Annotated in this window: 106 protein-coding genes, 1 tRNA gene and 1 riboswitch (1 of these 108 cut by a window edge); of the genes, 54 read left to right on the top strand and 53 right to left on the bottom strand. The window is 70.1% G+C overall.

Annotation, left to right across the window (positions count from 1 at the left end):
- Nucleotides 1–100: 100 nt before the first annotated feature.
- Genes ACQP2T_RS04845 through ACQP2T_RS04860 form a run of 4 tightly spaced genes read left to right on the top strand, consistent with a single transcriptional unit; the run spans nucleotide 101 to nucleotide 4,027 of the window.
- Nucleotides 101–1,045, top strand: a complete 945-nt coding sequence (locus ACQP2T_RS04845; protein WP_358557839.1) for an ABC transporter permease — start codon at nucleotides 101–103, stop codon at nucleotides 1,043–1,045.
- The gene (locus ACQP2T_RS04850; RefSeq protein WP_433514986.1) at nucleotides 1,038–1,976 is read left to right on the top strand and encodes an ABC transporter permease; all 939 of its coding nucleotides are present in this window, start codon (nucleotides 1,038–1,040) and stop codon (nucleotides 1,974–1,976) included. Before ACQP2T_RS04845 ends, ACQP2T_RS04850 begins: the two co-directional genes overlap by 8 nt.
- 13 nt (nucleotides 1,977–1,989) lie before the next feature.
- Nucleotides 1,990–3,027, top strand: coding sequence for an ABC transporter ATP-binding protein (locus ACQP2T_RS04855; RefSeq protein ID WP_433514987.1), 1,038 nt, complete (start codon nucleotides 1,990–1,992; stop codon nucleotides 3,025–3,027).
- Nucleotides 3,011–4,027, top strand: a complete 1,017-nt coding sequence (locus tag ACQP2T_RS04860; protein ID WP_433514988.1) for an ABC transporter ATP-binding protein — start codon at nucleotides 3,011–3,013, stop codon at nucleotides 4,025–4,027. The genes ACQP2T_RS04855 and ACQP2T_RS04860 overlap by 17 nt, the downstream gene beginning before the upstream one ends.
- A 103-nt stretch (nucleotides 4,028–4,130) precedes the next feature.
- Here the strand turns inward: ACQP2T_RS04860 and ACQP2T_RS04865 are convergent, their stop codons facing one another.
- The 5 genes from ACQP2T_RS04865 to ACQP2T_RS04885 form a co-directional block, all read right to left on the bottom strand.
- Nucleotides 4,131–5,288 carry a lipid-transfer protein gene (locus tag ACQP2T_RS04865; protein ID WP_433519712.1) on the bottom strand — a complete coding sequence of 386 codons (1,158 nt, stop codon included), beginning with the start codon at nucleotides 5,286–5,288 and terminating at the stop codon, nucleotides 4,131–4,133.
- A gap of 23 nt (nucleotides 5,289–5,311) precedes the next feature.
- Nucleotides 5,312–5,716 carry a Zn-ribbon domain-containing OB-fold protein gene (locus ACQP2T_RS04870; protein ID WP_433514989.1) on the bottom strand — a complete coding sequence of 135 codons (405 nt, stop codon included), beginning with the start codon at nucleotides 5,714–5,716 and terminating at the stop codon, nucleotides 5,312–5,314.
- Between the two features lie 26 nt (nucleotides 5,717–5,742).
- A complete protein-coding gene (locus ACQP2T_RS04875) occupies nucleotides 5,743–7,212 on the bottom strand; it encodes a S8 family serine peptidase (protein ID WP_433514990.1) in 1,470 nt (489 codons plus the stop codon).
- Nucleotides 7,209–8,243 carry a hypothetical protein gene (locus ACQP2T_RS04880; RefSeq protein WP_433514991.1) on the bottom strand — a complete coding sequence of 345 codons (1,035 nt, stop codon included), beginning with the start codon at nucleotides 8,241–8,243 and terminating at the stop codon, nucleotides 7,209–7,211. Before ACQP2T_RS04880 ends, ACQP2T_RS04875 begins: the two co-directional genes overlap by 4 nt.
- 204 nt (nucleotides 8,244–8,447) lie before the next feature.
- Complete coding sequence (locus tag ACQP2T_RS04885; protein WP_433514992.1) at nucleotides 8,448–9,254, bottom strand: SAM hydrolase/SAM-dependent halogenase family protein; 807 nt, start codon at nucleotides 9,252–9,254, stop codon at nucleotides 8,448–8,450.
- A gap of 117 nt (nucleotides 9,255–9,371) precedes the next feature.
- On the opposite strand from ACQP2T_RS04885, the gene ACQP2T_RS04890 reads away from it, so the two are divergent.
- The 3 genes from ACQP2T_RS04890 to ACQP2T_RS04900 all read left to right on the top strand — a co-directional run bounded on the left by ACQP2T_RS04890 (nucleotide 9,372) and on the right by ACQP2T_RS04900 (nucleotide 11,295).
- On the top strand, nucleotides 9,372–9,674 hold the full coding sequence (locus tag ACQP2T_RS04890; protein WP_358557884.1) for a DUF3263 domain-containing protein: 303 nt from the start codon (nucleotides 9,372–9,374) through the stop codon (nucleotides 9,672–9,674).
- Nucleotides 9,675–9,728: 54 nt separating this feature from the next.
- Entirely contained in the window at nucleotides 9,729–10,571 is an 843-nt protein-coding gene (gene otsB / locus ACQP2T_RS04895; protein ID WP_433514993.1) for a trehalose-phosphatase, read from the top strand.
- Between the two features lie 151 nt (nucleotides 10,572–10,722).
- Complete coding sequence (locus ACQP2T_RS04900) at nucleotides 10,723–11,295, top strand: hypothetical protein (protein WP_433514994.1); 573 nt, start codon at nucleotides 10,723–10,725, stop codon at nucleotides 11,293–11,295.
- A gap of 4 nt (nucleotides 11,296–11,299) precedes the next feature.
- Here ACQP2T_RS04900 and ACQP2T_RS04905 read toward each other — a convergent pair whose 3' ends face one another.
- Nucleotides 11,300–12,463 (bottom strand): MFS transporter, encoded by a 1,164-nt coding sequence (locus ACQP2T_RS04905; protein WP_433514995.1) that lies wholly within the window; start codon nucleotides 12,461–12,463, stop codon nucleotides 11,300–11,302.
- A gap of 1 nt (nucleotide 12,464) precedes the next feature.
- Nucleotides 12,465–13,889 (bottom strand): alpha,alpha-trehalose-phosphate synthase (UDP-forming), encoded by a 1,425-nt coding sequence (locus tag ACQP2T_RS04910; RefSeq protein WP_433514996.1) that lies wholly within the window; start codon nucleotides 13,887–13,889, stop codon nucleotides 12,465–12,467.
- Between the two features lie 31 nt (nucleotides 13,890–13,920).
- Here ACQP2T_RS04910 and ACQP2T_RS04915 point away from each other — a divergent pair, with 31 nt between their 5' ends.
- The 5 genes from ACQP2T_RS04915 (at nucleotide 13,921) to groL (ending at nucleotide 18,630) form a co-directional block, all read left to right on the top strand.
- Entirely contained in the window at nucleotides 13,921–14,475 is a 555-nt protein-coding gene (locus tag ACQP2T_RS04915) for an RNA polymerase sigma factor (RefSeq protein WP_357961758.1), read from the top strand.
- Between the two features lie 91 nt (nucleotides 14,476–14,566).
- A riboswitch (SAM riboswitch) is annotated at nucleotides 14,567–14,707 on the top strand.
- A 13-nt stretch (nucleotides 14,708–14,720) separates the two neighbouring features.
- Nucleotides 14,721–15,953: a threonine synthase gene (gene thrC, locus ACQP2T_RS04920; protein WP_433514997.1), complete on the top strand. Its 1,233-nt coding sequence runs from the start codon at nucleotides 14,721–14,723 to the stop codon at nucleotides 15,951–15,953.
- A gap of 23 nt (nucleotides 15,954–15,976) precedes the next feature.
- Nucleotides 15,977–16,252 (top strand): MoaD/ThiS family protein, encoded by a 276-nt coding sequence (locus tag ACQP2T_RS04925; RefSeq protein WP_225302533.1) that lies wholly within the window; start codon nucleotides 15,977–15,979, stop codon nucleotides 16,250–16,252.
- Nucleotides 16,253–16,491: 239 nt separating this feature from the next.
- Entirely contained in the window at nucleotides 16,492–16,692 is a 201-nt protein-coding gene (locus ACQP2T_RS04930; RefSeq protein WP_068927743.1) for a cold-shock protein, read from the top strand.
- 309 nt (nucleotides 16,693–17,001) lie between these two features.
- Nucleotides 17,002–18,630 (top strand): chaperonin GroEL, encoded by a 1,629-nt coding sequence (groL, locus tag ACQP2T_RS04935; RefSeq protein WP_433514998.1) that lies wholly within the window; start codon nucleotides 17,002–17,004, stop codon nucleotides 18,628–18,630.
- 96 nt (nucleotides 18,631–18,726) lie between these two features.
- Here the strand turns inward: groL and ACQP2T_RS04940 are convergent, their stop codons facing one another.
- The 3 genes from ACQP2T_RS04940 to ACQP2T_RS04950 all read right to left on the bottom strand — a co-directional run bounded on the left by ACQP2T_RS04940 (nucleotide 18,727) and on the right by ACQP2T_RS04950 (nucleotide 21,818).
- On the bottom strand, nucleotides 18,727–19,140 hold the full coding sequence (locus ACQP2T_RS04940) for a GNAT family N-acetyltransferase (protein WP_433514999.1): 414 nt from the start codon (nucleotides 19,138–19,140) through the stop codon (nucleotides 18,727–18,729).
- Nucleotides 19,141–19,160: 20 nt separating this feature from the next.
- Nucleotides 19,161–19,691, bottom strand: coding sequence for a YbhB/YbcL family Raf kinase inhibitor-like protein (locus tag ACQP2T_RS04945; RefSeq protein ID WP_433515000.1), 531 nt, complete (start codon nucleotides 19,689–19,691; stop codon nucleotides 19,161–19,163).
- Between the two features lie 126 nt (nucleotides 19,692–19,817).
- Nucleotides 19,818–21,818, bottom strand: coding sequence for a HelD family protein (locus ACQP2T_RS04950; RefSeq protein WP_433515001.1), 2,001 nt, complete (start codon nucleotides 21,816–21,818; stop codon nucleotides 19,818–19,820).
- A 154-nt stretch (nucleotides 21,819–21,972) separates the two neighbouring features.
- Between ACQP2T_RS04950 and ACQP2T_RS04955 the strand changes: the two genes are divergently transcribed.
- Entirely contained in the window at nucleotides 21,973–22,266 is a 294-nt protein-coding gene (locus ACQP2T_RS04955) for a hypothetical protein (RefSeq protein ID WP_433515002.1), read from the top strand.
- 210 nt (nucleotides 22,267–22,476) lie between these two features.
- Here ACQP2T_RS04955 and ACQP2T_RS04960 read toward each other — a convergent pair whose 3' ends face one another.
- On the bottom strand, nucleotides 22,477–24,129 hold the full coding sequence (locus ACQP2T_RS04960; RefSeq protein ID WP_433515003.1) for a DNA repair helicase XPB: 1,653 nt from the start codon (nucleotides 24,127–24,129) through the stop codon (nucleotides 22,477–22,479).
- A 62-nt stretch (nucleotides 24,130–24,191) separates the two neighbouring features.
- The gene (locus ACQP2T_RS04965; RefSeq protein ID WP_433515004.1) at nucleotides 24,192–24,548 is read right to left on the bottom strand and encodes a hypothetical protein; all 357 of its coding nucleotides are present in this window, start codon (nucleotides 24,546–24,548) and stop codon (nucleotides 24,192–24,194) included.
- 97 nt (nucleotides 24,549–24,645) lie between these two features.
- Between ACQP2T_RS04965 and ACQP2T_RS04970 the strand changes: the two genes are divergently transcribed.
- Together ACQP2T_RS04970 and ACQP2T_RS04975 are read left to right on the top strand one after the other, a co-directional pair.
- Nucleotides 24,646–25,176, top strand: coding sequence for a SigE family RNA polymerase sigma factor (locus ACQP2T_RS04970; RefSeq protein WP_433515005.1), 531 nt, complete (start codon nucleotides 24,646–24,648; stop codon nucleotides 25,174–25,176).
- 1 nt (nucleotide 25,177) lies between these two features.
- Nucleotides 25,178–26,110 (top strand): hypothetical protein, encoded by a 933-nt coding sequence (locus ACQP2T_RS04975; protein ID WP_433515006.1) that lies wholly within the window; start codon nucleotides 25,178–25,180, stop codon nucleotides 26,108–26,110.
- Here the strand turns inward: ACQP2T_RS04975 and ACQP2T_RS04980 are convergent.
- Together ACQP2T_RS04980 and ACQP2T_RS04985 are read right to left on the bottom strand one after the other, a co-directional pair.
- A complete protein-coding gene (locus ACQP2T_RS04980) occupies nucleotides 26,107–27,585 on the bottom strand; it encodes an AMP-binding protein (protein WP_433515007.1) in 1,479 nt (492 codons plus the stop codon). The genes ACQP2T_RS04975 and ACQP2T_RS04980 overlap by 4 nt on opposite strands.
- Before the next feature lie 31 nt (nucleotides 27,586–27,616).
- Entirely contained in the window at nucleotides 27,617–29,950 is a 2,334-nt protein-coding gene (locus ACQP2T_RS04985) for a helicase-associated domain-containing protein (protein WP_433515008.1), read from the bottom strand.
- 44 nt (nucleotides 29,951–29,994) lie between these two features.
- Here ACQP2T_RS04985 and ACQP2T_RS04990 point away from each other — a divergent pair, with 44 nt between their 5' ends.
- Nucleotides 29,995–30,906: a hypothetical protein gene (locus ACQP2T_RS04990; protein ID WP_433515009.1), complete on the top strand. Its 912-nt coding sequence runs from the start codon at nucleotides 29,995–29,997 to the stop codon at nucleotides 30,904–30,906.
- Here ACQP2T_RS04990 and ACQP2T_RS04995 read toward each other — a convergent pair.
- Nucleotides 30,899–31,522, bottom strand: a complete 624-nt coding sequence (locus tag ACQP2T_RS04995) for a TetR/AcrR family transcriptional regulator (RefSeq protein WP_433515010.1) — start codon at nucleotides 31,520–31,522, stop codon at nucleotides 30,899–30,901. The two genes, ACQP2T_RS04990 and ACQP2T_RS04995, sit on opposite strands and share 8 nt — an antisense overlap.
- A 34-nt stretch (nucleotides 31,523–31,556) precedes the next feature.
- On the bottom strand, nucleotides 31,557–32,039 hold the full coding sequence (locus ACQP2T_RS05000) for a hypothetical protein (RefSeq protein ID WP_433515011.1): 483 nt from the start codon (nucleotides 32,037–32,039) through the stop codon (nucleotides 31,557–31,559).
- Between the two features lie 99 nt (nucleotides 32,040–32,138).
- On the opposite strand from ACQP2T_RS05000, the gene ACQP2T_RS05005 reads away from it, so the two are divergent.
- Together ACQP2T_RS05005 and ACQP2T_RS05010 are read left to right on the top strand one after the other, a co-directional pair.
- Nucleotides 32,139–32,759, top strand: coding sequence for an HAD family hydrolase (locus ACQP2T_RS05005; RefSeq protein ID WP_433515012.1), 621 nt, complete (start codon nucleotides 32,139–32,141; stop codon nucleotides 32,757–32,759).
- 91 nt (nucleotides 32,760–32,850) lie between these two features.
- Nucleotides 32,851–33,246, top strand: a complete 396-nt coding sequence (locus ACQP2T_RS05010) for a cold-shock protein (RefSeq protein ID WP_357957953.1) — start codon at nucleotides 32,851–32,853, stop codon at nucleotides 33,244–33,246.
- On the opposite strand, the gene ACQP2T_RS05015 is transcribed toward ACQP2T_RS05010, so the two are convergent.
- Entirely contained in the window at nucleotides 33,243–34,895 is a 1,653-nt protein-coding gene (locus tag ACQP2T_RS05015) for an MFS transporter (RefSeq protein ID WP_433515013.1), read from the bottom strand. The genes ACQP2T_RS05010 and ACQP2T_RS05015 overlap by 4 nt on opposite strands.
- Before the next feature lie 384 nt (nucleotides 34,896–35,279).
- Here ACQP2T_RS05015 and ACQP2T_RS05020 point away from each other — a divergent pair, with 384 nt between their 5' ends.
- Together ACQP2T_RS05020 and ACQP2T_RS05025 are read left to right on the top strand one after the other, a co-directional pair.
- Complete coding sequence (locus ACQP2T_RS05020; RefSeq protein ID WP_433515014.1) at nucleotides 35,280–36,080, top strand: DUF3027 domain-containing protein; 801 nt, start codon at nucleotides 35,280–35,282, stop codon at nucleotides 36,078–36,080.
- Between the two features lie 100 nt (nucleotides 36,081–36,180).
- Entirely contained in the window at nucleotides 36,181–39,228 is a 3,048-nt protein-coding gene (locus tag ACQP2T_RS05025) for a sacsin N-terminal ATP-binding-like domain-containing protein (protein ID WP_433515015.1), read from the top strand.
- Between the two features lie 29 nt (nucleotides 39,229–39,257).
- Here the strand turns inward: ACQP2T_RS05025 and ACQP2T_RS05030 are convergent, their stop codons facing one another.
- Entirely contained in the window at nucleotides 39,258–40,754 is a 1,497-nt protein-coding gene (locus ACQP2T_RS05030; protein ID WP_433515016.1) for an alpha/beta hydrolase, read from the bottom strand.
- A gap of 91 nt (nucleotides 40,755–40,845) precedes the next feature.
- A complete protein-coding gene (locus tag ACQP2T_RS05035; protein ID WP_225300771.1) occupies nucleotides 40,846–41,061 on the bottom strand; it encodes a DUF2530 domain-containing protein in 216 nt (71 codons plus the stop codon).
- Nucleotides 41,062–41,245: 184 nt separating this feature from the next.
- Between ACQP2T_RS05035 and ACQP2T_RS05040 the strand changes: the two genes are divergently transcribed.
- The 4 genes from ACQP2T_RS05040 to thpR all read left to right on the top strand — a co-directional run bounded on the left by ACQP2T_RS05040 (nucleotide 41,246) and on the right by thpR (nucleotide 44,981).
- Entirely contained in the window at nucleotides 41,246–42,586 is a 1,341-nt protein-coding gene (locus ACQP2T_RS05040) for an NCS2 family permease (RefSeq protein WP_433519713.1), read from the top strand.
- Nucleotides 42,587–42,701: 115 nt separating this feature from the next.
- Nucleotides 42,702–43,154, top strand: coding sequence for a MarR family winged helix-turn-helix transcriptional regulator (locus tag ACQP2T_RS05045; protein WP_357957941.1), 453 nt, complete (start codon nucleotides 42,702–42,704; stop codon nucleotides 43,152–43,154).
- Between the two features lie 23 nt (nucleotides 43,155–43,177).
- Nucleotides 43,178–44,401 carry an MFS transporter gene (locus ACQP2T_RS05050; protein ID WP_433515017.1) on the top strand — a complete coding sequence of 408 codons (1,224 nt, stop codon included), beginning with the start codon at nucleotides 43,178–43,180 and terminating at the stop codon, nucleotides 44,399–44,401.
- A gap of 22 nt (nucleotides 44,402–44,423) precedes the next feature.
- The gene (thpR, locus tag ACQP2T_RS05055) at nucleotides 44,424–44,981 is read left to right on the top strand and encodes an RNA 2',3'-cyclic phosphodiesterase (RefSeq protein WP_433515018.1); all 558 of its coding nucleotides are present in this window, start codon (nucleotides 44,424–44,426) and stop codon (nucleotides 44,979–44,981) included.
- Nucleotides 44,982–45,076: 95 nt separating this feature from the next.
- On the opposite strand, the gene ACQP2T_RS05060 is transcribed toward thpR, so the two are convergent.
- A complete protein-coding gene (locus ACQP2T_RS05060) occupies nucleotides 45,077–46,045 on the bottom strand; it encodes an aldo/keto reductase (RefSeq protein ID WP_357957936.1) in 969 nt (322 codons plus the stop codon).
- A gap of 91 nt (nucleotides 46,046–46,136) precedes the next feature.
- On the opposite strand from ACQP2T_RS05060, the gene ACQP2T_RS05065 reads away from it, so the two are divergent.
- Both ACQP2T_RS05065 and ACQP2T_RS05070 read left to right on the top strand, forming a co-directional pair.
- Nucleotides 46,137–47,411, top strand: coding sequence for an MATE family efflux transporter (locus tag ACQP2T_RS05065; RefSeq protein ID WP_433515019.1), 1,275 nt, complete (start codon nucleotides 46,137–46,139; stop codon nucleotides 47,409–47,411).
- Between the two features lie 7 nt (nucleotides 47,412–47,418).
- Nucleotides 47,419–48,429: a hypothetical protein gene (locus tag ACQP2T_RS05070; RefSeq protein ID WP_433515020.1), complete on the top strand. Its 1,011-nt coding sequence runs from the start codon at nucleotides 47,419–47,421 to the stop codon at nucleotides 48,427–48,429.
- A gap of 128 nt (nucleotides 48,430–48,557) precedes the next feature.
- On the opposite strand, the gene ACQP2T_RS05075 is transcribed toward ACQP2T_RS05070, so the two are convergent.
- Complete coding sequence (locus ACQP2T_RS05075; protein WP_433515021.1) at nucleotides 48,558–48,929, bottom strand: hypothetical protein; 372 nt, start codon at nucleotides 48,927–48,929, stop codon at nucleotides 48,558–48,560.
- A gap of 87 nt (nucleotides 48,930–49,016) precedes the next feature.
- On the opposite strand from ACQP2T_RS05075, the gene ACQP2T_RS05080 reads away from it, so the two are divergent.
- From ACQP2T_RS05080 to ACQP2T_RS05125, 10 genes are all read left to right on the top strand, one after another.
- A complete protein-coding gene (locus ACQP2T_RS05080; RefSeq protein ID WP_433515022.1) occupies nucleotides 49,017–49,922 on the top strand; it encodes an NAD(P)H-binding protein in 906 nt (301 codons plus the stop codon).
- A gap of 134 nt (nucleotides 49,923–50,056) precedes the next feature.
- Nucleotides 50,057–50,494 (top strand): VOC family protein, encoded by a 438-nt coding sequence (locus ACQP2T_RS05085; RefSeq protein WP_433519714.1) that lies wholly within the window; start codon nucleotides 50,057–50,059, stop codon nucleotides 50,492–50,494.
- Between the two features lie 36 nt (nucleotides 50,495–50,530).
- Entirely contained in the window at nucleotides 50,531–50,698 is a 168-nt protein-coding gene (locus ACQP2T_RS05090; protein ID WP_433515023.1) for a hypothetical protein, read from the top strand.
- Nucleotides 50,699–50,744: 46 nt separating this feature from the next.
- Complete coding sequence (locus tag ACQP2T_RS05095) at nucleotides 50,745–51,734, top strand: NAD-dependent epimerase/dehydratase family protein (protein ID WP_433515024.1); 990 nt, start codon at nucleotides 50,745–50,747, stop codon at nucleotides 51,732–51,734.
- A complete protein-coding gene (gene lhgO / locus ACQP2T_RS05100; protein ID WP_433515025.1) occupies nucleotides 51,731–52,921 on the top strand; it encodes an L-2-hydroxyglutarate oxidase in 1,191 nt (396 codons plus the stop codon). The genes ACQP2T_RS05095 and lhgO overlap by 4 nt, the downstream gene beginning before the upstream one ends.
- A gap of 14 nt (nucleotides 52,922–52,935) precedes the next feature.
- Entirely contained in the window at nucleotides 52,936–53,631 is a 696-nt protein-coding gene (locus tag ACQP2T_RS05105; protein WP_357957986.1) for a response regulator transcription factor, read from the top strand.
- Nucleotides 53,631–55,052, top strand: coding sequence for a HAMP domain-containing sensor histidine kinase (locus tag ACQP2T_RS05110; protein ID WP_433515026.1), 1,422 nt, complete (start codon nucleotides 53,631–53,633; stop codon nucleotides 55,050–55,052). The genes ACQP2T_RS05105 and ACQP2T_RS05110 overlap by 1 nt, the downstream gene beginning before the upstream one ends.
- Before the next feature lie 65 nt (nucleotides 55,053–55,117).
- Nucleotides 55,118–55,774 carry a response regulator transcription factor gene (locus ACQP2T_RS05115; protein WP_357957984.1) on the top strand — a complete coding sequence of 219 codons (657 nt, stop codon included), beginning with the start codon at nucleotides 55,118–55,120 and terminating at the stop codon, nucleotides 55,772–55,774.
- A 9-nt stretch (nucleotides 55,775–55,783) separates the two neighbouring features.
- Complete coding sequence (locus ACQP2T_RS05120; protein ID WP_433515027.1) at nucleotides 55,784–57,655, top strand: ABC transporter; 1,872 nt, start codon at nucleotides 55,784–55,786, stop codon at nucleotides 57,653–57,655.
- Nucleotides 57,652–59,280: a GTPase gene (locus tag ACQP2T_RS05125; RefSeq protein WP_433515028.1), complete on the top strand. Its 1,629-nt coding sequence runs from the start codon at nucleotides 57,652–57,654 to the stop codon at nucleotides 59,278–59,280. The genes ACQP2T_RS05120 and ACQP2T_RS05125 overlap by 4 nt, the downstream gene beginning before the upstream one ends.
- A 25-nt stretch (nucleotides 59,281–59,305) precedes the next feature.
- Here ACQP2T_RS05125 and ACQP2T_RS05130 read toward each other — a convergent pair whose 3' ends face one another.
- The 4 genes from ACQP2T_RS05130 to tdh are packed head-to-tail and all read right to left on the bottom strand — an operon-like array spanning nucleotide 59,306 to nucleotide 63,632.
- On the bottom strand, nucleotides 59,306–60,466 hold the full coding sequence (locus ACQP2T_RS05130) for an MFS transporter (protein WP_433515029.1): 1,161 nt from the start codon (nucleotides 60,464–60,466) through the stop codon (nucleotides 59,306–59,308).
- Between the two features lie 21 nt (nucleotides 60,467–60,487).
- A complete protein-coding gene (locus tag ACQP2T_RS05135) occupies nucleotides 60,488–61,402 on the bottom strand; it encodes a LysR family transcriptional regulator (RefSeq protein ID WP_433515030.1) in 915 nt (304 codons plus the stop codon).
- 20 nt (nucleotides 61,403–61,422) lie between these two features.
- Nucleotides 61,423–62,604: a glycine C-acetyltransferase gene (locus ACQP2T_RS05140; protein ID WP_433515031.1), complete on the bottom strand. Its 1,182-nt coding sequence runs from the start codon at nucleotides 62,602–62,604 to the stop codon at nucleotides 61,423–61,425.
- Nucleotides 62,604–63,632, bottom strand: a complete 1,029-nt coding sequence (tdh, locus tag ACQP2T_RS05145; RefSeq protein ID WP_358182103.1) for an L-threonine 3-dehydrogenase — start codon at nucleotides 63,630–63,632, stop codon at nucleotides 62,604–62,606. Before tdh ends, ACQP2T_RS05140 begins: the two co-directional genes overlap by 1 nt.
- A 191-nt stretch (nucleotides 63,633–63,823) precedes the next feature.
- Here tdh and ACQP2T_RS05150 point away from each other — a divergent pair, with 191 nt between their 5' ends.
- Genes ACQP2T_RS05150 through ACQP2T_RS05160 form a run of 3 tightly spaced genes read left to right on the top strand, consistent with a single transcriptional unit; the run spans nucleotide 63,824 to nucleotide 66,195 of the window.
- The gene (locus ACQP2T_RS05150; protein WP_433515032.1) at nucleotides 63,824–65,017 is read left to right on the top strand and encodes a Gfo/Idh/MocA family protein; all 1,194 of its coding nucleotides are present in this window, start codon (nucleotides 63,824–63,826) and stop codon (nucleotides 65,015–65,017) included.
- Between the two features lie 30 nt (nucleotides 65,018–65,047).
- Complete coding sequence (locus ACQP2T_RS05155) at nucleotides 65,048–65,635, top strand: RNA polymerase sigma factor (protein ID WP_433515033.1); 588 nt, start codon at nucleotides 65,048–65,050, stop codon at nucleotides 65,633–65,635.
- Nucleotides 65,632–66,195, top strand: a complete 564-nt coding sequence (locus ACQP2T_RS05160; protein WP_433515034.1) for a hypothetical protein — start codon at nucleotides 65,632–65,634, stop codon at nucleotides 66,193–66,195. The genes ACQP2T_RS05155 and ACQP2T_RS05160 overlap by 4 nt, the downstream gene beginning before the upstream one ends.
- A gap of 137 nt (nucleotides 66,196–66,332) precedes the next feature.
- Here ACQP2T_RS05160 and ACQP2T_RS05165 read toward each other — a convergent pair whose 3' ends face one another.
- Complete coding sequence (locus ACQP2T_RS05165; protein WP_433515035.1) at nucleotides 66,333–67,163, bottom strand: oxidoreductase; 831 nt, start codon at nucleotides 67,161–67,163, stop codon at nucleotides 66,333–66,335.
- Between the two features lie 2 nt (nucleotides 67,164–67,165).
- Nucleotides 67,166–68,023, bottom strand: a complete 858-nt coding sequence (locus ACQP2T_RS05170) for a helix-turn-helix domain-containing protein (protein WP_433515036.1) — start codon at nucleotides 68,021–68,023, stop codon at nucleotides 67,166–67,168.
- Nucleotides 68,024–68,386: 363 nt separating this feature from the next.
- On the opposite strand from ACQP2T_RS05170, the gene ACQP2T_RS05175 reads away from it, so the two are divergent.
- Nucleotides 68,387–69,013, top strand: coding sequence for a hypothetical protein (locus ACQP2T_RS05175; RefSeq protein WP_433515037.1), 627 nt, complete (start codon nucleotides 68,387–68,389; stop codon nucleotides 69,011–69,013).
- A gap of 113 nt (nucleotides 69,014–69,126) precedes the next feature.
- On the opposite strand, the gene ACQP2T_RS05180 is transcribed toward ACQP2T_RS05175, so the two are convergent.
- The 7 genes from ACQP2T_RS05180 to ACQP2T_RS05210 all read right to left on the bottom strand — a co-directional run bounded on the left by ACQP2T_RS05180 (nucleotide 69,127) and on the right by ACQP2T_RS05210 (nucleotide 75,674).
- Nucleotides 69,127–70,200, bottom strand: a complete 1,074-nt coding sequence (locus ACQP2T_RS05180; RefSeq protein ID WP_433515038.1) for an SPFH domain-containing protein — start codon at nucleotides 70,198–70,200, stop codon at nucleotides 69,127–69,129.
- Between the two features lie 2 nt (nucleotides 70,201–70,202).
- Nucleotides 70,203–70,634: an NfeD family protein gene (locus ACQP2T_RS05185; protein ID WP_358545694.1), complete on the bottom strand. Its 432-nt coding sequence runs from the start codon at nucleotides 70,632–70,634 to the stop codon at nucleotides 70,203–70,205.
- A gap of 73 nt (nucleotides 70,635–70,707) precedes the next feature.
- Nucleotides 70,708–71,865: an Ig-like domain-containing protein gene (locus ACQP2T_RS05190; RefSeq protein ID WP_433515039.1), complete on the bottom strand. Its 1,158-nt coding sequence runs from the start codon at nucleotides 71,863–71,865 to the stop codon at nucleotides 70,708–70,710.
- A gap of 70 nt (nucleotides 71,866–71,935) precedes the next feature.
- Nucleotides 71,936–73,039: a fumarylacetoacetase gene (gene fahA / locus ACQP2T_RS05195; protein ID WP_433515040.1), complete on the bottom strand. Its 1,104-nt coding sequence runs from the start codon at nucleotides 73,037–73,039 to the stop codon at nucleotides 71,936–71,938.
- Nucleotides 73,036–73,791 carry a hypothetical protein gene (locus ACQP2T_RS05200; RefSeq protein ID WP_433515041.1) on the bottom strand — a complete coding sequence of 252 codons (756 nt, stop codon included), beginning with the start codon at nucleotides 73,789–73,791 and terminating at the stop codon, nucleotides 73,036–73,038. Before ACQP2T_RS05200 ends, fahA begins: the two co-directional genes overlap by 4 nt.
- 5 nt (nucleotides 73,792–73,796) lie before the next feature.
- The gene (locus ACQP2T_RS05205; protein WP_433519715.1) at nucleotides 73,797–74,966 is read right to left on the bottom strand and encodes a homogentisate 1,2-dioxygenase; all 1,170 of its coding nucleotides are present in this window, start codon (nucleotides 74,964–74,966) and stop codon (nucleotides 73,797–73,799) included.
- Nucleotides 74,967–75,044: 78 nt separating this feature from the next.
- Nucleotides 75,045–75,674 (bottom strand): IclR family transcriptional regulator, encoded by a 630-nt coding sequence (locus ACQP2T_RS05210; RefSeq protein WP_357957876.1) that lies wholly within the window; start codon nucleotides 75,672–75,674, stop codon nucleotides 75,045–75,047.
- A 128-nt stretch (nucleotides 75,675–75,802) separates the two neighbouring features.
- On the opposite strand from ACQP2T_RS05210, the gene ACQP2T_RS05215 reads away from it, so the two are divergent.
- Nucleotides 75,803–76,390: a hypothetical protein gene (locus ACQP2T_RS05215; protein ID WP_433515042.1), complete on the top strand. Its 588-nt coding sequence runs from the start codon at nucleotides 75,803–75,805 to the stop codon at nucleotides 76,388–76,390.
- A gap of 104 nt (nucleotides 76,391–76,494) precedes the next feature.
- Nucleotides 76,495–77,022 (top strand): hypothetical protein, encoded by a 528-nt coding sequence (locus ACQP2T_RS05220; RefSeq protein ID WP_433515043.1) that lies wholly within the window; start codon nucleotides 76,495–76,497, stop codon nucleotides 77,020–77,022.
- Here the strand turns inward: ACQP2T_RS05220 and ACQP2T_RS05225 are convergent.
- Nucleotides 76,960–78,231 (bottom strand): MFS transporter, encoded by a 1,272-nt coding sequence (locus tag ACQP2T_RS05225; protein ID WP_433515044.1) that lies wholly within the window; start codon nucleotides 78,229–78,231, stop codon nucleotides 76,960–76,962. The genes ACQP2T_RS05220 and ACQP2T_RS05225 overlap by 63 nt on opposite strands.
- A 190-nt stretch (nucleotides 78,232–78,421) precedes the next feature.
- Between ACQP2T_RS05225 and ACQP2T_RS05230 the strand changes: the two genes are divergently transcribed.
- From ACQP2T_RS05230 to ACQP2T_RS05245, 4 genes are all read left to right on the top strand, one after another.
- Nucleotides 78,422–79,696 carry an AMP-binding protein gene (locus tag ACQP2T_RS05230; protein WP_433515045.1) on the top strand — a complete coding sequence of 425 codons (1,275 nt, stop codon included), beginning with the start codon at nucleotides 78,422–78,424 and terminating at the stop codon, nucleotides 79,694–79,696.
- Nucleotides 79,689–82,574 (top strand): MMPL family transporter, encoded by a 2,886-nt coding sequence (locus ACQP2T_RS05235; protein ID WP_433515046.1) that lies wholly within the window; start codon nucleotides 79,689–79,691, stop codon nucleotides 82,572–82,574. Before ACQP2T_RS05230 ends, ACQP2T_RS05235 begins: the two co-directional genes overlap by 8 nt.
- Nucleotides 82,575–82,754: 180 nt before the next feature.
- Complete coding sequence (locus ACQP2T_RS05240) at nucleotides 82,755–83,858, top strand: glycosyltransferase (protein WP_433515047.1); 1,104 nt, start codon at nucleotides 82,755–82,757, stop codon at nucleotides 83,856–83,858.
- Nucleotides 83,859–83,910: 52 nt separating this feature from the next.
- A complete protein-coding gene (locus ACQP2T_RS05245) occupies nucleotides 83,911–85,194 on the top strand; it encodes a hypothetical protein (protein WP_433515048.1) in 1,284 nt (427 codons plus the stop codon).
- Nucleotides 85,195–85,280: 86 nt separating this feature from the next.
- Here ACQP2T_RS05245 and ACQP2T_RS05250 read toward each other — a convergent pair whose 3' ends face one another.
- The 7 genes from ACQP2T_RS05250 to ACQP2T_RS05280 all read right to left on the bottom strand — a co-directional run bounded on the left by ACQP2T_RS05250 (nucleotide 85,281) and on the right by ACQP2T_RS05280 (nucleotide 90,324).
- Nucleotides 85,281–85,649 carry a MerR family transcriptional regulator gene (locus tag ACQP2T_RS05250; RefSeq protein ID WP_393481736.1) on the bottom strand — a complete coding sequence of 123 codons (369 nt, stop codon included), beginning with the start codon at nucleotides 85,647–85,649 and terminating at the stop codon, nucleotides 85,281–85,283.
- Between the two features lie 17 nt (nucleotides 85,650–85,666).
- The gene (locus ACQP2T_RS05255; protein WP_433515049.1) at nucleotides 85,667–86,683 is read right to left on the bottom strand and encodes an MDR family NADP-dependent oxidoreductase; all 1,017 of its coding nucleotides are present in this window, start codon (nucleotides 86,681–86,683) and stop codon (nucleotides 85,667–85,669) included.
- Between the two features lie 343 nt (nucleotides 86,684–87,026).
- A complete protein-coding gene (locus ACQP2T_RS05260; RefSeq protein ID WP_225300811.1) occupies nucleotides 87,027–87,251 on the bottom strand; it encodes a hypothetical protein in 225 nt (74 codons plus the stop codon).
- 282 nt (nucleotides 87,252–87,533) lie between these two features.
- Entirely contained in the window at nucleotides 87,534–87,893 is a 360-nt protein-coding gene (locus ACQP2T_RS05265; RefSeq protein WP_433515050.1) for a hypothetical protein, read from the bottom strand.
- A 78-nt stretch (nucleotides 87,894–87,971) separates the two neighbouring features.
- Entirely contained in the window at nucleotides 87,972–89,153 is a 1,182-nt protein-coding gene (locus ACQP2T_RS05270) for a helix-turn-helix domain-containing protein (RefSeq protein ID WP_433515051.1), read from the bottom strand.
- Between the two features lie 59 nt (nucleotides 89,154–89,212).
- Nucleotides 89,213–89,416, bottom strand: coding sequence for an EF-hand domain-containing protein (locus tag ACQP2T_RS05275; protein WP_433515052.1), 204 nt, complete (start codon nucleotides 89,414–89,416; stop codon nucleotides 89,213–89,215).
- A 29-nt stretch (nucleotides 89,417–89,445) separates the two neighbouring features.
- A complete protein-coding gene (locus tag ACQP2T_RS05280; RefSeq protein ID WP_433515053.1) occupies nucleotides 89,446–90,324 on the bottom strand; it encodes a LysR family transcriptional regulator in 879 nt (292 codons plus the stop codon).
- A gap of 62 nt (nucleotides 90,325–90,386) precedes the next feature.
- On the opposite strand from ACQP2T_RS05280, the gene ACQP2T_RS05285 reads away from it, so the two are divergent.
- A complete protein-coding gene (locus ACQP2T_RS05285; RefSeq protein WP_433515054.1) occupies nucleotides 90,387–91,370 on the top strand; it encodes an aldo/keto reductase in 984 nt (327 codons plus the stop codon).
- Here the strand turns inward: ACQP2T_RS05285 and ACQP2T_RS05290 are convergent.
- The 7 genes from ACQP2T_RS05290 to ACQP2T_RS05320 all read right to left on the bottom strand — a co-directional run bounded on the left by ACQP2T_RS05290 (nucleotide 91,367) and on the right by ACQP2T_RS05320 (nucleotide 100,054).
- Entirely contained in the window at nucleotides 91,367–92,545 is a 1,179-nt protein-coding gene (locus ACQP2T_RS05290; RefSeq protein WP_433515055.1) for a vWA domain-containing protein, read from the bottom strand. The two genes, ACQP2T_RS05285 and ACQP2T_RS05290, sit on opposite strands and share 4 nt — an antisense overlap.
- Before the next feature lie 3 nt (nucleotides 92,546–92,548).
- Nucleotides 92,549–93,751, bottom strand: coding sequence for an AAA family ATPase (locus tag ACQP2T_RS05295; protein ID WP_433515056.1), 1,203 nt, complete (start codon nucleotides 93,749–93,751; stop codon nucleotides 92,549–92,551).
- A gap of 11 nt (nucleotides 93,752–93,762) precedes the next feature.
- Entirely contained in the window at nucleotides 93,763–95,451 is a 1,689-nt protein-coding gene (locus ACQP2T_RS05300; protein WP_433515057.1) for an ankyrin repeat domain-containing protein, read from the bottom strand.
- Nucleotides 95,448–97,277, bottom strand: a complete 1,830-nt coding sequence (locus ACQP2T_RS05305) for an ankyrin repeat domain-containing protein (RefSeq protein WP_433515058.1) — start codon at nucleotides 97,275–97,277, stop codon at nucleotides 95,448–95,450. Before ACQP2T_RS05305 ends, ACQP2T_RS05300 begins: the two co-directional genes overlap by 4 nt.
- A complete protein-coding gene (locus ACQP2T_RS05310) occupies nucleotides 97,274–98,407 on the bottom strand; it encodes a gala protein (RefSeq protein ID WP_433515059.1) in 1,134 nt (377 codons plus the stop codon). The genes ACQP2T_RS05305 and ACQP2T_RS05310 overlap by 4 nt, the downstream gene beginning before the upstream one ends.
- On the bottom strand, nucleotides 98,407–99,948 hold the full coding sequence (locus ACQP2T_RS05315; RefSeq protein ID WP_433515060.1) for an SDR family NAD(P)-dependent oxidoreductase: 1,542 nt from the start codon (nucleotides 99,946–99,948) through the stop codon (nucleotides 98,407–98,409). Before ACQP2T_RS05315 ends, ACQP2T_RS05310 begins: the two co-directional genes overlap by 1 nt.
- Before the next feature lie 34 nt (nucleotides 99,949–99,982).
- Nucleotides 99,983–100,054 (bottom strand) — tRNA-OTHER (locus ACQP2T_RS05320).
- 116 nt (nucleotides 100,055–100,170) lie between these two features.
- Here ACQP2T_RS05320 and ACQP2T_RS05325 point away from each other — a divergent pair.
- On the top strand, nucleotides 100,171–101,832 hold the full coding sequence (locus ACQP2T_RS05325) for an alpha-amylase family protein (protein ID WP_433515061.1): 1,662 nt from the start codon (nucleotides 100,171–100,173) through the stop codon (nucleotides 101,830–101,832).
- Nucleotides 101,833–101,885: 53 nt separating this feature from the next.
- Nucleotides 101,886–103,628 carry a bifunctional metallophosphatase/5'-nucleotidase gene (locus ACQP2T_RS05330; protein ID WP_433515062.1) on the top strand — a complete coding sequence of 581 codons (1,743 nt, stop codon included), beginning with the start codon at nucleotides 101,886–101,888 and terminating at the stop codon, nucleotides 103,626–103,628.
- Between the two features lie 76 nt (nucleotides 103,629–103,704).
- Here the strand turns inward: ACQP2T_RS05330 and sigJ are convergent, their stop codons facing one another.
- Entirely contained in the window at nucleotides 103,705–104,613 is a 909-nt protein-coding gene (sigJ, locus tag ACQP2T_RS05335) for an RNA polymerase sigma factor SigJ (RefSeq protein ID WP_433515063.1), read from the bottom strand.
- Nucleotides 104,614–104,810: 197 nt separating this feature from the next.
- On the opposite strand from sigJ, the gene ACQP2T_RS05340 reads away from it, so the two are divergent.
- The 3 genes from ACQP2T_RS05340 to ACQP2T_RS05350 all read left to right on the top strand — a co-directional run bounded on the left by ACQP2T_RS05340 (nucleotide 104,811) and on the right by ACQP2T_RS05350 (nucleotide 107,576).
- Nucleotides 104,811–105,404 carry a dihydrofolate reductase family protein gene (locus tag ACQP2T_RS05340; RefSeq protein WP_433515064.1) on the top strand — a complete coding sequence of 198 codons (594 nt, stop codon included), beginning with the start codon at nucleotides 104,811–104,813 and terminating at the stop codon, nucleotides 105,402–105,404.
- Nucleotides 105,401–106,321 (top strand): NAD-dependent epimerase/dehydratase family protein, encoded by a 921-nt coding sequence (locus tag ACQP2T_RS05345; RefSeq protein ID WP_433515065.1) that lies wholly within the window; start codon nucleotides 105,401–105,403, stop codon nucleotides 106,319–106,321. The genes ACQP2T_RS05340 and ACQP2T_RS05345 overlap by 4 nt, the downstream gene beginning before the upstream one ends.
- A 163-nt stretch (nucleotides 106,322–106,484) precedes the next feature.
- Nucleotides 106,485–107,576: a nuclear transport factor 2 family protein gene (locus tag ACQP2T_RS05350; RefSeq protein WP_433515066.1), complete on the top strand. Its 1,092-nt coding sequence runs from the start codon at nucleotides 106,485–106,487 to the stop codon at nucleotides 107,574–107,576.
- Nucleotides 107,577–107,641: 65 nt separating this feature from the next.
- On the opposite strand, the gene ACQP2T_RS05355 is transcribed toward ACQP2T_RS05350, so the two are convergent.
- Both ACQP2T_RS05355 and ACQP2T_RS05360 read right to left on the bottom strand, forming a co-directional pair.
- Nucleotides 107,642–108,109 carry an NUDIX hydrolase gene (locus ACQP2T_RS05355; protein ID WP_433515067.1) on the bottom strand — a complete coding sequence of 156 codons (468 nt, stop codon included), beginning with the start codon at nucleotides 108,107–108,109 and terminating at the stop codon, nucleotides 107,642–107,644.
- A 367-nt stretch (nucleotides 108,110–108,476) separates the two neighbouring features.
- Nucleotides 108,477–108,866: a hypothetical protein gene (locus ACQP2T_RS05360; protein ID WP_433515068.1), complete on the bottom strand. Its 390-nt coding sequence runs from the start codon at nucleotides 108,864–108,866 to the stop codon at nucleotides 108,477–108,479.
- A 190-nt stretch (nucleotides 108,867–109,056) separates the two neighbouring features.
- Here ACQP2T_RS05360 and ACQP2T_RS05365 point away from each other — a divergent pair, with 190 nt between their 5' ends.
- A complete protein-coding gene (locus ACQP2T_RS05365) occupies nucleotides 109,057–110,304 on the top strand; it encodes a helix-turn-helix domain-containing protein (RefSeq protein ID WP_433515069.1) in 1,248 nt (415 codons plus the stop codon).
- A 155-nt stretch (nucleotides 110,305–110,459) separates the two neighbouring features.
- On the opposite strand, the gene ACQP2T_RS05370 is transcribed toward ACQP2T_RS05365, so the two are convergent.
- The gene (locus tag ACQP2T_RS05370) at nucleotides 110,460–111,176 is read right to left on the bottom strand and encodes a hypothetical protein (RefSeq protein WP_433515070.1); all 717 of its coding nucleotides are present in this window, start codon (nucleotides 111,174–111,176) and stop codon (nucleotides 110,460–110,462) included.
- 162 nt (nucleotides 111,177–111,338) lie between these two features.
- Here ACQP2T_RS05370 and ACQP2T_RS05375 point away from each other — a divergent pair, with 162 nt between their 5' ends.
- Nucleotides 111,339–111,424, top strand: partial view of a hypothetical protein gene (locus ACQP2T_RS05375; protein WP_433515071.1) — the 5' end (the start) only. The gene runs 391 nt beyond the window's last position; the window shows 86 of its 477 coding nt (coding positions 1–86); it begins with the start codon at nucleotides 111,339–111,341; its stop codon lies off the right edge, out of view.

A 111,424-nucleotide genomic window follows, 5' to 3' on the forward strand; every position in this document is an offset into this window, starting at 1 on the left:
AGCCGCCCGCCCCTCGGGAGCCCGCCACGAAGGCAGTCATTGGGGCCGTGAGAACCCCAGGTCCCGGCGACTGCCTTCTTGGCATGTACGGGAGGCTTGAATGGGCCGTTATGTGATCCGGCGCCTGATCCAGGCGATACCAGTCCTGCTGGGCGCCACCCTCTTTATCTTCGTCATCGTCTTCGCGCTCCCTGGCGACCCCATCGCGGCGCTGGCCGGCGAGAAGAGACAAGACCCCAACATCGTGATGATCCTGCGGGATCAGTATCACCTCAATGATCCGGTGCTGGTGCAGTACGGGTACTACATCAGCAACATCTTCCTGCACGGCGACTTCGGCAAGACCTTCGCCGGTGTGCCCATCACCCAGTTGATGGCGGGCAAGTTCCAGGTCACGCTGAACCTGGCGCTCGTCGCCCTCGTCATGGAAGCGATCATCGGTGTCCTGCTCGGTCTGTGGGCGGCGCTGCGCCGCGGCCAGGCCATCGACACCATGATCCTGGCCGCGACGCTGCTGCTCATCTCTGTCCCCCCGCTGGTTACCGGCTTCGTGCTGCAGCTGTGGCTGGGCGTCTGGCTGAAGCAGACCGTGGGCACGGAGATCTTCCCGATCGCGGGAATCAACGCGGGGCTGAAATCGTATTTGCTCCCCGGATTCGTGCTGGCGGGTACGTCGATCGCGTATCTCACCCGGCTTACCAGAACAAGCCTGGTCGAGACCCTGAGATCCGACTACATCCGAACAGCGACCGCGAAGGGACTCTCCAGACGAAGAGTCATCGGCCGGCACGGGTTGCGTAACGCGCTGATCCCCCTGGTCACCTATCTGGGCGCCGACCTCGGCACGCTCATGGGCGGCGCGGTGATCACCGAGACGATCTTCAACATCCCGGGTATCGGCCTCCAGATCTATCAAGGCGTATATCTACGAGAGCAACCTATCGTCGTAGGTATCGTGACAATCCTGGTGCTGGTCTACATCGTGGCGAACCTGGTCGTGGACCTGTTGTACGCCGTGCTCGACCCGAGGATCCGCTATGAGTAATGACCCACAGGTCGGACCTGTCCAGACCGCCACCGCGCCGACCCCTCCGGACAAGCTCAAGAAGGAGACGAAGCCCGCGAGTCTCTGGGGCGACGCCTTCTATGACCTGCGACGTCGGCCGATGTTCATCTTCTCGTGCGTCCTCATCGCGATCCTGCTGGTCATGTCGTTCTGGCCGTCGCTGTTCACCTCGATCAACCCCTTCGACGCCAAGACCTGTGAGCTGGCCACGGCCAGGCAGGGGCCGAGCGCGGGCCACATCTTCGGCAAGGACAACCTCGGCTGTGACGTGTACGCCAGGACGATCTTCGGTGCGCGCAACTCGATCGTGATCGGCGTGAGCACCACCATCATCACGGCGATCGTCGGCGGTCTGCTCGGTCTCCTCGCGGGTGCCCGCGGCGGAGCCGTCGACACGGTCACGTCCCGGGTCACGGAGGTCTTCTTCGCGATTCCGTGGATCCTCGGCGCGCTGCTCATCTCGGCCACCTTCAGGGACGCGAACCTGGGCATCTGGATCGTGGTCATCGCGCTGGCCGTGCTGGCCTGGCCGATGACGTTCCGCATCATGCGGGCCGCCGTCATCACCGCCAGGAACCAGGACTTCGTGGTCGCGGCCCGAGCCTTGGGCGCAAGCCAGAGCCGGGTCATGTTCGGGCACCTGCTGCCGAACGCGGTCGCCCCGGTGATCGTCATCGCGACGATCAACCTCGGCGGGTTCATCTCGGCCGAGGCGGCACTGTCATTCCTGGGGGTCGGGGTTCAGTCCCCGGACATCTCCTGGGGTCTGATGATCGCCGACGCTCGCAACCGGTTCCTGGAGGCGCCGCTGCCGCTCGTCTTCCCAGCGGTGTTCCTGAGCATCACGGTGCTCGCGTTCATCATGCTGGGCGACGCCGTACGCGACGCTCTCGACCCGAAGCTCAGGTAGGAAGGGGGTTCAAGTGAGAAAGGCATCAACGGACGTGTTGCCCGCCGAGGGAGGGCTGGGCGACGAGCCGCTGCTCGCCGTGGAGAATCTGCACGTGGAGTTCGCCACCCGCGCGGGCGTCGTGCGTGCGGTCAACGGGGTGAGCTACTCGCTCAGCCCCGGTGAGACTCTGGCCGTGCTGGGAGAGTCGGGTTCGGGCAAGTCAGTGACCGCCCAGGCGATCATGGGCATCCTGGACATGCCGCCGGCCCGCATCCCCAAGGGTGAGATCCGCTTTCGCGGCACCGACCTGCTGAAGCTCTCGGACGAGGCGCGCACCCAGGTGCGTGGCCAGCGGATCTCGATGGTGTTCCAGGACGCGCTGTCCGCGCTCAACCCGGTATTCACCGTGGGCTGGCAGATCAGCGAGATGTTCCGGGTGCACCGTGGCATGTCCAAGCGCGACGCCTACAACAAGGCGATCGAGCTGATGGACAAGGTGCGCATCCCGGCCGCCAAGCAGCGCGTCCACGACTATCCGCACCAGTTCTCCGGGGGCATGCGTCAGCGCATCATGATCGCCATGTCGATCGCGCTGGACCCCGAGGTGCTGATCGCGGACGAGCCGACCACCGCGCTCGACGTGACGGTTCAGGCCCAGATCATGGAGCTGCTCGCCGAACTCCAGCGCGAGAGCAACATGGGCATGATCCTCATCACGCACGACCTAGGCGTCGTGGCCGACGTCGCCGACAAGATCGCGGTCATGTACGGCGGGCGGATCGTCGAGAACGCCAGCGTGCACGACATCTACAAGACCCCGGCCCACCCCTACACCAAGGGGCTGCTGGAGTCGATCCCCCGGGTCGACCTCAAGGGCCAGGAACTGTACGCGATCAAGGGTCTGCCGCCCAACCTGCTCGACATGCCGACCGGCTGCGCCTTTCATCCGCGATGCCCGTATCGCCAGGACAACTGCGTGACGGACAACCCCCCGCTCTACGAGATCAGCGGCTCGCGCGGCAGCGCCTGTCACTACTGGAGGGAGGTCCTCGATGGCGACCAAGGGTGAGCGGATTCTCGAGGTCCGGGACCTGGTCAAGCACTTCCCGCTGACCCAGGGCATCCTGTTCAAGAAGCAGATCGGCGCGATCAAGGCCGTGGACGGCGTCTCGTTCGACCTCAACAGGGGCGAGACGCTGGGCATCGTGGGCGAGTCAGGCTGTGGCAAGTCCACACTGGCCAAGGTGCTCATGGCGCTGGAGCGGCCGACCTCCGGCTCGGTGAAGATCAACGGTAAGGACATCGCCAAGGCCAAGGGCGGTGAGCTCAAGCGGATGCGGCGCAACATCCAGATGGTGATGCAGGATCCGTACACCTCCCTGAATCCCCGGATGACCGTCGGCGACATCATCGGCGAGCCGTTCGACATCCACACCGAGGTCGCCCCCAAGGGCGACCGCCGCCGCAAGGTGCAGGAGCTGCTGGAGGTCGTGGGACTCAACCCCGACCACATCAACCGCTACCCGCACCAGTTCTCGGGCGGGCAGCGTCAGCGCATCGGCATCGCCCGCGGGCTGGCGCTCCAGCCGGAGATCATCGTCTGCGACGAGCCGGTCTCCGCGCTCGACGTGTCGATCCAGGCCCAGGTCATCAACCTGCTGGAGCGGCTGCAGAACGAGTTCGACCTGGCGTACATCTTCATCGCCCACGACCTGTCGGTGGTGCGCCACATCTCCGACCGGGTCGCGGTGATGTACCTGGGCAAGGTGGTGGAGCTCGGTAAGGACACCGAGATCTACGACAAGCCCGCTCATCCGTACACGCAGGCGCTGCTGTCGGCCGTGCCGGTCCCCGACCCCGAGGGCCGTGAGCAGCGTGAGCGGATCATCCTTCAGGGCGACCCGCCGTCGCCCGCCAACCCGCCGTCGGGCTGCCGCTTCCGCACCCGCTGCTGGAAGGCGCAGGAGATCTGCGCTGAGGAGGAGCCGCTGCTGCAGATCCGGCAGGGGACGGCGCACGCGAGCGCCTGCCACTTCGCCGAGACGCACGACGTGGTTCACGTCGGCTGATCACCGACATCACGCCCATCAAGGCCCTCCGCGGGAGCTTCCCGCGGGGGGCCTTGGCGGTTGTACGGCGATCCGTCAGTGGGTCACAAAAGCGCCGAGCCGGTCAGCGGGTGGCTATGACGGCCGAGCCGTGGCCGAACAGGCCCTGGTTGGCGGCCAGGCCGACCCTGGCGCCCTCGACCTGGCGCTCGCCCGCCCGGCCGCGCAGCTGCCGGGTCAGCTCGCAGACCTGGGCGATGGCCTGGGCGGGGATGGCCTCGCCGAACGAGGCGAGCCCGCCCGACGGGTTCACCGGTACGCGCCCGCCGAGCGCGGTGTCGCCCGCCCGCAGCAGCTTGCCGGCCTCGCCTGGCGGGCAGAGGCCCACGTCCTCGATCCAGTCCAGTTCGAGGGCCGTGGACAGGTCGTACACCTCGGCGAACGAGACGTCGCCCGGCCCGACGCCCGCCTCCTCGTAGGCGGCGTGCGCGATGGCGGCCCTGAAGGGGCGTTCCGGAGGGGGTACGGCGGCGGAGGAGTCGGTCGCGAAGTTCGGCAGCTCCAGGACCGTGTTGGGGAACGTGGGCGTCACCGTCGAGACGGCGGCGATGCGCACCGGGTCGGCCACGCCCAGTCGGCGGGCGTACTCGGGCGAGGCCAGCACCAGCGCGGCGCCGCCGTCCGAGGTCGCGCAGATGTCCATGAGGCGCAGGGGGTCGGCCACCATGGGCGAGGCCAGGACCTCCTCGGCCGTGACGACCTTGCGGTAGCGGGCCATCGGGTTCAGCGAACCGGCCAGGGAGTTCTTGACCTTGACGGCGGCGAAGTCGTCGGTGGTCTCGCCGTACAGGGCCAGCCGTCTACGCGCATAAAGGCCGAAATATGCGGGATTAGTGGCACCAAGCAGCCGGAACCGCAGCCAGTCGGGGTCGTCCGGGCGGTCGCCGCCGACCGGCTTGAAGAAGCCCTTGGGCGTGGCGTCCGCGCCCACCACCAGGGCCACGTCGCAGAGCCCCGCCATGATCCGCGTACGCGCGATGTCGATCGCCTGCGCCCCCGACGCGCACGCCGCGTAGCACGAGGCGATGCGAGCGCCGGACCAGCCGAGGGCCTGGGCGTAGGTGGATCCGGCGACGAACCCCGGATAGCCGTTCCTGATCGTGTCGGCGCCCACCAGGAACTGGACGTCGGTCCAGGCGATCCCGGCGTCCCGCAGCGCCTCCCGGGCCGCCGCCACGCCGTACTCCGCGAACGGCCTGCCCTGCTTGCCCCACGGGTGCATGCCCGTGCCGAGCACCACGACGCTCACGACGCCCGCCCCCACATCCACACCAGAGGTCCGTCGGCCAGCGGGCCGTGGGTGAGCTCGACCTCCATGCCGACCTCCAGCTCGTCCGCCGTGAGGTCCTTGACCTGCCCCAGCACCACGATGCCCGCGCCGGTCAGCTCCACCGCCGCCAGCGTCACGGGCGTGTACGGCTCGGCGGCCACGAACGGCTCGGGCGGGGGGTAGGCGGCGCTCGTGTACGACCAGACGCGGCCGCGTCTCGGCAGCCTGGTCTCCTCCATGGACTCCCCGTCGCAGTGCGGGTTGCGGCAGAACCCGCGCTGCGGCGGGAAGCAGACCGTGCCGCACGCCGCGCACCGGGTGCCGATCAGATGGGTGCCGGTGTCCTCGATGACGAACCAGCCGTCGATCGCAAGGCTCATAGGGAGGAGTATCACACAAGCGCTTGCTAGGTTACATCCCTCCCGCGCCAACGGTGCCGGACGAGCACCCGGGCCGACATGACCGCCGTCAGCAGCACCATGCCGAGCACCACCGGCAGCCGCGACGACGGCGCCTGGGACATCGGCGGCCGGGAGACCGGGCCGTCGCCGAAGTAGCCACCGGTCCCCACACCGGCCCCGGCGGACGCGGCGGGCCTCGCCAGGCGGTCGGCCGCGCGCAGGGCGAGCAGCGCGTTGGCCACCCCGTGCCCGTACGAGCGGTTGTAGCCGTCGGCGGGGCGTCGCCTGGTGCCCTGCTCGATGGCCGTCCGCACGTGGTACGGCGAAAGGCCGGGGTACATCGCCTTGATCAGCGCGGCGATGCCCGCCACCATGGCCGCGGCCGAGCTCGTCCCGTCGCCCACCACGTACGAGTCGGCGCCGTCGGCGGTCACGATGCCGGTCCCCGGGGCGACCACTGAGAGGTAGTCCTGGCGATTGGAGAACGGCGCCACCTCCAGCCGCCGGTCGACCGCGCCCACCGCGATCACACCGGGGTAGGCGGCGGGGAAGTTCTTCTTGTTGGTCGTGTCGCCGTCGTTGCCGGACGAGGCCACCAGCACGGCGCCGCGGCTGATGGCGTACTGGACGGCCTCCTCCTCGGCGGCCGAGCCCTCCCAGGAGCCGCTGCCGCCGCCGAGCGACATGCTGATGACGTCGGCGCCGTGGTCGACCGCGTAGCGGATGCCTTTGGCGAGGGCGTCGCGGCCGCCGGCGCGCTGCTTCTGGCGGAGCGGGTCGCCGTTCTCCAGCGTGACCCTGACGGACAGGACGCGGGCGGCGGGGGCGACCCCGATGACCCCGCTGTCCGCGTGACCGCCGCCCGTGGTCCCGGTCACCGCTCGGCCGACCGCTGTCCCGGTCGCTGCGAGATCGCTTGCCGTCCCGGTCGCCGCGAGATCGGTCGCTGTACCGCTTGCCGCGCGGTCGCCTGCTGCGGGGTCGCCCACTGCGGGGGTGCCTGTTGCGGCCTTACGTGTTGCGGGGACGTCTGCGGTCCCGTGGCCTGCCGTCCCGCGTGCCACGGTCGGGCCGTCTGGTGTCCCGCCGTTCGCTGTCAGGCTGTTCACCGCCGGGGTGCTGCGGTTGTGGCCGCGGCCGGCGATGAGGCTGGCCATGGCGGTGCCGTGGTGGCCCCACAGGGCTGGTTCGCCGGCGTCGCCGGTCAGGTCGGGCCCGGCGACCACCGCGCCGGCCAGGTCGGGGTGGCGGGCGTTCACGCCGGTGTCCAGTACGGCGACCAGCACGCCGGCGCCCCGGCTCAGCTTCCACGCCTCGGGCAGGCGCAGGGTGGCGAGCTGCCACTGTCCGGCGCGGGCCGCCGAGCCCACGTCATCGGAGGCGCTCGGTCCCGCCCCGGCCACCAGGACCCCCGCCGCCAGGGGCCCGGCCATCAGCAGGCCCACCGCCAGTGATCCGGCCAGGGGCCTGATCATCTGGTCAGACTTCCGTACAGGGCCGTGGCCAGCCGGCGGGCGGTGTCACCGAGGCGTCTGGCGACGAGCTCGCCCGGTTGGTACGGCCGGCCGTCCGCGTACCCGGCGGCCGTCGCCACGACGTAGGCGTCGTTCGACGAGATCAGCGCGCCGGTGACGTACTGCGACTCGCCGAACCGCTCGGCCGGCCCACCGGGAAAGGCCACCGGCCGCACGGTCGGCAACCGCCCCGCGATGGTCCCGGACCGGTCACCCAGCCCATCACCCCGGCCGGTAGCCGACTCTGGGCCCGCCAAGTGCCCGGTCCCGTTCTCGGGCCCGATTCCGGGCAAGTGTCCGGTGGCCGGGTCCGGCAGTTGGTCGGTGTCGGTCTCTGGCGGCATGGCGGGCAGACGGCCTGTGCCGGTCTCGGCCCCTGCTTCGGGCAAGCGTCCGGTGGCCGCGTCTGGCAGTTGGCCGGTGCCGGTCACTCGCGACTCGCCGAGCGGACGGCCCGCGCCGGTGTCCGGCGTGCCGCCGAACGGACGGTCGGCGCCGGTCCCCGGTGTGCCGTCGGGCGGACCGCCGGTACCAGCCCCTGACGGCCCGTCGGGACGGCCGGTGGCGGTCGCTCGCGGCGCGCCGGGCAGACAGCCGGTGCCGGTCTCTGATGACCCGGTCGGCAGGCGGCCCGCGAGTGTCAGCGGGAGGTCGTCCGTCAGGCGGTCAAGGGGCCGGAGGGCATCAGGGCCGGTCAGTACGGCGATGCCGACCGTCGCCACGAACGTCTGCGTGCTGTCCGCGTACGTGGCGCGTAAGGCCGTGACGCACCCACGCAGCAGCCGCGCGACCCCGGGTTGGAAGGCCACCCGGCACGGCGACTCCGGGGCGACGCCGGCCAGGACATAGGTCACGCGGGCCCCGGAGGGGCTGGTGCCGGGCACGGAGCTCGGGAACACCCTGGCCACCGGCCACGCGTGCCAGCGTTCCGGCACGGGTGGCTCCGACGACGGCAGGGCCGCGGACAGCAGTGAGAGCAGCACAACAGACAAAGGGAACACGTGCACCTCGCGGGCAGGGGAGGGGTCGCCCGATGCCCGTGCATTCTGACACGCGATCGACGGTCCAATCTGACGCTTCGGTAAACAGACCGATACGCGGTGTAATTTCCTTTTGGCGGCTTTCGTCGCGCGGAGAGGGCGAGAGCCGCACATGGGCTCGGTCAGGGCGAGGGTGAGAGGCGCACATGGGCTCGGTCAGGGCGAGGGTGAGAGGCGCACATGGGCGCCCGGTGGCAGGCCGAGGCGCTGGGCCGCGTCGCCCGAGTTCACGGCTATGGCGATCAGCCCGGCCGAGTCGGCGAAGGCCACCAGCTCGCCCGGCGGCACCGCCGCGAACGTCTCCCGGTACGGCAGCGCCAACTGCCTGCGCCCCAGCCAGACCCCGAGCGTGTCACCGATCCGCACACCCAGCGCCGCCAGGTCGCCCGCCGCGATCGACAGCTGGGTGTTGCCGTAGCGGTCGACCGAGACCACCTCACCCTCGACGGACCCCTCGCGTAGCTTCGAGGTCGGCTCCGGCAGCGAGACCAGCCGCGAGAGCGGAACCTCGGGCCCCAGCTCGGCCGGTTTCAGCCCGCCGCACAGCCGCCCGGCCACCGGCGAGAACACGTCCCGCCCGTGGAAGGTCGGCGAGACCGGATGCAGGAAGTAGTCGGCGTTGCTGATCTCGTAGGCCGCCTCCGCCCCGCCGCTGGCGTGCATGGCCCACGAGAGGAGCCCGTTGTCGGGGCCGATGAACACCCGCCCGCCCGCCTCCACGGCGACCGCCCGCCTGGCTCCGCCCGCGCCGGGGTCGACCGCCCCGATGTGCACGCCCTTCGGGAGATAGGGGATGGTTTGGGAGAGTATGGCGGCGCCGCGCCGTACATCGCCCGAGGGGATCAGGTGGCACACGTCGATCACCCTGGCCTCGGGGGCGATCCCGGCTATCACTCCATGACAGGCGGCCACATAGCCATCTTCGAGTCCGTAGTCGGTGAGAAGTGTGATGACTGAGGTCACATTTGGTGACTGTACGTCTCTCAATCCGCCGTGAACACCCGCACTCCGCACATTACGATTGGCACGGGCCCGCGTTCCCACGATGTGATCGTCGCGCGCCCTTCCGAGGAGGACACCATGGACACTGCGCCGGTCAGCGGTGACAGTGCTGCCCAGGAACCGTCCAGACGACCCCTCTCCGAACGCGATCTCGAACTCCTCGCCTTCGAACGCCAATGGCGGCGTTACGCGGGTGCGAAGGAGCAGGCCATCAAGGAGACCTTCGGGTTCTCCGCCACTCGCTACTACCAGCTCCTCGGCGAGCTGATCGATCGGCCGGAGGCGCTCCAGCAGGATCCGATGCTGGTCAAGCGGCTGCGCCGGCTGCGTTCCACGCGTCAGCGCGAGCGCGCCGCCAGACGGTTTGGCATGCGTCCCTGACCTGCTGGGTAAGGCAGGCGCGTGAAGAACATCAGACAAACGGGATCACCCGGTATGGAAGCGATCCTGAAGGATCCGGCGGGAGTCGTGATCGGGCTCGACTTCGACGGCACTCTCGCGCCGATCGTGGCCGATCCCGCCTCCGCCAGGATCCATCCGGAAGCGCCGCCCGTACTCGCCGAGCTGGGCAGGTACGTCAATGCGGTGGCGATTGTGACCGGCCGGCCGGTGGCCACGGCTCTGCGGCTCGGGTCCGGCCTGGCTGACGCGCCCGGTCTGGCTGACACGCCGGGCTCAACCGACTCGCCCGGCCCGACCGACGTGCCCGGTTTGGCCGATGTGCCCGGCCTGGTGGTGCTGGGGCATTACGGATTCGAGCGCTGGGAGGACGGCCAGGTCTCGGCGCCGCCGCCCCCGCCCGGCGTGCTCGAGGCCGAGGCCGAGCTGCAACTGCTGCTCGTCTCCCTCGGTGTGAAAGGCGTGGCGATCGAGGACAAGGGCCGGGCGGTCGCCGTGCACACCCGGCGCAGCGCCGACCCCGAGGGCACGCTGGAGGCCCTGCGTGAGCCGCTGGCCGCGCTGGCGAAGAAGCACGGGCTGGTCGTCGAGCCCGGCCGGCTGGTGCTCGAACTGCGGCCGCCGGGCATGGACAAGGGCCACGCGCTCGGCCTGTTCCTGGCCGAGCGGGCGGCCAGGTCGGTCATGTTCGTCGGCGACGACCTGGGCGATCTGGCGGCCTTCGACGCGGTCAGAAACTCGGGGTTGCCAGGGGTGAACGTGTGCAGTGGCTCTGCCGAGGTGACCGCGCTGGCCGAGCGGGCCGACATCGTGGTGGACGGCCCCGACGGCGTGGTGGCCCTGCTGCGGGAGCTCGCGTCGGCTTTCAAGGGGAGCTGACGCGTCGGCTTTCAAGAGGAGTTGACGCGTCGGCTTTCAAGAGGCACCGAGGCTTTCACGAGGCACCGAACCGCGCCGACCCGCCTGCAAGTAGGCAATCCGCCTACGAATAGGCAACCCGCCTGCAAGCGCGCGCCGGTACGGTCGCGGGATGTCGAAGAGATACCTTGCCGTGGCGGGCCTGTCCGTGGCCGCCGCCCTCCTCGTCCCGGCCGCCCCTGCGTCAGCGAGCACCGCGAGCCATCCGCTCAAGCTGCGCCAAGGGCTGACGCTGTCCCTTCCGAGCTCATGGAAGGTGTACGGCAAGGGCGACTGGATCCATGTCGTCACCGGCAAGTGCGCCAAGCCCAAGGGGGAGTACTTCACACCGGAGTGCCGCGGCTTCTGGGTGCTCGGGCCCGCGGCCATCAAGGTGGGTCACGAGCTCAATCCGTACACGCCCGACCAGCCCTTCTACTCAGCGACCGACGTGGAGCCCTGCCCGCTCAACCGCAAGTGGGGCCAGACGTTCAACGGCGCGGCGGCCAAGGGGCTGCGCCAGGTCGGGCCCGGCCACAAGGCGTACTACCGCGCGTGGAAGGGCACCTGCGTCTCCGGGACGGGCAAGAAGCGGGCCACTTTCGTCCAGCGGGAGTGGTATCTGCCCAAGAGCGGCGTCCTCGTCGTCGACTCATGGAACACCCCCGGCCTGCCCGGCGTACTCAAGCACGCGACCTGGCGATAAGCGCTCAGGCGCGCGGCCTGGCGATGAGCACGCCGCCGGCGGCCAGGCCGATGAGGGCGGGGACCAGCAGGAACGCGTTCCAGGTGCCGAAGCCGTCGGCGAGCGCGCCGAGCGCGAGCGGCCCGAGCGCCATCGCGGACCCGGCCCAGATCGGCGCCGCCGCGCCGGCCCGGTCGGGCCGGTCGCCCGCGTGCGTGATCAGCGCGGCCATCGCGAGCGGGAAGTGCAGGGACGCGCCGAGCCCGCTGAGCGCGAGACCCGCGTAGGACAGGACGGGCCAGGTGCTCAACCAGAAGAGCAGCCAGCCCACCGCGGTGACCGCCAGGGCGCCCAGGAAGAGCCGCGCGGGCGGCAGGCGTAAGGCCAGGTACGCGCCGGCGAACCGGCCCGCCGCCAGCCCGGCCAGGAACGCGGTCAGCCCGGTCGCGGCGGCGGCCGCGCTCAGGCCGGTGCGCGCGGCGAACAGCTCGGCGGCCCACAGGTTGAACGAGAACTCCAGCGCCACGCAGCAGCACAGCACGCCGCCCGCCACCAAGAAGCGCCACCCGGGCGGCGCCGGTCCTTCGCCGGTGGGCGAGGCCGCCACGGTCGTGGCCGGGGGCCAGACCCGCGCCATCGTCACGACCAGCAGCGCGGTGAGCGCGGGGGTGAGGAGCAGCGCGGCCCGCCAGCCGAGCGCGGTCTGCGCGACCGCGCTGAGCAGGAAGGTCGCCGCCACGCCCGCCACGACGCCGACGGCGTTCGCCTCGCTCAGCGCGGCCGGGCCGGCCGGCCCGTGGTGCTCGCTGAGGGCGGCCATGGCGCTGTAGAGGGCGATCGAGCCGAAGCCGCCGGCCACGCCATAGCCGAGCAGCGTCAGGGGCAGCGCGGAGAACAGCACGATCAGGAGCACGCCCGCGTTCATCCCGGCCAGGCCGATCCAGGTGGTGACCCGCCTGCCATAGCGCCTGGTGAGGAGCGGGAGGGAGAGACCGGCCAGGATCGTGCCCACGGCCATCGCGGTGCCGTGCAGGCCGGCGACCGTGCCGGAGGTCCGCTGCTGGAGGCGGAGGAGCGGCAGGGCGGCGCTCAGGCCGTAGACGAACGTGGCGAACGTGCCGAGGATCAGGTAGATCAGCCAGGTCGGCCGGTCCCTGGTCAGCCGGGTGCTCTCTGAGATCGCCGACATGCTAGGCCAGCGCGTCCAGCTGGGCGGCGAACCACTTCTGCGGCGGGAGCGCGGTGGCCGCCGCCTCCAGCCGATCGCGGCGGTTCATGCGCTCCTCCTCGGGCATGACCAGGGCGTCGTGCAGCGCGACGGCCGTGCCGCTCACGTCGTAGGGGTTGACCAGGAGCGCGTGCGGGCCCAGCTCGGCAGCCGCGCCCGCCTCGCGCGAGAGCACCAGCGCGGCGCGCGGCGACAGGATCGGGCCCTCCTTGGCCACCAGGTTCATGCCGTCGCGGATCGGGTTGACCAGCAGCACGTCGGCCAGCCGGTAGGCGGCCAGCGAGCGCGGGTAGTCGTCGTTGACGTTGAGTATCAGCGGGTCCCAGTCCTCGGTGCCGAACTCGTCCTCGATCTCCTGGGCGCAGCGCTGCACCGAGGCGGTGTATTCGCGGTATTCGGGCAGGTCGTGCCGGCTGGGATAGGCGAACGCCAGATGCACCACCCGGCCGTGCCACTCCGGATGGGCGAGCAGGAACTCCCGGTAGGCCACCAGCCCGCGGACGATGTTCTTGGACAGCTCGGTGCGGTCGATGCGGACGATCAGTCGGCGGTCGCCGACCTGCTCCCTGATCGCGGCGATGTTGGACTCGACGTCGGGCTCGTGGGCCCGTGCCCACAGCGCCTCGCCGTCGACGCCGAGGCCGTGCACGCCGATGCGGGTGGTCCTGCCCTCGTGGGTGACCGTACGGCCGGCCCGGTCGACCTCCGCGCCGAGCAGGGCGCGGCAGCAGTCCATGAACGCCCCCGCCCAGCGTTCGGTGAGGAAGCCGGCGTGGTCGGCGCCCAGGATGCCTTCGAGCACCTCGCGCGCGACGTCGTCGGGCAGCAGCGAGAAGTATTCGGGCGGGGCCCACGGCGTGTGGCTGAAGTGCGCGATGCGCAGGTCGGGCCGCTCGGCGCGGAGCATCGCCGGGGTCAGCGTGAGGTGGTAGTCCTGGACCATCACGCGGGCCTCGTGCCCGGCCTCCTCGGCCAGCGCCAGCGCGAACGCGCCGTTGTAGTCGCGGTAGGACTCCCACTCGCGCTCGAACCTGGTGCCGAACAGCGGCGCGTTGGGAATGTCGTAGAGCAGGTGGTTGACGAACCACAGCGTGGAATTGGCCACGGCGTTGTAGGCGCGGTGGAAGGTGGCCGGCGGGATGTCGAGCATCCGCAGCGCGCCGGTGTCGTAGCCGGCCTGGTCGAGCCGGCCGCCGGGCGCCTGGCGTACGGCACCGCGGTCACCGTCGGACAAAGCAGCACAGACCCACAGCACGCCGTCGTCCTTCAGGACCCCGGAGAGCCCGGACACCAGGCCGCCACCGCCGCGCTTCATCGTCAGCACACCGTCGTCCGAGACGGTGAACGAGACGGGTCCTCTGTTAGAGGCGACCAGGACGCTGTTCATTAAAGCTCCCTCCGACCATAGGATCCCAGCTATGGCGCTTGATGACCTAACCGAGGAACTCGCCCGCTCCGCCGCTGCCGGAGATCATCGCGCACTGGGCGAACTCCTGAGGCGGATCGAACCCGACGTGCTGCGCCATTGCGCCCGAATCCTGCCCTATCACCAGGATGCGGAAGAAGCCTCCCAGGACACCCTGCTGGCCGTGGCGCGCAACATCGGGCGCTTCGAGGGGCGGGCCAGGTTCAGCACCTGGCTGCACATCGTGACGGCCAACTGCGCCCGTACGACCTACCGCACGCTGAAGCGCCGCTCGGCCGAGCAGACCTCCGACGAGCTCCCCATGCAGAAGCCCGACGCGCGGCGGGTCAGCGTGATCGCCGGATCGCGGCTCGACCTGCTCGACGCGATGGAGTCGCTGGAGGCCAGCAAGCCCGACCTGGCCCAGGCCCTCGTGCTGCGCGACATCGTGCAGCTCGACTACAACGAGGTCGCCGAGCAGCTCGGCATCCCGCTCGGCACCGCGAAATCCCGCATCCACCAGGCGCGCAAGTACGTTCAGGGCGTCCTGGGGGAGGACTACCGCTGAAAGTTTCACTGAGACTGTACGTCTCGCTTCGTGAGACGGTTGGTGGCTTGACGCGCCTGGCCAGGTAGAGTCAGGCCAGACAACTGAATATTGCTCATCCAGAGGGGTGGAGGGACCGGCCCTGCGAAGCCCCGGCAACCCTCCCGGATTCAGACTCGCGACCTCGCGAGGCCGACCGGGACAGGTGCCAATTCCGGTCTGCGGTCAAGGTGGCCGCAGGCGAAGATGAGGGAAGGCCTCGCTTCATGTCGCACGATTTCGGACCCGCTGTCGCTCTCTCCTGCCGCGAGTGCGGCACCCGTTACGAACTCGGTCCCAGCTTCGCCTGCCTGGAGTGTTTCGGGCCGCTCGAAGCGGCCTACTCTTTCGGTGACGTCACCCGGAAGGACATCGAGTCCGGCCCCGCCAACATCTGGCGCTACCGCTCACTGCTCCCCGTGCCCGTCGACGTCGCCACCAAGCCGAACATGAACCCCGGCTGGACCAAGCTCGTCAAGGCCGGCAATCTCGGCCGCGCGCTGGGCATCAAGTCCCTGTACGTCAAGGACGACTCGGGCAATCCCACCCACTCCTTCAAGGACCGGGTGGTGGCCATCGCCGTCGAGGCGGCGCGTAACTTCGGGTTCCACACCCTTTCCTGCTCCTCCACCGGCAACCTCGCGGGCGCGGTCACGGCCGCCGCCGCAAGGGCCGGGCTCGACGCCTGTGTGTTCATCCCCGCCGGGCTGGAGCAGGCCAAGATCGCCATGGCCCGGGTGTTCGGCGGCAAGCTGGTCGCCATCGACGGCTCCTACGACGAGGTCAACCGGTTCTGCTCCGAGCTCATCGGCGACCCGCTGGGCGACAAGTGGGGCTTCGTCAACGTCAACCTGCGGCCCTACTACGCCGAAGGCTCCAAGACGCTCGCCTACGAGATCGCCGAGCAGCTCGGCTGGCGGTTGCCCGAGCAGATCATCATCCCGGTGGCCTCCGGCTCCCAGCTCACCAAGATCGACAAGGGCTTCAAGGAGCTGATCGCGCTCGGCCTGGTCGAGGACCGGCCTTACAAGATCTTCGCCGCGCAGGCCAAGGGCTGCTCTCCCGTGTCGGCCGCTTTCAAGGCCGGCCACGACGTGGTCCAGCCGGTCAAGCCCGACACCATCGCCAAGTCGCTGGCCATCGGCAACCCCGCCGACGGCCCGTACGTGCTCGACATCGCCCGCCGCACCGGCGGGGCGGTGGAGGACGTCACGGACCCCGAGATCGTCGCCGCCATCAAGCTGCTGGCCTCCACGGAGGGCATCTTCGCCGAGACGGCCGGCGGCGTCACCGTGGGAGTGCTGAAGAAGCTCGTCGAGACCGGGCAGCTCGACCCGGAGGCCGAGACCGTGGTGCTCAACACCGGCGACGGGCTCAAGACGCTCGACGCCGTCGCCGACGACGCCCAGCCCACGGCAGTGATCCGGCCCTCGCTCGACGCGTTCCGCGCGGCTGTCTGACAACCAGGAAAGGCAAGTTAATCATGAGCGTTTCTGTGCGGATTCCCACCATTCTGCGCACCTACACCGGTGGTAACGCGGAAGTGAGTGGGGAGGGCGCGACTCTCCGTGACGTGCTGGCGAAGCTCGACTCCGACTACCCGGGGATCGGCGCGAGAATTCTGGATGAATCGGGCAAGATTCGTCGTTTTGTCAACGTTTATGTCGGCGAAGAGGATGTCCGTTTTGTCGACGGACTTGACACGGCCGCCCCCGAGGGCGTGCAGATCTCCATCATCCCGGCGGTCGCCGGAGGGTAGTCACCCGCTCACTTCAGAAGGCGCTCCCATCTGGGGCGCCTTCTGTTTTTTCCGACAATTCAACGTTGAACGACTCACTCGCCGATGAAATGCGTAATTTGTTGATTGACTCTGTTGCCAAACGCTGTGCCACAGGTATGGTCGAGGGCGATCGCCTGGTTATTTCTCCATATGTCAGGCGATTGAGGGTCTCGCGTAGGAATGGGCGGGATCTATGAGCCCAGTAAGAGGAGTCGGAAGTGGCGCAGGGCACCGTCAAGTGGTTCAACGCGGACAAGGGCTACGGCTTCATCGCGGTAGACGGTGGCAAGGATGTATTCGTCCATTACTCAGCGATCATGATGGATGGCTATCGCTCGCTCGAACAAGGCCAGCGCGTCGAGTTCGAGATCACGCAGGGGCAGAAGGGCCCCCAAGCGGAGTCCGTGCGAGCGGTCTGAACTCACGAAGCTGGTATGTACCGGCAGGTCGCACGGCAGCGCAGTCCGGGCGAAACCGCCACTCATCCTTCGTCGACTCGGCTACGGCGGGTCCGGATGGGCCCGCCGTACTGACTGACCTGGGCATGCGGGTGTCTCAGCTTGCACTCGGCAGGGTAGAGTGCTAAACAGTTCGTTGGCACTCTCTGTTCGAGAGTGCCAACACTGGATCGGGACGATGGGGTCTGCCGAACGGAGATGCAGGCCCATGCCGTCGCGGGCGTCGGCTCGGTCCATTGAAGCCACCCTGCATCTGGGAGGTCTAGCCTTATGGCAGCCAAGATGATCGCGTTTGACGAGGACGCCCGGCGCGGTCTCGAGCGCGGCATGAACCAGCTGGCCGACGCGGTCAAGGTGACCCTGGGTCCCAAGGGCCGCAACGTCGTGCTGGAGAAGAAGTGGGGCGCTCCCACGATCACCAACGATGGTGTGTCCATCGCCAAGGAGATCGAGCTCGAGGACCCGTGGGAGAAGATCGGCGCCGAGCTGGTCAAGGAAGTCGCCAAGAAGACGGACGACGTCGCGGGTGACGGCACCACGACGGCCACCGTGCTCGCCCAGGCGCTGGTGCGCGAGGGCCTGCGCAACGTCGCCGCCGGCGCCAACCCGATGTCGCTGAAGAAGGGCATCGAGTCGGCGGTCGAGCGGGTCAGCGAGGAGCTGTCCAAGCTGGCCAAGGACGTGGAGACCAAGGAGCAGATCGCCTCCACCGCCTCCATCTCCGCCGCCGACCCCGAGATCGGCTCGCTCATCGCCGAGGCGATGGACAAGGTCGGCAAGGAAGGCGTCATCACCGTCGAGGAGAGCAACACCTTCGGCCTCGAGCTTGAGCTCACCGAGGGCATGCGCTTCGACAAGGGCATGACGTCGATGTACTTCGTGACGGACTCCGAGCGCATGGAGGCCGTGCTCGAGGACCCGTACATCCTGATCGTCAACTCGAAGATCTCGGCCAACAAGGACCTGCTGCCGCTGCTCGACAAGGTCGTGCAGTCCGGCAAGCCGCTCCTGATCATCTCCGAGGACATCGAGGGCGAGGCCCTGGCCACCCTAGTGGTCAACAAGATCCGTGGCCTGTTCCGCTCCGTCGCGGTCAAGGCTCCGGGCTTCGGCGACCGCCGCAAGGCCATGCTGGGCGACATCGCCACGCTGGCCGGCGGCCAGGTGATCTCCGAGGAGATCGGCCTCAAGCTGGAGAACGCCACCCTCGACCAGCTGGGCCGCGCCCGCAAGGTCGTGGTGACCAAGGACGAGACCACCATCGTCGACGGTGCCGGTGACCCCGAGCAGATCGCCGGCCGGGTCAACGAGATCCGCGCCGAGATCGACCGGACCGACTCCGACTACGACCGTGAGAAGCTCCAGGAGCGGCTGGCCAAGCTGGCCGGCGGCGTGGCGGTCATCAAGGCCGGCGCGGCGACCGAGGTCGAGCTGAAGGAGCGCAAGCACCGCATCGAGGACGCCGTTCGCAACGCGAAGGCGGCCGTCGAGGAGGGCATCGTCCCCGGCGGTGGCGTGGCGCTGCTGCAGGCGGGCGCCAAGGCGTTCGACAAGCTCGAGCTCAATGGCGACGAGGCCACCGGTGCCGCGATCGTGAAGAAGGCGCTCGAGGAGCCGCTGAAGCAGATCGCCGTCAACGCCGGCCTTGAGGGCGGCGTCGTGGTGGAGAAGGTCCGCAACCTGACCCCGGGTGAGGGCCTCAACGCCGCTTCGGGCGACTACGTCAACATGTTCGAGGCGGGCATCATCGACCCGGCCAAGGTGACGCGCTCGGCGCTGCAGAACGCCGCTTCCATCGCGGCGCTCTTCCTCACCACCGAGGCGGTCATCGCCGAGAAGCCCGAGAAGACCCCTGCCGCCCCCGCCGGCATGCCCGGTGGCGGAGACATGGACTTCTAAGTCTCTTCACCAGAGACCAGGTCTCTTCTCACCAGACCGGCCCGGACGCACGTCGTCCGGGCCGGTCTGTTTTTGTGCGAAGAGCCGTACATGTGATCATTTAAGGGGCTTGACCCAGCGCGACCACATGGGCTGGAGCGCGTAGCCGGCGGCGGACCACGCCCCATGGGCGGAGACGTTGTCGTCCAGCACCATGGCGTCGGCGCGGAAGGCGCCGAAGGCGGCGAAACGGGACTCGGCCGCGGCCAGGAGCGTGGTGGCGATGCCCTTACGGCGGTGGGACGGGTGGACGGCGAGGCGATAGAGGTGCGCTCGCCAGCCGTCCCAGCCCGCGATGAGCGTGCCTGCCAGCTCCCCGTCGAGCTCGGCGAGGAGCAGGGCCTCCGGGTCGCGCTCGATCAGCGCCACCACCTTGTCGGGCGAGTCGCGCCGGTCGGTGCCCTCAGCGGCCAGGAGCCAGAAGTCGAGCACGGCGGGCACGTCATCGAGCCCGCCGTGTCGTACCTTCACCCCCGAGGCTGCTTCCATCATCAGACGCCGAAGTGGGCGACGATGTGGCCGCGCGCGAGCGTGTTGGCGGTGATGTTGAAGCCGACCACCGCAGGGCTGGCGTCACTGTCGACGCCCAGCTCGGCCACGCCCAGCGCGTGCACCGTGAAGATGTAGCGGTGCGGGTCGCCGGGAGGGGGAGCGGCGCCGCCGTAGTCCTTGCTGTTGTAGTCGTTGCGCGCGTGCGTGGCCCCCGCGGGCAGGCCCTTGAACTCAGGAGCGGTGCCGGCGCCCGTGGGCAGCTCGGAGACGGAGGCCGGGAGGTCGAAGAGCACCCAGTGCCAGAACCCGCTGCCCGTGGGGGCGTCGGGGTCGTAGCAGGTCACGGCGTAGCTCTGCGTCTCGGCCGGGGCGCCGGACCACTGGAGGTGGGGTGACAGGTTCTGGCCGGTCATGCCCCACTTGTCGAAGACGTGCAGGTCCCCCAGCCTCTCCCCGTCCGCGATGTCGTTGCTCTGGACCGTGAGCGAGGGGACCGACGGCAGGTATTCGTGTGGCAGCGGTGCGGGCACGGCGTCCTCCTTGGTAGAGATCCTCCACTACTCCAGCCATCCTAGGAGTGCGTCGGTCTCGCGAGGCGACGTGCCCGCCCGCGCGTCAGACGGCCTGTCGGCCGGTCACCGCGCCCGGTCGCGCGGTTATACGGCCAGCTGGGCAGGCAGGGCCTTTCCGTGCAGGACGGTGAGCGAGGTGACCGCACGGGTGAGCACCACGTACAGCCTGGCGAGGCCGCGGGGCTCGGCCGCCACGATGTCGGCCGGCTCGACGACGATCACGTGGTCGTACTCCAGGCCCTTGGCCAGTGTCGCCGGGACGATCAGCAGCCGGTGCTCTTCGGTCGTGTCGGGGTCGAGCACGGCGTGGGCCAGCCCTTCGAGCTGCCCAGACACCTCCGCCACCAGGGCGTCGGGCACGATCACGCCGATCGAGCCCTCCCGGGCCATGGCCTCGCGCGCGGCCTCGGCGACCGCGCCGCCGGGGCGTACGCTCAGCGAGCCCACGCCGGGGCGCAGCGACCGCGGCGGGGCCAGCGCCGGGGCGATCGACGGCAGCAGGCGGGCGGCGTAGTCGAGCACCTCGCGCGGCACACGGAAGCCCAGCGTCAGCTCGGTGACTTCGCCCTCGTCCTGGCCCAGGTGCTTGAGCACGGTCTCCCACGAGCTGGTGGACCACGGCGTGGTGCCCTGGGCGAGGTCGCCGAGTACGGTCGCCGAGCCGTTGCGGCAGCGCCGGCCGAGCGCGCGCAGCTGCATCTCCGACAGGTCCTGCGCCTCGTCGACGACCAGGTGGCCGAGCGAGGGCGTGCGTTCGATCAGGTCGCCGAGCTCGTCGAGCAGCGCGGCGTCGGCCGCCGACCACTTCGCGGACTTCCAGCCTCGGTACGGTTTCTGCCATAGCAACATTTGCTGCTTGTCAGGCGACAAATCGGTTTTGGCGGCTTTTGCAAGGAATTCGGGGTCCGAGAGGAGCTTGAAGAGGACCTGCTGCGGCACCAGTTTGGGCCAGACCGCGTCGACGAGCTGCTTGACCGGCTTGGACCTGGCCACGGCGTCCTGCACCCGGTCGTCGGGCGACTCGCCGCGCTGCTCCATGCGTACCAGCACCATGTGCGCGAGCCGCTGCGCCAGCGCCGCCCGGCCGGGCCCGTAGCGGGTGGTGCCGCGCAGCGAGGCGACGATCTCACGTACCTCGTAGTCGGCCACCCGGAAGCGGTAGGCGCCCTTGCTGTAGACGACGCCCTCCTCCGGCTTCACGATGTGCAGCCACAGCGCCCGCTCCAGCACGGCGGCCATGCGGGCGTCGCCCTTCAGCGCCGAGACCATCGGATCCTCCGGCGTGGCGTGCTCGCCGAGCAGGCCCGCCACCGTGGTCTGGTCGACCTTGACCTCGCCGAGCGCGGGGAGCACGGAGGAGATGTAGGACAGGAAGGCGCGGTTGGGGCCGACGATCATGACGCCCGACCTGGCCAGCCGCTCGCGGTGGGTGAACAGCAGGTACGCGGCCCGGTGCAGGCCGACGGCGGTCTTCCCGGTGCCTGGCGCACCCTGTACACAGACGGTCTGGGTGAGCGTGGCGCGGACGATCTCGTCCTGGTCCGGCTGGATGGTGGCGACGATGTCGCGCATCGGGCCGGTGCGCGGGCGCTCGATCTCCTCGGTCAGGATCTTCGACGGCCCGATGTCGCCGCCCTCGCCGAGCGGCTCGTCCTCGAACGCGGTCAGCAGGCCGCCGTGATAGCCGAACCGGCGCCGCCGCGCGACGCTCATCGGGTCGGCGGGGCTGGCCTGGTAGAACGCCCGGGACACCGGTGCGCGCCAGTCGATCACCAGCGGACGGCTGCTGCCGTCGTGCACGTGGCGGCGGCCGACGTAGATCGTGGGGGGCAGGTCGTCGTCCGCCGAGCGGTCGAGGCGGCCGAAGAACAGCGGGGTGTCGGGGTGGTCGGCCAGCGCCGCCACCCGCTTGTCGAGCAGCGACTGCAGGATCTGCTGGGACACCCAGTCGCCGGCCGCGTCGGCCGACAGCGACTGGGCGTGCAGCCGCATGGCCTGGAGCGCGGCTCTCGACTCGGCCAGATGGGCCTGCTCGGCCGCGAGCACGTCGGCGGGTATGTCGGGGGCCAGCTGGTGTGCGGGCATGCGAAAGTGCCTCCCTGGTCGAAGTAACGGAGGTGGTATAGGCAGCGAATCGACCAGCTTAGTGGTGTGTCCGGCAGGCTTCCAAAGCATTTAGCCGGGGTAGAGAGGGACCGTGGCCCGCGTACGGTTTGTTTTCTCCCCGATCATCCCGACAGTGGCGAGTTTCCTGCTGGCGGCGCTGTGGGCGTTGTCGGTGTTCGCGGGGTGGGGGCTGGAGGCGTTCTGCGCGGGGGGTGAGTCCGCGGCGGGCTGTTCGCAGCGGCTCGGCTCGGTCTCGACGCTGTCAGGGTTGTTCGCCGTGGCCGCGGCCTGCTGTACGGCCGGTGCCTGGCTGGTGCCTTCCGCAAGGAACGACCCACGCGTGTTCAGCCGGTTCATGGGCGTGAGTGTGGCCGCCTGGATCGCCGCCGAAGGAGTGCTCTTCCTGGGCGGCCTGCTCGCCAGATAACGACAACCTGCCAATAACCGAGAATTCGGGCATATCAGGTGCATTTGCCGGATCATGGGGGTATGTCGCTGGCTGATTGAGGCGCGCAGCGGCGTAGCACGCTGGTGAGGGGGGTGGTTCGATTGTCGACAGCCCGCGGAGTCTCGTGGACGTGACGACGTCGATGCCTGGCCGCTCGGAGGGTGAGCGGCCGGGCCTCGCCTCTTGGTGCTACACCCCGCCGTGCACGTCGTCGGCGTCGATGATCTGGTACGCGTAACCCTGCTCGGCCAGGAACCGCTGGCGGTGCGCCGCGAACTCCTGATCGACCGTGTCCCTGCTGACCACCGTGTAGAAGCGGGCGCCGCCGCCGTCGGCCTTGGGCCGCAGCACCCGGCCGAGCCGCTGCGCCTCCTCCTGACGCGACCCGAACGTGCCGGACACCTGGATGGCCACGGCCGCCTCGGGCAGGTCGATGGAGAAGTTCGCCACCTTCGACACGACCAGGACCTGGATCTCCTTGTCGCGGAAGGCCTGGTAGAGCCGCTCGCGCTCCTTGACCCTGGTCTCGCCCTTGATCACCGGAGCGTTGAGGTGCTCGCCCAGCTCGTCCAGCTGGTCGATGTACTGGCCGATGACCAGCACCTGCTCGCCCAGGTGCCGGCGGACCAGCGCCTCGGTCACGTGGGTCTTGGACGGCGTGGTGGCGCAGAAGCGGTAGCGCTCCTCGGACTCGGCCATCGCGTACGCCAGCCGCTCCTCGTCGGTCAGCGTGACCCGGACCTCCACGCAGTCGGCGGGGGCGATCCAGCCCTGGTTCTCCATCTCCTTCCAGGGCGCGTCGTAGCGCTTGGGGCCGATCAGCGAGAACACGTCGCCCTCGCGGCCGTCCTCGCGCACCAGCGTCGCGGTCAGCCCGACGCGCCTGCGAGCCTGGAGGTCGGCGGTCATCCGGAAGATCGGCGCGGGCAACAGGTGCACCTCGTCGTAGACGACCAGACCCCAGTCGCGCGCGTCGAACAGCTCCAGGTGGCTGTAGACGCCCTTCCGCCGGGTGGTCATCACCTGGTAGGTGGCGATGGTGACCGGGCGGATCTCCTTCTTGCTGCCGGAGTATTCGCCGATCTCGTCCTCGGTCAGCGTGGTGCGCTTGAGCAGCTCCTGCTTCCACTGGTGCGCGCTCACCGTGTTGGTGACCAGGATCAGCGTGGTGGCCTGGGCGTGCGCCATCGCGGCCGCGCCGACGATGGTCTTGCCGGCGCCACAGGGCAGCACGACCACGCCGGAGCCGCCGTGCCAGAAGGCGTCGGCCGCGTCCTGCTGGTAGGGCCGCAGGCTCCAGCCGTCCTGCAGCAGCTCGATCTTGTGGTGCTCGCCGTCGACGTAGCCCGCGAGGTCTTCGGCGGGCCAGCCCAGTTTGAGCAGCGCCTGCTTGACGTTGCCGCGATCGCTCGGGTGCACGGCCACGGAGTCGTCGCCGAGCCGTTCGCCCAGCATGGGCTGGATCTTCTTGGACCGCAGCACCTCTTCGAGCACGGCCCGATCGGTGGAGGTCAGGATCAGCCCGTTGGTCGGGTCCTTCTCCAGCTTGAGCCGGCCGTATCTGGCCATGGTCTCGGCGATGTCCACGAGCAGCGCGTGGGGCACCGGATAGCGGCTGAAACTGATCAGCGCGTCGATGACCTGCTCGGCGTCGTGCCCGGCCGCGCGCGCGTTCCACAGCGCCAGCGGGGTGACGCGGTAGGTGTGCACGTGTTCGGGGGCGCGCTCGAGCTCGGCGAACGGCGCGATGGCCTTGCGGCACTCGCCGGCGTTCTCATGGTCGACTTCGAGGAGCAGCGTCTTGTCCGACTGGACGATGAGCGGGCCGTCGTTCACGGACATCCCTTCTACGGTTGACGCCTATCCAACACATCAGACGGCAAGAACAGTCCCCGAACAGGTAATCAGTCGTCGAGGTAGCCGTTGAGGCCGAGGAAGAGGAAGACGGCGAGGTTCAGCGCGAGGCCCACCCCGAACAGTGTCCAGCACCATGCGAGCAGGCTCTTGGCACTGGCGGGCTGCGTGCTCGACCGGCCGAGCGCCATGCCCGCGAGGATGGCCCCGGGGATCGCGAAGATGTTGCAACAACCGACGATCGAGAGCAGATTGAGCACCAGCGCGACGATGGCGGTGGCCTTCGGCCCCTCGGACGGCCGAGGGGGCGGAGGATAGCCGTAACCGTACTGTGGCGGGGGCTGCTGGCCGTATGGTGCGCCGTAGGGCTGGTACGGATATTCGCCCGATGGGCCTTCTTGGCTCATGCCACCTCCTGACAGGTCAACATTTATCACGGAATGGCCACGCGCCCTGCCGGGTCTGCTGTCTCGCCATAGATCTGGACCCTCTCATACGTCTTTAGTGATCGAGACCCAGAGCAGGGGAGGCGAGTTGCACCCGGACGACCTACGAGTCTTCACGTCGTTCGTCACGACGCGATCAGACAGCCTCATGCGCCTGGCGTACGTGCTCACCGGCGACCAGCACGCCGCGGAAGATCTCCTCCAGAGCGCGCTGGCCAGAACCGCGGACCGATGGCGGAGCATCAGGGGCGATCCGGAGGCGTACGTCCGCCGGGTCATGTACCACGAGCAGGTCGGCCGGTGGCGTAGCCCGCGCTGGGGGCGCGAGCGCGTGGTCGAGACGCTGCCCGAGCGGATCGCGGGCGACGGCACCGAGCGGGTCGACGACCGGCTCACGCTCGAACAGGCCCTGCGCCGGCTGCCCGTCAAGAAGCGGGCCGTGCTGGTCCTGCGCTACTTCGAGGATCTGCCGGAGTCCGACGTCGCCAGGATCATGGGGTGCTCGATCGGCACCGTACGCAGCCAGACCCACCAGGCCGTGAAGCGGCTGCGCGAGCTGGTGGGCGAGACAGTTCGTCTGGAGGCCTGAGATGACAGTCGACGAACGCGCGGTCACCGAGGCCCTGAGCAGGCTGGCCGGCCAGGCGCGGCCGGTGGATCCCGAGCTGCTTCTGTCGCGTGCCCTACGGAGGCGGGCACGGCTGAAGTGGCCGAGATGGGGGCTGGCCCTGGCGGCGGCGGCCTGTGTGGTGGCCATCGGGGTGGTGGGACTGCGGGCGCGCGAACAGCTGGCGGTGTCCCCCGTGAGCTCGCCGACGGCGAGTACAGAGCCCACCGCGAGCATGGTGCCCACTGCGACGAGGTCCGCGACGGACCCGCCCGCCACGGCGTACGTCCGGGACATCCCCGGCCTGCCGCGCAACACGATCGCGCAGTTCGCGACCGTGGAGGACTGCATGCCCAAGGGCAGCCCGGTGCACAGCATGGACGGCGAACGGCTGCTGCCCCAGTACGGGACCGTCAAGGACTACCGGTGGCTCGTGGAGGCCAAGGACAAATTGGGCGTGACGCGGCTGGTCGGCAGCCGCAAGGGGTTCGTGCTGTGCACCCCGGGCGTCCGGCTGGTCAGCTATCCGACGGACCCGATCTTCTCCTACTGGGGCAAGAACCCGCCCGGCAAGCTGGCCCTGCGCGGGGCGCTCAGCATCGACGCCTACGACGGTCAGATGCAGTCGGAGATCAACCCGGGCCGTGACGGCGACCCGTACTTCCTGGTGGTGGCCGGTCGGGTCGCTCCGCAGGCGACCCGGGTGGAGGTCGAGTGGGCGGACGGGCGGCAGATGACGGCCAACGTCCGGAACGGCTTCTACATCGGCCGGACGCGGGTGTACCCCGACAAGAAGGGTGCCTACCGCCCGGCCGTGCTGAGCAAGGTGACCGCCTATGGCTCAGACGGGCGGGCGCTGGGCGAGGTCAAGGGCATCGCGTGGGGTTCGACGGGAACCATCGACGCGGACGACTAGCCGAGCCTCGACCGCAGCGCCTTGCGGTCGAGCTTGAGCACGCTCGTGACCGGGATCGAGTCGACGAACCGTATCTCCCGGGGATACTTCACCCGGCCGACCCGGTCACGAGCCCAGGCCATCAGCTCCTCTGCGCCGGCCGTGCCGCCCTGCCTGAGCTGGACGAAGGCCACGACCTCCTCGCCGACCCGCGGGTCCGGGCGGCCCACGACGCCGGACATCACCACGTCGGGGTGCTCGTTGAGCGCGTCCTCGACGTCGCGCGGGAAGACGTTGAACCCGCCGCGGATGATGAGGTCCTTCTTCCTGTCGACGATGTACAGATAGCCGTCGTCGTCCACGCAGCCGATGTCGCCGGTACGCAGCTCACCTTCGACCAGCGCGGTGCCCGTGGGGTCCGCGGCGTGCTCGCCCCAGTAGCCGAGCATCAGCGAGTCGCCGCTGACGCAGATCTCCCCGACGTCCCCCGGCTCGGCCTGGTCGCCGGAGGAGTCGCGGATCGTGATCGTGTAGCCGGCCAGCGGCAGGCCCACGCTGCCGATCCGGCGCCGGCCCGGCGGGTTGAACGTGGTCACGGCGCTGGTCTCGGTCATCCCGTAGCCTTCGAGGACCTGTACGCCGGGCATCCGGCGCTCGAACTCCTCCAGCGTCTCCCGGCCGAGCGGCGCCGCGCCGCAGGTGAGGAAGGCCAGGTCGGGCAGGGGGTGGGACTCCAGCGGCTCGGCCAGGAGCATCTGGAGCATGGCGGGCACGACCGTTCCGTACTGGGCGCGCTGCGCGGCGGCCAGTTCGAGGAACGCCTTCGGGTCGAACCAGCGCATCAGCACCGCCTGCTGCGGCTCTGTGGCGTGCATCCCGGCGACCGTGATGATCAGCCCGTACGAGTGGGAGAGGGGCACCGGCACTATTGCACGATTTTTCCCGTCTTGGTGGGACATTTCGTAGGCGTCCTTGGCCACCTGCCAGAGACCGCGATGGCTCAGCATGACGCCCTTGGCCATGCCGGTCGTGCCTCCGGTGTACATGAGCGCCGCCAGATCGGTGGCGTCCCGCTCGACGGGCCCCCGCTCGGTCGCCCGCTCCAACTCCCCCGTGTCCACAAATATCGGGATCTTTGGCTCGGCGGCCTGGACCGTCTCCACCAGCTCGGGCGAGGTGATGAGGGCCGTGGCGCCGCTGTCGTCCAGGATGTGCCGCAACTCCGCCGGTCCCACCAGGAACACCACGGGCGTCACCACCGCGCCGGCCGCCCAGATCGCCTCGTAGATCAGGCCGACCTCGGGTGAGTTCGCCATCATCACCACGACCCGGTCGCCAGGGCGTACCCCCGCCTCGACCAGCCCGCCGCAGACCTTGCGGGCCCGCTCGGCCAGTGCGTGGGCGCGGTGCCAGACCCCCTCGTAGTGGACCGCGTCGAAGTCGTCGAACCTGCTCCAAGACTCCTCGGCCAACCGGCCCAACGTCAGCTCGCTCACGGTCCCAACCTCGCCTGATCATCGCTGGGCGTCAAGACAGGTCGGAGACCCCGGTGATGCGATGGAGCGCGAAGCGATGGACGGCGGCCCTGGTCTCGTCGTACGCCGTGAGGTAACCGCCCTCCATCCGCGCCGGCTCCAGGATGCGCGAGGTGGCGTTGCCCTGGGAGTCGAGGTAGCCGATCCACACGCGTACGCCCTGCCTGATGGCCTCCTGCAGCGCGGAGATCGTGGCGGTCGCCGGGCCGCGCGGGATCTGCCCGCTGGGGGCGTCGGCGGGCTCGCGCCGCGTCAGGTGGGCGGCGTCGCCCGCCCGCAGCGCGCGTACGGCGGCGGCCGTGACCTCGGCGTCCAGGCCGTTGGGCGAGGGTACGGACCGGGCCGGCGGCAGGCCCTCGGTGCGCCTCCTGTCGAGCTCGGAGATGATCACATCGCCGTCGAGCGACTCGGCCACCGGGGCGTACCCCATCGAACGCAGCGCGTCGACCAGCGCGGCCCGCGAGGAACGGGAGGCGATGACCGTGGGCGCCAGCCGGCGCAGGCGGAGCGCGGCGGCGCGCCGGTCGGCGGTGATCTGGTCGAGCAGGGCCGGGTCGTCGCAGCGGATGTAGGCACTGGCGGTGCCGACCCTGATGCGTCCGTGCCGGCGGGCCACGTCGGCGATCAGGTAGGACAGCGCCTGCGGGACCGGCGTCGCCGAATGGCGCTCCAGCATGGCCAGCAGCTCCTCGGCCCCCTGGCCCGCGTCGAGCGCGCGGCGGACCGAGCCCTCGCCGAACCGGTAGACGGTCGCGCCCCCCTTGGACTCGATGTCGGCGGCCAGATTCATCCAGCGGTTCAGCTCGCTGGTGAGCGGTCCGGGCGCGACGGCGGTCAGGTCGGCCTGGAGCAGCACATGATCGACCGGCTCGGGCAGCAGCGGGGCCAGCACCGAGGCGGTGTCCTCGCCGGACAGCAGCGCCCGGCCGTGTCCCGACAGCACGCCGAGCCCGGTGACACCGACCTGCTCGGCCTCCCGCAGCGCGAACTCCGTCAGCTGCTCCCTCAGCGGCCCACGGCGGCGCGGCTGCTCCCACGCCAGCCGGTCGAACACCGACTCGCGCGTCGGCGCCAGGCCGGGCGCCGACGCGAGCACGCCCAGCGCCGCCGACCGCACACCCGGCGCGGACGAGCGGCGCAGCTCGGTGTGCAGCGCGTTGAGCGGCCGGTCCCGGTCGTCACGCTCGCCGACCAGGCCGGGGACGCGGTCGGTGTGCAGCCAGGTGATCGCCAGCGCGGCCCACCGGTCGGCGGTCGGCCGGACCCGCCACAGGTCGTAGCCGGTGGTCGGCAGCCACTCGCCGTCGACGTTGCCGCCCGCCGCGATCAGCCCGGCCGCGTGCGCGACCTCCACGGTCAGCGCGGCGGCCCACTCGGGCACGTCCAGCTCGGTCGCGGTGCGCTTCAGATCCCGTACGCCCAGCCCGCCGGTACGCAGCACGCCCGGTGGTTCGGCGCTCCACCGCTCGCACAGCTCCTCGACCGTCCGCACGAACGTGAACGCCTGCCCCGCCGCCGTCCGGTCGGCCAGCTTCTGGTCCCGCGCGGCGCCTTCCAGAGCGGGGGGTACGGCGTACAGATTCCGGTGTACGAGGCCGTTACGCAGGTAGAGGCCCACCTCCCGAGGCAGGGCCACGCTCTCCTCACCCGTCGCCGCCAGCAGCCCGCGGGCGAGCAGCTGATCGATGGGCGATCGGGCGGAGGCGACCCGCACCTCACGTCTGGCATTGGGCACCCGGCCCGTCGCAGGCCCCCAGGTGAGCTGGTCGAGCGCCGCCCTGGCCTCGGGCGAGACCTCCTCGATCAGCTTCCCGGGCCGGGCCAGGGCGGCGGCCAGGCGTTCCTTGCCCGAGCCCGTGGTGCCCGGCGCGATGTCGTCGGCCATCTCGGTCAGCTGCTCGGGCGCGTGGTGCCGGAACGCCTCCACCGCCGGGGGCCCGAGCCCCGCCGGGTCGTCGAGCACCTTCCGCACGCCGGGGGCCAGGGCCAGGGCGCTGTCGGGGCCGTAGACGAGGGCCAGGTCGCGCAGGTGGTCGATCGCCGCCGACAGCGCGGGCTCCGGCTTGCCCGCCGCGAGCGCCCCGCCGACGAGCGCGCGCAGGGCCGCCTTCGTGCTGGGCTCCGGTCGTACGGCCAGCGTTTCGAGGACGGCGAGCGTGAAGCGGTCGAGCCGGTCGAGCGCACGGCCGATCGCAGAAGGGCTGCCCGCGCGTACGGCGAGGCCCTCCAGATGCGCGGGCACCGGAGTGATCAGCTCGGGGCGCGCCGAGACGAGCGCCCGCAGCTGTTCGTCGGTGCGCCCCCTGATCCACTCGGTGAACTCCATCGTTGCCATGGTATGTCCACCCCGATTGGGGCAGCATGGCTCACGTGATTGAGCGAGCGGACCAGCTCATACTCAACTACGTCAGCGCGGCCGCCGACGCGGCTCATGGCGTGCTCAGATCCGACCAGCGGCTCGACTTCGCCAAGCGGCTGCGGGCCAGGATCGAGGTCGAACGGCAGGGCAGCCAGAACCCACGCCAGGTGGTCAAGGTGCTCGCCCGGTTCGGCGACCCGGTGACGCTGGTCGAACGCGAGGCCCGCAGGCTGGCCGAGGCGGGGCCGGACGGCGCGCCCGGTGCCCCGGCCGGAACCCGGCCCGGAACGGCGCCCACGGCCGCGCCGGGGGCCGCACGGGGAACCGTGACGCCGGGTGCCGTGGCCAAGGCGGAGCGGGTCGCGGGGGCGGGCGGGGCGACGCCGTCCTTTCCCAAGATCGTCGACGATGTGGCGCCGGCGGGAGCCCCGTTGGGCCGGCGCCTCGCGGAGGACCATCTGGCCCCGCGGCCCCTGCGCGGGCTGCCGTTCGCGCGGCTGCGGCAGGCGGCCATGTCCAGTGCGAACCCGATGGCCACCCGTGGACGGGACGCCGGCACCATCGTCAAGGAGTACCCGCGCGAGACCGCGGCGATGGTGGTCCTGGTGCTGGCCGCGCTGCTGGTCCCGGTCGGCCTGCCGGCCGTCGCGATCTTCCAGGTGCCGGTGCTGGTGTGGGCGTTGGGAGCGTCGCTGGTGGCGTTCTCGGAGGGCTGGGTGCCGCGTGACCGGCTGATCGGGATCGGTGCGCCCCTGGTCGGCTACACGGTCGGCGGCGGGCTCATCGGCGGTCTGCGGGTGGGCGCGGAGCCGGGGGTGCAGGCGTTCGTGGTGCAGTTCTTCGACGTCAGCGGTGTGATGTTCATGATCGGCACGGCTCTGGGCGTCGGCTGGCTGGCTTACCGGCTGGTGGAGGTCAACTGACCGGGGCGGGGCTCGGGCTCGGCAGGAGGCCCACGGCCAGGCGCACCCAGGCGGTGACGAACTGGTCCTTCTCCGCGTGTCCCGGCGACTCGCCGACCGTCTCCTGGAACAGCCGGTAGTGCACCACAGAGCCGCCGAGCACCGCCGCGATGCCGTTCCAGTCGACCTTGGCGTCCTCGTATTCGGGCTGCGCGCGGAACCAGGTCGTGATGGCGTCGAACATGGGCTGCAGCAGCCCTTCGCGCACCACCGCCACCAGCTCGGGGAACTGGCTCAGGTCCCGGAAGAACACCCGGGTCAGCTCCGACTCCTCCCGCACCTTGGCCAGCCCCGCGCGGCACAGGTGCGACAGCCGCGTCTCCAGGTCGGCCGAGGTCTCCATGTCGCCCAGCTGGGCCAGGCTCTCGGCCACCTGCGTACGGGTGCGTGCGGCATGCTCGTTGATCGCCGCGGCGAGCACCTCGTACTTCGACTTGAAGTGCCGGTAGAGCCCTCCGGCGCCCGGGGAGAGCCCTGAGGCGGCCTCGATCTCGGCCACCGAAGTGGCGGAGTAGCCCCGCTCCGCGAAGAGCCGCAGGGCCTCGTCGATGATCCGCTCACGCGTCGATCTGGTCATTCTTTCCTGATACCTCCGTGATGGAGCGTAGCCGTCACGGCGCGGCGCGCCGGATCAACCCCGCGACGACCGAGCCGACGATCAGCCACACCAGCGCCGCGAGCCCGTAGTTGACCAGCGTCGTCCACCGTACGTCGGCGAGCTGGAACAGGTTGGCCAGGCCCACCGACAGCGGCGAGGCGAGCGATTCGACGAACTGGTACCAAATGTTGGCCGGGTTGGCCCGGAACACCGTGAAGATCGCGTACAGCACCAGGATCAGCGCGGCCAGCCGGGACGCCAGCCGGACGACGGCGGCCAGGAACGTCACCACGCCCCGCCACACCCTGACCGGCCCGGTCACCTGCCGGGGCAGCGCGGGCCGGTGCGGCCGGGGCTGGCCGAGGGAAGCGCTCGAGGTGGGCTGTTCGGGCGGGCTGAGGGAAGTGCTCAGGGTGGGCTGTTCGGGCGGGCTGGGCCGGTTGGCGGCGGCGACCAGCCGGTCTCCCGCTTCCGGCGGATTGGGGGGCTCGGTCACGGCACTCCTCCCGATAAGTAATTCCTTTCTTCCCACTCCCACGGTCCCACAACAAGGGCCGTTACCCGTAATGCGGACGCGTTTGGCATCCTTCACCTTGTGCGGACATCGGTGGGTTTCGACCTGGACATGACATTGGCGGACACACGGTCGGGCATCGCGGCCGTCTACGACGAGCTTTCGACGCGCCTCGGCGTGCCCATCGACAGCCAGGCGATCATCACCAGACTCGGCCCGCCACTCGAACAGGAGTTGGCGAACTGGCTGCCGCTGGAGGCGATCCCGGAAGCCGTGATCCTGTTCAGGGAGATCTATCCGGAGCTGGGCGTGCCCGTGCACACGGCCATGGCCGGGGCGATGGAGGCCGTCGAGGCCGTACGCGCGCAAGGGGGCAGGATCATCGTCGTGACCGGCAAGAACCCGCGCGACGCGGCCAGCACCGTGAAGGCGCTCGGGCTCGCCGTCGACGAGGTGGTCGGGTCGGTCTTCGGGGCGGCCAAGGGTGAGGCCCTTACGCGCTTCGGCGCCGGAGCCTATGTTGGTGACCATGTGGCGGACATCGAGGCCGCGCGGGCCGGGGGAGCCGTCAGCGTGACGGTCGCGACCGGCCCATACACGCTGGCCGAACTACGTGATCACGGAGCCGATGTGGCGCTTGGCGACCTGACGGAATTCGCCGACTGGTTCGCCGGATGGCGTTCGAGTGGGCAACTCCGGTAAATGCCGGGAATTTTCCTGGTCGCCCCGGAGCCTCGCGGGGCATAACCTACATCCATTCGCCTTTTACGACTGTTTGAACGAGGTTCCTCCTGTGCCGAGTGGCAAGGTCAAGTGGTACGACGCCGACAAGGGTTTCGGCTTCCTCACCCGCGACGACGGTGGTGAGGTCTTCGTGCATTCCTCCGCGCTACCCACAGGTGCCGGCCCGCTCAAGCCCGGCCAGAAGGTCGAGTTCGGCGTGGCCGAGGGACGACGCGGCCAGCAGGCCCTGTCGGTGCGGATCCTCGAGCAGCCGCCGACGCTGGCCAAGACAAAGCCCAAGGCCAAGCGCAAGAAGCCGGACGAACTCGTCGTCATCGTGGAGGACCTGATCAAGCTCCTCGACGACGTCTCGACCTCCTACCAGCGGGGCAAGCACCCTGACGCGGCGCACGCGAAGAAGATCGCGCAGGTGCTCAGAGCGGTGGCGGACGACCTCGACGCCTAGCCGTTGGGGTTCGTCAGCGGCTTGGTCGTGTCGAGAGTGGTGTCGACGCGCTGATCCCGCCGATCGGCGCGTCGATCCTCCGTGTCCCAGGCATCTCGATCCTCGTGGTCCGCGTGGCCTGCGTGACCTGCTCGATCCGCTTGGTCCGCTTGATCCGTTGGGTGGGCTTGATTCGCGACCTGGAGTCCGCGTGTCTTGGCCCGGATCCGCTTGCGGCGGCGCACGATCAACCAGCCGAACGTGCCGGTCAACGCCACGGCCAGCGTGACCAGCCCCGCCGCGCTGCTCTCGGCCAGCGACAGCAGCAGCCCGATCAGCCCGCCGAACACCCAGGCGAGCTGCAACACCGCCTCGACGACCCCGAACGTGGACGAGCGCACCTCCTCGCCGATCTCCCGCTGCACGATCGCGTCGAGGGCGAGCTTGCCGAGCTCCTGCGCGAACGCGGTGACGAGCGAGATCGCGACCGCGGTCCAGAGGCCGAAGAACACCGCCGTGGCGATCGTCGTCACGCCGGTCACAGCCAGTGTCAGCAGCGTGATGAGGTGCGGCGAGTGGTTGCGGGTCCAGTTCGCGACCACCGCGCCGACCAGGCCGCCCAGCCCGGCCGCGGCCGCGAGCAGCGCGATCGTCTTCGGGATGTCGAAGAACGGGTCGGGTACGGCCAGCCACGGCACGCCCTTGTCCTGCACCAGGAACAGCATGAAGAACAGCAGGAAGCCGGAGAACAGGCGGATGGCCACGTTCGCCCAGACCGCCTCGGCCACCGCCGGGCCCACGTTCAGGAGGGTCCGCCAGCGCAGCGGCCTGCCCTCCTCCTCGTCCAGTTCCAGCTCGGGCGAGTCGACGTGTCGCGGCAGCCGTACGGCGAGGACACCGATCAGGAGGAAGGCGACCATCGCCGTACGCAGCACCGCGGCGCTACCCAGCCACGCGGTCAGGCCCGCGGCGACCGGCACCATCACGCCCGCCGAGATCAGCGAGAACAGCGCCACCCGGGCGTTGGCCGAGACCAGCGTGATGTCGGCGGGCAGCACGCTCGGCATGATCGCCGCGCGTGACACGTTGTACGCCTTGGACAGCACCAGCACGCCCAACGCCCCGACGAACAACGTCGGCAGATCGCCGGGCCCCACGGCGGCGGCCATCGCGAAGCACAGCAGGCCGCGGCCGAACAGCGTGCCCGCCATGACATAGCGGCGGCCCGACCTGAACCGGTCGAGGATCGGCCCCACGAACGGCGCCAGCAGGGCGAAGGGCAGCATCGTGATGACCAGGTAGAGCGCCACGGGCCCACGGGCCTCGCCGACGGGCACACCGAAGAAGACGGTGCTCGCCAGCGCGACCGTGACCAGCGCGTCGCCGCCGCTGTGACCGGCGGTGAGCTCGATCAGCCGGCCCAGCCCGGTGCGGTCGGCGCCGTTGGCATGGGTGAGGCGCCGGGTCGCCTTCCCGACCTTCTGCGCGCCCCTGCCGACTTTCTGCGCCCCTCTGGCCGTGGCCTTGCCCGCCCGCGCGGTGCCGCCCGCGGTCGCCTTTCCCGCCCGCAGGGTGGCCCGGCCGGCGCGCGCGGTGGCGCGGCCCGCGCCGGCGACGCCTCGCCCGACGCGCCGCGTGACCTCACGAGCCGTGTCCCAGCCTCCTTGCACGCTTACCAGTCTTACCCGATCGCCGCTCACAAACGGCGACGGATCGCCCGGGGATGGGCCCACCGATGTGCCGCCAGGTGATCGGGGATGGGCGGTGTGAACCCCTTCAGATTCGGTGCCAGCGGGTCCGGATGACCAGTTGGGTCCGGATGAGCGGTGTGAGTCCCTTCAGGTCCGGTGCCACTCCTTCCCGATAGTCGCCCGCCCACGGCGGCGGGTGTGTTCGAGGTCGGGGCTGTTGGTGTGCTGTGAGGGGTTGGGGGTGTGGGGCGTCTTCTGGTTCGGTGCCGGTGGGTCCGGGATGGGCGGTGTGGGCACCTTCAGGTCCGGTCATGGGTGAGAATGAAGTGTGAGCGAACAGCACCTTGCGGCGGAGGCGGACAGATGACCCGCACCCGGACCCGCGTCTCCCCACCCGACCAGGCGTGCGTCGCCGCGGTGGACCTGGCGCGCGCCGCCGCGGAGGAGCTCGCGCGGCCGGGCGAGCCGGGTGAGCACCTCGGTTACGAGGGCGAGGGCGACCGCATCGTCACCCATTACTTCGCCTGTCTCGACCGGGCCTACCGCGGCTGGCGCTGGGCCGTCACCGTGACCCGCGCCTCACGGGCCAAGAACGTCACGGTGAGCGAAGCCGTCCTGCTGCCCGGCTCGGGGGCGTTGCTCGCGCCCGAGTGGCTGCCCTGGAGCGAGCGGCTGCGCCCCGGTGACCTGGGCGTCGGTGACCTGCTGCCGACCTCGGAGGACGACGACCGGCTGGAGCCGGGTTTCGTCAAGACCGACGACGAGACCGACCATCAGACGATTTTCGAGTACGGCCTGGGCCGGGCCCGTGTGCTCTCGGCCATCGGCAAGGACCGCGCTGCCAGACGCTGGCACTCGGGCGAGCACGGGCCGCATACGCCGATCGCACACGCCGCTCCCGCGCAGTGCTCCACCTGTGGTTTCTACTGGCCACTCGCGGGTGGGCTCCGGCAGGTGTTCGGGGTCTGCGCCAATGAGTACGCCCCCGACGACGGCAAGGTGGTCGCCGCCGACCACGGCTGCGGGGCTCACTCGGAGGCCGCGGTCATGCCGCCGTCCGTCGAGCAGGCCACGCCCATCCTCGACGACATGGGCTTCGACCTGATGGAAGAGGAGGCCGGATCCGTCGACGGAACGGCCACCGAGGAGCTCGGCCACTCCTGACCGCGAATGTCGGTGAGGGCCGCTAGCCTACGGTGGCCCCCCTCGGCGGACCCCGGACTCGTGCCGGAGCCCGCCCCACCAGCGACCAGGATCGTGACAGATGACCGACACCTTTGGCACCGACCGGACGCGGGCCGCAGTGCTCGCCGCGTGGACGGCCTCGACCGCCCGATTCCGCGAGGACGCCAACGCCGAGGAAGATTTCGCCCTCGGCGGCTACCGCGACCGGCTCATCGTGGAGCTCGCCCAGAACGCCGCCGACGCGGCGCTGCGCGCGGGCGTGCCAGGGGTGCTCCGGCTGACGTTGCGCGACGACGTCCTGACCGCCGCCAACACCGGCGCCCCCCTCGACGCGACCGGCGTCGAGGGCCTGTCGACGCTGCGTGTCTCCGGCAAGCGGGACGAAGCGGGCGCCGCCGGCCGGTTCGGCGTCGGGTTCGCCGCGGTCGTGTCGGTCTGTGATGAGCCGTCGATCGGTTCGCGCGAGACGGGCGCCGCCCGCTGGTCGCGCGCCGAGACGGCCGCCGTGGTGGCCTCGGTGCCGGAGCTCGCCGCCGAGCTCGGCTCGCGCGGCGGCCACGTCCCGCTGCTGCGCCTGCCGTTCGAGGCCGAGCCGCTCGACGTGCCGGAGGGCTTCGACACGCTCGTACGCCTGCCGCTGCGCGACGCCGCCTCGGTCGCGGCGGTCCGGCGCATGCTGGCCGAGACCAGCCCGGCGCTGCTGCTCGGCATGCCCGCGCTGACGAGCATCGAGATCGACCTCGACGGCTCGGAGCGCCGGGTGTCGGCCGACGGGTGGCAGCTGGTGTCGGAGTCGGGCGAGTTCGGTCCCGACGAGGTGGCGGCCCTGTTCGCCGACCGGCCCACCGAAGAGCGTGCCCGCCCTTACTGGTCGCTCCGCTGGGCCGTGCGCGTCGCCGACACGGAGCCCGCCCCGCTGCCCGCCGGGGTGCCGCCGGTGGTGCACGCGCCGACGCCCAGCGACGAGCCGCTCGACCTGCCGGCCCTGCTCATCGCCTCGTTCCCGATGGCCACCGACCGGCGGCACGTGGCCAAGGGGCCGCTGACCGACTTCCTGGTCGAGCGGGCCGCCGACGCCTATGTCAGGCTGCTCGGCGAGCTGCCGCGCACCCCCAAGCTTCTCGACCTCGTCCCCGCCCTGATGGGCAAGGGCGAGCTCGACGCCCGCATCCGGCGGGCCATCCTGCTGCGCCTGCCCGCCACCCCGTTGCTCCCGGCCCTGTCCGCGCCCGCTCCGGCCGTGCAGACGCCGTCGTTCGCCGAGGCCGAGGTCTATGAGCCCGACGCCGAGTGGCAGGTCGAGCACCCGGCCAGGGAGCCGCATGAGGACGGCTGGATCGTCGCCGGCGAGGAGGCGGCCGTGGTCGCCGGGTCGGGCGACCTGCTGGCCGCGATCGCCGACTTCGTCCCCGGCCTGCTGCCCGCCGGGTGGCCCGCCCGGCACCCGGCGATGGCCTCGCTCGGTGTGCGCCGGGTCGAGCTGGCCGAGGTCGTCGACCTGTTGTCCGGTGAGGCGGTCGAGGCGCGGGAGCCGTCGTGGTGGCGCTCGCTCTATGAGGTGCTGCCGGCCGACGACCCCGAGTCGCTGGGCGCGCTGCCGGTGCCGCTGGCCGACGGCCGCCTGGTACGCGGGCCGCGGGGCACTCTCATCCTCGACCTGGGCGGCACCCGCCTGGCCTCGGCCCGTGACGGGCTCGACCTGACGCCGCTGGGGCTGCGGATCGTGCACCCGGACGCGGCGCACGCGGCGCTGCTGCGGCTCGGCGCCGCCGAGGCCACGCCACGGACGATCCTCGAAGACGCGATCACCAAGGCCGCCGTCGCCCAGTCCCTCGACAGCGCGGACTCCGAGCCCGTGGCCAAGGCCGTGCTCTCCCTGGTGGAGGCCGCCTCGCTGGTGCCGGGCGAGGCACCGTGGCTGGCCGAGCTGGCGCTGCGCGGCACCGACGGCGAGCTCTACGCGGCGGGCGAGCTGATGCTGGCCGACGGCGCGCTGGCCGGCCTGCTGGAGCCCGACACGCACCTCGGAGTGGTCGCGCCGGAGCTGGTGGAGACCTATGGCTCCCGCGTGCTCGAAGCCGTGGGCGTGCTCGACGGGTTCGCCGTGGCGCACGACTCCGATGTGCTGCTCGACCATGACGACTGCGACCACGACCTCGACGGCGAGGACGACTGGCTCGACCACGTGCTCGACCTGCTGCCTGAGCTCGAACTCCCGCCGGTGGTGCCGGACTTCGCCGCGGTGCGCGACCTGGAGCTGGTCGCCGACTGGCCCGCCGCGCTGGCGCTGCTGACCAGGCCGCCGCTGCGGGCCGCGCTGCACCCGCTGCGGGTGGAGGGCGTCGAGGTGCCGTCCTACACGGCGTGGTGGCTGGCCAACCACCCCGTGCTGGACGGGCGGCGGCCGCGCGAGCTGCGGCTGCCCGGCGCCGATCCGCTGCTCCAGGGCCTCTACGGTGACGCGCCCGGCGGGCTCGACCCGGTGGCGCTGGGGATGCTCGGCGTACGCACCACGCTGGCCGAGCTGCTGGCCGGCCACGGCGGTCCCGAAGAGCTGCTCGACCTGATGGCCGACGAGTCCATCGAGGTCGACCGCGCCCAGTTGCGGGCCCTGTGGATCGCGCTGGCGGCCGTCGAGCCGGCGCGGGTGGCCCCACCGTCGCGGGTACGGGCCGTGCTCGGTGGCGACATCGTGGTGGCCGCGGCCGACGACGCCGTCGTGGTGGAGGCCCCCGACCTGCTCCAGCTCGTCACCGACCGGCCTCTGGTGCTGGCCCCCTACGACCTGGCCGAGTCGCTGTCCGAGCTGCTCGACCTGCCGCTGGCCGGCGAGCTGGCCCAGGGCGAGGTCACGTCCGAAGGCGAGACCCGCCCCGTGCCGCCTGAGGTGCGCTCCCTGCTCCCGACGGCTCCCGAGACCTACGTCGAGCACGAGAAGCTGCTGGTCGACGGTGTCGCCTGCACGTGGCGCTTCTTCGAGGGCTCAGTGCACTGCACCGGGCTCGACGGCCTGGCGCGCGGCCTGGCCTGGGCGACCGGCCAGTGGAACGACCGGCTCGCGGTGGCCGCGCTGCTGCACGACCCCACGGCCGTGCCGCTCCTGCTGGCCGAAGCCGACCTGTCGTAGCGCCAGCCTGCCCGTAGCGGTGTGAAGGTTCACGCCGCCGGGCAGGTGGCGTTCGCGCCGGGGTTCTTACCGGTGAGGAAGTAGGCGTCCACCAGGCGGCTGACGCAGGAGCTGCCGCTCAGGTAGGCGCCGTGCCCCTCGCCCTCGTACGTGACCAGGACCCCGGTCTTGAGCAGCCCGGCGAGCTTGGGCGCCCATGCGTACGGCGTGGCCGGGTCGCCCTTGCCGCCGATCACCAGGATGGGGGCGGAGCCGGTGGCGTCGATCTTCTTGGACTCGTCGCTGCCGGGCACCGGCCAATGCGCGCAGATCGAGCCGAGCCCCCCGGATTGCATGAGCGGGAAGATCTTGGCGGTCGCGCGTTCGACCCGGTCGATCTCGGCGGGGCTCGGCCGTTCAGCGCTGTCCACGCAGTCGATCGCCAGGACGCTGGTCATCAGCGTCGAGTACGTCCCGTCGGGCTTGCGGCCGTTGTAGGAGTCGGCCAGGGCGAGCAGCAGCTTGCCGTCCCCCTTGGTCGCGGCGGCGGTCGCCTGCTCCAGCAGCGGCCAGGTGAGCTTGGAGTAGAGGGCGGCCACGACGCCGGTGGTCGCCAGGCCCTTCGTCAGCTTCCGGTCGGCCACCTTGAGCGGCTTGTCCCGCAGGCCGTACAACAGCTTCTCGACGTTTTTGCGCACGGTGGCGGGGTCGGCGCCGAGGTCGCAGCCCTGCTTCAGGCAGTCGGCGGAGAACGCCTCGAACGCCTGCTTGAAGCCCGCCACCTGCGTCTTCGCGCGCTCAGCGAAGGTGACGGTCGGGTCGAGGGCGCCGTCGAGGACGAACCGACCGACCTTCTTCGGGTACTGGGTGGCGTACACGGCGCCGAGGTGGGTGCCGTACGACATGCCGAAGTAGTTGAGCCGTTCGTCGCCCAGCGCGGCGCGGATGCGGTCGAGGTCGCGCGCGGCGTTGACGGTGCCGACGTGGGGCAGGAGCTTGCCGGAGATCTTGGCGCAGGTGGCCGCGAACTCCTTGATGGCCTTTTCTATCTTGTCGCTCGCGGGGTCCACGGAGGTCCACTTCTCGACGCTGCCGCACTTGACGGGTGCGCTGCGCTCGACGCCGCGCGGGTCGAAGCTGACCAGGTCATAGCGGGCGCCCAAGCCGGCGAAGGTCTTGGCGGTCATGGACAGCAGGTCGACCCCCGAGCCGCCGGGGCCGCCGAAGTTGAAGACCAGGGAGCCGAGCCGGTCGCCGGAGGCTTTGACGCGGATCAGCGCCAGGTCGATCCGCTCGCCGTTCTGCTTGGCGTAGTCGAGTGGCACCGCGAGCTTGCCGCATTCGATGGCCGGGTCGGGCGGGGCGGGCTTGCCGTCAGGGCCGGTCAGGCCGGTGCACGGGCTCCAGGCGAGGGAGCCCTTCGCCGTCTGGGCGGGTTGCGTGGCGGTCGTGCTCGCCGTGGGCTGCTTCGCTGATCCGCAGCCCGCGAGGGTGGCGCTCGCGAGGGTCACCGCGCACAGGAGCGAGGGGAATGACGTCTTCTTCATGCCTCAAGCATGATCAGCCCACTTTTTCCCAGGTAGTGGGGTAAAACAGCACTTTCCAGTGACTTCGGGGATCGGCTGGAGGTGACGAATGTCAGCTCCGGGACGCCCGCCTGTGCACGTACCAGAGGCCGAGCAGCCCGAGCCCGACCCCGGCGACGCAGGTCCAGATCCACCACGACTGCTCGGCGGCCGGGCGGAAGATCAGTAGCGCGACCAGCGCGAGCGCCCACGCGACCGTGCCCACGGCGACCGCCGCGACGTCGTTGGTCTCGATCGGCTCCGGGTCGGGACGCCATTCCTGCTTCACGAGATCCAGCCTAGCTTCCAATCGGGTCTCGATCCCATCACCGCCACTTTTCGCAGATGACGCAAACTGTCACTGTTCGCGCGTGAGTGACACAAGTAGCGGTATCGACAGGTTCTTCGCAATCTCCGCACGAGGCTCGACGATCTCCCGTGAGGTCCGTGGCGGGCTGGCCACGTTCTTCACGATGGCCTACATCGTCGTGCTGAACCCGATCATCATCGCCAACGGCAAGGATGTCCAGGAGCAGTTCATCGGCGACGGCTCCTCGCCCAATCTGCCCCTCGTGGCAGCGGGCACGGCGTTCGTGGCGGGCGTGCTGACCATCCTCATGGGGGTGATCGGCCGGGTGCCCTTCGCGATGGCGGCCGGGTTGGGGCTCAACGCCTTCGTGACCTTCAACATCGCCTCGGTGATGAGCTGGGAAGAGGCCATGGGGCTGGTCTTCCTGGAAGGCATCATCATCGGCATCCTGGTGTTGACCGGTTTCCGGGTGGCGGTGTTCAACGCCATCCCGGCCCAGATCAAGACCGCCATCAGCGTCGGCATCGGGTTGTTCATCGCGCTGATCGGCTTCGTGGACGCCGGTTTCGTGCGCCGGGTGCCCGCGGGGCCGCCGCTAGAGATGGGCATCCACAACACCCTGACCTCCTGGCCGATCTTCGTCTTCGTCGTCGGGTTGCTCGCGACGGCGGCACTGGTGGCGCGCAAGGTCAAGGGCGCGATCCTGATCGGCATCATCGGCACCACCGTGCTGGCGATCATCGTGGAGTCGATCGCGAAGGTGGGCCAGTCCTCCGACAAGAACCCCGGCGGCTGGATGTTGAACGTGCCCACCCTGCCGGACCAGATCATCGGCTTCCACAACCCGCTGGTGCTGTTCAAGGAGTTCGACCCGTTCGGCGCGTTCAGCCGGGTCTCGGTGATTCTGGCGGTGCTGTTCGTCTTCACGCTGCTCATCACCGACTTCTTCGACACCATGGGCACGATCGTCGGGGTCGGCCGCCAGGCCGGGCTGGTCGACGCCAACGGGATGCTGCCGCGTACCCGGGAGATCCTGCTCGTCGACTCGATCGGCGCGGCGGCCGGCGGCGCGGGCTCGGTCTCGTCGAACACCACCTACATCGAGTCGGCCGCGGGGGTCGGCGAGGGCGCGCGGACCGGCCTGGCCAGCGTGGTCACCGGCCTGCTCTTCCTGGTGGCGATCTTCTTCGCGCCGCTGGTCACGGTCGTGCCGTATGAAGCGGCCGCGCCCGCGCTGATCGTGGTGGGCTTCCTGATGATGACCTCGATCCGTGAGATCGATTTCACGGACTACGAAGTGGCCATCCCGGCGTTCCTCACCATCGTGGTCATGCCGTTCACCTACTCGATCTCGAACGGCATCGGCGCCGGCTTCATCAGCTACGTGCTGATCAAGATCGTTCGTGGCAAGGCGCGGGAGATCCACCCGCTGCTGTGGGTGGTCATGGGCCTGTTCGTGATCTACTTCGCGCTCGGCCCGATCAGGGTGCTTTTCGGGGTCTAATGCCTGGTGAGGCCGTCTGCGCATGGGAGGCGGCCTCCGGGTATCAAAGAGTGAGACGAGAAATGAGGTAGGGAAATAACGTGGAGTGCCGTATAGTTAGCAAAGGTAATGACTCATGCTAACCAAGAACCAGTCCCAGATAAACCTGCGCAGCGACGCAGGCCTGGCCACAGCCCTGCGCGTGTCGCTGGCGCGGCTGACCAGGCGGCTACGACGACAAGCGGCGGCGCACTCGCTGACTCCCACACAGTTCGCGACCCTCGCCGCGGTGGAACGGCATTCCGCGATAACCCCCGGCGAATTGGCCGAGCTCGAGAAGGTGCAACCCCCCTCGATGACTCGCGTGATCGCCGCGCTAGAGGAACGCGGTCTGGTGTCGCGCACACCGCACCCGACCGACCGGCGACAGGTGACCGTGACCGTGACCGAGGCCGCCCAGAAACTGCTGAAGGAGGAACGACGTCTCAAGGAAGCGTGGCTGAGCCAGCGCTTGAGGGATCTGACCGCGGAGGAGCGGGCGATCCTCAGGCAGGCGGCGCCGATTCTGGAGAAACTCAGCAGGATCTAGAGCCTGAAGAACCCAAGACCGGGATGTTCCGGTCTCTCAAGGTACGTAACTACCGCATGTTCGCAGCCGGTGGCGCGGTGTCCAACGTCGGCGGCTGGCTGCAACGCACCGCCCAAGACTGGCTGGTGCTCGATCTGACCCATGGCAGCGCGGCGGCCCTAGGCACGGCGACCGCGCTGCAGTTCCTGCCGATGCTGCTGTTCGGGCTCTTCGGCGGCGTGCTGGCCGACCGCTACCCCAAACGGCCGATCCTCATCGTGGCGCAGTCGCTCATGGCCGTGCTCGCCCTGGTCATCGGCGTACTGACGATGACGGGCACCGCCCAGGTGTGGCACGTCTACGTGATGGCGTTCACGCTGGGTGTGATCTCCTGTGTCGAGGTGCCGACCAGGCAGGCGTTCGTGGTCGAGATGGTGGGTCGCCGGGATCTGTCCAACGCGATCGCGCTCAACAGCTCCATCTTCAACCTGGCCCGCGTCGTGGGACCGGCGATCGCCGGTGTGCTGATCTTCCTGTTCGGGGGCACGGGACCGCTCTTCCTGATCAACGCGGTCACCTTCGCCGGCGTGATCTCCAGCCTGATCTTCATGCGGAAGTCGGAGCTGAACCTCTCCGTGCCGGTGCCGAGAGCCAAGGGCCAGCTCCGCGAAGGGCTGAGCTACGTGCTGCATCGCGAAGAGCTGCTGATGCCGGTGCTGCTGATCGGGTTCGTGTCGATGTTCTCCCAGTCGTTCTCGATGTCGATCGCGCTCATGGCCCGCGAGGTCTTCAAGGCCGGCGCCTCGTCGTTCGGACTGGCCTCCAGCATGTTCGCCGTCGGCGCGCTGGGCGGGGCGCTGCTCGCCGCCCGCCGGGCCCGGCCGTCACGCCGCATGCTGATCGCCGGGGCCATCGGGTTCGGGCTGTTCCAGATCGCCACCGGGCTGGCCCCGGTCTATCCGGTGTACCTGCTGCTGCTGATCCCCACCGGCATCGCGCTGATCACGATCAACACGGCCGCGAACGCGAGCGTCCAGCTCGCCACCGCGCCGGACATGCGCGGTCGCGTGATGGGCATCTACATGCTCGTCTTCACCGGTGGCGCGCCCGTCGGCGCCCCGCTGGTCGGCTGGCTGTCGGAGCTGGGCGGGCCCAGGACGGGCGTCATGCTCTCCGGGCTGCTGGTGCTGGTCGGCACGGGCGTCGCGGTGATGCTGACGAGGCTGATCACAGCCCGAGTGAGCGAGCCGGTGCTGGCGATCGCCTGAGCACGTTGGAGAATCGGGTGGCATGAGGTTATTCGCGGCACTGATGCCGCCCGATGAGGTGCTCGACGAGATCGAGCGCGCCATCGCGCCGCATGTCGGTCAGGTGCCGGGCCTGCGCTGGCCGGACCGCGCCACCTGGCACATCACGCTGGGCTTCTTCGGCGAGGTGCCCGAGCACGTCCTGCCGGAGCTGCAGGTGCGGTTGGCCCGCGCCGTGGCTCGGCATGCCAGCCTGGACCTGGCCTTCACCGGGTTCGGGGCGTTCTCGTCCGCCCGCCGGGCCAGGGTGTTCTGGGCCGGGCTCTCCGGTGACTCGATGATCCGGCTGTCGGAGTCGGTCAGAGCGGGCGCCCGCCGGGCGGGGGCCGTACAGACCGACGACAAGCACTTCCACCCGCACCTGACGCTCGCGCGGGCGAAGGCGGAGATGGACCTCCGCCCGCTCGTCGAGTCGCTGTCGGAATTCAGCGGCTCGACATGGCGGGCGAAAGCCGTCCATCTCGTACGTAGCCATCAAGGGCCGCAGATGAGGTACGAGTCACTCGCACAATGGGATCTGGCACCCATCAGGCGCGATTAGGCTCCAGATTGTGGACCGTCCTCGCCCTTGGCTGCTGCCCGTCGTGCTCGGCCTCCTGCTGCTGATCGTCGTGATCGGCGCCCTGCTGGCCTGAGTTACCAGGCGTAGTCCTCCGGCGCCGGACGGTGCCCGGGGAAGATCTCGTCGAGGCGGGCCAGCGCCTGCTCGTCCAGCTCGATCTCCAGCGTGCGCAGGCTGCCGTTGAGCTGCTCCTGCGTGCGCGGGCCGATGATCGGGGCGGTGACCGCGGGCTGCTTCAGGAGCCAGGCCAGCGCCACGTACGCGGGGTCCTCGCCGAGTTCGTCGCAGAACTTCTCGTACTGCTCGATCTTGTCGCGGTGCTTCTCGAGCTCCGTGACCATGCGGTCGGCGGCCGACCGGCCCTTGTCGATCTTGCGCAGCACGCCGCCCAGCAGGCCGCCGGCCAGCGGGCTCCACGGGATCACGCCGAGGCCGTATTCCTGGCTGGCGGGCAGCACCTCCAGCTCCACCGCGCGGGTGAGCAGGTTGTAGTGGCTCTGCTCACTGACGAGTCCGATCGAGTTGCGGCGGGCCGCGGACTCCTGGGCCTTGGCGATGTGCCAGCCCGCGAAGTTGGACGATCCCACATAGAGGATCTTGCCCTGCTGCTTCAGGACGTCCATCGCCTCCCAGAACTCGTCGAACGGCGTGTTCCGGTCGACGTGGTGGGCCTGGTAGATGTCGATGTAGTCGGTCTGCATGCGCTTGAGCGAGGCGTCGCAGGCCCGGCGGATGTTCAGCGCGGACAGCAGATTCTCGTTGGGCCAGTCGCCCATCGCGCCGTAGAGCTTGGTCGCGATGACCGTCTTCTCCCGGCGACCTTCGCCCTTGGCGAACCAACGGCCGACGATCTGCTCGGTGATCCCCTCGCCCTGCTTCCAGCCGTACACGTTGGCCGTGTCGAAGAAGTTGATGCCCAGCTCATGGGCCCTGTCCATGATCGCGAAGGAGTCTTCCTCCGTGGTCAGCGGGCCGAAGTTCATGGTGCCCAGGCAGAGTGGACTGACCCGGAGGCCACTGCGTCCGAGGTTCACATAATCCATGAACTCCACCCTAAATACCTGGAGTGCACTCCAGGCTAGTAGGGGTGGCGGGGATGCCTGGAGTTCGCTCCAGCCTACTAAGATCGGCCGGGTGAACTCGGGCCTGCTCCGCGCGGCGGTGCCCCTGTTCCTCTCCATGGTCACCACTACGGTCGGCACTCTGGTGGTCACTTCCGTGCTCGGCAGGCACGCCACCGTCACGCTGGCCGCCTTCGCGGTCATGTCGGCCGTCCTGAACCCCGCCTCCGCCGCTGTCGTGGGCGCTCTCCGCGGGCTCGCGCCGTTCGTCGCGCCGTACAAGGACTCGCCCGCGGGAGCCGTGCCCATCCTGCGTGACGCGCGCTGGCTCACCCTGCTCGTGGGTACGGCCGGCGCGCTCGCGGTGCTGTGCGTGCCCCTGCTGGCCCGCGCCACCGGGGCGCCCGCCGAGGTCGTGGCCGAGCTGGGGCCGCTACCCTGGCTCCTGGCGCTCTACCTGCTGGTGTTCGCCTCGGGCGGTGGGGCCAACACCGTGCTCGTGGCGCTCGGCCACAGCCGCCAGGTCCTCTGGTCCAGCCTGGCGGCCAGTGCCGCGATGGTCGGCGGCACGCTCGCTCTGGTGCCGCCGCTCGGCCTGACCGGCGTGGGCGTCGCCTGGCTGCTGTCGGGCGTCGCGGGTGTGCTCGTCTCGAACCTCTGCCTGCGCCGCGCCCTCGGGACGCGCGTCGGCCAGGGCCGGCCGCGCATCAAGGAGATCGTCCGGCTCGGCCGGGTGAGCATTCCGCTGGCGGGGACAGTTCTGATCAAGTTCGGCGGTCTCGGGGTCGTCACCTTCGCCGCGAGCGCGACCGGCACCCGTGACGTGGCCGCCCACGCGGTGCTGAGCACGCTCACCGGGTTCATCATGCTGGCCTCGATCTCCGTGGCGCAGGCGTCGGTGCCCGAGGTGGCCAGGGCCCGGGACGTGACGGAGGCGCGCCGGGCCAACCGGGCCGCGGCCCTGCTCGCCCTGGCGGGGACGGCGGTCGCGGCGGCCGTGCTGCTCGGGTTCGGCGACTCGGCGCTGGTGCTGTTCAGCGATGACGCGAGCGTACGAGAGCGGGTCGCCGCGCTGCTGCCGCTGATGCTGCTGGCCTCGACGGCCGACGGGGCGCAGGCGGTTCAGGGCATCGGGCTCACCGCGCTCAAGCGGTCGGGGGCCAGCCTGATCTACTTCGCCGTCGGTTACGGGGCGATGGTGGCCGTGGCCGCACCCGTGGCCGCGACCTGGGGGCTCGTCGGGCTGTGGTGGCTCATGGCGGTGACCAACGGGGTGCTGGTCGTGCTGCAGGGCACCGGATTTCATCGGCACAGCGCTACCGTCGGCGCGGCGTCCGTTGGGGCATGATGGCGGGGTGGGGGATGTTGTGATTCGTACGGCCGCCGGGGTGCTTGCGGTCTTCGTGGTGTTCGTTCCGGCAAATGCGGCCTTCGCCGATGACGGCGAGAAGAAGCTGTTCACGTTCAAGGACGCGCGGATCACCGAGTCGAGCGGGCTGGCCGTGTCGCCGACGAAGGAAGGCGTCTACTACACGCACAATGACAGCTCGGCGGCGCCGACGTTCTACGCGGTCGGTTCCGATGGGCGGACGCGGGCGACGTACCGGCTCCAGGGGGCGCAGGCTCGTGACTGGGAGGCGATGGCCGCGAGCAAGGACCCCGCCACGGGGCGTGGGGTGCTGTGGTTCGCCGACATCGGCGACAACCTGGACGGGGCTTGGCCGAACGTCTCCATCTACAAGGTCATGGAGCCGGAGACGCTGCGGGACGCCACCCTTCCGGCGGTCCGCTACCGGTTCCGCTACGCGGACGGCGCCAGGAACGCCGAGGGCATCATGGTCAACCCGGTGACCGGGCGGCTCTTCGTGGTGTCGAAGGAGTTCTCCGGGGCGGTGTACCAGGCGCCCAAGAAGCTCAGGAGCGACCGGGTCAACGTGCTCCGCAAGGTGGGCACGGCCCCGATCATGGCGACGGACGCCGCGTACGCGCCTGACGGCAGCTCGTACGTGATCCGTACGTACTTCTCGGCCACGGTCTTCCGGCCCTCGGGTGAGTCGATCACCAGGGTGTCGATGCCGGAGCTGAAACAGGCCGAGTCCATCGCCTACACCCGCGACGGCAAGAGCCTGCTGACCGGCTCGGAGGGCGTGCGCAGCCCGGTCTACCAGGTGGCGCTGCCCGCGGCCGCCTTACCGGCCACCACTCCGTCCAGCTCGCCGCCCCACCGGCCGAAGACGACCGCGTCGCCGTCCGCCCGGCCGGAGGCGGCGGCCAAGGGGCTCAGCGCGCGTGACGTCCTGATCTGGCTGGCCGCCGCCGCGGGCGCCAGTGGCATCATCGCGGCGATCGCCCGCCGCAGCCGGTAGGCACGGCGTCCCCCCGCGCCCGTAGGCGCGGCGTACCCCGTGCCCGGTAGGCGCGGTCGGCGGCCGGCCGGTAGGTGTGGTCGGCGGGCGCCCGGTGGGTGTGGTCGGTGGTTGCCCGGCAGGTGTGGTCATGGCTGGCGCATCGTGGCGGTGAAGATGTCGCCGCGGAGGGCGCGTTCGACCACCGCGATCGAGCGCGACAGGCGCACCAGCCGGGGCCCCTCCTCGCGGTAGGCGTCCAGGACCGCCTCGATCGCATGAGGCGGCAGGTGGCCCTTGAGGTCGACCGCGGCGCCCCGGTAGCCGGCGCGGGCCGCCTCGATCGCCGCGCCGACGTGGTGGCTCGCCATCCTGGCCAGCGCGATCGGGTGGCGGCGGAGCACTTCGTAGGCGCGGTAGTCGGGCGGCACCGCGTCGAGCAGCCAGGCCACTGCCGAGGTCTCCCAATCGGGGACGCTGGGCGGGCGGACCTCGGGCGGCCACTCTGGCGGGAGATACATGACGCCATCGTACTCACGTTCGATTTGTCGGTGTAGTGGTGGCTTTACCTGGGGTAACGCCGCAATGGTAGGAATGGAGATCGGCCGATGGTCGCCAGTGATCTTGTTCTCGTCGCCGGGGTCGGTGGAGTGGGCCGCACGGTCCTTGAGCAGTTGCGCGCCCAGGACGTACCGGTGCGGGCGATGGTCCGCCGCGACGACGAACGGGCGGCTGAGCTGCGCGCGCTCGGCGCGGAGGTGGTCCTCGGCGATCTGACCCGGCCCGAGACCGTCGCGGCCGCGCTGGAGAGCGCCGGACGGATGTACTTCGGGATGCCCGTGTCGCCGGACCATCTGCTGGCGGCGACCGTGGTGGCCACCGTGGCGCGGGAGTACGGGGACCTGACCGGGCTGGTCGACATGTCACAGATGACGGTGTCGCAGATGACCGCCATCAGCACCGCCCAGTCGCACCAGCAGCGGCTGCACTGGCTGGCGGAGCAGGTCCTGAACTGGTCCGGCCTGCCCGTGGTGCACATCCGGCCGACGGCGTTCCTGGACAATCCGCTCTTCACCACGCTGGCGGCGCGTTCGATCCGGGAGCGCGGCACGATCGAGCTGCCGTTCGGCACCGGGCGTACGTCGCCGATCGCCGTGGCCGACGTCGCCCGGGTGGTCGCCACCGTGCTCCGTGACCCGGCTCCGCACGTCGGGCACGTCTATGAGCTGACCGGGCCGCGTACGGTCGACATGACGGAGATGGCGGAGGAGTTCTCACGGGCGTTGGGGCGTCCGGTGGCCTATGCGGACGTGCCCCTGGACCGCTGGCGGGCCGAGGTGCTCGCGAAGGCGGGCCTGCCGCCGCACACCGAGCAGCACATCGCCACCATGGCCCGGCTGCACCGCGAGAACCGCTACGACCGCGCGTCCCACGACGTGGAACGCCTCACGGGCGTACCCGCCCAGACGATCGAGGCGTTCGTGGCGGCGCGCAGGGACTTCTACCTGGGCTGAGCCGTTCCGTACCAGGGGAGCACTGATAGTTGAAGCTGCCTTTCCTGGACTTAGCCGGTGACCTGCGCGAATGTGGAGAGAACGACCCCCCATGCCATGACAGCAGCCAACGGGGAGGATCCGCCGCTGTGGACATGAAACTTGAGGTCGTGGTGATGCCGGTCGCCGATGTCGACCGGGCCAAGGACTTCTACAAGGCGCTCGGGTGGCGGGAGGACGCCGACTTCGCCGTCGGCGCGGACTTCCGGGTGGTGCAGCTGACCCCGCCCGGCTCGCCGTGCTCGATCATCTTCGGCAGCGGGGTCAGCTCGGCCGCGCCGGGTTCGACGCAGGGCCTGCATCTGATCGTCGACGACATCGAGGCGGCACGGGCCGAGCTCGCCGAGCGCGGGGTCGACGTGGCTGAGGTGTTCCATGACGCGGGCGGGGTGTTCCACCGGGCCGGGACCGAGGGACGGGTGCCGGGTCCGGACCCGGACCGCCAGAGCTACGGCTCCTACACCTCCTTCAGTGACCCTGACGGCAACGGCTGGATACTCCAGGAGGTCACCACCCGGCTTCCGGGCCGCTGAGCCCGGAGAGCCGGCCTCACGAAAGGAGGCGCCAAGATGCAGGTGACATACAGCTCGGTGGCCCAGGTGGCCGATGCCCTGCGCCGTGCGGAGGCCGCGCACGGCCAGTACGAGCAGGAGCTCGGGCACGCCGACCCCGACTGGCCGACCTGGTACGCCCAGTACATGGCCGACGAGCAGGCCAGGGACGCCGCCGCCCGCTGACCCAGAAGGTTGATGGATCAGCCAAGTAAGCGCTAGCTTCCTTGGCATGCGCGTCCTGGTCAGCGGTGCCTCGGGGTTCGTCGGCTCGCACGCGGTCAAGGCCCTGATCGCGGGCGGTCATGAGCCATGCCTTCTGGCGAGGAATCCGGAGAAGGTGCATCGGGTCCTAGGCGCCGGGGACTGGGTGATCCGGCAGGGGGACATCCGTGACGCGCCGGCCGTACGGGCCGCTCTGGAGGGGTGTGACGCGGTGCTGCACGCCGCCGCCGACATGGGGGTCACCGGCCACGGGGCGGACCTGCGCGGGTCCAACGTGGTCGGGCTGCGCAACGTGCTCGGGCAGGCCGCCGAGCTGGGGCTGGATCCGATCGTGCACGTCTCCACGATCGCGGTGTTCGTGCCGCCGGCCGGGCCGCTCATCACCGCCGACAGCCCGCTGGCCAGCCCCAGGAACGCCTACGGCCGGTCCAAGGTCGAGGGCGAGCGGTACGCCAGGGAGCTGGGCGGCGTGACCATCGTCTATCCGGGCGGCATCATCGGGCCGGGCCAGCCGACGCTCGACGCGCTCAACGAGGGGCTCCGCGCGGGCCTGCGGTGGGGCTGGCCGATCGTGCCGGGCGGGGTGGGCGTGCTGGACGTCCGGGATCTGGCCGTCGCGCTGGCCCGCTGCTTCACGCCCGGACTTCGGGACCGCCGCTACCTGCTTGGGGGACATTTCCTGACCTGGGGGCAGTTGGCGGACATATGCGCGAAGGTGACGGGACGGGCGGGCGTGACCTACCGGATGCCCGGTGGCCTCCTGCGCGGGATGGCCGCGACGCTCGACGGGCTCAAGCGGCTGGCGCCCATCGACTACCCCCTCACCCGTGACGCGGCCGACTTCATGCTCACCCTGGTCCCCACTGACGACGCCCCCGCGCTCAAGGACCTCGGCGTCACCCTGCGCCCAGTGGAAGACACCGTTTCGGATACATTGCGGTGGTTGACCGCTGAAGGCCACCTGGATCCCGGCAGAATCGGCAAACTGGCGCTGTGACAGAGAAGATCGGTGTCATCGGGGCCGGCATCGTCGGCCTGGCGGTCGCCCGCGAGCTCGCCATCACGAGAGGTGCGGAGGTGACGGTCCTCGAGAAGGAGGACCGCGTCGGCGCGCATCAGACCGGACACAACAGCGGCGTCGTCCACGCGGGCATCTACTACCCGCCGGGCTCGCTCAAGGCCAGGCTCTGCCGTGAGGGCGTGGCGCTGCTCAAGGAGTACTGCGCTCAGCACAGCCTGCCGTACGAGGAGGTCGGGAAGCTGGTCGTGGCCTCCACCAGCGCGGAGCGGCCACGGCTCGCGGCGCTGGCGGAGCGGGCCAGGGCGAACGGCGTGCCCGGCATCACCGAGCTGGACGCGCTCGGCCTGCGCGAGGTCGAGCCGCACGCCGTCGGCGTCGGCGCGGTCCACTCGCCGCACACCGCGATCGCCGACTTCCCCGCCGTCGCGCGCCGACTGGCGCTCGACGTGGCCGAGCTGGGCGGTTCGGTACGGCTGGCACACCCGGTCAGGGCGATCAGGGAGACTTCCGGGAGCGTCGAGGTGCTGGCCGCCGGGCGGCGCTTCGCATTCGACCGGCTGGTGATCTGCGCCGGACTGGGCACCGACGCGGTGGCCCGGATGGCGGGACGGCCGGGCGACATCAGGATCGTGCCGTTCAGAGGCGAGTACTACGCGCTCGACGGAGCGGCCAGGGACCTGGTGCGCGGCCTGATCTACCCGGTGCCCGACCCCCGTTATCCGTTCCTCGGCGTCCACCTGACCAGGCACATCGACGGCGAGGTCCTGGTCGGGCCGAACGCGGTGCTCGCGCTCGCGTACGAGGGCTACCGGGGTTACAACCTCCGTAATTCCTGGCAGATTCTGCGCTGGCCGGGCACGCTGCGCATGGCCCGGCAGCACTGGCGCACCGGGCTCAAGGAGGTTCACGGCTCGATGGTCAAGGGGGCCTTCGTCCGGGCCGCGCGCCGCTACGTGCCCGAGCTCACCGCCTCCGACCTGCGGCGAACCGAGGGCGGCGTACGCGCCCAGGCCGTGGCGAAGGACGGCCGGTTGGTCGACGACTTCGCCGTGGACGTGGAAGGCAGGGTCGTGCTGGTGCGCAACGCGCCGTCCCCAGCGGCGACCTCCAGCCTGGCGATTGCTCGGCACATCTCCGGAATTGTCCCAGCACTCGTTCGGTGAGGGCATCCTTGGAGATGATGGAAGCGCGACTGTTGATCGTCGAGGACGACCCCAACATCCTCGAACTCCTCGCCGCGAGCCTGAGGTTCGCGGGTTTCGACGTGTCCACCGCCAAGAGCGGCCTGGACGCCGTCACCGCCGTCCAACGGCACCGTCCTGACCTGGTCGTCCTTGACGTCATGCTGCCCGATCTCGACGGCTTCGAGATCGTCCGGCGGCTGCGCGGCGGGGGTGTGCACGTTCCCGTGGTCTTCCTGACCGCGCGCGACGAGACCGAGGACAAGATCCGCGGGCTGACGATCGGCGGCGACGACTACGTCACCAAGCCGTTCAGCCTCGAAGAGGTGGTCGCCAGGATCCACGCGGTGCTCCGCCGTACCAGCGGGGAGTCGCCGGCGCCGCCGCCCAGGCTGACGTTCGCCGACATCGAGCTGGACGAGGAGAGCCACGAGGTGTGGCGCGGCGGCAACGCCGTGTCACTGTCGCCGACCGAGTTCAAGCTGCTGCGTTACTTCATGACGAACGCGGGCCGGGTGCTGTCGAAGCCGCAGATCCTCGACCACGTCTGGGACTACGACTTCAGGGGCGAGGTCGGGATCGTCGAGTCATACGTGTCGGTGCTCCGCCGTAAGATCGACAACCGCAACCCGCGCCTCATTCACACGCTGCGCGGTGTCGGATACGTCCTGCGGCTGCCGCCGAGTCCGTGATGCGCGGCCTGCCGCTCAGGATCAAGCTCATCGCCGCGATGCTGGCGCTGCTCGGCGTCGGGCTGACCTTCATCGGCGTGGTGAGCGTCTCCGTGCTGCACGGCTACCTGATGAACCGGGTCGACAGCCAGATCCAGCTCCTGGCCGTACGCGTGGAGAACAAGCTCAAGCACGACCAGGAGAAGCGCAACCGGGGCAAAGAGACCAACGACAAGATGGCGCTGATCGAGTCCGACACGATCGTGCTGGTGAAGCCGCCGGGCGGGGCGCTCATGCCGGTGTTCGGCGACCGCGACGTCGACGCGCGGCCGAGGCCGCAGCTGTCGACCGCTCCGGGCGCGAACCCCTACACCACGCGGGCGGTCAGGGGCGACGGCGAGTGGCGGGTGTTGCAGACCTCGACGGTGGTGGGCGACTACGTGATCGCCGCGGACCTGGAGGAGGTCAGGGACATCACCCGGCGGCTCGGCCTCATCGAGCTGCTGGGCGGCGGCGGCATCCTGCTCATCCTCGCCGTCGTGGGCGTCGCGATGGTCCGGCGGAGCATGCGTCCGCTGGCCGAGATCGAGAGCACGGCCGAGGCCATCGCCGGGGGCGAGCTCGGCCGCCGGGTGCCGGCCGGCGACCCGCGTACGGAGGTGGGCCGCCTGGCCCTGTCCCTCAACGGGATGCTCGCGCAGATCGAGGCCGCGTTCGCCGCCCGGTCCGCGTCCGAGGCGGCGGCCCGCCGCTCCGAGGACCGGATGCGCCAGTTCATCGGCGACGCCTCGCACGAGCTGCGCACCCCGCTCACCTCGATCCGCGGCTTCGCCGAGTACGCCCGGCAGAACCAGAAGGCCGACCCCGCCGAGCTGATGCAGCGCGTGGAGAAGGCCGCGGGCAGGATGAGCCTGCTCGTGGACGACCTGCTGCTGCTCGCCCGCGTCGACCAGCAGCGCCCGCTGCGCATGCGGCCGGTCGACATGCTGGCGCTGGCCGCCGACGCCGTGCACGACGCGCGCATCCTGGCGCCCGACCGGGTGATCAGCCTGGACGTCGTCGGCGGCGCGGCCCTGATCGTCTCCGGCGACGAGGTACGCCTGCGCCAAGTGGTCACCAACCTCATGACCAACGCCCTGACCCACACCGAGCCGGGCACCCCAGTGACGGTGAGAGTGGGGGCGGGGGCCGACAAGGCGTTCTTCGAAGTGGGCGACAAGGGACCCGGCCTCACGCCCGAGCAGGTCGAGCGGGTCTTCGAGCGCTTCTACCGGGCCGACTCGGCCAGATCGCGCCACCGCTCGGGCGAGGACCGGGGCAGCGGGCTCGGCCTGGCCATCGTGCAGGCGCTGGTGCAGGCGCACGGCGGCACGGTGCTGCTGGACAGCGCACCGGGGTCGGGCTCGACCTTCCGGGTCGAACTCCCACTCGCCTTGGAGTGAGCGTTCAGCTATTCCTCAGCCTCCTGAGTCACTCTGAGTAGGTGACTAGACCCGAGGCGCTGATCATGGTGGTGGACGACGAGCCCAGCATCCGAGACCTGCTGTCCGCGAGTCTGCGCTTCTCCGGCTTCGAGGTGCTGACCGCCGCCGACGGCTACGAGGCCGTGGAGGTGGCCGAGCGGACCACTCCTGACCTGGTCGTGCTCGACGTCATGCTGCCCGATCTCGACGGGTTCGAGGTGGCCAGGCGGATCGGCGTACCGGTGCTCTTCCTGACCGCCCGCGACAACACCGAGGACAAGATCGTCGGGCTGGGCGTGGGCGACGACTACGTGACCAAGCCGTTCAGCCTGGAGGAGGTCCAGGCCAGGATCCGCGCGGTGCTCCGCCGTACTCGCGGGGAGAACACCCCCGCGAGCCGTCTCCAGGTCGCCGACCTGGAGCTGGATGAGGAGGCCCGCGAGGTCTGGCGCAACGGACGGCAGGTACGCCTGTCGCCGACCGAGTTCAAGCTGCTGCACTACTTCATGTCCAACGCCGGGCGGGTGCTGTCCAAGGCGCAGATCCTCGACCACGTGTGGAACTACGACTTCGGCGGCGACGCCGGCGTGGTCGAGTCATACGTCTCCTACCTGCGGCGCAAGGTCGATGACGTCGAGCCCAGGCTCATCCACACGCTGCGCAGCGTTGGATATGTGCTCCGGGAGCCCCCGGCGGGCTAGCGTGGTCCTATGGATCTGCTGGGCGCGTTGGAGGGGTTGCGCCACCGGCTCGATCGCGAGCTGTTCCCGCTCGAGATCGGCCCGGCCGCCGACGACCGTCGCGCGCTCAAGGAGCTGACCGGCCAGCTCGACGACTACCTGCTGCCCAGGCTGCGGGCCATCGACGCGCCGCTGCTGGCCGTGGTCGGCGGATCCACCGGGGCGGGCAAGTCGACTCTGGTCAACTCGCTGGTCGGGGCCGACGTCGCCGAGCCGGGCGTGCTGCGGCCCACCACGCTGGTGCCGACGCTGGTGGTGAGCCCGGCCGACCGCGACTGGTTCATGGGCCAGAACGTGCTCCCCGGCCTTTCCCGCGCCACCGGATCGGCCACGGGCGCGCTGCGGGTGGTCACCTCTTCGTCGCTCGGCGCCGGGCTGGCGCTGCTCGACGCGCCCGACATCGACTCGGTGGTGACCGCGAACCGTGAGCTGGCCGCCCAACTGCTGGCCGCCGCCGACCTGTGGCTGTTCGTCACCACCGCCGCCCGCTACGCCGACGAGGTGCCGTGGAGCTTCCTGCGCTCCGCGCGCGAACGCAGTACGGCCCTGGCCCTCGTGCTCGACCGCGTGCCCGCCGAGGCCGTCGAGCCCGTCACCCGCGACCTCGAACGCCTGCTGGTCGAGAACGGCCTCGACGGCACCCGGCTGTTCACCGTGCCCGAGGCGGCGCTGCCGTCGGAGAAGGCGCGGCTGCCCGCCGAGCTGGTCGCGCCGATCTCCGCCTGGCTGTCCGAGCTGGCCGCCGACGCGGCCGAACGGTCCCGCGTCGTACGGCAGACGCTGTCCGGGGCGCTCGACAGCCTGGTCACGCGGGTGCCGCTGCTGGCCGACGCCGTCACACGGCAGCAGGCCGGGTTCGACGGGCTGCGGTCCATCGTGTCGGGGGCCTACGCGGGCGGGCTGGCCGACTTCGACGAGGGCATGCGCGACGGGTCGCTGCTGCGCGGCGAGGTGCTGGCCCGCTGGCAGGACTTCATCGGCACCGGCGACCTGATGCGGTCGCTGGAGAGCCGGGTCGGCTGGCTGCGGGACCGGATCGCCGGATTCTTCACCGGGCGGGCGCCCGCCGCGTCGCTGCGGGACGCGCTGGAGAGCGGCGTCGAGACGCTGATCAGAGGCGCCGCCGACGGGGCCGCCGAACGCAGCCTGGAAGGCTGGTCGGCCGCTCCCGGCGGGCCCGGGATCATCGCCCGTGTCGGTGCGGTCGACGCGGCCCGGCTCGGCCGGACCTCTCCCGACCTGGGCAAGCGGGCGTCGGCGGCGGTGCGGGGGTGGCAGGAGTACGTCCTCGACCTCGTACGCCACGAGGGCGCCGAGAAGCGGACCACGGCCAGGATCGCCTCCTTCGGGGTGAACGGGGCCGGGCTGCTGTTGATGCTGGCCGTTTTCGCCTCCACGGGTGGGCTGACGGGGATCGAGGTGGGGATCGCGGGCGGTACGAGCGTGCTGTCGCAGAAGCTGCTGGAGGCGGTGTTCGGCGATCAGGCGGTACGGACGCTGACCGTGCGGGCGCGGGACGATCTGCGGGAGCGGGTGCGGGTGCTGCTGGAGGAGGAGGCGGGGCGGTTCACCGCGCTGCTTTCGGAAGTCGAGCCGCCGGCTGGAGCGGCGGACGCCCTGCGGGCGGCCGCTCAGTCGGTCCGTGCGCATCGTGCTGAGCTGCCGTCGCGTCCGGCGCCGATCGACGTCGGTGAAGGTGCCGCCGACGGTGTCGGTAAAGGCGCTGCCGAGGGCGTCGGTGGCAGTGCTGCTGAAGGCGTCGGTGAGCGTGCTGCCGGAGGTATCGGTGACGGTGCGACCGAAGGTATCGGTGGAGGCATCGCCGAAAGTGAGGGGCCGTGAAGCTGCTGCGCCGTAAGGAGGGGCCGTCGCTGGACTCCCGGCTGGCCGCGCTGCTGGAGGCGGCCGAGCTCGCCGAGGGGCGGCTGCCGGCCCAGGTGGTGTCCGACGCGCGGGCGGTGGCGGAGCGGGCCGGGACACGACGGAGCCTGTCGGTCGACCACACCGTGGCGGCGCTGGCCGGGGCCACGGGGAGCGGTAAGTCGTCGCTGTTCAACGCGCTGGCCGGGGATGAGCTGGCGGCCGTGGGCGTCACCCGGCCGACCACCTCGACCGCGCAGGCGGCACTGTGGGACGGGACGGGCGCGGGTCCGCTGCTCGACTGGCTGGAGATCCCCCAACGGCACACCCCACAGACCCCAGCCGCCGATGCCGATTTTTCCGGACTTATCCTGCTAGACCTCCCCGACCATGACTCCATCAGGCTGGCGCACCGCCTGGAGGTCGACCGGCTCGTGGAGCTCGTGGATCTGCTGGTGTGGGTGCTGGACCCGCAGAAGTACGCCGACGCGGCGGTGCACGAGCGCTACCTGCGCCCGCTGTCCGGGCACCGGGACGTGATGGTGGTGGTGCTCAACCAGATCGACCGCCTGCCGCCCCACGCGGTGGACCGGTGCCTGCGCGACCTGCGCCGCCTCCTGGACGACGACGGGCTGACCGGGGTGCCCATCCTCGGCGTCTCCGCGCGCACCGGCGCGGGCCTGGCCGGCCTGCGCGAGCTGCTGGCCAAGCGGGTGGCCGAGCGCCGCTCCTGGTCCGCCCGCCTGTCCGCCGACGTGTCCGCCGCCGCCGACCGGCTCGCCGACCCGTCCCTTGGCTCCGGTACGCCGGGTGGCGCAGTGGCAGGCTTGGGGGCGCCGCTCACCGACGCGTTGTCCGAGGCCGCCGGGGTGCCGCTGGTCGTGGCGGCCGTCAGCAAGGGGCATCGGCATCGGGCCGTGGTCGCCACCGGCTGGCCCGTCACCAAGTGGATCCGTCGCTTCCGGCCCGACCCGTTGCGCAGGCTGCGCATCGGTACGAGCAGCGCGGCCAAGCCGGCCGACCGGGAGATCATCGGCCACACGTCCGTACCGGCTGCTTCGGCCGTACAGAAGGCGCAGGTCGAGACCGCTCTCAGGGACGTCGGTGAGGCGGCGGCGAGTGACCTGGTGGGGGTGTGGGCGGCGGCGGTGCGGCAGGCGGCGCGGTCGCGGGCCGGGGACCTGGCCGACGCCGTGGACCGGGCGGTGGCGACGACCTCGCTCGGGGCGACCCGGCGGCCGAGGTGGTGGCGGGCGGTGGGGGTGCTGCAGTGGCTGGTGTTCGCCGTCATGGTGGCCGGTGGGCTCTGGCTGGGGGCGTTGTTCGGCATGGACTACCTGCGCCTGCCTCAGCCGCCCCTGCCGACGGTGGGTGTGGTGCCGTGGCCCACGGTGCTGCTGGGCGGGGGTGCGCTGGCCGGGGTGGTCATCGCGTTGCTGTCCCGGCTGGCGGCCTGGGCGGGTGGGCACCGCCGGGCGCGGCGCGTGGCGAAGGCGTTGCGGGCGGCCATCGCCCGGGTGGGCGCCGACTACGTACTCGATCCGGTGGAGGGCGAGCTGGCCAGGCACGCCCGCTTCACCGAGGCGATCACCCGAGCCCGCGCCTGACTGTTCCCTACGTGCTCAGAACCGCTCAGGGGCGGCCGATGGGCCCGAGGAGGAGGCTCGACAGGATCGCGGCCAGGCCGGCGAAACCGGCGGCCACCAGGAACGGCAACGACGGCCCGAACTCCTGCGCCACCACCCCCGCCACCCCCGACCCGGCCGCGGCCCCCACGGTCACCGCCATCGACACCCACCCGAACGCCTCCGCCTGCGCCCCTGACGCGAACTCGTCCACCAGCAAGGACGTGGTCGTCAGCGCGGGATTGAGCATGAGACCCCCGGCGAACAGCACCACCCAGAACACCGGCAACGAGGACACCAGCACCAGCGGCGCCAACGTGAGACCGAAGACCAGGATCAGCCCGCTCAGCCTGCGGGCGGGCGCGGCGGTCCACCGGCGAGCGCCGTAGAGGGCCGCTCCGGCGACACCGCCCAATGACAGGGCCGCCACCAGCAGGCCGGTCGCGGCCGGAATGCCCCGGGCCACCGCGAGAGCGGGCACCCCGACGTCCAGCGCCCCTATGGCCCCGCCGAGCAGGACGACCACGCCGAGCAGCACGCGCATGCCGACATGCCGGAACACCCGGCCCCGGCCCGCCGACATCGAGGGGCCGGTGACCCGCAGCACCCGCGAGAAGGCCAGCGTGCCCGCGCCCGCGGCGGCGGCCACCACGCCCAGCCCCATTGACGCCGACACCAGCGCGATCAGCAGCCCGAACAGCAGTGGGCCGATGAGCATGGCCAGCTCCTGCACCAGGTACACCAGGCTGTAGGCGGCGGTACGCCCCTCCGGGGCCATCCGGGCGCCCCACTCGATGCGCATCGTCACCGAGATCGGTGGCAGCCCGGCCCCCGCCGTCCAGGCCAGCGCCAGGATCACCCACCCCGGCCAGCCGGACCCGGCGCCGACCACCAGCGCGATCAGGGCCGTGACATGCGCTGACGCGCTGACCGCCAGCACCCCGCGCGGCCCCCGCCGGTCGATGAGGCGCCCCTGGACCGGCCGGGCAATCCCCGCGCCGACGGCGAACGCCGCCGCGGCCAGCCCCGCAAGTACGAGCGAGCCGCTCGACGCCTGCACCACCAGCACGATGCCCACCGGCGCGACCTGCTGGGTGAGCTGGGCCAGGAACCCGAGCACGGCCTGCGCCGTCACCCCCGGCAGGCCGAATAACTTCTGGTACGTCATGCCTGGTCTCATATGTCAATGTCACCCGTTTCCGAGGGAGTCGGCGATCGTGTGCAGCGTGTCGAGCAAGGGCCGGAGAAGGGGGTGGGTCTCGGCACCGCGGCGTACGGCCGCGAAGACGCGTCGCTCGGGACCCGGCGTGCGGCGTACCGCCACCCCGGGCAGCACCATGTCACGCAGCGCCAGCCTGGGCACGAGCGCCACCCCCGCACCCGCTCCGACCAGCGCCACCACGGCGCGGAAGTCGTCGGAGCAGTGCGCGAAGTCCGGCGAGAATCCGGCCTGCTCGCAGGCGAACGTGATCACGTCGTGGACGGGATTGCCGGGATAGGGGCCGATCCAGGTCTCCCCGACGAGATCGCCGAGCTGGACCGAGGCGTCGGCGGAGCTCGCCAGGGGGTGGTCCTGCGGGAGGACCAGGTCGAACGGCTCGGCGTACAGGGCGGACCGGTGCAGGCGGGGGTCGGCCGCGTCGGGGGCGCCTCGGTATTCGACCGCGATGGCCAGGTCGGCCCGGTCGTCGAGCAGCATGGACAGGCTTTGGTCGCCCTCGGCGTCGAGCACCCGTACGCGTAGCCCCGGGGAGCCGGTGCGCAGGGCCGTGATGGCGGGGGAGAGCACGGCGCTGATCGCGGTGGCGAAGCAGGCGACCGTCACCTCGCCCGCGGCGCCGGTGGTGTAGGCGGCGACCTCGGCCTCGGCGCGTTCGAGCTGGGCGAGCACCTCGTTGGCGTGGGCCAGCATGATCTGGCCGACGGCGGTCAGGCGCACGCCGCGCGCGTCGCGGGTGAACAGCCGGTGGCCCACCTCGTGCTCCAGCGCCAGGAGCTGCTGGGACACGGCCGACGGGGTGAGGTGCAGGGCGGCGGCCGCGGCGGTGACCGTGCCATGGTCGGCCACCGCGCGCAGCGTACGCAGCCGCCGCGTGTCTATCACGCAGCGAGAATACTCAGCGCCTATACCGGGTGGGGCGTGCGGGCCTTGATGAAGGCGTCGACCGCGCGGTCCACGTCCTCGGCCGAGTGGGCCGCCGACAGCTGGACCCGGATCCGGGCCTGGCCGTGGGGTACGACCGGGTAGGAGAAGCCGATCACGTACACGCCGAGCTCCAGCAGCCGCTCGGCCATGGCCCCGGCCTCGGCGGCGTCGCCGATCATCACCGGGGTGATCGGATGGTCGCCGTGCAGGATGTCGAACCCGGCCTCGGCCATCTTGGCGCGGAAGCGGGCGGTGTTGGCGCGCAGCCGCTCACGCGCCTCGCTGGAGGTCTCCAGCAGGTCGAGGATGCGCAGCGAGGCCGAGGCGATGACCGGGGCGAGCGAGTTGGAGAACAGGTACGGGCGGGAGCGCTGGCGCAGCAGCTCGCAGATCTCCTTGCGCGCCGCCACGTAGCCGCCGCTGGCCCCGCCGAGCGCCTTGCCCAGGGTGCCGGTGATGATGTCCACCCGGTCGGTGACGCCGTGCAACTCGGGCGTACCGCGTCCGGTCGGCCCGACGAAGCCCACGGCGTGGGAGTCGTCGACCATGACCATCGCGTCGTAGCGTTCGGCCAGGTCGCAGATGTCGGCCAGCGGAGCCAGGTAGCCGTCCATGGAGAACACGCCGTCGGTCACGATCAGCCGCCGCCGCGCGTCGGACGCCTCCTTCAGCCTGGCCTCCAGCTCGGCCATGTCGCGGTTGGCGTAGCGGTAGCGGCGGGCCTTCGACAGCCGGATGCCGTCGATGATGCTCGCGTGGTTGAGGGCGTCGGAGATCACCGCGTCCTGGGCGTCGAGCAGCGTCTCGAAGACCCCGCCGTTCGCGTCGAAGCACGAGCTGTAGAGGACGGAGTCCTCCTGGCCGAGGAAGTGCGCAAGGCGGCCTTCGAGCTCTTTGTGCACTTCCTGGGTGCCGCAGATGAACCGTACCGAGGCCATTCCGAAGCCCCAGCGGTCGAGCGCCTCCTTGGCGGCCGCGATCACCTCGGGGTGGTCGGCCAGGCCGAGGTAGTTGTTGGCGCAGAAGTTCAGCACCTGTCGCCCGGCCACGCCCACCTGCGAGCTCTGCGGCGTGGTGATCACCCGCTCGGGCTTGTGCAGCCCCGCCTCGGTGATCTCGTCGAGCGTCGCACGCAGCTGATCGCGTACGTTCGTGAACATCAAGCGCTCCAATCCAGGATGACCTTGCCCGTGCGGCCGCTGGCGGCCGTGTCGAAGGCGGCGTCGAACTCGGCGTACGGGTAGCGGTCGGTGATCACCGGAGACAGGTCGAGGCCCTTCTCCAGCAAAACCGACATGTTGTACCAGGTCTCGAACATCTCCCGGCCGTAGATGCCCTTGATGGTGAGCATCGAGGTCACCACCGTGGCCCAGTCGATGGCGAACTCCTCGGCGGGCAGCCCGAGCATCGCGATCTTCCCGCCGTGCGTCATGTTCGCGATCATGTCGCGGACGGCCCGCGGGTTGCCGGACATCTCCAGCCCGACGTCGAAGCCCTCCCGCATGCCGAGTCGCGTGATGCCGTCGGCGATCGAGGTCCGCGCGACGTTCAGGGCCAGCGAGACGCCGACCTTGCCGGCCAGGTTCAGCCGTTCCTCGCTGACGTCGGTGATCACCACGTTGCGCGCGCCCACGTGCGTGGCCACCGCCGCCGCCATCAGCCCGATCGGGCCCGCGCCCGTGATCAGCACATCCTCGCCGACCAGCGGGAACGACAGCGCGGTGTGTACGGCGTTGCCGAACGGATCGAAGATGGCCGCCACGTCGGGGTGGACCGGCACCCGGTGCACCCACACGTTGGTGGCGGGCAGCGTGACGTACTCGGCGAAGGCGCCGTCCCTGTTGACGCCTAGCCCGATGGTGTTGCGGCACAGATGGCGGCGCCCGGCCATGCAGTTGCGGCACTTGCCGCAGACGATGTGCCCCTCGCCGCTCACCAGGTCGCCGACGGAGATGTCCTCGACGCCGGGCGCTACCTCGACCACGTGCCCGGAAAACTCATGCCCCACGATCAGCGGAAGCTTCAGAGTTTGCCGCGCCCAATCATCATATTTCCGGATATGGAGGTCGGTGCCGCAGATGCCGGTACGCAGCACCCGGATCAGCACCTCGCCCGGCCCCGGTGTGGGCTCCGGCACGTCGGCCAGCCGCAATCCGGGCTCGGCTCGATCCTTGACCAGCGCTTTCATGGCTCCATCTCTCCCTATGTCCCCGAACCTAACGCACTGTGCCCGCTCTCTGAGGGAGGTGTCCATCGAGGGATTCTTAAGTGCCCCCACAGCTCCCCTTCACGCCCGCCCTCACCCCCTCAAAAAGGGATGACCGATTTCGCACTTTTTGCGGTGGTTTTTTGCATAAACGAGCGCTAGCCTCTCAAGACGTGGACATCGTCACTGGAGTGGAAGACCTGCGCATCGGAGTCATCGGCCTCGGCCTGCGCGCGAACCTGGCCCGCTACGCCCACCGGCCGGGCCAGGGCTCGGTCGTGACCGCGCTCTGCGACACCGACCCCGCGGTGCTCAAGAGTCAGGCCGGGCGCTTCGACGCGGAATTCCTGACCGAGGACTACCGCCGGTTGCTCGACCGCGACGACCTCGACGCGGTCATCGTCCTGACCCCCGACGACACGCACGAGCGCGTCGCGATCGACTGCCTGGAGGCCGGCAAGGCCGTCTACCTGGAGAAGCCGCTGGCCATCACCGTGGAGGGCTGCGACAACGTCCTGCGCGCGGCGCGGCGTACCGGGACCCGGCTGTACGTGGGGCACAACATGCGCCACATGGGCGTGGTCCGGCTGATGCGCGACATCATCCAGCAGGGCGTCATCGGCGAGCCGAAGACGGTCTGGGTGCGCCACTTCGTGTCCTACGGCGGCGACTACTACTTCAAGGACTGGCACGCCGACCGCACCCGTACCACGGGCCTGCTCCTGCAGAAGGCCGCGCACGACCTCGACGTGATCCACTGGCTGGCCGGCGGCTACACGACCAGGGTGAACGCCCTCGGCGATCTCATGCTCTACGGCGACCTGCCGCGCCGCGAGCCGGGCACGCCCAGGCCGGAGGGCTGGCTGAGCGAGTACGAGTGGCCGCCCACCAGTCGCGCCGGCCTCAACCACGTCGTCGACGTCGAGGACGTGTCGGTGATGAACATGCGCCTCGACAACGGCGTCATCGCCGCCTACCAGCAGTGCCACTTCACCCCCGACTACGTACGCAACTACACGGTCATCGGCACGGAGGGCCGGTTGGAGAACTTCGGCGACGGCCCCGGCGACACGGTCAAGGTCTGGAACACCGGGCCGTCGGGCTACCGGGGGGACGGCGACATCGCGTACCGGGTGCCCGACGCCACCGGCTCGCACGGTGGCGCCGACGCGGAGATCATGCGGGAGTTCTGCGGGTTCGTCCGGGACGGCGGGGTCACCGACACCTCTCCGGTGGCCGCACGGATGAGCGTCGCCGCCGGCTACATGGCCACGATGTCGCTGCGCGACGGCGGCATGCCGTACGACGTCCCGCCGCTCGACCCGGACCTGGCGGCGTACTTCGACCGGGGACAGCTGGAACCCTGACGCGCGGGCGGACAGTCCCTCTATGTGGATATGTCGACACGTGCCCTGATACGCGCCGGGGACAAGGCGGCCTTCGCGCAGCTCTTCGACGACTACGCGAAGGCCGTGTACAACCATGCCTACCGCCTGACCGCGAACTGGTCCGCGGCCGAGGACGTGATGGCGCTGACCTTCCTCGAAGCCTGGAGGTTACGCGGCCGGATCGACCCCGAGGGCGGCTCGCTGCGGCCGTGGCTGCTGGGCATCGCCACCAACGTGGCCCGCAACGCCCGCCGGGCCGCCCGCAGACATGACGACGCGCTGGCCAGGATGCCCAGAGGCGAGAGCGTGCCGGACTTCGCCGACGAGATCGTGGGCCGGATCGACGACGCGGGGCGGCTGGCCGCCGTCCGCGCGGCCTACGACTCGCTGCGCCGCCAGGAACAGGAGGTCTTCGCGCTCTGCGTCTGGTCCGGGCTCGGCTACGCGGAGGCGGCCGAGGCGCTCGGCGTCCCCGTGGGCACGGTACGGTCCCGGCTGTCGCGAGCGCGCCAGAAACTCGGCCAACTCGCGGAACCGCCCCCCGCGCCCCGACAGGTAGTAGGTGACCAAGGCCCCATCAAGAAGGAGATCCGATGAGCTGGCCATACGACCGCGATCTTCCCGAGGGCCGTCACCAACTGCTCAAGGAGTTCGTGATGACCGAGATCGACAAGCCGAAGCGCCGACTGCTGCGGCCCATCGTCCTGGCGCCCGCGCTGGGCCTGGCCGCGGCGGCGGCCGTGGCGATCCCGCTGCTGTTCGGCGGCACCCCCGCGTACGCCATATCCGACAATCCCGACGGAACCGTCCACATCCAGATCAACGAGGTGAAGGACGCCGACAAGCTTCAGGCGGACCTACAGGCCAAGGGGATCAACGTGGTGGTGAACTACATCCCCCGGGGCAAGAAGTGCAGCCCGCAGCCCCGTGCCGCGCATTTCCTGCCGAAGGAGACGGGACTCGTGGTCTGGCCGCCGCAGGAGGAGGGCTACACCATCGACCCGAGCGTCATCAAGGAGGGACAGACCGGAGTGCTGGAGTTCAGCGTCGGTAATGTCCAGGGGTCTGTCGTGGCGGGCATCTGGGCGGGCGTCGCCGAGGGCCCGGTCGCCGACTGCACACTGGTTGACACCACGGACGCGCCGTTGTCGCACTGAGCCCACGTGGAACGGCCCACGCCGAACGGCCCACGCGCGCGGCACACGCGGAACGGCCACGCGCACGGCAGGCGGTCTTGACGGGGGCGCCGGCCGTCCGCGGTCGTTCCAGATAGGCGGCCATTCCGGATAGGCGGTCATTCGGGGTAGGCGGTGCTGAGGGTCAGCTCCTTCCACCCGTCGAAGTCGCCGCGGAGTCTGTCGAGCTTGGCGTTCGCGACATTCAGCGCGTCCGCTCCCAGAAGCAGCCGCAGTGGCGGGTCCTCCGACCGCACCACAGTGAGGATGGCCTCGGCGGCGCGCTTCGGGTCGCCGGGCTGGCTCCCGTACGTCCCCAGGGTGGCCTCCCGGCGCTTGCCGGCGGTCTCGGCGTAGTCGTCGATGTGGGTCCCCGACTGCCGCATCGAGGGCCCCGACCAGTTCGTACGGAACCCGCCGGGTTCGATGATGGTCACCTTGATGCCGAGCGGCGCGACCTCCGCCGCGAGCGACTCCGACAGTCCCTCGACCGCGAACTTGGTGGCGTGGTAATAGCCGGTGGCTCCGAACGCGGCCAGGCCGCCGACCGAGGAGAGGTTGAGGATGTGGCCGTGCCGCCTGGCCCGCATGCCGGGCAGTACTGCCTTGGTGAGGGACACGAGCCCGAAGACGTTGGCTTCGAACAGCTCGCGTACCTCGCCGTCCTCGCCTTCCTCGATCGCCGCGAGGTAGCCGTATCCCGCGTTGTTGACCAGGACGTCGATGCGGCCGAAGACCTCCTCGGCCCGCTGGACGGCCGCCGCGACCTGCGCGGGGTCGGTGACGTCCAGGGCCAGGGCGAGGGCTCGGTCGCCGTGCGCGGCGACGATGTCGGCGACCTTGTCCGGGTCGCGAGCGGTCACCACGGCCCGCTCGCCGCGGTCGAGGACGAGTGTGGCCAGTTCCCGGCCGAGGCCGGTGGAGCATCCGGTGATGAACCAGACAGACATGATTACCTCTCTTGCTCAGCCATGGTGATGTCGCACATCACGGGTGTCGCGACGACGCTGCCCAGCAGGGCCAGCGCCTGTTCGGACGGGCTGCCGGGCTCGGCCTGGTAGACCACGAGCTGCTGACCGGGCGCGCTGTTGACGGTCAGGGCCTCGTAGCTGAGATCCAGCTCGCCGACCACCGGATGGCGCAACCGCTTGAACTCCGCCGTCTTGCCGCGTACGTCGTGGCGTGCCCACAGGCGGGCGAAGTCGGCGCTCTTGAGCGACAGCTCACCGACCAGGTCGGTCAGGCGGGGATCGTCCAGATCCGCACCGGCGGTGGCCCGCAGGGACGCGACACAGTCCCGCGTGACCTTCTGCCAGTCGCGATAGAAGTCACGGGCCTGCGGATCCAGGAACACCGCCCGGACCAGGCTCCGATCACTCAGCCAGCCGAACAGCGCCACGCCGAGCGCGTTGCCGGCCAGCACGTCCATGTAGCGGCCCAGCACCAGGGCCGGGGTGTCCGGCCAGCGCTCCATCAGCTGGACCAGACCCGGGCTGACCCGCTCGGGCCGCCCGGTCCGCCGCCTGCGCCGCGGCTGCGGGCGGGCCAGCTCGTGCAGGTGCGCGACGGCGTCCTCCTCCAGGGTCAGCGCGGCCGCCAGCGCGTCGAGCACCTGCGCCGACGGATGCTTGTCCCGGCCCTGCTCCAGACGGATGTAGTAGTCGGTGCTGACTCCGGCGAGCATCGCGACCTCTTCCCGGCGCATCCCGGGAGTGCGGCGGCGGCCCGCGGTGGGCATCCCATGAGCTTCGGGTCTGGCCAGTTCGCGCCGCGCTCGCAGGAACTCGCCCAGCCGGTTGTCGCTGTCCATGCCTTCGAGGTTATGTCTGACCAGGAAGAACAGGGTGGACCTGGCACTCCCAGGCTGCAGGTCGGGGCCCCTGGCTTGGAAAAGCCGTTCTAACTGTGCAACACTGTTGCACAGTTAGAACATGGTTGGGCGAGGAAGACATCAGCACAACGAGATCAACGCGGCTTTCAAGAGGCTGCGCAAGATCCAGGCACTTACCGTGGTCGAGAACCACAACGGGCATCGCTGGGGGTGTGTCCAGTGCTCATGCGGAGCCGCGCCCTTCAAGGTGTGGTCGACACCACGTAATCCGGGAAACCATGCCAAAAGCATCCTCGAATGGGCTTACGAGCATGCTGAATGCGGCACGACGGAGGAGGACTCATGAAGACCTGGAGCTTCCACATCATTCTGAATCGGGAGCCCAACAACGAAGAGGCGGACGCTCTCTTCGAGGCAGGTCTGGATGACTGCGCTGTGGCCGGGGGGCCGGATGGCAGCATTCACCTCATGTGCGATCGCGAGGGGGAGAGCCTCTTGGAGGCGATCACGTCCGTGCTCATCCAGGTCGGCAAGGTCAACGGGTTGTGGGCCGTCGGCGTGGGGCAAGGGGATGCGGTGACGCTTGGTGACGCCGCCCGGCGTCACGGGGGGCGCACACAGGCCAGCCTGCGCCAACTCGCCAGCGGACAGCGTGGGCCCGGCGGCTTTCCCGAGCCACTCATCGAGGCCGACAACATCAGCCTCTACTCGTGGGCGGAGATCTCCGAATGGCTGCGTATCAAGTTGGGCGATGACATTCCGCCGGGTAACCGGGAAATCGCACTGGCTGACGCCACGGTCAAGCTGGCCTGCCGAGCAGGTGCCCTGCACCGGGCGTCCAAGGTGCAGGACCTGCTGGAAATGGCCTGCCGTCCCCTCCGGACCGAGACCGAGACCGAGGCCGAGCCCGGCGCCAAGCCCAAGCCCGAGCCCAAATCCGGCGCCAAGTCCGAGGTCAGGGTCGCCTGACCGGTGCCCGCCGGGGGTGAGCGTGGCGGGCACCTCGGGCCAGGCGGGCAGCTCGCGTCGGGTGGGCGTCTTGGCCGCCATGCCCCCGCCAGCGGGCGGGCGTCGTGGTCCGGTCAGCGCTCCTGGTGTTCCTTCTCCAGGTCCGTCAACGCGACCGACGGGTCCTCCACCCCCTGCGTGAGCTGGCGCGGCCCATTGGGGCTCTCGGCTTCCTGGGCGTCGGCCACGGCCTCCGCGGCCGCCTCCGAGGCCCTGGCGACCTCCTCGTCCGCCGCCGAGCTGCCCGGCTCCTCCTCGCGCGTCGCCGCCGACCGGGGCAGCGCTTCGGTGAACGCCTTCGAGACGCCCTGCAGCGCCGAGGTGACCTCGCTGGGGATCACCCAGAACGTGTTGCCGGGGCTCTGCGCGAGCTGCGGCAGCATCTGCAGATATTGGTAGGCGAGCAGCTGGGGGTCGGGGTCGTTGCGGTGGACCGCCTGGAAGACCTGGTCGATGGCCCGCGACTGGCCCTCGGCCTGCAGGATGGCGGCGGTGCGCTGGCCTTCGGCGCGCAGGATGGCGCTCTGCTTGTCGCCCTCGGCGGTGAGGATCTGCGACTGGCGCTGGCCCTCGGCGTTGAGGACGGCCGCCCGCTTGTCGCGTTCGGCGCGCATCTGCTTCTCCATCGCGTCCTTGATGGTCTTCGGCGGGTCGATCGCCTTGACCTCCACGCGGTTGACGCGGATGCCCCACTTGCCGGTGGCCTCGTCGAGCACGCCGCGCAGCTGGCTGTTGATGTGGTCGCGGGAGGTGAGCGTCTTCTCCAGGTCCATGGCGCCGATGACGTTACGCATGGTGGTGACGGTGAGCTGCTCTATGGCCTGGAGGTAGTTGGCGATCTCGTAGGCCGCCGCCCGGGGGTCGGTGACCTGGAAGTAGATGACGTTGTCGATCTCGACGACCAGGTTGTCCTCGGTGATGACCGGTTGCGGGCGGAAGGTCACGACCTGCTCGCGCAGGTCGATCATCGGGTAGACGCGGTCGATGTACGGGATGACGAAGTTGAGTCCGGGCTTGAGCGTACGGTTGTAGCGGCCCAGGCGCTCGACGTTGCGGGCGCGTGCCTGGGGCACGATCCGCACGGCCTTGAGCACCGTGAACACCGCGAAGAGGATGACGAGCAGTCCGACCACCAACAGCGGATCCATGGTCACTCCCGGGGATATACGAGGGCTGTGGCGCCCTCGATCTCGATGACGTCGACGGTCGCCCCCGTGGGGATCACCAGGGTTTCGTCATAGGCGCGCGCGGACCACTCCTCGCCGCCGATGCGTACTCTGCCGTCCCTGCCGGTGACCTCCGACAATACGTACGCCTGCCTGCCGACCAGTGCCTCCACGCCGAAGCGTTGCAGTTGTGGCTGCCGGATGTGGCGCATGGCGATCGGCCGGATCACGATGAGACCGGCCGTGGAAGACAGGGCGAAGACCAGCAGCTGCAGGGGGACGGGCAGCCCGATGGCGGCGGTCGCCGCGGTGAGGAGAGCGGCCGCGCCGAGCAGCCCGAGCGCCGCGGTGACGGTGAAGATCTCCGCCACGCCGAGGACTACTGCCAGGATTATCCAGATGATCCATTCATCCATGCTCCGGCCCTCCTAATGGAATAACGGGCCTGTGTGCTCGCCTGGTTCCCCCTTCCCTACGGTAATGCGGGAATCATTGCTGTGGCAGGGTCGCGGGGTCGTACAAGGCACTGCCTTGGCGCCATTTGTCCCACGGGAGTTGCCAGAATCCCCAGCCGTTGTCCCACGTGAGCTCGCGGTCGGTGCCGGTGATCGTCACCGGGTCACCGCGCAGCGAGGTGTCGAAGAACCAGGCCGCCTGGTCGGGGCGGGCGTTGACGCAGCCGTGGCTGACGTTCGCGTGGCCCTGGGCCCAGAGGTTGTTCTTGGCGTGGACGTATTCGCCGCTGTTGGAGATGCGTACGGCGTGGTCGATCATCACGTCGTAGAAGCCGGGCTCGCCCTTCTTGCGGCCGGGCGAGATCATGCGGACCGGATCACCCTTGTCCATGGTCAGGTGGACGCCGCTGGTCGTGGTGTATTCGCGGGTGGTGGCCATGCCCGCGCTGATGGCCATGCGCTGCGCGACCCGGCCGCCGCGCCTGACGACCATCTGGTGGGTCCGGGTGTCGACCGTGGTCGTCTGCTCGCGGCCCACCTTGAAGGCGAACGTGCGGTCGGTCAGGCCGTAGACGCCCGGCGCCATGCGTACGCCGGTCAGGTGGGCCGTGACCGTGACCTGCTGGTCCGGCGCCCAGAACGCGCGGGTGCGGTAGATCGCCCGGGTGTCGTTCACCCAGCGCCACGCGCCCTCGACGGCCGGTTTGATCTCCAGCGCCCGCTCCACGGCCGCCTTGTCCTGGATCGGGGTGTCGAAGTCCATGATGATCGGCATGCCGACGCCGACGGTCTCGCCGGGCAGCGGCTCGATGGAGGCGATCTGAAACGAACGGTTGGCGGCGCGGGTGCGGAAGCGGCCCATGGCCACCGTCGACGGGCCGGCCGAACCCGCCGCGGTGGCGGTCACCGTGTATTCGGCCCCGGGGGCCAGCGTCCAGGAGGAGCGCCAGGTCGTGCGCGACGCGTCCAGCTTGCCCGGCACCAGCGCGCCCGCCACGTACGCGATCACCTGGCTGAGCTTGCCGCCCTGCGCCTGGACGACCAGGCCCCGGTCCGTCCGGGCGCCCCGCGTGTCGAAGGCGGGGGAGACCTGGACGACAGGCGGCTTGGGCGCCGGGCGGTCGGCGGTCACCGGGCAGCAGCCCGCGGTCAGGAGTAGGGCCACGAGAAAGATGGCCGCGGCGCGCCGCATCTCGATCCTGCTTTCCGGGAAGGGGATACCCAGGTTAGCGGAGGGTCACTGAATGAGCACGCCAAGTCACCTATCGGATGGTTCCGGAAACCTCCCCCAATGACCGGCCGCCGGCCGTGGCTCGGATCATCACGGTGTCGCCGTCCTCCAGGAATGTCCTGGTCTCGCCGCCGGCGAGCTTGAGTGGATCGCTGCCGTTCCAGGTCAGCTCGATGAGCGAGCCGCGTTCGTCGCGCTGCTCGCCGGAGATGGTGCCGCTCGCGAACAGGTCGCCGGTCCGCAGGGACGCGCCGTTCGCCGTCATGTGGGCGAGCATCTGGTCCGGCGTCCAGTACATGCCCGAGTACGGCGGGCGGGACACGACCTCGCCGTTGAGCGACACCTCGACCGAGACGTCCAGCCCCCAGTCGTCCGTCCTGCGCAGGTAGTCGAGCGGTTCGGGATCCTGTACGCGCCCGGCCAGCCGGGGCAGCGCCTCCAGCGGCGTGATCCACGGCGAGATCGAGGTGGCGAACGACTTGCCCAGGAACGGCCCGAGCGGCACGTACTCCCACGCCTGGATGTCGCGCGCGCTCCAGTCGTTGACCAGCGTCACCCCGAACACGTGATCCTCGAAGGCCCCGGCGGGCGAGCCGAGCTCGGACGGTACGCCGACCACGAAGCCCAGCTCGGCCTCGAGGTCGAGCTTGGCGGACGGCCCGAACCGCCCGGCCCCGAGCTGGCCGTGCGGCCGGTCGATCGGGGTGCCCGAGACCACGATCGTGCCCGACCTGCCGTGGTAGCCGACCGGCAGGTGCCGCCAGTTGGGCAGCAGCCCCTCGGTGCCGGGCCGGAACATCCTGCCGAGATTGGTGGCGTGCTCCAGCGAGCAGTAGAAGTCGACGTAGTCGGCCACCTCGAACGGCATGTGCAGCCGCACCTGGTCGAGCGGGATCAGGTGCGGCTCGGTGATCGCGAGGTCGGAGGTGAGCTTGTTGGCGATCAGTGTCCTGGTGTCGTGCCAGGCGGTGCGGCCCCTGGCCATGAAGGGGTTCAGGCTGGGCGCCGCGAACACCTCGTCGTGCAGCGCGGCGGCCAGGTCGAGCACCCGGTCGCCGTAGCGCACGCCGACGCGTGGCCGCTCGCCGCGCCGGGAGAACACCCCGTAGGGCAGGTTGTCTATTCCCCAGCTCACGCGTTCTCCTCGATCAGTCCCAGTGCGCGCAGGTCGTCCAGCGGGGCGCCGGTGCTGCACGAGCCGTAGCTCACCAGCACCGCCCTGGCCCGTTTCGCGGTCTCCTCGGACACGGCGCGGGCCAGCCGTACGAGGTGGCCCACGTCGGTGGTGCGCAGCACGGGCGCGGGGTCGCGTTGGTCCACCGCCTCGCAGACGGCCAGCAGCAGGTTGAGGAAGCCGTGCCGGTCGACGCCGAGCGTGGGGTCGAAATGGCGTACGGCGTGGTGCAGCCCGGCGGTGGCCTTGAACTGGAGGTCGTGCTCGGCGCAGAACCGGATGAACGCCGCGAGATGCTCGACCGACGGGAAGGCGTCGGCGGTCAGGCCGCCGCAGCGCACCTTGAGCGCGGCGCCCTCGGGCACGTCGGCGACGTACTTCCCGGCGGGCACCTCAACGAACAGCCGCACGCCCGGTGGCAGGCCGCCGCGGGGCAGCTGGTCGAGGGCGTCCGCGCGCAGCTCGACCGAGTCCACGGGCAGGTCGTCGAATGGCGGGATGTCCGGCGTGTCGACGATCAGCCCGATCCGGCGAGGCGGAGCCTCCTCGCGGCGCAGCCCGTCGAGGCGGCTGGTGGGGCAGAGGAAGCGGTGGGTGAGCACCTGGGAGGCCCGCTCCAGGTCGCGCTGGTGGCGGGCCAGCGCCTCCGACATGTGCAGGGAGGTCGGCGGGAACAGGCCCGCGTCGTCGATCAGCGCGAGGTAGAGATTCATGAGGTTCATCGGGCCCAGGTCCAGGCGTAGCCGGGGTCCTCGCAGGTCAGTGCGGCCTGGCCGAGGTCGAGCGGGCGGAAGGTGTCGATCATCACGGCCATCTCGCTGGTGGTCGTGATGCCGCGGCTGACCGCGTCGATGACCGCCTCCACCGCCCCGGGTTGCGGGCCGTGCGTGAAGCCGGCCGGGTGCAGGGAGATCGAGCCGACGTCGATGCCGGAGCCCTTGCGGGCCGAGTAGTCGCCGCCCACGTAGAACATGAACTCGTCGGAGTCGACGTTGTGGTGGTTGTAGGGGATCGGTACGGACTCGGGGTGGAAGTCCAGTGGCCGAGGACAGAACGAGCAGATCACGAACCCCGGCCCCTCGAACGTCTGGTGGACCGGCGGCGGCGCGTGCGTCTTCTTCACGATCGGCTCGAAGTCATTGATGTTGAACGCGAACGGGTAGAGGTAGCCGTCCCAGCCGACCACGTCGAACGGGTGGTTGCGGTAGACCAGCCGGGTCAGCCCGCCCCGGGTGCGGACCAGCACCGGGACCTCCTCGCCTTCGACGACGAACGGCTCCGCCGGGCTGCGCAGGTCGCGCTCGCAGTAGGGCGCGTGCTCCAGGAACTGCCCGTACTGCGACAGGTAGCGCTTGGGCGGCCTGATGTGCCCGGACGCCTCGATGGCCAGCACGTTTACCTGGCCGTCGGGTACCCAGCGGTGGATCGTGCCGGTCGGGATGACGATGTAGTCGCCCGCGCCGGCTTCGATGACGCCGTACGTCGACTCGAAGCGGGCGCGGCCGTCCTGGACGTACACGCACTCGTCGCCCATGGAGTTGCGGTAGAGCTCGCTGGGGCGGTCGCTGGTGGCGTACGACAATCGGACGTCGGCGTTGCCCGCCAGCTGCATCCGGCCCGTCACCAGGTCGCCCGCGCCGCGCAGGTCCTGGGTGCGGAAGTGGCGCGGCGACAGCGGCAGGTTCGGCTCCAGGCGCGTGTCGGTCAGTGGCGTGACGGCCTCGGCCTTGACGATCGCGGTCGGCAGATAGCGGTGGTAGAGCAGCGAGGAGTCCGACGAGAAGCCTTCCTCGCCCATCAGCTCCTCGGCGTAGAGGCCGCCGTCGGGCCGCCTGAACTGCGTGTGCCGCTTTCTGGGCACCTCGCCAACGACACGGTAGTAAGGCATCATCGCCTCCAGTGCGTCCGATTATCGGACGTGTGTGTCCTCTATACGCAACTACCGTCCGCCATCGGCTAAGGGATGTCAACCCAGCGCGCCGGACAGCTCGGCGGCCGCCTCGACCACGCGCGGCCCGGCCGACTCGCTGAGCGGCCCGAACGTCACCACGCCCACCGACGCCTCCAGCCACGGCAGCCCGGACACGGGCGCGGCGATCCCCCGCGCGCCCTCCTGCAACTGCCCCTCCGTCACCAGATAGTCGGCCCGTCCCTCGCGCAGCGCCAGGATCGCCCGCCCGGCGGCGCCCAGCGACAGGGAGTGGCGCGACCCCTCCCGGTAGGCCACGTGCATGTCCGTCCACGACGGCTCCACCACCGCCACGGCCAGGCCGTCGTCGCCCTCGGCCACGGTCAGGTGCGCGGTCGCGCCGACGTCCTCGGCCAGCCGCCGCAGCGTGGGCAGCGCCGCCGCCCGAAGCAGCGGTTGTACGGCCTGGGCCAGCACGAGCACGCCGAACCCGAGGTGCACCCGCCCCTCGGCGTCACGGCGCACGAACCCCTCGCTCAGCAGCGTGGTCACCAGCCGGTAGACCACCGGGCGCGACAGCGACAGCTCGGTGCTCAGCTCGGTGGGCGTCCGTCCGCCTTTGCCGTCGGCGAGCAGCCTGAGCAGGCGGAGCCCGCGTTCCAGGGTCTGGGCGGATTCAGCGGCCATGAACCGATTATCTATGCGTGAGCCAGGAGTAACGCTACGCGCTGGTGGGGTACGTATCGAGGAGACGAACTGGGGGTGGGATGCGGCAAACATGGGCATTTGTCGTTGCCGGGTTGAGTCTGTGCGCATTGCTCCCCACGCTGCCCTCGGCCGACTTCCACCCGGTGGCCGTATCGAGGGACCTGCCCGCCCAGCACGTGGATCCCCCGACCAAGCGGCTCGTCGAGGACGTCTTCTACGTCACGCAGGGCATCGAGGTGACCAATCGCCTGCTGCCGTTCCAGGACGGCCTGACCATCCGCGGCGCCGCCCTGGCACCGGGCGTGACCTTGGACGACACGGGCCGGCTGCACGGTGTTCCCCAGCGTCCCGGCACCTTCGCCACGCCCGTCCGCCTGTGCCGTGGCCAGGACTGCGTCGATCAGCAGGTCACGGTCGTCGTGCTGCGGAATGTGCCCTGGCAACCGAGTGAGCTGGCCTTCCCCGGCAAGGTGGGCAACCGCTACGACGACCAGATCGGGATCTCGGGCGGGCCCACCGGCGTGCCGCCCACGTTCTCCGTGACCGACCACGGCAAGCTGCCGGCGGGCGTCACGATCGGCCCCGACGGGCACATCGGCGGCATTCCGGAGGCCGCGGGAGTGTCCGAGGTGCCGGTCCGCATCTGCGTGGCGGGCAACTGCGCGGGCGTCGTGGTGACGCTGATCGTCGTCTGATCCGGTAGTGCCTGCCTGACCGGCCATTCGGGGGATGGCGGGGCTGATCCGGAGGGGTCGCGCGGCGCACACTTGCCGGCAAGCGATCGACTCAGGAGGCCGTCATGACCATGCTCAAGCCCCACGCCGCGCCGAACCCCACCGAGCCACCGCCCGCCGTGCAGGCCGCCGCCACCTTGTGGTTGGTCGCGGTCGGAGCCGGGGCGTTCGAGACGGTGCTGGCCGTGACCGATCTGCTGTCCACCGGGACGGCCTCGGCGGGCGAGTTGCTGTCCGGCGCCGGGATCCGGCTCGTCGTGTTCGCCGCGGCCGTCTTCCTGACCCTGCGGCTCAGGCAGGGCCGGAACTGGGCCCGGTGGACACTCGCGGTGACGCTGGGCGTGTTCGGCACGCTCTCGCTGGTCATCGGACCCGTCCAGTGGCTGATGGAGGGCCACTCCATCACCGAGGCGTTCGCCGGGGCCGACGTGATGGGCCTGCTGTTCGGCGGCAGCCGGGTGCTGCACGTGCTGGCCGTGCTCGGCGCCGTGGCGCTGATGTTCCAGCCGAGGGCCAACGACTTCTTCCGCTCAACCGGACGCCAGCTCACTTCGGCCGGGCACGGTCTCCGCGACCGGGACGGGCGCGCGTAGGTTACGCACCCCCGGAGACAGCAGCGCGGCGAGTGTGGACAGCACGACGAGCGCCGCGCAGCCCAGCAGCGCCGTCCGGGTGCCGACCAGGCTCGCCACCGGCCCGGCCAGCATGAGCCCGATCGGGCCGAACATCAGCGAGCCCAGCGCGTCGTACGAGCTGACCCGCGACAGCGACTCCGGCGGCACCTCGCGCTGCATGGTCGTCTGCCACAGCACCCCGAACACGTCGAAGCACACGCCCAGAACGAACGCGCCCGCCACGAGCGCCCACAGTGGCGCGCCCGTGCCCAGCAGCACGTACGGCAGCGCGGTCGGCAGGCAGAGCAGCGTCCCGACCAGGATCGGCCGCCTGGGCCGGACCCGCAGCGAGACGATCACTCCCACGATCGTGCCGGCCGCCTCGCCGGCCAGGAACGCCGACCAGGCCGCGGGCCCGCCCAGACTCTCCTTGGCGATCAGCGGCCCGAGCACCCCATGACCCGCCTGCAGCCCCATCACGAGCACGGAGAACTGCGCGACCACCACCCAGATCCACTGCCGGGTGCTGAACTCGCGCCACCCGTCACGAAGGTCGGCCAGCATCGAATGCTCGGCCGCCGCGTCGCGCTCGGCGGGCGTGAGCCGCAGCGCCGCGATCAGCACCCCGGCCACCGTGAACATCAGCCCGCTCACGGCCAGCGCCCACCCGCTGCCGAACAGCACGACCGCGCCGCCGCCCAGCACCGCGCCGGCCACCCGCGAGCTGTTCGCGCCCAGGCCGAGCAGCGCGTTGCCGGTCTGCAACCGGTCGGCGGGCACGACCTCGGGGATGATGCCGGTCAGCGAGGGGAACAGCATCGCTATCGCCACGCCACTGGCCGCCGCGGCGGTCGCCATCGCGGGCAGCGGGGTCCAGCCCGACAGCATCATCGCGGCCAGGGAGAAGAAGGCCAGCGCGCTGATGAACTCGCTGACCATCATCACCCGCTGCCTGGGGAACCGGTCCGCGATCACCCCGGCGAACAGCATGAACACGATCATCGGCAGCGCCTCGGCGGTGAGCACCACGGACAGCGTGGTGGCGTTCGCGCCGGGGAGGGCGAGGATGCCGAAGGCGAGCGCCACGGGGGCGAAGGAGGTGCCCAGCACCGAGATGGTCCGCGCGGTCAGCAGTAACGTGAACCGCCGATCCCGGAGCAGCCCGAGATCGCGAAGATAGCCGTGCACGTGGTAAGCCCCCTAATCCCCCAAATGCTCACTATTGTGATGGTTCTTCGCATCTGCTGTCGTCTGAATATCTCCGTGCTTGTCACGCCACTGACAAGACCGGAAGCGGAATGTGCAGGCGTTTGGCAAGAATCGAAGCTCTTTCTGCCGTAATTTTCTAGGTCCCTGTAGTCGGCGAGGGGACCCGGGCATGCCCGAGGCACTGATCGAGCGCGTGGCGCGATGGGCGCGGGAGATCCCGTACGCGCCCGCCTACACCTTCGTCGATCACCTGGGTGACGGCTCCCGCGAGACCCTGACCTGGGCTCGGGCTGACCTCAAAGCGCGGGCGCTGGCCGTACGGCTGCGCGAGGTCGCGGGTCCCGGTGACCGGGTGGCGATCCTCGCTCCCCAAGGGCTGCCGTACGTGGTGGCGATGCTCGGCGCCCTGTACGCCGGGATCGTGGCGGTGCCGTTGTTCGCGCCCGATCTGCCGGGGCACGCCGAGCGACTGAGCCGCGCCTACTCCGACGCCGAGCCGGTCGCCGTGCTCACGACCACGGCCGCGCTGCCCGGCGTGCGGGACTTCGCCGCCGGGGTTCCGGTGATCGCCGTCGACACGGTCTCGGACCTGCTCGCCGACGAGTGGGAGCCGGTGCCGATCGGGCCCGGTGAGCTCGCCTACCTGCAGTACACCTCCGGCTCCACCCGGGCGCCCGCCGGTGTGGAGATCACCCACGGCAACCTGGAGGCCAACGCCGCGCAGCTGTGGGAGTTGTTCCGGGCCAAGCCTCGTACCTCGGTCGCGGCTCTGTGGCTGCCGCTCTTCCACGACATGGGGCTGGTCGCGACGATCGCGCTGCCGATGGTGGGGGGCAACCAGGTGGCGTTCATGGATCCGGTCGCGTTCGTCATGCATCCGGTGCGGTGGCTGCGGCTGCTGAGTGAGTTCGACGACGTCTACACCGGCGGGCCCAACTTCGCCTATGAGTACACGGCGGCCAGGGTGGGCGCGGCCGATAAGGAGGGGCTGGACCTGTCTGGGGTGCGGGTCATGCTGAACGGCGCGGAGCCGGTACGGCCCGGCACCGTCGAGGCGTTCAACGCCGCGTTCGGCGGGCTGCTGTACGTCACCGGCCGGATCAAGGACCTGATCATCGCCGACGGGCGCAACCACTATCCCCAGGACATCGAGGTCACCGTCCAGGAGGCGCACCGGGCCGTGTGCCGCGACCACGTGGCGGCCTTCTCAGTGCCGGGGGAGGAGACCGAGCGGCTCGTGGTGGTGGCCGAGCGGTCGCGCGGTGGTGCTTCGGCCGATCCGGCGGAGGTGGCGGCCCGGGTACGGGCAGCGGTCCGGAAATTTCACGATTTATCCGTGCACGACTTCGTGCTGACCGGCACCGGAGCCGTACCCCGGACGACCAGCGGCAAGATCGCCCGGCGGGCCTGCCTGCGGGCGTACCTGGAGGGCGCCCTTGTTTGAGTCGGCGGGACGCCTGATCCACCGCGGCCGGTGGACGCTGCTGGTCCTGAGCCTGGTGGCGGCCGTCCTGGTCGCGCCCTTCGGGCTGCAGCTGTTCGGCCGGATGGCCGACGGCGGCTTCGCCGATCCCGCCGCCGACTCGACCACCGCCGCCCGCTGGAACGACGCCTGGTACAGCGGCAACACGCCCGACGTGGTCGTCCTCTACCGGCACCCGCAGGTCAAGGTGCGCGACGCGCGCTTCAAGAAGGCCGTACACGACTCCCTGCGCGCCCTGCCCGCCCAGTACGTACGCAAGCTGGCCACCTACTGGACCACCGGCGCCAAGGAGCTGATGTCCACCGACGAACACGCCACCTACGCCCTGATCACCCTGAAAGGCGCCAAGCAGCAGGCGTACGCCGCGATCAAGGACCGGCTGCCCGTCGCGAACCTCCAGGTCCAGGTGGGCGGCTCGGTGCCGCTCCTGAAGGAGCTGAACGACCAGACTGCCGCGGACCTGGCGCGCGCCGAGGCGATCTCGATGCCGGTGCTGCTGGTGCTGCTCGTGGTGGTGTTCGGCAGCGTGGTGGCCGCCGGGCTCCCGCTGCTCGTCGGGATCTTCGCGGTGCTGGGCGCGCTCGTGCTGCTCAGGCTGCTCACCGAGGTGACCGAGGTCTCGGTCTTCTCGCTGAACGTCGTCACCATGCTCGGTCTCGGGCTGGCCGTCGACTACTCGCTCTTCGTGCTGAACTCTTTCCGGGAGCAGATCAGGTCCGGCGCCCCGACCCAGGAGGCCGTGGTGCGCACCATGGCGACCGCCGGGCGTACCGTCGCCTTCTCCGGTTTGACAGTGGCGACCTCGCTGCTGGGGCTGCTGCTGTTCCCGCAGATGTTCCTGCGCTCGATCGGGCTGGGCGCGGCGGCCGTGGTGCTGGTGGCCATGGTCGCGGCGCTGGTCGTCCTGCCCGCCGCGCTGTCCATCCTGGGTCCCCGCGTGGACGCCATCCGCATCACCCCTGACTTCGGCTCGGCCCGCGTGGGTGCCGGTCTGTGGCACGCGATCGCCTCAAGCGTGCTGAAACGGCCGGTGCTCTACCTGGTCGCGGTCACCGCCGTACTGCTCGCACTGGCCGGACCGTTCGCCCACGTACGGTTCGGCAACGTCGACCACCGTGTCCTGCCCGCCGCCGCCGAGAGCCGCCGCGTCGCCGAGACCGTCGACCGCGACTTCGCCAAGAACTCGATGGCCACGATCGACGTCCACGCCCTCATCGAACGCTCCTTCACCACCCGCTCCGCCGCCGTCGGCCCCCTCGGCCAGGGCTACACCCCGATCAGCGCCGTCACCGCGATCGACCCTACGGACGCCAAGCCCCTCGCCGACCGCCTGCGCAAGCTGCCCGGGGTCACGGGCGTCGACCTGGCCGGCCTCTCCCAGCCCAACGGCGCGGTACGGCTGGCGGTCCGCTACTCCTACGATCCCATGTCGGCCCAGGCCCAGAACCTGGTGACCCTCATCAGATCCATGACCCCGGAACCGAACATCCGGCGCCTCGTCGTAGGCGGCCCGACGGCCGCCCAGATGGACCTCCTGGCGAGCCTCCTGTCCAGGCTGCCGTGGATGGCGCTGGTGGTGGGCGGGGTGACGTTCCTGCTGCTGTTCGCCGCCTTCGGCTCCATCGTGCTGCCGCTCAAGGCCCTGCTCATGAACGTCCTGTCGATCGGCGCCTCGTTCGGCGTGATCGTCTGGGCCTTCCAGGACGGCCACCTGGCGACTTGGCTGCACTTCACGTCGACGGGGACCATCGAGGCCACAGTGACGGTGTTGATCCTGGCGGTGGTTTTCGGGCTGTCGATGGATTACGAGCTGTTCCTGCTGTCGCGCGTACGGGCAGAGTGGCTGCGAACGGGCGACAACACGGCGGCGGTGGCGACGGGATTGCAGCGGACCGGCGGCGTCATCACCAGTGCGGCACTGTTGCTGCTGGTGGTGATCGGGGCGTTCTCGACGGCCGGGATCACGATCGTGAAGCTGCTCGGGGTGGGCATGTTCGTGGCGATCGTGGTGGACGCGACACTGGTGCGGGCGCTGCTGGTGCCGGCGACGATGCGGTTGCTGGGCGGGGCCAACTGGTGGCTGCCTGGGGTGCTGCGGGGGGTGCATCGACGGATCGAGTTCCACGAAGGGCCTCCGCCCTCGGGAGGGCCTTCTCCGGCTCGGCTGTCTGCTGGGCGGGCGCTCGCTGAACGGCCGCGTGCTGCGCTTGCTGAACGGCGGCTTGCTGAACGGCCGCTTGCTGGACAGCTGTCTGCTGGGCAGTCGCTTCCCCCGAGCGCGCTTTCCCCGGACGCGCTTTCCCAGCCAGCGCCGTCCCCGGGCGCCGCGTCGGCGAGTACGAGCGGCGGCGGGGCTCGGCGCCCCGATACGGCGAGCAGCCCGCGTTCCGGGAGGTCGATCAAGCCCAATCCGGACGGCCCCGGCTGGTCCTGGGCGGAGGACAGCCCCGATGCAGCGGCGGCGGTGACCGTCAACGGCCGCCCGGCCATCTTCGGCGTGGACACCGACCCCATACCGGTCTCCGCCGAACACGACCCCCCTGCCGCCCTCCCCACCCCGCGCCCCGCCGCACCCCTCGTCAGAAAGCGCCCCTACAGCACCGCCGAGCCCGCAGCCTCCAAGCGACCCCAGGTCACCGCCCGCCCGACCACCACAAGCCGGGCCGGGGCCGATCCGGATGCCCCGCCTGGACCCAACGCCTCGGCTGGTCCCGACACTCCGGCAACTCCGGGCAGTACGCGGCGGCCAACTTGGGAGAAGGTCACCACCGGTCGTACCAGGGTCGTCAGGGCGAACCCCGACGGACCCGGCTGGACCTGGGCGGAGGTGGACACGTGACCTTGACCGTCGCCCCTGTACAGCCCGCCACCCGATCCCGGCTGCTCCTGACGGTCGTCGGCTTGGCCGGGTTCGTGACGACGCTGGACAACACCGTGGTCACCGTCGCCCTGCCCAGCATCCAGCGCGATCTTCAAGCTCGCCTGAGCGCGCTCGAATGGGTCGCCACCGGAGGCGTGGTTGCGCAGCGGGCCGCTGGGGTTCGTGCGGGGCTTCAGGGCCGTTCTCGAACCCCTCGCCGCGGAGCTCGTCGTCCAGGCGGACGACGCCTGCGCCGACGCCGAACTGGTCCTGGCGCCCGCGCTCGGCGCCATGGGCAGGCACCTGCACGAGAGGTACGGCATGCCGTACGGGATCCTGCAGTTCCAGCCCAGCGAGCCGACCGGTGAGTTCCCGAACCCGCTGATCCCGTCCCGGACCCTGGGCAGGGTCGGCAACCGGGCCAGCTTCGCCGTGGTCGAGCGGCTTGGCTGGCTGATGCTGGGCCGCATGATGAACCGGCGGCGCGGGCAAGTGCTGGGGCTGCGACCGTTGCGGGGGAGCCCGTTCGTGGCCGACCGGCGGGATCGGGTGCCGGTGTTGTGCGGGGTGAGCCCGCTGGTGGTGCCCAGGCCGCACGACTGGCCCGACTACGTCCACCTGACCGGCTACTGGCGCCTGCCACCCGATCCGGACAGCCCCACCCCGGACAAACCCGCCCTCCCGCCCGACCCGGACAGCCCCACCCGGGACAAACCCGCCCTCCCACCTGGCCCGGACCCGACCGCCTTCCCGCTGCCCCCAGACGTCGCCGCCTTTCTAGACGATGGGCCGCCGCCCGTGTTCGTCGGGTTCGGGAGCATGGTGCCCGATGAGCCGGACGCGGTCGCCGAGCAGGTGGTCGTGGCGCTGCGATTGGCTGGGGTAAGGGCGGTGGTCCAGGGGCTGCCCGTGACCGCCTCGGCGGACGTCTGTCCGGTAGGGGAGGTGGCGCACGAGGTGCTGTTCCCGAGGATGGCGGCCGTCGTACACCACGGTGGGGCGGGGGCCACGGCGGCAGGGCTGGCGGCCGGGGTGCCGAACGTGGTCTGCCCCTTCTTCTCCGACCAACCGTTTTGGGGCCGACGGGTGGCGGCATTGGGAGTGGGGCCGCCGCCGTTGCCTATTCGGGCGCTGAGCGGGCGGTCATTGGCGGCGCGGTTGCTGGCCATATCGGAATATCGCGAGAACGCGGCGCAACTTGGGGGGCTACTGCGGGTGGAACACGGGGTGAAGAACGCAGTGGATCTCATTGAAGGTAGCTGATCATCCAGATATTGTGCGATATGTCCGCGATCACCCCCTGGAGTAAGGCGCCATGCGACTGAGGAAGATTTTCGTCATCGGATTGGCACTCTCACTGCTGGGCATAGGCGTTCCAGCCTGGTCGGAGGACGATCCGCGCAGCTGCAACGACCTGATGTCCGGTGACACCCCGGCGTACGTCGTGTGCCGCTGGATGGCCACGCCCGACGAGGCGCGGGACATCGCCAACTTCTGGCTCTCCAACGACGGTGAGCACATGCAGGAAGCCGGCCCGATGAACCCGATCCTCGTCGACTGCACCGAAGCCGGCAACGAGTGCGCCAACGACTCCGAGGGCGACGGCGAGCTGCACGACGTCGACTCGCCTGATGTCGACGGCGCCGAGGACGGCGGCTCGCCCGAGTGCCAGTCCGGCGAGGAGTGCTTCGTCAACCCCGAGGGCCTGTCCAAGGCCGAGATCCAGGCTGCCGAGAAGTCCGCCGGCGGCCAGGCCGTCAAGGCCGCCGCCGCGGCCGGGATGCGCGTCTGGATCGACACGGAGCTGGCCGACGACTGGAAGGCGGGCAAGCTCGCCGAGGCGGCCAAGAAGGTCGCCGCGGTCGCGGCGCAGCAGGGGGCCGTGGGGATCAGGTTCAGCTCGCAGCTCGGGTTCAACAAGACGTTCGAGACGGCTGACGAGATGGACAAGTTCGTCACGGAGGCCACCACCACGCTCCGCAACCTCGCGCCGGGCAAGAAGCTGGCCGTGCACACGGTGGTGCCGGTGCTCGGCTGCGGCGCCAACGACACGTGCAAGGCCGAGGTGACCAAGAAGTACCCGCTGCTCGACCCCGAGCGGATCGGCGCCTGGCTCACCAAGGGCCTCGTCGACCAGCTCGCCCTGGACGGCGGACACCTGGCGACCGAGTACGCCACCTGGAAGATCGACGCCACCGAGGCCCAGCGCAACCAGTGGATCCAGGTCAGGGCCCGCGCCTGGGACGCCTACGGTCAGATCACCGCGGAAGACGCGGGCTTCGCCGCCGTGGGCTCGCCGCAACTCACCGCCGAGCAGGCCACCCAGTCGATCACCGACCGCATCGCCACGCCGCTCCAGGCCGACGCCGCCGAGACGATCACCCTCTGGTCCCGCTGGCAGAACGACCAGGGCCAGGTCAGCAGGCTGTACGGCGAGAAGTGGGCGCAGAACGCCACCTGGGACCAGCTGAAGAAGCTGACCTCGATCCGTCCCCGGCTGGCCACGATCTACGACCCGTCGGCGCCGGAAGTCGACTCGGCCACGGACCTCAAGAAGCTGTCCGAGGTGTTCGGCCAGGTGTATCTGCACACCACCTGATCAGGTCAAATGCTCGTGACGACCCGGGCGGACGCCCGGGTCGTCGTCATATCCGGGCAGTGGTCAGCCGGTCGTGCCGACCCGGCTCAGGTCGTCGTGCTGACCCGGGCGGCGAGGCGCTCGCGCAGCGCCGTCAGGCGGGAGATCTCCTCGTCCAGGGCGGTGAGCCGGCGCTGGACGACTCCGGTGCCCTGGGTGCAGCCAGTGCTTCCGTACGGCGGCAACGTATCGCCCTCCAGAAGGTGGAGGCGTTCGGCGCAGCTGCGTACGTCCTCGACGGTCAGCCCCAGCGACAGCAGCTCGCGGATGATCCGCACCAGCGTCACGTCACGAGGCCCGTACTCCCGCTGCCCGGTCATCGTGCGCGGCGCCGGGGGCAGCAGCCCGCGCTGCTCATAGAAACGCAGTGCCCGAGGTGTCGTGCCCGCCGCTGCCGCCGCGTCGCCGATCCGCATCAGCTCTCCAAAGGTAACTACAGCTCTACGATGACGGCTCCGAGATGCCGGCCGCCGATCATCTCGTGCAACGCCTGGGGAGCCTGCTCGATGCCCGACACTCGTACGTGCGGGAACGTGATCTCGCCGGAACGCAGCCAGCCGCCGAAGCGCTCTGTCCACTGTGTTCGTGCCCGCGCGTCGTCCGGGGCACTGAAGCCACGCATGGCGATGCCCTTGAGGATGAGCTGGTAGGTGTCCAGTTCGACGGGCGCCGTCGTACCGGTGCCGTGTGCCGACATCTGGCCGGACAGTGCGCCGACCAGGACGAACCGTGCCCCGTGCCGGGCCGCGGCAACCGCCGCCTGGAGCTGTTCGCCGCCGACGTTGTCCAGGAGGACGTCGATGCCGTCCGGCGCGATCTTGGCCAGCTGCTCGCCTATCGGCTCCGCGCCGCGGATCACGGCGGCGTCGTACCCCAGCTCGGACACCAGCCGTTCGGCCTTCTCCGGTGAGCCGGTGCTGCCGATCACCTGGCCCGCGCCGAGCAGGCGGGCGATCTGCCCGGCCAGCGAGCCGACCGCGCCGGCGCCGCCGGAGACGAACACCGTGTCGCCCGGCCGTACCTCGGCGCCCTGGGTCAACGCGGCGTACGCCGTCCAGCCCTGTGCCAGATGCGCCACGGGGTCGGGCAGCGTGTCACCCAACCGGGTGTACTGGGCCACGGCCGCGTACTCGCGCCACCCGAGCCAGTGCGAGACCAGCTCGCCGGGGCGCAGGCCGCTGTCCGCGGGCGCTGACACGACCTCACCGATCGCTGCCCCGAACAGGGTGTCACCGGGGAGGAGCGGGGGGAACGGCGCGCCCTTCACCGATCCGCCGATCAGGGTGCGGAGCGCGGCGAAGACGTGGAAGAAGCGGTTGCGGACCAGTACCTGGCCTTCTTCGGGCACCGGCAGTGGCGTCTCGACGATCTCGAAGTGCTCCGGCCTCGGCAGGCCGTCAGGCAGACTGGCGAGCCGGACTTCTCGGGACGTGTGGGGCAGGGCGGGCATGCGACGCTCCTCAGCGGTGGGCAGGGGGCCCTTATGGCGTCGCGACCCTAACCCTTGACCTATACGTCAAGGGCAAGTCCGCATGGTGAATGGTTCACCGCCCTGGGGCGTACGGCGAAGGTGATTTCCGATAGCACGAACTGGCCAGACGGCTTGGGCCCGGGGAGCACGAGGGCTAAAAGGTGTGGGGACGTGTCCCCACCGTCACCGCCCGAGCTCCATCGGCGCGGAGCGCCTGAAGGCGGTGACCATACTTACAGGGCCGGGCCCGATGACACGCGTCAACACACGCCGACAGCGCCCTCTGGCGAACGCTGCCCGCTTCAGATTGTGCCAGGCGGTCTCAGAGTTTGATCAGCTTGGCGTATGGGGTCGTGATGCGTTCCTGTCGTGATCCGAAGTCGATGAGGACGGCTTCGTCCTCGACGCCGATGACCCGACCGAGACCGTAGCGGTCATGGGACACCTGGTCGTGCATGCTGAACTGCTCGACCGGCGGGGCCGGAGGCGGGGGTTTGAAGGGGCTGGTGGGCAGGTGGCGCCGGGTCGCGGCGCTGGGTGGCTTCATCTACTCCAGTATGCGCCACCGCGAGATCTTAGAACGCCACATTCGCCGCAGTGGTTCGGTTTTCGGGCGTGAATACCCAGGAACATCGGCCTTATGCCCGTTTTATTGGCGTCCGGAAAGCCGTCGAGGACGGGCGGACCTCACTGTCAAGGCCGGGGGTTGGCGAGCTGCCAGTCGCCCTGGCGATCCGTCGTGTCCAGCTTGGGTGGGCCGCCGCCCGGCAGGCCCAGCGCGGCCAAGATCATGGGGTACGAGTTCTTGAACTCCCGTTCAGGCGCATGCTCAGGGCTTTGACCGTGTAGGCGGAGATGGTTCGCCCAGGTGGGCCGGGTGCCAGGGGGAGCCGGGCGGGTCCAGGGAGCCCATGAAGCTGTTCGTGCCGCTCGACATGTAGATGGAGACGCCCCTCAACCTCGAGGCCAGGGCCACGGGGTCGTTGGCCGCCCAGACCCGCCTGTCGCGGATGGGGTCGCCCCACAGGGCCTTGGGGTCCTGCTTCTCGCTGGCCTGGGCGTTCATGATGAGCGCTGGCGTGGTGCTGCTGTGGGGAGCGACGGGCGGCCTCGGTGCGTACGGCGTGCAACTCGTCAGGAACGGCGGCGGCATCCCCGTCGGCGTGGTGAGCTCGCCGGAGAAGGCCACCAGGACCTCGGCATCGAGGACGGCCTCCTCCGCGAACGCATCGGCGAGGACCGCCTCAGGCTCTTCCGCGCACCGCGTTCATGAGGGATTCATGGCGGCCCGGCGAGCACGGAGCACGATCTCCAGCTCGAAGCGGATGTCCGGATCGGCGAGCTGGTCGCCGTAGAGCTCCTCCAACTGCCGCAATCGGTAGCGAACCGTCTGCGGATGTACGTGCAACCGAGCCGCCACCTCACCCGCCCCCCGGCCGTACCGCAGCCAGGCCAGCAGCGTCTCCGCCAGCCGGTCCTGCTGCGTGGGCCGCAGATGGGCCAGTGGCGCCAGGCGTACCTCCGCCAGCGCGTCGACCAGCTCCTCGTCCTTGAACACCACCAGTGTCGCCATATGGTCCGCGCAGTGCAGCAGGCCGCGCGGCAGCACGCCGCGCCCGGACAGCTCCAGCGCCTCGGCCGCCCAGCGCAGCGACGCCGCGGCGGCGGTCAGGGGTACGGGCGGCCCGATGGCGCCCAGGTAGCCGCGGAGCGCGGTCTCCAGCATGCGCGCCTGGCCGGGGCCGTTCGGGTCGGGTATGAGCAGGCATGGCGTGGCTCGGTCCAGGCCCATCAGCACGTCGGGCGGCATCGCGGGTGAGCGGCAGGTGCCGTGCTGGTCGTCGAGGGCGACGCAGGCCACGGTCTTGGGCAGTCGCCACCCGGCGGCCTTGGCCAGGTCGGAGATGGCCTCCGCGCCGGCGGGCGGCCGGCTCAGCAGCAGGTCGAGCAGGCGGTTGCGGCGGCGCTCGATCTCGCCCGCCGCGTGCGCCTTGGCTTCGTGGAAGCCCTCGGTCGCGGCGTCGGCGAGCTGGTCGAGGTAGACGAAGATGGCCTCGCCCAGGTCGTACAGGGACTGCGGGGAGAGCCCGAGGGTGTCGGCGATCTCGGTCAGCCGCCGCCAGCCGACCCTGGCGCCCAGCCGCATCGCGGCCTGCAGCGGCTCCAGGTTGCGTCCCTCCGCCGCCTCGCCCTTGCCGATCATGCGGAACGGTTCGGGGTCCCAGGGGGCGCCGGGGTCCTGGATGTGGTCGAGGAAGCCGTCGATGGCCTGCTCGACCGCCATCCTGACGACCTTGATGTAGACCTCGTCGGACGGTCTGGCGTACTCGGGGATGCGAACCTGGATCTCCGCGATCACCTCGGCGGAGATCCGGCCGATTCCGGCCCTGAGCGTCTTCACGATGTCCGCGGAGATCCGGGTCTCGCTGGTGTCACTCTTGATGGCCATCGTCCCTCCTGTCGCCATTGTTACCCGTGCGGCAGAGGTTTGTGTAGCAAGTGCTTGCTTTACTTCTGCAGGAAGGCGCCGAACTCCTCCACGTTGATGAGGCCGTCACCGTCCTTGTCGAGCCTCTCCACCCCGGCCTTCGCGGCCTCCAGCGTGACCGGCTGACCGAGCACCTCCATCAGCCCGACCAGCTCTTCGGCGGAGATCCGGCCATCGTTGTCAACGTCGATCAGATCGAAGGTGATCGTGTAGTCGTCGCTCATGGGCTGCCCTTTCGCGGGATCCGTATCGGTCAGACCTTAGTGGCGCTCTCTCGAAGCGCGTCGATGAATGCCCTGACTTCTCGTCTTTTATCGCCGGAACGCCAGGCGATGGCCAGCTCACCCGGCGGGAGTCCGGCCACCGGCCGGTAGACCAGGCCCGGCCGCGTGTAGAGCGCGGCGTTGCCCTCGGCGACCAGTACGACGCCCAGTCCGCTGGTCACGGCCTCGAACACCTCTTCAGGCGTGTTGGCCGTGAACCCGATGACCGGTTCGTCGGTACGGAGGTCGCGGGCGAGCCAGTAGTCGCGCAGCGGCCCGGCCGAGGCGGGCAGCGCGATGAACGGCTCGTCGCGCAGGGCCTCGAACGGGATCTCCGCCAGCCCGGCGAGGGGGTGATCGTCCGGCATGGCCACGCCTCTGCCCTCAGTGGCCAGAACATGCGTGCTCAGCCCCTCGGGCACGGGCAGCCAGATGAAGGCCACGTCGGAGCCGCCGTCGGCCAGGCCGCCGCTGGGGTCGTCCCAGCCGACCAGCCGCAGCGACACCTCCCAGCCGGGCATCGCCGCGCGGAACAGGCGCAGCGCCTCGTGCTGCAGTCCCCGTCCGACGGCCGTCTGCATGCCGATGACCAGGGTGCCCGTGGGCGCGGCGGCCCTGGCGGCCTCCAGTCCGGCGGTCCACCGGTCGAGCAGCTCACGCGCCACCGGCAACAGCGCCTCACCCTGCCTGGTGAGGACCACCCCGGTGGGCACACGCTCGAACACGTCGAAGCCGAGCTGCCGTTCCAGCGCCCTCAGCTGCTTGGACAGCGCGGGCTGCGAGACGAACAGCCGCTCGGCGGCCCTGGTCACGTTCAGCTCCTCGGCGACCGCCACGAAATAGCGCAAGTCACGCAGGTGCACGTCCATAACCGATGGTTATAGCAGAGGGTCTTGGACGCGCCGATCGTACCGCGAGCAGGATGAACCACATGAAGACCCATGAACTTGGAAACGACCTGACGGTCCCCGCGATCGGTTTCGGCGCCATGGTGCTGTCACCCGGCGTGTACGGCGACATCGACGACACCCGCGCGGAAACGGCGCTCAAGGCGGCGCTCGACGCCGGAGCGGTACACATCGACACCAGCGACGCCTATGGCGTGAACGGCCACAACGAACGCCTGGTCGGCCGGGCGATCAAGGGGCGGCGTGATGAGGTGGTGGTCGCCACCAAGTTCGGCCTGGCCATCCCGGAGGGTGAGGCGAGCAGGTCGCACCCGGTGGGCTACGCGTTCGGCGAGCTGCGGGTGAACGCCGAGCCGAGGCTGGTCCGCCAATACGCCGAGCGGAGCCTGCGCAACCTGGACACCGACGTGATCGACCTCTATTACCTGCACTACGTGGACCCGGGCGTACCGATCGAGGAGACGGCCGGGGCGATGGCCGAGCTGGTCGAGGCCGGCCTGGTCAGACACCTCGGCCTGTCGAACGTGACCGCCGACGAGCTGCGCAGGGCGCACGCCGTGCACCCGGTGACGGCCGTACAGAACGAGTGGTCGATGTGGCGCCCGGTCGATCCCGACCTCCTCAAGACGGCCCGCGAGCTGGGCGTGGGGATCGTGGCCTGGAGCCCGCTGGGCAACGGCTTCCTCACCGGCACCGTACAGCGGCTCGGCGAGGGCGACTTCCGGCACAACGCGCCCCGCTTCTCGGCCGACAACCTGGCGAGCAACAACGACCGTTATGCCCCGATCAGGGACCTGGCCACGCGCCTGGGCATCACCCCGGCCCAGCTGGCGCTGGCCTGGCTGCTGCACCAGTACGAGCACGTGGTGGCCATTCCGGGCAGCCGCACGCCGGCGCACATCGAGGAGAACCTGGCCGCCGCCGACCTCGTCCTGCACCCCGACACGCTGGCCCGCGTCGACGAGGCGCTCGCCGGTTTCGAGGTGACAGGCGGCACACTGCTCTAGCCCGCGACAGGAATGCGGACGGCCTCGACCCAGGCGGGCGGGGACGGCGGATCCGCGCCGATGAGCGCGGCGATGAGGCGGGCCGACGACGGCGCGTCGGGCCACGGAGTGAAGCCATCGGTCAGCACGATCACGACGCCGGGCCGTTCGGGCAGGGCGAGGGCCGCGCTGATGCCGACCCGCATGTCCGTGCCGCCCCCACCGGCGAGATTCACCTGCTGCGCGGACGTCACCCGAGCAGCGGTCTGCACATCGGCGTCACAGGCGAGCACCGTGACCCGATTACCGCCGACGCCGACCTCCCGCAGTACACCGGTGACCTCGGCGAGGGCCGCCGCGAGCTCGTCCTCGCCCATGGACCCCGAGGTGTCGATGACGATCGCGACGACCGGCAGCGGGCGGCGCAGGCTCGGCAGCACGATGCCGCGCAGTGCGGCGGTGCGGCGGGACGGGCGGTGGTAGGTGTAGTCGACCGCCCCGGCGGCCCAGGCGACCGCCTCCCGTACGGCGCCCGCGAGCACCCGGCGCCAGTCGACCGTCGGCTCCAGGATCTGCTCCGCCCAGCGTTGCCAGCCGGCCGGGAGGCTGCCGCGGTTGCGCTGGTGGGCGCGCATCGCCTCAGCGGTATGCCGGCGCAGAGCCTCGGACTCGACCGTGCTGACGCCGCCCGGCCCGCCGTCACCGGTGATCTCCCAATCGCCCGGTGAGCCGTGGGCGCCGGAGCCGCAGTCGGAGCAGGCGGCGGACGGCGGCAGTCGCGGGAGGTACTCCTCGAACAGCCGTCCGGCCGTCAGCCCGAAGGTGCCGGGTTCCACCCGGCCTTCCGGCAGTGCCAGCCCGTCGGCGAGCAGGTCATCGTTGATCTCGCAGTCCTGGGCGACGTTCACGCGCAGCCGGTCGCGCTGGTCGGTGGCCGGCAGCCGGTCCGCACGGCCGTGGTGGTCGCGCAGCACGTGAGAAACCTCATGGATCCATACGCCCGCGAGCTCGGGAACGGGCGTCGCCGCGACGAACGCCGGTGACACGTAGCACCGCCAGTGCCGGTCGACGGCCATCGTCGGCACGCCGCTGGTCGGCACGACCGTCAGCGAGTAGAGCGCGGAGGCGAGGTACGGCCGGTCGCTCGCGGCGCGGTAGCGCGCGGCGAGCAACTTGACTCGGTCGAATTCGGCCACGGGTCAGGAGGCGCTCGGCAGCGCGCCGGACAGCTGGAGCAGATCGAGGAACGCGTCGATGCCGCTCGGCACCGGCCAGTCGGTGTCGCGCATCGCCGCGAGATCCCCGGCGGCCCGGGCCGCGACGTCCGGTACACCGGCGTCGACGGCCTTTGCCAGCACCGCCCAGCCGGCCTCCCAGCGCCGCCGCGTGAGGTCGCTCTGCACCGCTGAGACGATGGCCGTCAGGAAGGCGAGCTGCCGGTCGCCCCTCTCCGGTAGTGCGAAGGCGGCCGGATTGGCCAGAACGCGGTCCGGGTCGGGCAGGTCGAGCTGTTCGAGGTAGGCCAGCAGCTCCAGACCCGTGCCGTCGCCCACCGCGCCGATCACCGCGGCCGCGACCGCCTTCTGGTCGGCGCCGGCGGCGTACCCGACCGCCAGCAGGCGCAGCACCATCTCCCAGGTACGCGGCGACGGCCAGGCGCGGCCCCGGCTCTCCGCGTCGCCGGGCAGATGATGGGCCAGGCCGGGCCGTGCGGTGAGGAACCCGGAGACCACCCCGCGGGCGCGGGCGACCGCGCTGGGCACCCGAGCCGGGTCGATGAGCGGCAGGGGTACGGCCGGCCAGGTGCCGGCCATGCCTCGTGCGACCGTTCGCGGGTCGTGCGTCCACTGCAGGTGGACGAACCGGTTCGCCAGTGGCGGGCTGAGGTGCCAGCCGTCCGCGGCGCTGGACGGCGGGTTGGCGGCGGCGACCACACGGACCGGCTCCGGGAGTGACAGGCTGCCGACCCGGCGTTCGAGGACGACCCGCAGCAGCGCCGCCTGGACGGCAGGGGGAGCGGAGGACAGCTCGTCGAAGAACACGATGCCGCGCCCGGCCGTGGCCAGCCGCACCGCCCAGTCCGGCGGGGCCATCGGTACCCCGGTGGTGGCCGGATCATCACCGATGATCGGAAGGCCGGCGAAGTCGGAGGGCTCGTGCACGCTCGCGATCACCGTCTCCAGCGGGACGCCGAGCCCGGCGGCCAACTGCTGGAGGCCGGCGGACTTGCCGATCCCCGGCTCGCCCCACAACAGCACGGGGAGGTTCGCCGACACCGCGAGCGCCAGCGCCTCCAACTGCGGGTTCGCGGCCGGCTCCGTCCGCTGGGAGCCGAGCCGGCGGACCAGTTCGTCGGCCGCGGCCAGCGGGTCCGGTGTGAGGTTCTCATCGGTGACGGTCAATGTTCCTCGTCCTAACGGTCCCGGTCCAGCAGGAAGTCCAGGTCGGTGCGCTTGAAGGAGCGGATGAGCTGGGAGAGCGACTGGCCCATGTCGTCGGTGACGTCGGGGTTCGCTCCGGCGGCCAGCAGCGCCCGGACCAGCGCGACGGAGCCATTGGCCACGACCGCCACGTGCAGCGCCGTGCGCCGGTTGTGGTCCACGGCCTCGAGGTCGACCCCGGCCGCCAGCAGGCGCGGCAGCAGGACCTCGTGGTCCAGGTGGATCAGCGCGTGCAGGAGCGTGCGGCGGCGACCGTCACGGAAGCGCGGGTCGACCCCGGCGTCGAGCAGCCTGAGCACTCCCGGCGTGTCACCGTGCTGAGCCCGGCTGTACAGCTCCCGCTGCTGCTCCCGCAGAGCTTTCGGCAGCCGCCCCTCGCCGGAGGACACTGTCCGCGCCACGGCGAAACAGCCGGCGACCGCGCCGCCGAACGCCCGCATCGCCTGTTCACGCCGCTGCTCGTCCGCGCTGTGCGGCACCCGTAACGCGCCGTCCTGGAAGCACACCTCGTGCCACTCACCGCGGCAGCGCACCCGAACCGGGGACGGGGGCCGCGGATCCGGCGGTCCGACCGGATCGGTGGGGTCCGCACGCATCGGGAAGAGCGCGTTCCGGACCAGCGGATGCAGCCGGTCCGGATCCGCGTCGTCGTGACGGAGTACGTCGAGGTCCGGCAGCCGCCGCCAGCACGCCTCGGGCAGCACCGGGGTGCCGGAGGTCTCCTCGGGGTCGATGATCCGGATCCGCAGTTTGTCGGTCCACCTGCCGCGTTCGAGCAGCAGGGAGCTGCGGTAGGAATGCGGAATCTGGAAGCGACGCCCAAAGCCCTCGCGGATGAGCAGCAGGATCTCCGGCTTGAGCCTGGTCAGCGCCAGCGGGAGTTTCTCCAGGACAGGCAACGGATCGATCGCACCCCAGTGGTGCTGGAGCGGTGACGGATCCAACGCGATTCCCGCCGCGGCGAACGCCGCCTCGACCTCCCCTCGCTCATGCAGCAGGGTCACCCATTCGGCGTGGGCCGGCGGGTCGGCGGGACCGGGGTCGGCCGTGGGCAACTCCTCGGCGGCGCGCCGGGTCCCGTCCGCGTTGAAGAACGGCGGCCGGTTTCCGCCGCCGTGGCGTTCCAGCAGCGCGCCGGTGTGCCGTACATCCCACAGGTGCCGCAGCGTGGTCCAGTTGTGCCGACGATCGCCCGAGCTGACGGCATCGTCGATGCGGCCGAAGCACAGGAGTAGCCGCTGTGGCCCATCCACCATCGTTGGCGTGGTGACGTACAGATACCGCGCGCCCCGGTAACCGCCCAAGGTCACCGTCTGGCCGGTGCGGATCGTCGTACGTCCGTCCAGGACGCGCGGCAGATGCCAGCGCAGCAGGTCCGGAGCGAAATGGCGGAGGTCGTCCTCGACGGCGGCCGCGACGGCGCCCCCATGCTCCCGGGCGATGTCGGCCAGGTCGAACGCGACGTCGACGTTCGCGGCGGCGCAGGCGCCACGCCAGTCGCCGGCGAGCCGTCGCTCGGTGGCCCGCTCGATCATCCACCGGGGAACGGCGTACCGCAGGATCCGCCGTCGGCTCGACGCCTCGTCCGGTGGGTACGACGGCGTGCGGCGCGGCGTTGCCTCGGCGGTGGGGTCGGGGACTGGCGTGCTGACGGCGTTCACCGGTCCTCGGCGAGTTCCGGATACTCGCGTTCGATCCGATCCGTGATGAAGTCCAGGTCATCGCGATAGAGCAAGGTGAGCAGGCCATAGAGCGAGACGGGCTCGCCATGGATCTCGCCGGTCAGGTCGATCCGCGCCCCCGCGGCGAGCAGCGCGTTGATGAGCGCCACCGAACCGTCCCCGCAGATCGCGGAGAACAGCGGCGTGCGCTGATTCTCATCTCTGGCATCGATGTCCACTCCCGCCGCCAGGAGCCGCCCGAGCAGACCATCATGGTCGAAGTGGGCCGGCTCGGCCCCTCCACGGCCGTGCACCCTTGGATCGACGCCGGGGTCGAGCAGGTGCAGCATGTGGAGCAGGGTGCGCTGTCGGCCATCACGGACGCGTGGATCCACCCCGGCGTCCAGCAGCCGTAGGACTCCCGGGAGGTCGCCGTGCTGGGCCCGCGCGAAAAGGTCCCGTCGCTGGTCGAGCAGGGCCTTGGGCAGCCGTCCTGTTCCGGACGTCCACGTGTGCCGTGCGGCGAAGCAGCCGGCGATCGCGCCCCCGAACACTCGCATGGCGTCCTCCCGCTGCTGCTCCTCCGCGCTGTGCGGGATGTGAAGGGCTCCGTCGCGGAAGGACACCTCGTGCCACTCGCCGCGGCAGCGGATCCGGGCCGGCTTCGGGAGTTCCGGGTCGGCCGGCTCCACAGGAGCGTCCTGGCTCGGGAACAGGGCCTCGCGTACGAGCGGATGGAGCCGCTCCGGCGGATAACCGTCCCGCAGCAGGTCAAGGTCGGGCAGGCGGCGCCAGCATGCCTCGGGGAGCACCGTGTCCGCGGGCTCCGCGCCTATCTCGAATTTGACGAGTCGGACGCGCAGCCCCGCATCCGATCCGTCGGTCTCGAACAGGACCGCCGCGTACTGTCGGTACGGAAGCCAGAAACGGTCGGTTCCCACTGCGGCCGCAAGGCGACGGATCTCCGACTCCACCCGGGTCAAGGCAAGGGGTATCCGCGCGAGAACGTCGAGCGGATCAACGCGATTCACCTGGTAATAGGGCTCGACCTCGAGCGGCGCGGTGTCCAGATCGATGCCGGCGGCCGCGAACGCCGCTTCGACCTCGCCGCGTTCGTGCAGCAGCGTGACCCACTCGGTCAGCGACGCCGGGTCAGCGCGGCCAGGGTCGGCCGTGGGCAGCTCGTCCGCCCCGCGCGGTGTGCCGTCGCCGTGGAAGAACGGCACCCGCGCCTTGTCGCCGCCGCAGCGTTCACGCAGGTCGTCGGCATGGCGCACATCCCACAGGTGACGCGACGAGCTCCAGTCCTGGGTGACGTTGCGCCAGAACGCGCAGTACGCCCAGTCGGTCTCCAGATAGGTGTCGTCCTGGTGGTCAACCGACCCGACGTGCAGGCGCAGCCGCTGCGGGCCGTGGGCCATCCAGCGGGGCGTCTGGAGGTACAGGTACGGGGCGTCTGAGGCCACACCCAGCCGCCCCAGGACCATCACCTGGTCGGGCACGATCGTCGTACGCCCGCGCTCCAGGCGGGGCAGGTGCCAGCGCAGCAGGTCAGGGGCGAAGTTGCCCAGGTCGTCCTCGAGCGCCGTGGCGACGGCGGCGCCGTGATCGTTCGCGATCTCGGCCAGGTCGAAGGTGACATCGACGTTGGCGGCGGCGCAGGCGCCACGCCAGTCGCCGGCGAGCCGTCGTTCGGTCGCCTGATCGACCATCCACGAGGGGACCGCGTACCGCCGGATCCGCCGCAACCGGGACGCCTCGTGCGGCGGATACGAACGGGACGGCGTACGAGGTGGCAGACCGGCCGGTGAGGGCGCCGCGCTCACCGGTAGAGGCTCCCGATCGCGTGCAGGTCCGGATGGGTCCGGGCGGCGGGACGGAGCCGCGGCGCCAGCGCCCGCTTCACCTGGCGGGGCACGCCGGGGCCGAACCCGACGTATTCCAGCCGGGTGTCGTCGGGAACGGCGGCCAGCAGGGCCTTGGCACCACGGCCGGTGATCCCGGTCCGGCGCAGCTCCAGCCGGCGCAGTGGGCTGCCGGGCAGAGCCGCGGCCAGCACGGCCGCGCCCGTGTCTCCGGTGACGTTCGCGGGTGCGCCGAGGCTCCGCTCCGATGGCGGACGTCCCAGGTCGAGTGCCTCGATGCCGCTGAGCGCGTCGGCCAGCGCGCGTGCGCCGTCCGGCCCGATGCCGTTGCCACCGAGGCCCAGGCGCACCGGCCGGGCCGGGTCGGCCACCGCGGCGAGCGTGGCCGCGCCGGCGTCGCCGAGATGGTTCGCCGGAAGGTAGAGCTCGCGTACCCCGGCGTCCCGGATGAGCGCGGCCAGCAGGTCGGCGGACTCCGAGCCCAGCCCGTTCCCGCCCAGGAACAGCCGCTCGACCGGGTTCGGCCGCTCGGTGAGCACGACCAGCAGCGCCCGCAGTCCCTCCCGCGTGAGCCCGGTGTTGACCAGGTCGAGAGTGCGGATCGTGGTGTTCCGGCGCAGCATCGCGGCGAGGGCGCGGACTCCGTCGTCGCCCACCGGGTTCCGCTTGAGCCACAGGGCGCGCACGGTGGTGTCCGTGGCCAGTCGAGCGGCGAGCGCCTCGGCGCCGGCCGCGTCGATGCGGTTGCAGCCGAGGTAGAGAGTCTCCAGGCCGTGGCCGGGAACGAGCGCGTCGGCGATGGTCCGGGCGCCGTCGTTCCCGATGGCGTTGGTGCCCAGCAGCAGATGGACGGCGTGCGGCGAGGCCACCGTGGCCGGGAGCAGCCGCGCCGTACCAGCCGGGCCGAGGCCCTGCTTGCACAAATCGACTCGGCCGTCGGGCCGTACGGTGCCGAGCGGGAAGGTCTCGTCGGCCGCCACCGGGGTCGGTGCGGCCAGCCGGGCGACCAGCGGACCCAGGTCCGTCAGATCGGCCGTCGGTACGTCAAGGTGCTCGATCGCGGGGCAGCGTACGGGCGTCGGCTCCATCATCACCAATCCACCGGTCGGTAGTCCTTCAAGAACAGGCCGGACATCCGGTTCCCGCCTACACCACGCACGATCGGGTCGTAGACCCGGGCGGCGCCGTCGATGACGTCCAGCGGCGGGCGGAATCCGGCCTCCCGCTGCGCGGTCTTGTCCGGATGGGGGCGTTCGTCGGTGACCCAGCCGGTGTCGACGCTGTTCATGTAGATGCCCGAGGCCGCGTAGTCCGCGGCGGCGGTGCGGGTCAGCATGTTCAGGGCGGCCTTGGCCATGTTGGTGTGCGGATGGCGGACGGTCTTCTGCTCCCGGGAGAAGCTGCCCTCCATCGCCGAGACCTGTACGACGTACCGGTCCGGCCACGGCGAGGACTCCAGCAGACCGCGCAGCCGGGACGTCAGCAAGAACGGCGCGAAGGAATTCACCAATTGGACCTCCAGCCACTCGGCCGGGTCCACCTCGTGCAGCCGGAGACTCCAGCTGTTGCGATCGCGCAGGTCCAGCGGCTGACCGGTCTCGTCCGTCCGCCCGGCGGGGAACAGCGCCTCCAGGGCGTCCCGCCGCGTGACAGCTTGCCCGGAGCCCGCTGGAGTCGCGACCGCTGGCACGGGTTCCGGCCGCGCGGCGACGGCGGGCGCGACCGTTCCCGACAAGTCCGCCACGTCGGTCTGCGCCGCCGTACCCGATAAGTCCGCCACGTCGATCCGCGCGGCCAGGCCGCTCAGCGGCGCGCGCTCCGCCGCGCGCACCTCGCGGTGGTACGCGCCGGGTCGGCGGATCGTCTGAGCCGCATTGTTGACGAGGATGTCGAGATGACTGAACCGCCGCTGAACGGACTCCAGCAGCCCCGCGACGGCCGCCAGATCGAGCAGGTCGACACCGTGGACGTGCACCCGGTCCAGCCATGCTTCGGCGTCGGGCACGGCCGCGAGCCGACGGGCGGCATCTCGCGGGTAGCGGGTGGTGACCAGGACGTCCGCTCCGTCGCGCAGCAGCTTCAGCGTCAGCTGGAAACCGATCTTCACCCGCCCCCCGGTCACGATCGCCCGGCGGCCACGTAGATCGCAGCGGGCGTGCCGACGGGCCAGGTTCTCCTCGGCGCAGTCCGGGCACAGCAGGTGGTATTCCGGATGTACCTGCTGGTAGGCGGACTTGCAGACATAACAGCGTCGCGTGCCCACCAGCGGGCGCCGGGTCGGCGCGGACCGGTCACCCGGCTCTGCGGAACCGGCCTGATCCTGGGGGCCCGTCGAGGCGGCCGGCGGGACGGGCGCGGGGGATGGATCCTGCTCTCGATAGCGCGTCGTGGCCGCCGTGGCCTCGTGGTCGCGTCGCCTGCGCTCGGCGTGCCGCGACGCCTTCCGGGTCTTCTTCCCCGCCCGGTACAGGTGCGCCGCGGCCTCGTGCACGGCCGCCCATCGAGGATCAGCCGGATCCGCCGCGCGTGCCTGGGCCATCACCCGCAGGCAGGCCTCGACCTCGGCCGGGTTGGGGAGGGTTCCTGATTCGGGCGGCGGTGTCCCGGTCAAGTCAGGATCGACGACCGACACCCACACCCCCACCGATGACGTCCACGATTTAGGGCAAGGCTGGTCGGATTCGAACCGACGTCCTCCAACCTGCTGTAAGGCGCGACGACCTCTGCGCTACAGCCTTGCCGCTGGAGATCTTAGCGAAGAGTACGGACATTCCATGGCCACAACGGATGTGTGGGACCTGTCCGGCGTATGCGGCGCTGAATGTGTGCGCCGTCGCTGGGTAGCGGTGGCGCCATGCGACTGACGTACACCTCTGATCTGTGGTGGAAGAACGCCGTTGTCTACTGTCTGGACGTCGAGACCTTCAAGGACGGCAACGACGACGGGGTCGGCGACTTCCGGGGGCTCACGCAGGAGATCGACTACCTCGCGGGGCTCGGGGTCACCTGTCTGTGGCTGATGCCGTTCTTCCCCACCCCCAACAGGGACGACGGCTACGACATCACCGACTTCTACACCATCGACCCGAGGCTCGGGACGCTGGGCGACTTCGTGGAGTTCATGCGGACCGCCAAGGATCGCGGCCTGCGGGTGATCGCGGACCTGGTCGTGAACCACACCTCCGACCAGCATCCCTGGTTCATCGCGTCGCGCTCCAGCAAGAAGTCGCCGAAGCGCGACTGGTACGTCTGGTCGGACAAACCGGAACCCGACGATCCCAAGCAGGTGGTCTTCCCCGACAAGGAGGACAGCATCTGGCAGCTGGACACCTCCACCGGCCAGTACTACCTGCACAGCTTCTACCGCCACCAGCCAGACCTGAACGTCAGCAACCCCGAGGTCCGCGATGAGATCGCCCGGATCCTGGGCTTCTGGATGGAGCTCGGGCTGTCGGGGTTCAGGGTCGACGCCGTGCCGTTCCTCATCGAGAACGTCCACCCCCAACTGGCCGACCCGCACGAGTTCCTGGCGGACCTGCGCGCCTTCATGACCCGGCGCGAGGGCGCCTCGGTGCTGCTCGGCGAGGTCAACCTGCCCTACAAGGGCCTGCTCCCGTACTTCGGCGACGGGCTCGGCGACCAGCTCACCATGTGCTTCGACTTCATCGGCATGCAGCGCGCGTGGCTGGCGCTGGCGCGCGGCGAGGCCGAGCCGCTCGCCGACGCGCTCAGCTCACGTCCCAAACCGCCCAAGGACTGCCAGTGGGCGATGTTCCTCCGCAACCACGACGAGCTGACGTTGGACAAGCTCACGGACAAGGAACGCCAGGAGATCTTCCAGGCGTTCGGCCCCGAGGAGGACATGCAGATCTACGGCCGTGGCCTGCGCAGACGCCTGCCGACCATGATGGGCGGGGACATGCGCCGCATCAAGATGGCCTACAGCCTGCTCTTCTCCCTCCCCGGCACCCCGGTCATGTTCTACGGCGAAGAGATCGGTATGGGGGAGAACCTCAAGGCGGAGGGCCGCATGGCCGTACGGACACCGATGCAGTGGTCACCGGACGGCGGCTTCACCCGAGGCACCCCCGAACGCGCGATGCCGGAGGCCGCCTTCGCGCCCGCGCGGATCAATGTGGCCGACCAGAAGCGGGACAACGACTCGTTACTGCGCTGGTTCCAGCTGCTCATCGAGCGCTACCGGGAGTGCCCCGAGCTGGCCTGGGGCGACTGTACGGTGCTGGAGACGGCCGATCCGGCGATCCTGGCGCACCGCTGCGACGCCGATGGCGCCACGGTGGTGGCGATCCACAACCTCGGCGAGACCGCCCAGGACGTGGAGCTGAAGCTGGTGGGCCTGGAGACGAACACCCTCACGGACCTCCTGGTGGACGGGACGCTGGAGGTCTCGGAGGAGGGCGTGGCCCGGCTGACGATGGACCCGCACGGCTGCCGCTGGCTGCGCGCCTCCCCGAAGGAGGTCCCCGCCGAGGACGCCTCGGTCAAGTCCCAGTGATGTGACGAGGGTCCGTGATCCATGGGTTACTTGCCGCATTTAATGTCCACGCCATGCACACCATGAAGCTTGGGGCCGTCGCGCTGATCGCGCTGGCCCTGATGGGCGTACCCGCGAACGCGACCGGTGACAAGACCGTCACTGTCACCGTGATGGGCACCTCCGACATCCACGGCAACGTCCTCAACTGGGACTACTACAAGGACGCGGCCTACGCCGACAGCGCCGGCAACAACGTCGGCCTGGCCAAGGTGTCGACGCTGGTCAACAAGGTGCGAGCGGAGCGCGGCGCCGGCCGGACGCTGCTGTTCGACTCCGGTGACACCATCCAGGGCACCCCGCTGGCGTACTACTACGCCAAGGTCGAGCCGATCACCAGGAACGGCCCGGTCCACCCGATGGCCAAGGCCATGAACGCCATCGGCTACGACGCCGTCACCCTGGGGAACCACGAGTTCAACTACGGCCTGCCCCTGCTGGCCACCTGGATCCACCAGATGAAGGCCCCGGTGCTCGGCGCGAACGCCGTCAGCGCGAAGACCGGCCGGCCCGCCTACCTGCCGTTCGTGATCAAGACCATGAACGTCAAGGGCGACAAGCCGGTCAAGGTGGGTGTGCTCGGCCTGACCAACCCGGGTGTCGCGATCTGGGACAAGGCGAACGTCGAGGGCAAACTCCGCTTCACCGACCTGGTGGCGTCGGCCAAGAAGTGGGTGCCGATCATCCGTGGCCTGGGCGCCGACGTGGTCGTGGTGACCGCGCACGCGGGCGACAACGGCATGTCGTCGTACGGCGGCGACCTGCCCGTGGAGAACGCCTCCGCGATGGTCGCGGAGCAGGTGCCGGGCATCGACGCGGTGCTGTTCGGGCACGCGCACAACGACGTGGCCCAGCGGTTCGTCACGAACCAGGCCACCGGCAAGCAGGTCCTGCTCACCGAGCCGAGCAAGTGGGGCCAGCGCCTCAGCGTGATCGACTTCCAGCTCGCCAAACAGCGCGGCAGATGGACGGTCACCAGCAAGTCCTCGGCCACGCTCAACACGAACACGGTCGCCGAGGACCCGAAGATCACCGCCCTGCTCAAGCCGCAGCACGACGCCACGGTCGGCTACGTCAACAAGGTCGTGGCCAAGTCGTCGGAGCAGCTCTCGGCCGCCGAATCGCCCTACAAGGACACCCCGATCCTCGACTACATCCAGCAGGTCCAGGTCGAGACCGTCAAGCAGGCGCTGCCGGACAACCAGCTCCCGGTCCTGTCGATCGCCGCGCCGTTCAGCCGCACCGCCGTCTTCCCCGCCGGCGACATCCGGGTGCGTGATGTGGCCGGGTTGTACGTGTACGACAACACGCTGCTGGCCGTGAAGCTGACGGGCGCCCAGATCAAGGACTACCTGGAGTACTCCGCCAAGTACTTCAACCAGCTGGCTCCCGGCGACCCCGTGGACGTCGCCAAGCTCACGAACGCCGGCAACACGCCGGACTACAACTACGACCAGCTGTCGGGCGTGTCGTACGACATCGACATCGCCAAGCCGGTGGGCCAGCGGATCGCGAACCTCACCTACGAGGGCGCGCCGGTGCCGGCGGACAAGGAGTTCGTGGTCGCGATCAACAACTACCGGCAGTCGGGCGGCGGCGGGTTCCCGCACGTCGTGGGCGCGCCGGTCCTGTACAACGCCCAGGTGGAGATCCGCCAGGCGCTGATCGACTACGCGACCGCGAAGGGCACGATCAACCCATCCGACTTCGCCGCCACCAACTGGCGCCTGACGCGTGACGGCGCGCCGGTCTTCTGACGTACGGCTCTTCTGACGTACGGCTCTTCTGACATACGGCGAGCAGCGGACCGGCAGGCTGAGGCGTGAACGCGCCTCAGCCCGTCGTCCAGCGACGCAGTTTGTCGGGATTGCGGACCACCCAGATGCGCTTGATCCGATCGTCCACGACCTCGAACGCGAACACCGTCACGATGATGCCGTCTTCCTGAGCCACCAGACCGGGCTGACCGTTGACCGTACGTTCCAGGAACGTCATGTTGTTCATCACTCGGCCGGCCAGCTCGATCCAGGCGTGCGCGATCCGCTCGCCGCCTTCGATGGGGTGCAGGAAGGTGACGGCGGAGCCGCCGCCGTCGGCGATCGCCGTGGCGTCGGGGTCTAGCAGGCCGATGAGGGCGTCGATGTCCTTGGCCTGCCATGCCTGCTTGAAGTCCCTGACGACGCCGGCGCGCTGGGCCGCCGGAGTCGCGGAAGGCCGCGCGGCCCGGACGCGGCGGCGGGCCGAGGAGGCCAGCTGGCGGCACGCCGCCGGGGTACGGCCGACGATCTCCGCCACTTCGGCGAAGGAGTGGCAGAAGACGTCGTGCAGGATGAACGCGACGCGTTCGGCCGGGGTCATCGACTCCAGTACGACCAGGAAGGCCAGGTTGACCGACTCATCCAGGGTGACCCGGTCGGCCGGGTCGGCCATGGTGTCGCTCGTGACCCACTCCGTACGTTCGGGCAGCGGCTCAGGGAGCCATTCGCCCACGTAGGTCTCTCGCCGTGACCGCGCTGAGCCGAGCAGGTTGAGGCAGATACGGCTGGTGACCGTCGTCAGCCAGGCGCCGGGGGACTGGATGGCGTCCTGCTGCTGCCGGGACATGGCGTACCAGCGGGCGTAGGTCTCTTGGACGGCATCCTCGGCCTCGGCCAGGGAGCCCAGGAGCCGGTACGCGACGTTGATCAGCTGACGCCGCTCGCTCATGATCGCGCTCAGGCCCGGATCGGATGGGGTGGTCATGGTGTAGCCGGCTCCCTTTCTCGCGTCTGCCCTCACCGGTTCGACAAGACAGCGCACCGGAATGTGAGGTCGTGGTACGTGGCCGCCACGTGGTGCCCGCGTACCCGGCACGTGGCCGGTACGGATGCCGCCCGTCCCGCCTGACCGGCAGGCTCGATACCGATTCTCCCCAGCTGATCAACAGCGGAAGGAAAGACATGAGCAAGGTCATCAGCGCCCACGCCGTCTCGGTCGACGGCTACATCACCGGCCGCGACCCCGGCGCCGGCCGCGGCCTCGGCGACGCGAACATGCTGTTCGACTGGTACTTCAACGGCGACACACCCAGCCAGGCGTTCGACGGATTCAACCTCAGCGAGCCCAGCGCCCGCCTCTTCGACGACGCCGCCGCACGAGTAGGGGCGATCGTGGCCGGCCGCAACACCTACGAGGACTCCGACCACTTCGGCGGCGGCAGCCCGCACCCGGCGGCCCCGCTGATCCTCCTCAGCCACCGACCGGCCCCGGAAATCACCGAGCGGCAGACCCTGATCACCACCGGCATCCAGGACGCGATCGCGGTCGCCCGCCAGTTCGCCGACGGCAAGGACGTCGGCCTCATGGGCGGCGGCGTGCTGGCCGCCGCGCTGGAAGCGGGCCTCGTCGACGAGGTGATCCTCCACCAGGTGCCCGTCCTGCTCGGCGCCGGCCGCCCCTTCTTCCAGGAGCTCCCGAAACACGTACACCTCCGTCTGCTGGAGGCCGTCCCGGCCCCCGGCGTGACCCACCTCCACTATGAGGTGGCCCGATGATCCTCATCACCGGAGGGCTCGGCATGATCGGCGCCCACACCGCCCGCGCCCTCTCCGACCTGGGACAGGAGGTCGTGGTCACCGCCCACCGGCGCTCCGAGGTCCCCTCCTTCCTCGCCGGCCGGGTCACCGTGGAATCCCTGGACGTCACCGACCGGGACGCCTTCCTCGCCCTCGCCGATCGCCACGACATCAGCGACATCGTCCATCTGGCAGGCAGCATCCCTGACAAGGACCCGGTCGGTTTCTTCCGTACGGACACGATCGGCCTGCTCAACGCGCTAGAGGCCGCCCGCACCTGGGGCGTGCGCAGATTCGCCGTCGCCAGCAGCCTCGGCGTGTACATCGGCGCGGCCGAGACCCGCTGGCACGAGGAGCTCGCGCTGCCCACCGCGGACCTGCCACACCTGATCATCGCCTTCAAGAAAGCCGTCGAGCCGCTCACCACGCACAGCCTCCAGGGCAGCGGGGTTCAGCCGGTCGTGCTCCGGATCGGGAGCATCTGGGGACCGCTGATGGACCCGGAATCACCGTTCAACCCCATCCCGCCGTACATCAACGCCGCACTCCGCGGTGAACAGCCGCAGCCGCTGTACGCCGACGACGGCGGCGACAGCTGCTACGCACCCGACGCCGGGCGCGCCATCGCGTTGCTGATGACCACGGAAACCCTGCGGCACACCACCTACAACGTTTCCAGCGGCCGGCCGTTCACCAACCGCGAGCTCGTGGACGCCGTACGGGCGATCACCCCCGGACCGCGGCCCGACCTCCTGACCGGACGGCGGAACGGCCCCGGCGCCGACCCCTACCTCGACACGACCCGGCTCACCCACGACACCGGCTTCGCCCCGGCCTTCGACATCGCCACGGCGGTCGCCGACTACGTCGCCTGGCGCGCCGAGAACCCCCGCTGAAGGGGCACGCTGGCCACGTGCGCGCCGCGATCAAACCCTGGCTCACCTGGTGCCACACCATCGATCCTCACATTCTGCGGGGTTGTGTTGTCGGACTGCTGAGACGAACACACCACCCAGGAAGCCGTCGTACACCGGCTTCGAGGCGACCAGGAGGAAACCGATGAGTGACTTTCAGGCCATCGCTGACCGCGTCGAGATCGAGGCGCTGCGCGCCGAGTTCACCGACGCGGCGATGATGCGCGACCGCGCCCGCCTCGCGTCCCTGTTCACCCACGATGGCGCACTGCGGATGCCCAACATCCCCGCCGAGATGGTCGGCCGGGAGGAGATCCGCTCCGTGGGCGAGCAGCTGCAGAGCCAGTGGGACTTCTTCGTGCAGAACACGCACCCGGGCACGATCCAGCTGGACGGCGACACGGCGACCGGCCGCGCCTACATGCAAGAGGTCGCACGTGCCCTCGACGGCCGCGAGGGGCTGAACTACGCCATCTACCACGACCGCTACCAGCGCACCGGCGAGGGCTGGAAATTCACGGAGCGGGTCTATGAGGTCAGATACCTCGACACCACCCCACTGACAGGCTCGGCTCCACTGGCAGACTCGGCGCCCAGCACGGCCGGGGCGCCCGTTGGCCCGGCGGCAACACCTTTCGCCGACCGGGCATCCGAGCAGCGCCTGGAGCGGACGGCCGCCGCGCTGACCGCACACGGTTTCACCGTGGAAATCCTCGACGATGCCGCCGCCGCGCGTACCCGCGTCAAGGATCTGATCCCGGAGGGCGCCAGCGTGTTCACCGGGGCCAGCGAGACCCTCCGCCTGTCCGGCATCGATGAGGACATCAACACCAGCGGGCGATACAAGTCCGTCAAGGCAAGCAGCACGACCATGGACCGCGCCACTCAATTGGCCGAGATCTGGCGGATGATCGCCTGCCCCGACGTCATCGTGGGCAGCGTCGCCGCGGTGACCGAAACCGGCTCCCTGGTGGCCGCCTCGGCCAGCGGCAGCCAGCTGGCCGGCTACTCGGGCGCCGCGCCCCGCGCGATCTGGATCGTCGGGGCCCAGAAGGTGGTTCCCGACCTGGGCACCGCGCTGCGGCGCGTCGAAGCCCACTGCCTTCCACTGGAGAACGAACGGGCCATGAAGGCGTACGGGCAGCCCAGCGCTCTGAACCGCTTGCTCATCCTCAACGCGGAACCCCACCCGGGACGCGGCACCGTCCTGCTGCTCCGCGAAACCATCGGATTCTGAACCACCAGGAGCTGTCAAGCGCCGTGATCGGAAACGCGCGCCGGGTTGGGGCATGATGCACGACGTCACCAGTCGAGAGCGACGGGCCGTTCGTACCGAACTCCTTGGAGCAGGTCTTTCAGTAGTACGGCCAGGCCGGGCGGAAAGACCCGCTCCGTGGTCGCATCGAGTTCGGTCGCGGTCCACCATCGGTGCCCGAATCCGTCATCCACAGATCCGGGAACCTCCGCCGTTGAGACTCGGGCGAAGAAGTACGTGTGCACGGTGTAGTAGCGGCTTCCCTGAACGGACCACTCTCCCTCATTGAGGGCTACCGGCTCTCCCAGGTCTTGGCGCGTGATGATGAAGCCGGTCTCTTCGTACACCTCTCGACAGGCCGCTTCCACCGCTGATTCGCCTGGCTCGATCCCGCCACCAGGTACGTGCCATGCGGGCTCGTGGGGCCAGGGATCGGGCGGGACGAAGCGGAACATCAGCACGCGGTCGGCGGGGTCGACGAGGATGACACGTGCCGTGGGGCGCTTCGTGATCATTTGTCCGAGGCTACCGGCAACTCGGCGAAACCTTCCGGTCACGGCGCTAGCAGGCGTGACGGCGCCGTCCCTCCAGATTTCGCCGCCACGCCCGTTCTAGCGGGCTCTTCCGGACAACAATCCCGTCCAGATCGCCCGAGCCTCATTGATCGGCCGGATAGAGCTCTCGTGTACTTCGTGGCTGCGGTCGCGTTGGATGGTCCGGCGGATGAATGCTTGCCCCGCGCTCTCGCACAGCTCGTAGACCGTCGCCCGGCAGAAACAGGTCCAGGCCACCACGCGCGCCCGCGCCAGCACCGGGTACGGCGTGCGCCACTCCAACCGCACATGATCACCCTGAACCCTGGCCACGTGCGGACTCAGACACTTATCCAGCACAGTCACGAATGCTCTCAACGATCAGGTCGACCACTCTTTCGGGGCACTCACCCTTCACGATCTGAGGTTCCGTGTCGCTGGGCAGAGACACCAGGTAGGAGCCGGAACGCGGCCCTATGGTCACCGTTATGTCGAAACGGCCCTGGGGACCGATGACGGCGAGTTCGGGCGGGTACCGGTGCAGCCACGACTGAAGAGGCCGATTGAGCCAGGTGGTCTCATCCGTGCGGTTGGTGAAGAGCCCGAGACTGATCGTGTGATGGCGCCGGACGCGGATTCCCCGCTCTTCGAGAAGTCGCTGAATGACAGCAAGGGCTCTGTCTTGGCTTTCCGCCGTAGCGTCGTCGACGGGGATCGGGGTGGTTCTAGAGTTGCCCATGGGTCGCACCTCCAGTATGCGATCAAGGGCCCGCCGGACGAGTTGCAGTCGTTTCGGCGGGTCCGTTGTTAAAGCGTTTCGCTAATCTCTCGGCCCTGTTGCGCGGCTACCGTCCAAGCATGTGTGATGGGTATCCGGGCGAACGAGAGGTTGCCTGACCTGGGCAACGGGGCAACGGGAAGGGGCAACGGTGAGTTTTGGGGAACAACTCCGCCGATATCGCCAGCAACGTAATGTTTCGCTGTCGGGCCTTCATGCGGTGACCTACTTCTCCAAGAGCTATCTCAGTCGTGTTGAGCGCGGACTACGCAACCCGGAACGCCTACTCGCCGAACTCGCTGATGACGCTCTGGGAGCGGACGGAAAGCTCCTGGAGGCATGGGTTGGCGAATACGAGAATGCGCCGCCTATCCTGGAGACACGTTCAGGAGGTAATACCACGAAGCGACGTACGTTCATCAAGACCACGGCGCTTGCCGCAGGAGTTGGGCTGACCGATGGAGTCGGGCAACCAGACCAGAGCGCAGCAGCCGTGGCGCGTCTGCGCGATGCTCTCATCCCTCACGCTCCGACCTCGGCAGATGCCCTCACGGCCGCCTCGTTCGCTCGTGTCGTCACCCGGGCTCGTCGAGACTTCGCCGCGGCTCGTTATACCGAGCTCGCCGACAGTCTTGCCGCGCTGATCCCCGTTGCCCGCAGCGCGTCCGACCCGGCTGACCTGGCGACCGCCGCACAGGTCTTCCACCTGACGACCCGCACGCTGATCAAGCTGAGCGCTTCGCCGTACGCATGGATAGCCGCGCATCAAGGAGAGCAGGCCGCGCACGCCAGTGGTGATATTCGAGCCATCGGCGAAGCTCGGCGCGACCTGGTCAGTCTTTTCCACCGGGCCATGGACTATGGCAAAGCGCGGGACATCACGGTGAGTACGGCCGAGTCGCTGCGCCCGCAACTGCGTTCGGCTCCTGCTCCCGCATGGGGCGCGTACGGAGCGCTGATGTCCACGGGAGCCATTGCCGCAGCTCGCTTGGAAGACCGTGACAGCGCGCTCGGCATGTTGGCGGAGGCTGAAGAAGCCGCCCGGCACGCCCCCAAGCTCGCGCTCAGCCTCGGCCACGTGGTCACTTACAAGATGGGCGTATCCATCGTCCTTGGCGACGCGGGGAGCGCCGTGGAGCACGCCAAGACCATCGTCCCGGACGAGATTCCAACGTCGGAGCGCCGCGCCAGCTATTACACGGGCGTCGCCGAGGCGTACACGCTGTGGGGGAAGATCGATCGCGCGGTGCGTGCGCTCCTGGTCGCCGAGAAGATCGCTCCCTCGGAGGTCAGCCGATTCGGCCCCCGGCAGGTGATCGCCGATCTGCTCCATCGAGACCGCCACAGCAAGCTCTCCGGTCTGCGAGCTCTCGCGCGCCGCTCCGGCGTAAGCCTCTGAACGACGGCGGCCGATCATCGCAGTGTGGAGAGTAGGAGCGTCTGGTGTCCCTGGACGGGGCCGGCAAGGGAGAGTTCGACCTCTCCTAGCTCACTTTCCGTAGAAGGGGTTCGGCTTGAGCCGGACCCCTTTGCCTGCTCGAGATCCCCGCCTGATCATCTCACCCATCGCGGGCAGAACTCCACATGGAGCTGGTCCCAGCCATGCTCTTCCAAATCCGGCCAGCTGTAGAGGCTGCGGCAGACGTGGTAGTTGCAGGCGCCGGGAACGTAGAGCTTCGTCGCGGCGTGGGGTGGCCCGTCCTTGGTGACGGCGAAGAACTCCTGTGCTGCCGCCCGGAACGCTGTCGTGCCGCCCGTCAGGAACAGGGTCTCGGCGTAGACGGCCTGATGGAGCAGATTGCTGTGCTTCGGATCGCTTCGCACTGAGGTCTCGAGCCCGTGGCCGGCCGGCAGGTCCCTTGCCGGGACGCTTGCGGTGCGGAGCTCTCGGCGGGCGTTCCCCGCGTTGATGAGCTTCCGCAGTCGCTTCCACCGGGAGGGTCGGAACTGCACCGCGCGATGGGCCAGCACGAGGTCGAGCCGCTTCTCGTCGTCCCAGCCAACCCCGGGAGCGGTCGGGGTGGTGCGCATGGGCAGGTAGATCAGGGATCGCGGGGATCGCGCCGCGAGCAGCATCAAGGTGCCAATGCGTCGGCCGTCTGTCCGGTCCACATACATCTCGTACCAATGTCGGTTTTCGTAGAGGGCCCCGTTCTTCAACGGTCTAGCCGGTCGGATCACCCGGAACTCCGTGTCGGCGAGGCGCCCACGCTGGACGGCGACCTTCAGCCTCAGGTCGTCGCGTGTAAGGGCGGCTCGCGAAGCAGCCATCCAGATGTCTCCTCTTTAGCTTCGCACTCTCATCGAGATTGTCTCGATCATGGACGAGGAGGACCACTTATATAAGTGGGCAACAGCAGGTCTCCCGGATCGGCGGCCCTGTGTGACCTTCCATGATGTGATGAAGGCTGTCGGCAAGGACATCTACAAGAAATGAATCCCCTGAGCCCGTCCTTCCTGTGGCGCATGTGCAGCCTCCTGGTGTTGGCCGTCGCGATATCCATGGCGGTCTCCATACG

The organism is Nonomuraea sp. CA-143628 (assembly GCF_050942315.1).
In the GTDB taxonomy this organism is placed as follows: domain Bacteria; phylum Actinomycetota; class Actinomycetes; order Streptosporangiales; family Streptosporangiaceae; genus Nonomuraea.

What these genes read in the sequence shown, in the direction of transcription:
- ACQP2T_RS05155 (WP_433515033.1), top strand. Translation starts at nt 65,048, where the DNA reads ATGTCGACACGTGCCCTGATACGCGCCGGGGACAAGGCGGCCTTCGCG.
- groL (WP_433514998.1), top strand. Translation starts at nt 17,002, where the DNA reads ATGGCAGCCAAGATGATCGCGTTTGACGAGGACGCCCGGCGCGGTCTC.
- ACQP2T_RS04960 (WP_433515003.1), bottom strand. Translation starts at nt 24,129, where the DNA reads ATGTCCGTGAACGACGGCCCGCTCATCGTCCAGTCGGACAAGACGCTG.
- ACQP2T_RS05085 (WP_433519714.1), top strand. Translation starts at nt 50,057, where the DNA reads ATGAAACTTGAGGTCGTGGTGATGCCGGTCGCCGATGTCGACCGGGCC.
- ACQP2T_RS04900 (WP_433514994.1), top strand. Translation starts at nt 10,723, where the DNA reads ATGTCGAAGAGATACCTTGCCGTGGCGGGCCTGTCCGTGGCCGCCGCC.
- ACQP2T_RS05260 (WP_225300811.1), bottom strand. Translation starts at nt 87,251, where the DNA reads ATGAAGCCACCCAGCGCCGCGACCCGGCGCCACCTGCCCACCAGCCCC.
- ACQP2T_RS05160 (WP_433515034.1), top strand. Translation starts at nt 65,632, where the DNA reads ATGAGCTGGCCATACGACCGCGATCTTCCCGAGGGCCGTCACCAACTG.
- otsB (WP_433514993.1), top strand. Translation starts at nt 9,729, where the DNA reads ATGGAAGCGATCCTGAAGGATCCGGCGGGAGTCGTGATCGGGCTCGAC.
- ACQP2T_RS04845 (WP_358557839.1), top strand. Translation starts at nt 101, where the DNA reads ATGGGCCGTTATGTGATCCGGCGCCTGATCCAGGCGATACCAGTCCTG.
- ACQP2T_RS05220 (WP_433515043.1), top strand. Translation starts at nt 76,495, where the DNA reads ATGACCATGCTCAAGCCCCACGCCGCGCCGAACCCCACCGAGCCACCG.
- ACQP2T_RS05090 (WP_433515023.1), top strand. Translation starts at nt 50,531, where the DNA reads ATGCAGGTGACATACAGCTCGGTGGCCCAGGTGGCCGATGCCCTGCGC.
- ACQP2T_RS05275 (WP_433515052.1), bottom strand. Translation starts at nt 89,416, where the DNA reads ATGAGCGACGACTACACGATCACCTTCGATCTGATCGACGTTGACAAC.
- ACQP2T_RS05270 (WP_433515051.1), bottom strand. Translation starts at nt 89,153, where the DNA reads ATGGCCATCAAGAGTGACACCAGCGAGACCCGGATCTCCGCGGACATC.
- ACQP2T_RS05285 (WP_433515054.1), top strand. Translation starts at nt 90,387, where the DNA reads ATGAAGACCCATGAACTTGGAAACGACCTGACGGTCCCCGCGATCGGT.
- ACQP2T_RS05340 (WP_433515064.1), top strand. Translation starts at nt 104,811, where the DNA reads ATGAGCAAGGTCATCAGCGCCCACGCCGTCTCGGTCGACGGCTACATC.
- ACQP2T_RS04890 (WP_358557884.1), top strand. Translation starts at nt 9,372, where the DNA reads ATGGACACTGCGCCGGTCAGCGGTGACAGTGCTGCCCAGGAACCGTCC.
- ACQP2T_RS05020 (WP_433515014.1), top strand. Translation starts at nt 35,280, where the DNA reads ATGACCCGCACCCGGACCCGCGTCTCCCCACCCGACCAGGCGTGCGTC.
- ACQP2T_RS05355 (WP_433515067.1), bottom strand. Translation starts at nt 108,109, where the DNA reads ATGATCACGAAGCGCCCCACGGCACGTGTCATCCTCGTCGACCCCGCC.
- ACQP2T_RS05350 (WP_433515066.1), top strand. Translation starts at nt 106,485, where the DNA reads ATGAGTGACTTTCAGGCCATCGCTGACCGCGTCGAGATCGAGGCGCTG.
- ACQP2T_RS04915 (WP_357961758.1), top strand. Translation starts at nt 13,921, where the DNA reads ATGGCGCTTGATGACCTAACCGAGGAACTCGCCCGCTCCGCCGCTGCC.
- ACQP2T_RS04985 (WP_433515008.1), bottom strand. Translation starts at nt 29,950, where the DNA reads ATGGAGTTCACCGAGTGGATCAGGGGGCGCACCGACGAACAGCTGCGG.
- ACQP2T_RS05075 (WP_433515021.1), bottom strand. Translation starts at nt 48,929, where the DNA reads ATGTATCTCCCGCCAGAGTGGCCGCCCGAGGTCCGCCCGCCCAGCGTC.
- ACQP2T_RS05370 (WP_433515070.1), bottom strand. Translation starts at nt 111,176, where the DNA reads ATGGCTGCTTCGCGAGCCGCCCTTACACGCGACGACCTGAGGCTGAAG.
- ACQP2T_RS05210 (WP_357957876.1), bottom strand. Translation starts at nt 75,674, where the DNA reads ATGGCCGCTGAATCCGCCCAGACCCTGGAACGCGGGCTCCGCCTGCTC.
- ACQP2T_RS04965 (WP_433515004.1), bottom strand. Translation starts at nt 24,548, where the DNA reads ATGAGCCAAGAAGGCCCATCGGGCGAATATCCGTACCAGCCCTACGGC.
- ACQP2T_RS05185 (WP_358545694.1), bottom strand. Translation starts at nt 70,634, where the DNA reads ATGGATGAATGGATCATCTGGATAATCCTGGCAGTAGTCCTCGGCGTG.
- ACQP2T_RS05245 (WP_433515048.1), top strand. Translation starts at nt 83,911, where the DNA reads ATGCGACTGAGGAAGATTTTCGTCATCGGATTGGCACTCTCACTGCTG.
- ACQP2T_RS04860 (WP_433514988.1), top strand. Translation starts at nt 3,011, where the DNA reads ATGGCGACCAAGGGTGAGCGGATTCTCGAGGTCCGGGACCTGGTCAAG.
- ACQP2T_RS04910 (WP_433514996.1), bottom strand. Translation starts at nt 13,889, where the DNA reads ATGAACAGCGTCCTGGTCGCCTCTAACAGAGGACCCGTCTCGTTCACC.
- ACQP2T_RS05130 (WP_433515029.1), bottom strand. Translation starts at nt 60,466, where the DNA reads ATGACGTACCAGAAGTTATTCGGCCTGCCGGGGGTGACGGCGCAGGCC.
- ACQP2T_RS05095 (WP_433515024.1), top strand. Translation starts at nt 50,745, where the DNA reads ATGCGCGTCCTGGTCAGCGGTGCCTCGGGGTTCGTCGGCTCGCACGCG.
- ACQP2T_RS05230 (WP_433515045.1), top strand. Translation starts at nt 78,422, where the DNA reads ATGCCCGAGGCACTGATCGAGCGCGTGGCGCGATGGGCGCGGGAGATC.
- ACQP2T_RS05165 (WP_433515035.1), bottom strand. Translation starts at nt 67,163, where the DNA reads ATGTCTGTCTGGTTCATCACCGGATGCTCCACCGGCCTCGGCCGGGAA.
- ACQP2T_RS05175 (WP_433515037.1), top strand. Translation starts at nt 68,387, where the DNA reads ATGAAGACCTGGAGCTTCCACATCATTCTGAATCGGGAGCCCAACAAC.
- ACQP2T_RS04870 (WP_433514989.1), bottom strand. Translation starts at nt 5,716, where the DNA reads ATGAGCCTTGCGATCGACGGCTGGTTCGTCATCGAGGACACCGGCACC.
- ACQP2T_RS04975 (WP_433515006.1), top strand. Translation starts at nt 25,178, where the DNA reads ATGACAGTCGACGAACGCGCGGTCACCGAGGCCCTGAGCAGGCTGGCC.
- tdh (WP_358182103.1), bottom strand. Translation starts at nt 63,632, where the DNA reads ATGAAAGCGCTGGTCAAGGATCGAGCCGAGCCCGGATTGCGGCTGGCC.
- sigJ (WP_433515063.1), bottom strand. Translation starts at nt 104,613, where the DNA reads ATGACCACCCCATCCGATCCGGGCCTGAGCGCGATCATGAGCGAGCGG.
- ACQP2T_RS05200 (WP_433515041.1), bottom strand. Translation starts at nt 73,791, where the DNA reads ATGAATCTCTACCTCGCGCTGATCGACGACGCGGGCCTGTTCCCGCCG.
- ACQP2T_RS04850 (WP_433514986.1), top strand. Translation starts at nt 1,038, where the DNA reads ATGAGTAATGACCCACAGGTCGGACCTGTCCAGACCGCCACCGCGCCG.
- ACQP2T_RS05250 (WP_393481736.1), bottom strand. Translation starts at nt 85,649, where the DNA reads ATGCGGATCGGCGACGCGGCGGCAGCGGCGGGCACGACACCTCGGGCA.
- ACQP2T_RS05310 (WP_433515059.1), bottom strand. Translation starts at nt 98,407, where the DNA reads ATGATGGAGCCGACGCCCGTACGCTGCCCCGCGATCGAGCACCTTGAC.
- ACQP2T_RS05360 (WP_433515068.1), bottom strand. Translation starts at nt 108,866, where the DNA reads ATGGGCAACTCTAGAACCACCCCGATCCCCGTCGACGACGCTACGGCG.
- ACQP2T_RS05080 (WP_433515022.1), top strand. Translation starts at nt 49,017, where the DNA reads ATGGTCGCCAGTGATCTTGTTCTCGTCGCCGGGGTCGGTGGAGTGGGC.
- thrC (WP_433514997.1), top strand. Translation starts at nt 14,721, where the DNA reads ATGTCGCACGATTTCGGACCCGCTGTCGCTCTCTCCTGCCGCGAGTGC.
- ACQP2T_RS04865 (WP_433519712.1), bottom strand. Translation starts at nt 5,288, where the DNA reads ATGCACCCGTGGGGCAAGCAGGGCAGGCCGTTCGCGGAGTACGGCGTG.
- ACQP2T_RS05025 (WP_433515015.1), top strand. Translation starts at nt 36,181, where the DNA reads ATGACCGACACCTTTGGCACCGACCGGACGCGGGCCGCAGTGCTCGCC.
- ACQP2T_RS05345 (WP_433515065.1), top strand. Translation starts at nt 105,401, where the DNA reads ATGATCCTCATCACCGGAGGGCTCGGCATGATCGGCGCCCACACCGCC.
- ACQP2T_RS04950 (WP_433515001.1), bottom strand. Translation starts at nt 21,818, where the DNA reads ATGCCCGCACACCAGCTGGCCCCCGACATACCCGCCGACGTGCTCGCG.
- ACQP2T_RS05110 (WP_433515026.1), top strand. Translation starts at nt 53,631, where the DNA reads ATGCGCGGCCTGCCGCTCAGGATCAAGCTCATCGCCGCGATGCTGGCG.
- ACQP2T_RS05120 (WP_433515027.1), top strand. Translation starts at nt 55,784, where the DNA reads ATGGATCTGCTGGGCGCGTTGGAGGGGTTGCGCCACCGGCTCGATCGC.
- ACQP2T_RS05030 (WP_433515016.1), bottom strand. Translation starts at nt 40,754, where the DNA reads ATGAAGAAGACGTCATTCCCCTCGCTCCTGTGCGCGGTGACCCTCGCG.
- ACQP2T_RS04905 (WP_433514995.1), bottom strand. Translation starts at nt 12,463, where the DNA reads ATGTCGGCGATCTCAGAGAGCACCCGGCTGACCAGGGACCGGCCGACC.
- ACQP2T_RS05170 (WP_433515036.1), bottom strand. Translation starts at nt 68,023, where the DNA reads ATGGACAGCGACAACCGGCTGGGCGAGTTCCTGCGAGCGCGGCGCGAA.
- ACQP2T_RS05180 (WP_433515038.1), bottom strand. Translation starts at nt 70,200, where the DNA reads ATGGATCCGCTGTTGGTGGTCGGACTGCTCGTCATCCTCTTCGCGGTG.
- ACQP2T_RS05040 (WP_433519713.1), top strand. Translation starts at nt 41,246, where the DNA reads ATGGCCTACATCGTCGTGCTGAACCCGATCATCATCGCCAACGGCAAG.
- ACQP2T_RS04995 (WP_433515010.1), bottom strand. Translation starts at nt 31,522, where the DNA reads ATGACCAGATCGACGCGTGAGCGGATCATCGACGAGGCCCTGCGGCTC.
- ACQP2T_RS05205 (WP_433519715.1), bottom strand. Translation starts at nt 74,966, where the DNA reads ATGCCTTACTACCGTGTCGTTGGCGAGGTGCCCAGAAAGCGGCACACG.
- ACQP2T_RS05330 (WP_433515062.1), top strand. Translation starts at nt 101,886, where the DNA reads ATGCACACCATGAAGCTTGGGGCCGTCGCGCTGATCGCGCTGGCCCTG.
- ACQP2T_RS05255 (WP_433515049.1), bottom strand. Translation starts at nt 86,683, where the DNA reads ATGCCCGCCCTGCCCCACACGTCCCGAGAAGTCCGGCTCGCCAGTCTG.
- ACQP2T_RS05140 (WP_433515031.1), bottom strand. Translation starts at nt 62,604, where the DNA reads ATGTTCACGAACGTACGCGATCAGCTGCGTGCGACGCTCGACGAGATC.
- thpR (WP_433515018.1), top strand. Translation starts at nt 44,424, where the DNA reads ATGAGGTTATTCGCGGCACTGATGCCGCCCGATGAGGTGCTCGACGAG.
- ACQP2T_RS05050 (WP_433515017.1), top strand. Translation starts at nt 43,178, where the DNA reads ATGTTCCGGTCTCTCAAGGTACGTAACTACCGCATGTTCGCAGCCGGT.
- ACQP2T_RS05280 (WP_433515053.1), bottom strand. Translation starts at nt 90,324, where the DNA reads ATGGACGTGCACCTGCGTGACTTGCGCTATTTCGTGGCGGTCGCCGAG.
- ACQP2T_RS05115 (WP_357957984.1), top strand. Translation starts at nt 55,118, where the DNA reads ATGGTGGTGGACGACGAGCCCAGCATCCGAGACCTGCTGTCCGCGAGT.
- ACQP2T_RS05190 (WP_433515039.1), bottom strand. Translation starts at nt 71,865, where the DNA reads ATGCGGCGCGCCGCGGCCATCTTTCTCGTGGCCCTACTCCTGACCGCG.
- ACQP2T_RS05045 (WP_357957941.1), top strand. Translation starts at nt 42,702, where the DNA reads ATGCTAACCAAGAACCAGTCCCAGATAAACCTGCGCAGCGACGCAGGC.
- ACQP2T_RS05325 (WP_433515061.1), top strand. Translation starts at nt 100,171, where the DNA reads ATGCGACTGACGTACACCTCTGATCTGTGGTGGAAGAACGCCGTTGTC.
- ACQP2T_RS04875 (WP_433514990.1), bottom strand. Translation starts at nt 7,212, where the DNA reads ATGATCAGGCCCCTGGCCGGATCACTGGCGGTGGGCCTGCTGATGGCC.
- ACQP2T_RS05105 (WP_357957986.1), top strand. Translation starts at nt 52,936, where the DNA reads ATGATGGAAGCGCGACTGTTGATCGTCGAGGACGACCCCAACATCCTC.
- ACQP2T_RS05060 (WP_357957936.1), bottom strand. Translation starts at nt 46,045, where the DNA reads ATGGATTATGTGAACCTCGGACGCAGTGGCCTCCGGGTCAGTCCACTC.
- ACQP2T_RS04925 (WP_225302533.1), top strand. Translation starts at nt 15,977, where the DNA reads ATGAGCGTTTCTGTGCGGATTCCCACCATTCTGCGCACCTACACCGGT.